Raw genomic sequence first — 88,885 nt, 5'->3', positions numbered from 1 at the left:
GCGCCCGACAGCGTGAACTCGTCGGTGTGGCAGATGCCGGTCGCCTTGATCTCGACCAGCACCTCGCCGTCGCGCGGGCCGTCGAGGTCGACCTCCATGATCTCAAGCGGCTTTCCAGCACCAACGGCGACTGCGGCACGCGTTTTCATCGAGGTATCCTCCCAAGCGATCGGTAAGTTTTAGCTAACGGCAAGCTGCCAGCCTGCCATCTGTTCGGCATTATGGGTAACCTTAGCGAGTTCCACGCTGGCGGCCAACGTCTCTTGCGACGTTTTTCGGCGCGGTTTCCGCAATCGGTACCAGCCGCGGGAGCCAAGCCGCGGGCACTTGAGGCGCGCCGGAATTGTCCATAGAACTGGACCGCTTCGCTGGAGGACGACACCCGAATGTTCAAGAAGATCCTGATCGCCAATCGCGGCGAGATCGCCTGCCGCGTGATCAAGACGGCGCGCAAGATGGGGGTCGCCACGGTCGCGGTCTATTCGGATGCCGATCGCGACGCGGTGCATGTCGAGATGGCCGACGAAGCGGTGCATATCGGGCCTTCGCCGGCTGCACAGAGCTATCTGGTTGCGGAGAGGATCATCGCCGCCTGCAGGGAAACCGGCGCCGAAGCCGTGCATCCGGGCTATGGTTTCCTGTCGGAGCGTGCCTCTTTCTGCGAGGCGCTGGAGAAGGAAGGCATCGTCTTCATCGGCCCGAAGCCCAAGGCCATCAAGGCGATGGGCGACAAGATCGAATCGAAGAAGTTCGCCAGCGCGGCCAAGGTCTCGACCGTGCCCGGCTGGCTTGGCGTCATCGAAGACGCCGACCATGCCGAAAGAATAGCCGGCGAGATCGGCTATCCGGTGATGATCAAGGCCTCGGCCGGCGGCGGCGGCAAGGGCATGCGCATCGCCTGGAGCAGGGCGGAGGTGCGCGACGGTTTCGAGCGGGCGCGTTCGGAGGCGAAAAGCTCCTTCGGCGACGACCGGCTGTTCATCGAAAAATTCGTCGTCGATCCGCGCCATATCGAGATCCAGGTGCTGGCCGACGCGCATGGCACCGCGCTCCATCTCGGCGAGCGCGAATGCTCGATCCAGCGCCGCAACCAGAAGGTGGTCGAGGAGGCGCCGTCACCATTCCTCGACGCCAAGACCAGAAAGGCGATGGGCGAACAGGCGGTGGCCTTGGCGAAGGCTGTCGACTACCAGAGCGCAGGCACGGTCGAGTTCATCGTCGACAAGGACAAGAACTTCTATTTCCTTGAAATGAATACGCGATTGCAGGTCGAGCATCCCGTCACCGAGCTCGTCACCGGCATCGACCTTGTCGAGCAGATGATCCGCGTCGCCGCCGGCGAAAGGCTCGGCATCAAGCAGAGCGACGTGAAGCTGAACGGCTGGGCGGTGGAAAGCCGCCTCTATGCCGAGGATCCGTACCGCAACTTCCTGCCCTCGATCGGCCGGCTGAAGCGCTACCGGCCGCCGGAGGAAGGCACGTTCGGCGACATCGTGGTCCGCAACGACACCGGCGTCACCGAAGGATCCGAAATCTCGATGTTCTACGACCCGATGGTGGCAAAGCTCTGCACCTGGGCGCCGACGAGGCTGGAGGCGATCGACGCGATGTCGGAGGCGCTGGACAGCTTTGTCGTCGACGGTATCGAGCACAACATCCCGTTCCTGGCGGCGCTGATGCAGCACCCGCGCTGGCGCGAGGGACGGCTGTCGACCGGTTTTATCGCCGAGGAATATCCGGACGGCTTCGCGCCCGTCGAGCCGGATGGCGAGGAGAAGGCGGTGTTTGCCGCTGTTGCAACCGCGATCGAATTGCTGCGTCGCGACCGGCTTGACCGCCTCAGCGGCAGGCTGGCGCCGCATTCCGGCCATCTCAAGCGCGACTGGGTGGTGAAGATCGGCACGGACTATCTTTCGGCCGAGATCGTCGACGGCATGATTTCCATCCCGATGGAGGTCGACCTCTCGATCGGCGGCGGCAAGCCGTTGACCGTCGCCTGCGACTGGCGGCCGGGCGACGCGATCTGGCGGGGCACAGTCGGTGCCAACAGGGTCGCAGCGCAGATCCGTCCGATGCTGAACGGTTTGCGCATTGCCTGGAAAGGCATGTCGGTGAGCGCGCGCGCCATGCTGCCGCGCACCGCGGAGCTCGAAAGGCTGATGCCGGAGAAGCTGCCGCCGGACACCTCGAAAATGCTGCTCTGCCCGATGCCTGGCCTTGTCGTCTCGATCGCCGTCGCGGAAGGACAGGAGGTCAAGGTGGGCGAAACGCTGGCCGTGGTCGAGGCGATGAAGATGGAAAACGTGCTGCGCGCCGAACGCGACCTGACGATAGCCAAGCTCAACGCCAAGCCTGGCGACAGCCTGGCGGTCGATGCTGTGATCATGGAATTCGCCTGAGATGAGGCGCTACCGGGTCACAAGCCTGTGCCTGTGGGTCATTTGTGCTGGACTGGTACGGACCTGTCCGGGACAATACATCTGCATAGATTGAGTCTTTGGGACAGCACGAAAAAACATGGCGGATGAACGACTTCCACGCGACCCGTTGCAGCGCGAAGCAGCCGTGAAGGCCGCGCGGCCCGAAACGCCGGCGCGGAGGTTCATCCATCTGCGCGTGCATTCGGCCTATTCGCTGCTGGAAGGCGCGCTGCAGCTCGGCGCGATCGTCGGCCATGCGGTCAAGGATGAAGCGCCGGCGATCGCGGTCACCGACACCAACAACTTGTTCGGCGCGCTCGAATTTGCCCAGAAAGCGGTCAAGGACGGCATCCAGCCGATCATTGGGTGCCAGGTCGATCTGACTTTTTCCGGTGAAGCGAGCGACGGTCAGCGCGACCGCCGCCGCCATGGGCCGGAGATGTCGCCGGTCGTGCTGATCGCCGCCAGCGAGGACGGCTACAGCAATCTCGTGCGGCTGATCAGCAAGGTCTATCTGGAGACGCCGCCCGGCGAGCCGGTGCATCTGACCAGCGCCGCGCTGGAGAGGCAGTACGACGGACTGATCTGCCTGACCGGTGGCCCACGCGGCCCGATCGGCGCTGCGCTGAAAGCCGACCGGCGCGACCTCGCCGAACAGCGGCTGCTGTTCCTCAAAGGCCTCTTCGGCGACAGGCTCTATGTCGAACTGGAACGGGTCGCCGGCTATGACCGCATGGTCGAGAAATCGTCGATCGACCTGGCCTATACGCATGAACTGCCGCTGGTCGCCACCAATGAGGCTTTCTTCTCCAAGCGCGATGACTACGAGGCGCATGACGCGTTGATCGCCATCGCCGAGGGCTCGGTGGTTGCGGCCGACAACCGCCGGCGGCTCGCGGCGGACAATTTCCTGCGCAGCCAGGCCGAGATGGCTCGGCTGTTTTCCGATCTTCCGGAAGCGATCGACAACACGGTCGAGATCGCGATGCGCTGTTCCTACTATCCGAAGAACCGCAGCCCGATCCTGCCGCGCTTCACCGGCGCCGACGCCACCGACAAGGACGCGGCCGAAAAAGCGGAGGCCGCCGAGCTTGCCCGCCAGGCACGCGAAGGGCTGGAAGCCCGGCTTGCCGCGCATGGCCCGACGCCGGGCTACACGGTCGAGCAATATCGCGAACGGCTCGAATTCGAGCTCGGCATCATCGAGAAGATGAAATTCCCGGGTTACTTCCTGATCGTTGCCGACTTCATCAAATGGGCGAAGGCGCAAGGCATTCCGGTGGGCCCGGGGCGCGGTTCGGGCGCCGGTTCGCTGGTCGCCTATTCGACCACCATCACCGACATCGATCCGCTGCGTTTCTCATTGCTGTTCGAGCGCTTCCTCAATCCGGACCGCGTCTCGATGCCGGACTTCGACATCGACTTCTGCCAGGACCGGCGCGAGGAGGTGATCCGCTACGTCCAGCAGAAATACGGCCGCGACCAGGTCGGCCAGATCATCACCTTCGGCACGCTGCAGGCGCGCGCGGTGCTGCGCGACGTCGGCCGCGTGCTGCAGATGCCTTACGGCCAGGTCGACAAGCTGTCCAAGATGGTGCCGCAGAACCCGGCCAATCCGGTCAAGCTTGTGGATGCTATCGCCAATGAGCCGCGCTTCGCCGAGGAGGCGGAGAAGGAGCCGATCGTGCAGACGCTGCTCGACATGGCACAGAAGCTGGAGGGGCTTTACCGCCATGCGTCCACGCACGCCGCCGGCATCGTCATCGGCGACCGGCCGCTCTCCGAACTGGTACCGATGTACCGCGATCCGCGCTCGGACATGCCGGTCACCCAGTTCAACATGAAATATGTCGAGCAGGCGGGGCTGGTGAAATTCGACTTCCTCGGCCTGAAGACGCTGACGGTGCTGGAAACGGCGGTGAAGCTCATCCGCCGGCGCGGCGTCGATATCGACCTGGCGACAATACCGCTCGACGATCCCGACACCTATGCGATGCTTTCGCGCGGCGAGGTTGTCGGCGTGTTCCAGGTTGAAAGCGCCGGCATGCGCAAGGCGCTGATCGGCATGCGGCCGGACTGCATCGAGGACATTATCGCGCTGGTGGCGCTTTATCGCCCCGGCCCGATGGAGAACATCCCGACCTACAACGCCAGAAAACATGGCGAAGAGGAGATGGCCTCGATCCATCCCAAGATCGACCATCTGGTGAAGGAGACCCAAGGCGTCATCGTCTACCAGGAACAGGTGATGCAGATCGCGCAGGAGCTGTCCGGCTATTCGCTCGGCGAAGCCGACCTGTTGCGCCGCGCCATGGGCAAGAAGATCCGCGCCGAGATGGACAAGCAGCGCGAGCGCTTCGTGACGGGCGCGGTAGAGCGCGGCGTCAGCAAGCCGCAGGCCGACTTCATCTTCGACCTTCTGGCCAAGTTCGCCGACTACGGCTTCAACAAGTCGCACGCGGCTGCCTACGCGGTCGTCTCCTACCAGACCGCCTATCTCAAGGCGCATTACCCGGTCGAGTTCCTGGCGGCATCCATGACGCTCGACATGAGCAACACCGACAAGCTGGCCGATTTCCGCCAGGACGCCCTGCGGCTCGGCATCGAGGTGGTGGCGCCATCGGTGATGTCGAGTTTCCGCCCGTTCGAAGTCGGCGAGAACAAGATCTTCTATTCGCTGGCGGCGCTCAAAGGCGTCGGCGACGCGGCGGTCGAGCACATCGTCGAGAAGCGTGGCGAGAAGCCGTTCAAGAACCTTGCCGATTTCTGCGAGCGGGTCGATCCGAAGATCGTCGGCAAGCGCGTCTTCGAAAGCCTGATCATGGCCGGCGCGCTCGATTGCTTCGGACATGACCGCGCCCAGATGATGGCCGGTGTAGAGCGGATGATGGGCCTGGCATCGCTGGCGCAGCAGAACGCCATTTCCGGCCAGGCCGACATTTTCGGAGCGTCGCTCGGTGCCCAGTCGCAGGCGCTCAACCTGCCATCGACCGATCCATGGCTTGCCGCGGACCGGCTGCACCGCGAGTTCCAGGTCGTCGGCTTCTACCTCTCGGCGCATCCGCTGGATGAGTACAAGGCAGCACTTCAGAAGATGCGGGTGCAGAACTGGGGTGAATTCTCGGCCGCGGTCAAACGGGGCGCCGCCGCGGGGCGCCTTGCCGGCACAGTCACCACCAAACAGGAGCGCAAGACCCGCACCGGCAACAAGATGGGCGTGGTGCAGTTTTCCGACACGACGGGCCAGTATGAGGCGGTGCTGTTCTCCGAAGGGCTGGCCCAGTATCGCGACATGCTGGAGCCGGGCCGCTCGGTGGTGATCACCGTTTCGGCCGAGGACCGGCCGGAAGGCATCAATCTGCGCATCCAGACGGTGCAGTCGCTGGAGGACGAGGCAAGCCGCATCCAGAAGGCGCTGCGCATCTTCGTGCGCGATGCAGCGCCGATCAACACGCTTGCCGGCCAGCTCGCCGTGAAGGGCGAAGGGCAGGTGAGCTTTGTGCTGATCAAGGAAGCCGGCCAGGGCGAGGTGGAGATCGAGCTCCCCAACCGCTACCGCATCTCGCCGCAAGTCGCGTCGGCCATGCGCGCGGTGCCGGGTGTGGTGGAAGTGGAGCTGGTGTAGGTTAGGGAGTCGCTGCTTCCGCCTCCGCCACCCGTGCCGTCTTCCTTTGCAGGTTGAGCAGATTGCCGGCCAGAATCAACACCGCGCCGCCGGCGGTGAAGATATCGATCTGCTCGCTGTAAAGCAGCCAGCCGATCAGCGCCGACAGCGGCACGCGCAGGAAGTCCATCGGCGAAATGACGGTCGCATCGGCGTGGCTGAGCGCACGGGCCATGCAGAAATGCGAAGACATGCCGGTGAAGGCGACCACGAATATCGAGGGCCACAGCTCGACGGGCGGGTCGCGCCAGACATAGAGCGCCGGGACGAGGCCGACCACGGACTGGATGATCAGCATCCAGAAGATGATGCGCACGACGCTATCGGTTCGCGTCAGCGACTTGACCATGACCACCGAGACGCCGAAGCACATCGCGGCGCCCAGCACGACGAGATGACCGGGATCGACCGAGCCGACGCCGGGACGCACAATGATCACCACCCCAATCAGCCCCAGCACGATGGCCGTCAGCCTTGGCCGCGACAGCCTTTCGCCGAGAAAGCTCACCGCCAGGATCGCGGTCCAGATCGGCGTCGTGAACTCGATCGAGATCAGCACGGCCAGCGGAATCAGGGTCAGCGCATAGAGCCAGGCGGCCTGGCCGGCATAATGGACGACGTTGCGGGCGATGTGGGCGAGGGGGCGCCCGGTGCGCATCGCCTTGAAGCCGCCGCCCGTCATCACCAGCGGCAACAGGATGAAGAAGCCGATCACCGAACGCAGCTCCAGCACCTGGAAGACATTGAGCGCGGCCGTCGCGGTGCGGCCGGCGACCGACATCGCCAGGAACGAGGCGATCGACAGCGCCATCCAGAGCGCGGCCTTGGTGAGCGAGGGAGCGGGTGTCATGGGCGCTTTTCGCAAGCCGGACCTTCGACCGCAACCGCTAGTCGATGCATTCGACTGGGCCAGCGACTGGCCAGCCTGCGAGGCGTTAAAAAACAGTCATGTTGGAGGCGGAACCTGCAGCCGTCGCAGGCGTTCGAGTCTTTGTGTTCGCAGCTTCGATGCCGGGGGAGAATTCCGATGAAATCGACGATGCTGTTTGTGCTCGCCGGCTGCCTGACCGCAGCAACGGCAGCGGTGGGCGCTCGCGCCGACGATGCCGGTTTCCTGCGCTCGTTCCAGGGCAGCTTCGCCGGCAACGGCACCCTCAAGGTCAGCGCCAACGCGCCTACGGTTAATATCTCCTGCACCTTCAAATCCGGCGCCACCTCGACCTCGCTGTCGCTCGACGGCAAATGCCGCGGCCTCATCCTGATGACGCGGGAAATCAGCGCCGACCTCAGGGCCAGCGGCGCCGGCTATACCGGCGTCTATATCGGCTCGCGCACAGGACCGGCGCGGTTGAACGGAAGCCGCTCGGGCAACGCGCTCAATCTCGGCATCCGTTGGGCCAAAGAGGTCAATGGCGACCGCAAGGCGCGATTGACCCTCGAAAAGACCGGCAGCGACGGCATGCGGCTGACAGTGACCGACACAGATCCGAAGACCGGCAAGACCATAGTGACGAGCCGGATCGACTTGCAGCGCACTTGATCAAGCCCGCAATAAATGCCGGCCAGTATCACTCCTCAAGCGGCTCGGGCGGATTGGCGTTGCGGCCCTTGCCGAATGTGTAGCCGGTCTCGACGGCCTTCCTGCCGAACTTGTCGCGCAACGTGTCCATCGCGCCTTCGGCCAGCGCGCGCTTGCGCGACTGCAGGTCAACCAGATCGGGCGGATCGGCCTTTTCATCGTCGGAGAGGTCGCTGACGCCGATGCCGAGCAGGCGGAACCTGGTGCCGTCGGCTTCGCGGCGTAACAGGTCGAGCCCGGTCTGGAAAATGCGGTCGGCTAGGCGCGTCGGATCGCCGAGCTGGCGGTTGCGGGTGCGGAGCTTGAAATCCTGCGTCTTGAGCTTCAGCACCACGGTGCGCCCGGCAATGCCGGATTTCTTCAGCCGCGCCGAGACCTTTTCCGACAGGCCGCGCAGCACCGGCACCAGTTCCGCCAAAGCGGCGATGTCGGTGTCGAAGGTGGTTTCGGCCGAGACGCTCTTGGCATCGCCGCCGGGATCGACCGGGCGGTCGTCCTCGCCACGCGACAGCCGGTAGAGCCGATCGCCCATAACGCCATAGCGGCGCATCAGCTCGCCGCGCTCCATGCGCTGCAGCTGGGCGATCATGCGGATGCCGTCGCGCTCCAGCGTCGCGGCCAACGCCTTGCCGACACCCCAGATCATCGTCACCGGCTGTGCGGCGAGAAAGCTTTGTGCCTCCGCTTCGCCGATCACCGAAAAACCGCGCGGCTTGCGGAAATCCGAGGCAATTTTTGCCAGGAACTTGCAGTAGGAGAGGCCGGCCGAAACGGTGATGCCGAGCTCACTTTCCACTGTCTGCGCGAAGCGAGCCAGCACCAGAGCCGGCGGCATGCCGTGCAGCCGCTCGGTGCCGGCGAGGTCGAGAAACGCCTCGTCGATCGACAGCGGCTCGACCTGCGGCGTCAGCGCCAGCATCAATGCGCGGACGTCGCGCCCAACGCCGACATATTTTTCCATGTCGGGCGGGATCACCACCGCTTCCGGGCACAGTTCGAGCGCCTTGAACATCGGCATGGCGGAACGAACGCCCTGGATGCGGGCGATGTAGCAGGCGGTGGAGACGACGCCGCGCCGGCCGCCGCCGATGATGACCGGCCGGTCCTTCAGCGCCGGGTTGTCGCGCTTTTCGATCGCCGCGTAGAAGGCGTCGCAATCGATATGGGCAATCCGCAAGCGGTAGAGCTCAGCGTGACGGACAAGGCGCGGGCTGCCGCAGCGATCGCAGCGACGCGTCTCCGCGCGCTGGAAAGCCAGGCAGTCACGGCAAAAACCGTGTTCGGGATTGTTGACAGGAGCCGCCATCGCTGCGAACATAAAGAGAACAAATGCAATGGTACGACAGCGCAAGGCTGGCAACAAGCTTGGCCTGGGGAGAACGCATGAGCACGACCATAGCACCGCTGACCCCTGAGCTCTGGGCCGACTTCGAGGACCTGTTTGGCAAGCAGGGCGCCTGCTACGGTTGCTGGTGCACGCATTTCCGGCTGGCGCCGGCGGAACGGCGCGCCAGCGACAAGGAGCGCAACAAGGATCTCATCAAGGCGCGGATAGAAGCAGGCCCGCCGCCGGGGCTTTTGGCGTTCGAGGACGGCAAGGCCGTCGGCTGGATGCAGATCGGTCCACGCGCCGACGTGCCCGAGTGGAACAACCAGGGCAGGGGCTCGGCGCCAGTCGATCCGGCCGATGCCGGCGATCCGGATGTCTGGGCGATCTCCTGCTTCTTCATTCGCGTCAAGGCCAGGGGCCGGGGCATCACGCATCGCCTTGTCGACGGCGGCATCGCGTTCGCGCGCGAGAACGGCGCAAGGCTGCTGGAAGCCTGCCCGATCGACCTGTCGCGCGATTCGCGATCGATCGGACTGTTCGTCGGCTCCTCGCGGGTGTTCGAGAAGGCCGGCTTCGACAGGCTTGTGGAGCGCAAGCCCGGACGGCCGCTGATGCGGCTTGTGCTTTAGCCGGGCGCGCTTTTGGCCTACAGTCGGCGTCTTGCGGCTGTAACGCTTCTTGCCTACCAGAAGCAGATTGTCTCGTCTTGCGAGACCAACGGAGAACCGACGTGAAGCGTATTTTGCCACTTGCCTTTGCCCTTGCGCTCAGCGCGCCCGCCTTTGCCCAGACCGTCGACGACCAGGGCGCCAAGCAGCTTTCCGACAATCTGGCGCGCTATTTCGGCAAGCAGGCGTTCGACAGGGGCGTGCTCAAGGTTTCGGTCGAGGGCGACGCCTACAAGATCGCGTTCGACGTCAAAGCGCTCGTCAATGCGCTGCCCGAGCAGAAGCTCGTGAAATTCGACATGGCGCCATACGCGCTGATGGTGAAGCCGCGCAGCGACGGGTCCTGGGACGTTTCGTCGAATTTCTCGCAGGGCGCGTCCTTCGAGTTCGATGGGCCGGAAGGCCGCCAGAGCATGGAATTCACGATCAAGGACGGCAAGCTGACCAGCGTTTACGATCCGGCCCTTGCCGCCTTCACCAACGCGACCAGCTCATTGTCCGGGATGACCATGACGTCCCGGCAAGCCAAGCAGCAGGCCGATGTCTCGACAGGCGCCGGCACTGCCACCGTTACGTCGACCAAATCCGCCAATGGCGGTGTCGATTTCACAGCCACGCAAAAGGTTTCGAGCTTCATTGAAAAGATCAAGATCGACGATCCCAACAGCGGAATGAACTTCCCGCTCACCTTGAAAACGCCGGAGCTTTCGGTGGACGCAAACGGCAAGGGCGTGCGGACGAAGCCGCTGCTCGACCTGCTTGCCTTTGCCGTGGCCAACGAGGACGAAACCAAGCTCAAGGCGAACCAGGCCGAGCTCAAATCGCTCATGCTCGCTGCACTGCCCATCTGGGAAAGGGTCGACGGCAACTACGGCTTCAAGGATTTCGAGGTGGAGAGCCCGGTCGGCAGGTTTGGGGCCACGCAATTCAGCACCGCATTCGGCATGGACGGCGTCTCCCAGAACGGCAAGGTCGATTACGCGATCAAGGCCACCGGCCTGACTATCCCGCATCAGACCCTGCCTGAATGGACGGTGCCGCTGTTGCCCACGGACATCGACCTGAACTTCGGCGGCGCCAATATCGATCTCGACACGATGGCGAAAAAAGCGATCGAAGCCTTTGATCTCAATAAGAATCCGCCGCTTTCGGATGAATTCGGCAAGGCTTTGGTCGCCGATTTCAAGGCGAAGAACCCGAAGGTCGTCATCGGGCACAGCACGCTGAAAAACGCCGACATCGAAGTCGCGATGGAAGGCGAGATGACGTTTCCCGGCGAGAAACCCGATGCGACCGTGACCATCGACGTCGCCGGCTATGACAAGGTCGTCGACGCCCTGAAGGAAGGAGCCAAGAGCGATGAGCAGATGGCGCAGGCCTTCCCGTTTGCGTTGGCCGTCAAAGGCTTCGGCAAGACCTTGTCGGATGGCCGCCTGGAGTGGGTGATCAACACCAAGGCCGATGGATCCGTCGCGGTCAACGGCGCCATGCTCAAGGGGCCAGATGAAGTCCAGGACGACAGCGCGGGTCAGGATGATTCGGGCGGTGATGACGGCGCGGATGGAACGGATAATTCCACCGGGGATGACGGTACGGACGGCGGCGACAATGGCGGGGCTGGCGCGAAGCTGCAGCCCTGAGCGCTCGCTCTAAAGCCCGAGGGCGCCGGCGATCTTCGGCGCCGCCTCGCGCCAGTCCTCGACCGAGATGATGTCTTCGGGCGTCGGCGGCAGGAAGGCGCGCAGCGAGTTGTCGGCCATCAGATGGAAGAGATGCGCGTCCGCCACGGAATTGCGCGCCGAGACCAGATTGGAGGGCTGGTCGTCGACGAAGGCGACCGGCCGTCCCTTGGCGCCGCGCAGTTTGGCGATTGCCGGCCCCTTGGCCATCTCCGTCGTCAGCAGCGGGTAGTTCAGCCCCAGCGCGTCGAGATGCGCCCGGCGCGCGGCGCGGTGCCTGTGCGGCATGGCGGTCAGGAGCACGATCTCGGCGCCTTGGCTGAGCATCGCCAGCGCTTCCGCGGCACCGTCAGTGATGCTTTGCCAATCCGCCTGGGTGTCGAAGAACTCGCCGAGAAGCGCCGTCACCTCGGCTTGCTCGATCAGCCGGCCGGTCGCCGTTTCGGCGATGTTGCCGGTGAGGCGGAAGGAAGCCAGCGTCAGCCCGAAGCCGCGTGTTTTCAGGAAATGCGGGAAGGGCCGGACGAATTCGAGCACGACGTCGTCGACGTCGAGCACCAGCAGCGGCCGGTCGTCGGCGGCAAGCTCTTCGATCTGCCGCGCTGTCTCGGGATCGTCGCTCATGTCGAGCGCTCGTGATCGTCGTCGCCGAGCGGCAGCGCGCGCAGTGCCTTGCCGACGGCGGCCGGTGGCGTGCCGGTCTCCTCGGCGAACCGCAGAAGCGTCGGCTCGTGGGCGAGGATGAATTGCAGAACGCCGGCAAGGAAGCCAGGCTCCGCGGCCGCCTTGCGGATCGACTGCACCTCGATGCCGGTGATCGCCAGGAAGCGGGGCAGCAGTTCCGGGTCGGCAGCAACGAAACCCAGCGCCTTGACCGCAATGGTTTCCGCTTCCTCGCGCATTGACGCTGCGTTCGCCATTATTACCTTTGGAATGGTGGATTTGTGAGTCTCTCTCCGCAGTAACGGCAAGCGTCGCTTGCGGCAAGCCTTCGCTCTCTCCCGTACAACGCCCGAAGGTGGAATTGGTACAGCTTTTCCAACCTCCGGTTTCCGTTTCGTCAATCATATTGGGCTAGAGTGCAATAGGGTTGGGTGCGGTCCGAAGGGACGCATTGCGACAGTCTTCGGCTTCGAGGGCGGTCGGGACGGGAAATTGATGGCTAAGAAGGTCATGATCGTCGAGGACAATGAGCTCAACATGAAGCTCTTTCGGGACCTCATCGAAGCCAGCGGTTACGAAACAGTTCGCACGCGCAACGGGCTGGAAGCGCTGGATCTCGCGCGCCAGCACCGGCCGGACCTCATCCTAATGGATATCCAGTTGCCCGAAGTGTCCGGCCTGGAAGTGACGAAATGGCTGAAGGAAGACGACGAATTGCATTCGATCCCCGTCATCGCCGTCACCGCCTTCGCCATGAAAGGCGATGAGGAGCGCATCCGCCAGGGCGGCTGCGAAGCCTATATTTCCAAGCCGATCTCGGTGCCGCGCTTCATCGAGACGATCAAATCCTATCTGGGCGACGCATGATGCATACCACCAGCACAACCGGAACCTTTTGAGATGACCGCGCGGATCCTGGTCGTCGACGACATTCCCGCCAATGTTCGGTTGCTGGAGGTCCGGCTGCTAGCCGAGTATTTCGAGGTGCTGACGGCCAATAACGGCGCGGATGCGATCGAGACCTGCGAGAACGGCAAGGTCGACGTCGTGCTGCTCGACGTGATGATGCCCGACATGGACGGGTTCGAGGTCTGCAAGCGGCTGAAGAGCGATCCGGCGACCTCGCATATCCCGGTCGTCATGATCACCGCGCTCGACCAGGTTTCCGACCGGGTGCGCGGCCTTGAGGCCGGCGCGGACGATTTCCTGACCAAGCCGGTCAACGACCTGCAGCTGATGACGCGCGTAAAGAGCCTTGTCAGGCTGAAGTCGCTGACGGACGAGCTCCGGCTGCGCGCCTCGACCACGCGCAATATCGGCATCGAAGAACTTCTGAGCCGCGATTTCGCAACCGAGGATACCAAGCCGAGGGTGCTTCTCATCGATGAGCGTAGGTCTTCCGTCGAACGCATCCAGAAGATGCTGCGCAACAGCGCCGAGCTCGATGTCGCGACCGATCCGCACGCGGGATTCTTCCAGGCGGCCGAGACAGCGTATGAATGCGTGCTGATCTCGACCGCTTTCTCCGACTTCGATGCGCTCAGGCTCTGCTCGCAGCTGCGTTCGCTCGACCGCACCCGCTTCCTGCCGATCATGCTGCTTGCCGACGAGGGCGAGGAAGGCCGTATCCTGCGCGGCCTGGAACTCGGCATCAACGACTACCTGATCCGGCCGATCGACCAGCACGAATTGACGGCGCGCCTGCGCACGCAGGTGCGGCGCAAGCGCTATAACGACCAGTTGCGCGCCAGCGTCGCCCAGACCATCGAGATGGCGGTGATCGACGGACTGACGGGGCTTCACAATCGGCGCTACCTCGACAGCCACCTGCAGACGCTGTTCGACCGCGCCGTGGCGCGGCGGCGTCCGCTGTCGGTGATGATCACCGATCTCGACCGCTTCAAGTCGATCAACGACACCCATGGCCATGACGGCGGCGACGATGTGCTGCGTGAATTTGCCAGGCGGCTGCGCAAGAATGTGCGCGGCATCGATCTCGCCTGCCGCTTCGGTGGCGAGGAATTCGTGGTGGTAATGCCGGACACGGAGGGCGCGGTCGCCGAGAAGGTGGCCGAGCGCATCCGCGCCGAGATTGCGCAAGCGCCTTTCGCCATCGGAAGCGACGGCAAGGCGATCGAGGTCACGGTCAGCGTCGGCGTGTCCTCGCTCTTGAAAGGGGCCGACAGCGTCGCCGCGCTGATGAAGCGTGCCGACCTTGCGCTCTATGAAGCCAAAAGCGGCGGCCGCAATCGCGTCGTGGCCAAGGCCGCGTAGCAGCCGAGACGGATTTTCCAGTCAACCCAACAGGGTTACGAATTTACCTTAACCCAAGCGATTCGCGAGCGGTGGTTAAGAAATGGTTGATTTTTATAAGGTCTTGCGCAAATCTGCGGCATAGACCGAAGACGAAGCCGGCACGAGGGTAGACTAGCCGGCCCGATCCAAAAAATACCCCATGATGCTCAGGTCCGCCGCATCTCCTGGGTCCGTGGGGTCGGCCGGCCGGCGCTGGCACATAGTGGCCTCCTCGTACCGCTGCCAAACGCCGACCGGCCCCCTTTTTTCGAAAAACCGACATTTTCTTCGAAAACCGACAGGGGAACCTTGCGCTCAATGGCGGCGAGGTTCCTTTTGTTGCTCGACCTTTCCTCAAAACAAAAACGCCGCCCCTTGGGCGGCGTTTTGATTTCTCGGGATAACCAGATTACTTGATCTTGGTTTCCTTGAACTCGACGTGCTTCTTGGCGACCGGATCGTACTTACGGAACGAGAGCTTGTCCGTCTTGGTACGGCTGTTCTTGCTGGTCACGTAGAAGAAACCGGTGTCGGCGGTCGACAGAAGCTTGATCTTGATGTTTGCGGCTTTGGCCATGATTTTCGTCCGTTAACGTTCGTGGAGTTTTGGCCGCTGGAGCACGGGGAAAACACCCGGACGCGGGAAACTTGGCGCGACACATAAAGAACGTGCCCGGAAAGTCAAGCCCGCTACCGACAGCCCGCGAGGCCCTTGGGATCGGGTCGGGTTTCGGCACCGAGCCATGGCTCATGGGAGGATGGACGGCTGGTCGATCACCCAAAGCCATGTCCCGTCGCCTTGCCGGTGGGCAATTTCCACGGTCACCGTGCCATCGGGAAGGCGCGTGGAAGTGAGTGCCACATCTCCGTTGACGATAGCCGGACGCTGATCTCCAAGCTCAAACTTTGGCCCCGCTGTCACCAGCTTGCCGTAGAAATCACGAATGGCGTACCGGCCGCTGGCCAACTGTCCACCGCCGGTAGCGAGGATGGCGTCGGGTTCATAGAGAGCAGCCATGCCCTCCGCATCTCCCGCCTGCTGGCGAGAAACCAGGAAACGCGCCAGATCCTGGGGATTGCGCGCCGGCTTGCGGTTTGCCTCGTCGTTCATGGGCGACTTCCCAAACGCTACCAAGTTCTGGTGTCACTCCGCAGCGACCGATTCCCGCTGCGGCGCCTTGACGAGCGGACCCTGATCGGCCGTCTTCCAATCGCCTGTCGTGTTCCACCAGCGGTTCGGATTGGCGCGGTCGTCGAGGCCCTTGGAGCGGCTGGTCAGCAGCGGCTGGATGCGAATGACTGGCTCCTGATAGGAGTGAGCCTGGAATATGGCCTCGACGACGCGTGCGGCAAGCCCCTGGTCGTCAGGCAGTTCGAACGAGACCTCGACCGTTCCCGGCCGGCGGCGCAACTCTGTTTCCGCGCCCGCGGCAGCACCTTCCAAAGGTTGGTAACGCTCGATGCCTTGCGCCGACTGATAGGCATTGCTCTCATATTTGCCCATGCGCAGCGGCGTGATCGCCACCACCGCTTCCATGATGCGCTCGACATCGGCGGCCGGCGCCTGGAATGTGACGAGCAGAAGCAATTCCATCCTGAGGGACTTGGTTTCAAAGCCACTGTCGATCATCGCAATTTCTCCTACCTGCGTTGGAGGCAAGGTATATAGCAGGGGTGCTGCTGACACGGTGATGTCAGGATTGCCCCACGCTTCCGCGACATTCGCCCACTGCGTGTCGCCCAGTAGTGCGCAGCGGTTCCGGGACAACGACATGCCTCAAAACACGTCGCCTGAATCCGTTTCAGCGCGACGCGCTTAGAGAATCTTGCGCACCAGCCGGACCAGGACCAGAAGCATGTAGGCAGCGAAGAAAAGGGCCAGCGACCAGCCGAAGCCGGATGGGCCAAAGGCATCCATGCCGATGCCGATCGCCTGTGGACCCAGCACCATGCCGACGCCGTAGCAAAGCACGAAGGCCGCATTGGCGGAGGCCAGCTCATGGCCGGAAAGCTGGGAGCCGAGATGCGCAAGGCCGATCGTGTACATGGCGGCAACGACGCCGCCCCAGACGAACAGCAGCGCCGCCATCAAATGCCAGTTTTGCGCGAAGAACGGCATGAAGACTGTACCGATCAGCCCGACGGTGGCGCAGGCCAGAAGCAAATAGCGACGGTCGGAAACGCGGTCGCTGATCATGCCGATGGGGATTTGCATCAGCACATTGCCGAGCCCGATCATCGTCAGCAGCAGCGCGGCGTCGGCCTCCGAATAGCCGATGCGGCTGCCATAGATGGGGAACAGCGAGAAACCGCCGGTTTCGACGGCGCCGAAAACAAGAACAGCAAAAGTCGCTGTCGGCACCATCCAGATATAGCGCAGGAAATGGCTGGTCTCGCTGTCGGCGACGATGGTCGGGCTCTCGTTGCGGGCCGCCAGCACCGGGATAGCGGCAAGCGTCACCAGCACGATGGTGACGCCGAATGGCAGGAAGCCCGAACTGCCGAGATGGGCGAACAGCCACGGTCCGGCGGCGAAGCCGAGCGACAGCACGGTGGCGTAGATGCCGAGCACAAGGCCGCGGCGGCTCGGCGGGGCCGAGGTGCTGATCCAGAACTCCGACAAGATGAACAGCACTGTCAGCGAGATATGCAGGGCGACGCGGAGCGGAAACCACATCCAGAAGTCGGGCGCGAAATGGAAGCCGACGAAGGCGAGCGCGCCGATGGCAATCATCAACAGCATGGTCCAGGCGACGCCGAGCCGCATGGCAAGCGGGGTGGCGAGCGGCGCGCCGGCGATCGAGGCGAGGCCGGCGACAGCCGTGTTGAGGCCGATCATCGAAGCGGAATGGCCGCGGCTTTCCAGAATGACGCTGAGCAGCGGCATGCCGAGGCCGATGGCGATGCCGACGACGCTGATCGAGGAGATCGCCGCGATCATCGGCAGCCAGTGTACGCGTTCGTCGCCCTTTTCTTGGGTATCGACCGTCATGGGATCAAAATGCTCTGCTTCTAAAGGACTTCGCGGACGAAGCGGTTGCGGACGAGCCGGAAGAACGGCACGGCGCCTCCCGGCCGCAGCAACGGATCATCGGCGAGCCGCTGTTGCAGTTCTTCCAGGATCATGCCGGTAATGTCGGGGATGTCGGCCTTACGGGCATCGGCAAGCGGCAGCCAGACGAGTTCTTCGAGCTCGTTGGTGGGGCCGCCGTCAGGCAATTCCACCGCAACGTCATGACGCCAGACGCTGAAGAAACGCGTATCGAAACGGCGCACGCGATTGGGCGGGGTGATGGCGCGGGCGATGAAGCGGAGCGCGTCCAGCGATGGGGCCACGCCATGTTCGACGAAACCCTGCCAATCGCGCTCTGCGGTCGAGAAAACACCTTTGCGGCCAATCAGCAGCCCGGCTTCCTCATAGGTCTCGCGAATCGCCGACAGGGCGATTGCCCGTGCCCGCGCCGGGCTCGCGCGGCCGGGGCCTGCGACCAGCTTCTTCTCTTCTTCGCCGCGTAGTGGGGCAGACACGGGAATGCGGCTGTCGGCCGGATCGGTGCGGCCGCCGGGAAAGACGAATTTTCCGGGCATGAAGGCGTGACCGGCATGGCGCCGGCCCATCAGCACCAGAACGTCCCTGTCCCTGCGATCGAGCAGAATGAGGGTCGCGGCATCGCGCGGACGCAATGCCCGGCCGCTGCGCACGGCCAGGCCTTTATCGAGCTTGTCGACATCCGCCTTGGTCATTCCTTCCATGCGCTCGACCTAGCGGAAACTTCCCGGATGCGAAAGTGGCTTGCGCGTCGCGGTCTTTGCACCAGGGCGGACAGCGGTGCAACCTGGCTTATCAATGGCTCTCGAGCTCGTCCTTCTCGCCGCCGAAGCCGTGCATATAGAGCGCCCATTGCAGGCCGATGACAGCGCCCTTGACCGGCTGCAGCAGCGCGATGGCCAGACTAAAGGTCAGCGGCACCCAGATCAGCGCGTGCTGCCATGTCGCCAGCGTGACGGCAGCCTCCACCGCCATGAAGGAGCCAACCACGATGTGGCCGACAATGACGATGACCAGATAGGCAGGCAGGTCATCCGCGCGATGGTGATGGAGCTCTTCGCCGCAGACATCGCATTTGTCCACGGGCTTCACGAAAGCGTGGAAAAGCTTTCCCTTGCCGCAATGCGGGCAACGCCCGAACATGCCGCGCTTCATCGCCGTCCACAGCGGACGTGCGACGCGGCCCGAATCATGCTCGCCACCGAAAACCTGTTCTTCCCGCAAATCGCCTGGCATCATCGTCTCCTGCCGCGCGGTCCCGAATGCGATTGCGACGCGCGGGCGCGGCCCTTGGCCTTGTGGAACGACCGCTTCGAGCCGGGCAGGGGCTTCGGGTCGGTCAGCATCTCGAAACGCATCGCACCGGCCATCGGCGCGACCTCGATCAACCGAACCTCGACGCGATCGGCAAGCTGATAGCCCTTGCCGGTGCGTTCTCCGAAGAGCGATCGGGCGGTCTCGTCATAGATATAGTAGTCGCCGCCCAAAGTTGACACCGGAATAAAGCCGTCCGCGCCGTACTGCGGCAATTGGACAAAGAGTCCTGCCTTGGTGACGCCGGAGATGCGCGCGTCGAACGTGTCGTTGACGCGCTCGGCGAGATAGGCGGCAACCAATCGGTCGACAGTGTCGCGCTCTGCGGCCATGGCGCGGCGTTCCGTCGCCGAAATCAGCGCCGCGACCTCTTCCAGCCGGTCGGCCTCCTGCTGCGTCAGGCCGCCGGGCCCGAGACCAAGTGCCGCGATCAGCCCGCGATGCACAATCAGGTCGGCATAGCGCCGGATCGGCGAGGTGAAATGCGCGTAGCGCCTGAGGTTGAGGCCGAAATGGCCGATGTTCTTCGGCGAGTACTCGGCCTGGCTCTGCGAGCGCAGCACCACTTCGTTGACCAGCGCCTCGTTGTCGGCGCCGCGCACCCGCTCCAGGATGCCGTTGAACTGGCTCGGCCGCATCTGCGCGCCGCGCGCCAGGGACAGGCTGAGCGTTTGCAGGAACTCGCGCAGCGATTCCTGCTTGGCAAGCGACGGCGCATCGTGGATGCGGTAGACCAGCGGCTCTTTCTTGCCCTCCAATGTCTCGGCGGCCGCGACATTGGCCTGGATCATGAACTCCTCGATGAGCTTATGCGCGTCGAGGCGCTCCGGCACGATGACCCGGTCGACCGTGCCATCGGGCTTCAGCAGGATCTTGCGCTCCGGCAGGTCGAGCTCCAGCGGCTGGCGGGAGTCGCGGCCGCGCCTGAGCACCGCATAGGCGTCCCATAGCGGCTTCAGGACGCTGTCGAGGATCGGCCGCGTCTTGTCGTCGGGAATTCCGTCGATCGCCGCCTGCGCCTGCGGGTAGGCGAGCTTGGCCGCCGATTTCATCATGACGCGGTGGAAGGTGTGCCTGAGCTTGCGGCCTTCCGACGAGAAGGTCATGCGCACGGCTATGGCCGGTCTGTCCTCGCCCTCGCGCAGCGAACAGAGATCGTTGGAGATGCGTTCGGGAAGCATGGGGACGACCCGGTCAGGGAAATAGACCGAATTGCCGCGCTTCAAGGCTTCGCGGTCGAGCGGCGTGCCGTAGCGGATATAGGCGGCGACGTCGGCGATCGCCACGGTGACGACAACGCCGCCGGGATTCTTCTCGTCCGTATCGGGTGTGGCGAAGACGGCGTCGTCATGGTCTTTCGCATCGGCCGGATCGACGGTCACCAGCGGCAGATCGCGCCAGTCCTCCCGGTGGTCAAGCGTCGCCCGCTTCACCGCTTCGGCCTCGGCAATCACGTCCGCCGGGAAGACATGCGGAATGTCGTGGGCGTGGATGGCGATCATCGAGACCGCCTTCTCGCTGGTCAGCGATCCAAGCACCGCGAGAACCTTGGCGCGCGGCAGGCCGAAGCGCGAGGCGCTCGCGGGCTCGACCTCGACGAGGTCGCCGTTCTTGGCGCCGTTCTGGAATTCCTTGTCGACGATCAGCTCCGGCTGGCGCCGTTCGACGGGCTCGATGCGGAAGGTGCCATCCTTCAGCACGCGGAACACGCCGAGCACCGCGTCGCTGCGCTTCTCGAAGATCTTCATCACCCGCCCGGTATAGGCAGGGCCTGACGGATCGTCGGTCGGGAAGGTCTTGGCGAGCACGCGGTCGCCGATGCCGGGCACCGGGCCGCCGGCGCCGCGCGAGATGCGGATGGCGACCACGGGCGGCGAACCGGGGCCGGTATATTCGTTGGGCTGCGCCAGAAGCACGCCGTCGTCGTCGCGACCGAAAATATCGAGCACGGCAACATGAGGCACCGCGCCGGGGCGGGTGAGGCGCTTCCGCTCCTTGTTGAGCAGACCTTCGTCCTGCAGGTCGCGCAGAAGATCCTTCAGCCAGATGCGGTCGTCGCCGCGCAGCGCGAAGGCCTTGGCGATCTCGCGCTTGCCGGATCGATCGGGATTTTCGGCGATGTAGCGCAGGATTTCGTCGCGCGAAGGCCGGTAGTCGCCCTTGACCTTCGCCCTCGTGTCGGCGGTGCGCGGATCGCCGTGGCTTCGTCCGGAGATCCTGCGCGCCACGTCCTGCTACCCCTTCTTTGCGGCCCTGCGGAAGGGTTTTTTGCCGCCTCCGCCCTTGGCTTCCTTCTCGGCGATCATGGCGAGCGCGTCTTCCATCGTCACCGATTGTGGGTCCTTGCCCTTGGGCAGCGTCGCATTGACCTTGCCGTAGTTGACATAGGGGCCGTATTTGCCGTCGCGCACGACGATCTTGCCGCCGCCGTCGGGATGGTCGCCGAGCTCCTTCAGCGCCGCCGGCGTGGCTCCGTTGCGGCCGCCCTTGCCCTTCTGCTGCTTCTCGGCAATCACCGAGACGGCGCGATTCAAGCCGATCGAGAACACGTCCTCGATGCTTTCCAGATTGGCGTAGGTGCCGTCGTGCAGGACGAAGGGGCCGTAGCGTCCAAGCCCGGCCGAGATCATCTTGCCGGTTTCCGGATGCTTGCCGACATCACGCGGCAGGGCCAGCAGCGCCAGCGCCTTCTCGTGGTCGATCGACTCGGCCGTCCAGCCCTTGGGCAGGCTGGAGCGCTTGGCCTCCTTGCCTTCGCCGCGCTGGATATAGGGGCCGAAACGGCCGCTGCGCAGGGTGATTTCCTCGGCGGTGTAAGGATCCTTGCCGAGCAGCTTGACGCCGTCCTCGCCATTGCCGTTTTCGCCGTTGGGATTGGCGGCGTCGCCGAGCTGGCGGGTGTAGGAACACTCCGGATAGTTCGAGCAGCCGACGAAGGCGCCGAACTTGCCGAGCTTCAGCGAAAGATTTCCCGAGCCGCATTTCGGGCAGATGCGCGGGTTGGAGCCGTCCTCGCGCGCCGGAAAAACAAGCGGCGCGAGTTCTTCGTTGAGCGCATCGAGCACGTCGGTGACGCGCAATTCCTTGATGTCGGCGACGGCGCCGGAGAAATCCTTCCAGAAATCGCGCAGCACGTCCTTCCAGGCGAGCTTGCCGTCGGAAATCTCGTCGAGCTTTTCCTCGAGCGAGGCGGTGAAGTCATATTCTACATAGCGTTCGAAGAAGCTTTCCAGGAATGCCGACAGCAGGCGACCCTTGGCCTGCGGCACCAGCCGGCGCTTGTCGATGGTGACGTAGTCGCGGTCCTCGAGCGTCTTCAGGATAGCGGTGTAGGTCGAGGGACGGCCGATGCCGAGCTCTTCCAGCTTCTTGATCAGCGTCGCCTCGGAGTAGCGCGGCGGCGGCTCGGTCGTGTGCTGGGTGGCGTTGATCGCCTTGCGGGCAAGCTGCTCGCCGGAGCGGATCTCGGGCAGGCGGCGGCTCTCCTCATCTTCCGCGTCGTCTTCCTTCTGATCGGTATAGGCGGCGATAAAACCGTCGAAACGAACCACCGAGCCGATGGCGCGAAGCTCGGCGGTGCGGGAACCATTCACCGCTTCGATTTCGACGGTGGTGCGCTCGATCTCGGCGGGCTGCATCTGGCTGGAGATGGCGCGCTTCCAGATCAGTTCGTAGAGGCGGGCCTGGTCGGCATCGAGATATTGTCGCACCGATGCGGGCGTGCGGTTGAAATCGGTCGGGCGGATCGCCTCGTGCGCCTCCTGGGCGTTCTTGGCCTTGGTCGTGTAAACGCGCGGCTTTTCAGGCAGGTATTTTGCACCGAACTCGCTCACGATCGCGTGGCGCGCGGCCTCGATCGCCTCCGGCGCCATCTGCACGCCGTCGGTTCGCATATAGGTGATGAGGCCCGCGGTCTCGCCGCCGACGTCCATGCCTTCATACAGCCTTTGCGCCACTTGCATCGTGCGGGTGGCGGAAAAGCCGAGCCCGGACGAGGCGGCCTGCTGCAGCGTCGACGTGGTGAAGGGCGGGCCGGGGTTGCGCTTGGTCGGCTTGGCCTCGACCGAAAGCGCCTTGAAAACAGCGCCTTCCAGCATCGTCTTGATGTCGTCGGCCTGCGCCTTGTTGGCGATATCGAGCTTCTGCAGCTTCTTGCCGGCGAAGGCGGTCAGCCGCGCCTCGAAACCGTCGTTGCGGGGTGTGTTGAGGATGGCGGCGATCTGCCAATATTCCTCGCGGATGAAGCGCTCGATCTCGGATTCGCGGTCGCTGACGAGACGCAACGCCACCGACTGCACGCGGCCGGCAGAGCGGGCACCCGGCAGCTTGCGCCACAGCACCGGCGACAGCGTAAAACCGACGAGATAGTCGAGCGCGCGGCGCGCGAGGTAGGCGTCGACCAGCGGCGCATCGATCTGGCGCGGATTGGCCATCGCTTCCAGCACCGAGGCCTTGGTGATGGCGTTGAAGACGACGCGGCTGACCGGCTTGTCCTTCAGCGCGCGCTTCTGCTTCAGGACTTCGAGCACATGCCAGGAGATGGCTTCGCCCTCGCGATCCGGGTCGGTGGCGAGGATCAGCCCATCGGCGTCCTTGACCGCCTTGGCGATGTCGGCGAGGCGCTTGCCGGAGGCGGTATCGACCGACCAGGACATGGCGAAGTCCTCGTCGGGCCGCACCGAGCCGTCCTTGGCCGGCAGATCGCGAACGTGGCCGAACGAGGCCAGAACCTTATAGTTCTTGCCGAGATATTTGTTGATTGTCTTCGCCTTGGCCGGCGATTCGACGACGACGACGTCCATGAGGTCTCTTATCAATTAGGAGGCGGCGGAAGAACTCCGCGGCACACGACGAAATCCCACTCTTTTCGTCGCTCACATGGCCGCGCTTTTGCGATCGGTCAAGGGGAGGCGGCCAATTTGCGAGGCGCCAATGCCAGATACACTCTTAGAGTGTATGGCAAAGATCACATTTTTGGGGATGGTGACGTCAGTGCCTCGAAAGGGCTGACGAGGGTGCAAAGCATGCTGGCCGCCAGATCGAGGGATCGGCGGCCAGATCGTGCCCTTTAACGGGGCGGGCACATTGCTCAATCAGCCTTGACGACATGCCAGGCGCCGGCAACGCCCTCGCCGGCCATGTCGCCGGCCTTCTTGTCCTTGACGAAGGTGTAGACCGGTTTGCCGTCATAGGCCCACATCTTGGTGCCGTCGGTGCGGTCGACGATCGTCCACTCATCGTCGGCCTTGGCGCCGGCCTCGGCCTTCAGCGGCGGCCAGTTGGCGGCGCATTTGTCGTAGCAGTTGGATTTGCCCTTCTCATCCTTGTCGAAGGTATAAAGCGTCATGCCGTTGGCGTCGGTGTAGATCTTGGTGCCGCCGACTTCGGCTTCCTTCCAGGCCTCGGCGGCGTGGGACGCGGCGGTGCCGAGCAAAAGAGCGGCAAACCCGAGTGCAATCGCTTTCATCACAAATCTCCCTGAGCACAAGCGCGCGGCAATCGCGCGCTCATCCGGTCAACGCATCGGGGAGGCGGTTTCTTCCTCGGGCGAAGCGGCTACGGGCCACACAATGGTGATTGGCAGGCGCGTGCCCGCGTCGCTATATCGACGCCAGCACAATCGGGACTCATTGGATGGCATTGGACATCGGCTATGTCAGCGCGGTCGGGGCAGGGGCGATCTCGTTCCTGTCGCCATGCGTGTTGCCGCTGGTGCCGCCCTATCTCTGTTACATGGCCGGCGTTTCGGTCGATGATTTCCGTGGCAGCCAGAGCGTGACGGCGAAAGAAGGCGCGCGCGGCGCGCTGCTTTATGCCTCGCTTGCTTTCGTGCTTGGCTTCTCCACGGTGTTCGTCGCGCTCGGCGCCGGAGCCTCGACCATCGGTCGCCTGCTGCGCGTCTGGCAGGAGCCGCTGGCGATGGCGGCGGGGGTGCTGGTCATCATCATGGGCCTGAATTTCCTCGGTATCCTGCGCATACCGCTGTTGTCGCGCGAGGCGCGTTTCCAGTCGCAGGGGAAGCCGGCCAGCATGATAGCGGCCTATGTGATGGGCCTTGCTTTCGCTTTCGGCTGGACGCCCTGCATCGGCCCGGTGCTAGGGCCGATCCTGACTTTAGCCGGCGGGCGCGAGACGGTGGGTGAGGGAGCGCTGCTGCTTGCGGCCTACTCGCTCGGCCTCGGCATCCCATTCCTGATCGCGGCGCTGTTTTCCGGCGCCTTCATGCGCTTCCTCGGCAAATTCCGCGTCCATCTCGGCCGCGTCGAAAAAGCGATCGGAGCGCTGCTGGTCGTCGCCGGCGTGTTTTTCCTCACAGGCGGCGTGCAGAGCGCGTCTTACTGGCTGCTGGAGAATTTCCCGGTGCTTGGGCGGCTGGGCTGACATCGCTATCGTCAAACCGGAACGATGCCCGAAAACTGGCGTTACAGGCCGTGCGCGGGCGCAACAACCGATGACCGACCGGCGAGGCGAAAATGGTAGCCAAGGCTGACGTGCAGAAGTTCTTCAAGGCCTACGAAAAAGTCTACAACGACGCGATCGCCGGCAATTTCGACATGGACGATTTTGGAGACATGTATTCGTCCGGCTTCGTCTCGGTAACGCCGGCAGGGGTCATGGTTGGCGAGAACGGCCAGCAGCTGAAAGACATCATGAAAAAGGGTTTTGAGGCCTATCGGGCGATGGGAAGCAAGGCGATGACCTGCAAAGATGTCGCGGTGACGCCCATCGATGAGGGCCATTGCGTGGCCAAGGTGCGATGGTCGGGCGACTATGAACGCAAGGACAGAAGTCACGTGACCATCGATTTCGAGGTCGATTATCTCGTCGAACGGCGCGATGGCAGCTTGAGGGTATTCGGCTGGATCGCTGGCGACGAGCAGGCGGAATTCAGGAAACACGGCCTATTGTAGGGGTGCTGGTCGCCCGATTTCACTGCAGGACCTACTGATTAAAAGTCAGTTGCTCAATCCATCTCACCGGAATTTAACCGCATTGGTTCAGCATAGCGCCAATGCTAAATGTGCGTTGATTCCAAACCTTTTCATATGGTTGCCCATCCATGAGCCAGAGATCCTGCCTGTCCGTCATCCTCGCCGCCGGCGAAGGCACGCGCATGAAAAGCGCCATGCCGAAGGTGTTGCACGCCATTGCCGGCCTGCCGATGGTGGCGCATGTCGTGAAGGCCGCTGAGGCTGCAGGCGCATCCGGCGTGGCGCTGGTGATCGGCCACGGCGCCGACGAGATGCGCAAGGCGGCGCACAAATTCGCGCCGAAGGCGGAGACTTTCGTGCAGGACAAGCGGCTCGGCACCGCGCATGCGGTGCTTGCCGCTCGCGAAGCGATATCAAAGGGTTATGACGACATCCTGGTGATGTTCGGCGACACGCCGCTGATCGACGCGCAGGCTCTGGCAGCCGCGCGGCAAAAGCTGGCGGAGGGTGTCGCCGTCGTGGTGATCGGTTTTCGTCCGCCAAGCCCGATCGGCTATGGCCGGCTGATCGAGAAGGGCGGCAAACTCGTCGCCATCCGCGAGGAGAAAGACTGCTCCGAAGACGAGAAGAAGATTGGCTTCTGCAATGCGGGGATGATGGCGGTGGCGGGCAAGCATGCGCTGCGGCTGCTCGACAAGGTCGGCAACAAGAACGCCAAGGGCGAATTTTACCTGACCGACATCGTCGAGATCGCCGGCGCGGAAGGCCTCGATGTGGTGGCCACGGAGGCCGGCTTCGAGAGCGCGCTCGGCATCAATAACCGGGCCGAGCTCGCGGAAGCTGAAGCGATCTGGCAGACGCGCCGGCGGCGCGAGGCGATGCTTTCCGGCGTGACGCTGATCGCACCGGAGACGGTCTATTTCTCGCATGATACCGAAATTGGCGCCGACACGATCGTCGAGCCGAACGTCTGGTTCGGGCCGGGCGTCAAGATTTCCACCGGCGCCACGATCCATGCCTTCAGCCATCTCACAGGGGCCACCATCGCCGAGAACTGCGAGATCGGGCCCTTCGCCCGATTGCGTCCCGGTGCCGATCTCAGGAAGAAGGCCAAGGTCGGCAATTTCTGCGAGGTCAAGCAGGCGACGGTCGAGGAGGGCGCCAAGGTCAACCACCTGACCTATGTCGGCGATGCGCGGGTCGGTGCTGGGGCAAATATCGGCGCCGGCACCATCACCTGCAACTATGACGGCTACTCGAAATTCTTCACCGACATCGGCGAGGGGGCCTTTGTCGGCTCGAATTCCTCACTGGTGGCGCCGGTCACGATCGGCAAGGGCGTCTACATCGCCTCGGGCAGCGTGATCACCGAAAGCGTGCCCGATGATGCGCTGGCCTTTGGCCGGGCCCGCCAGAGGACGATCCCCGGCAAGGGCAAGGAACTGCGCGAGCGCTTAGCTTCGACTGCCGCGGCAAGGAAGAAAGCGGCGGAATAAGCGGGCCGCAGCTCAGGGCAATTGGTTCCGCTCACCAGCAGCTCAAAGCCGCCTTGTGTCATCCAGCGCGGGTCGTCATTCGAAGGATGACGCAATACCGCCGCAAATGGTACTTGCCGCAGCAGCGGCACCTCGCAGTATAGACGAAGGGCAGTGCGCATGGATGTTTCGGCGCTGAAGTGATCGAAAAACCGAACAATTGCGGTAACTGGATTGCAATGGCCCTCTGCCATGATGGTACGCGAAACAGGGTTCCGGCTGATACGGAACGAAACGCAAAGTGACTTTCGCGGTAGCCCGGCAATCCGTAGATGACGCTGGGTTTTCCGCTGGGAATCGGGGGTTATCGCATGTGCGGTATCGTTGGAATCGTCGGCCGGCAGCAGGTTGCGCCGCTCATTGTCGACGCGCTGAAGCGGTTGGAATATCGCGGCTATGACTCGGCGGGCGTTGCCACCATCGAGAAGGGCGAGCTTGGCCGCCGCCGCGCCGAAGGCAAGCTGGTCAACCTCGAGCGCCGGCTGAAGGAAGAGCCGCTCGACGGCACGATCGGCATCGGCCACACGCGCTGGGCAACGCATGGCGTGCCCAACGAGACCAACGCGCATCCGCATTTTTCCGAAGGCGTCGCCATCGTCCATAATGGCATCATCGAGAATTTCGCCGAGCTGCGCGACGAGCTTGTCCGTGATGGCTACAACTTCTCCTCGCAGACCGATACCGAGGTCGTGGCGCATCTGGTGGCGCGCGAGCTTGCCAGGGGATTGAAGCCGGTCGAGGCGGCGCATGCGGCGCTGAAGCGGCTCTCTGGCGCCTTCGCGCTGGCGATCATGTTCAAAGGCGACGAGGACCTGATCGTCGGTGCCCGCAACGGCCCGCCTTTGGCCGTCGGCCATGGCGAGGGCGAGATGTTCCTGGGCTCGGACGCGATTGCGCTGGCGCCCTTCACCAACTCGATCACTTATCTCGAGGACGGCGACTGGGCGGTGGTTCGCCGCGACGGCGTCGCGATCTACGACATCGACGGCAAAAAGGTCGACCGCAAGCGCCAGCAGTCGCTGTCGACCAGCTTCATGGTCGACAAGGGCAATCGCCGGCATTTCATGGAGAAGGAAATCCATGAGCAGCCAGAGGTGATCTCGCATACTCTGGCGCATTACGTGGATTTCGTCTCGGGCGTGTCGAAGCCGCTCGACCTGCCGTTCGACTTCGCCAAGATCGGCCGGCTGGCGCTCTCGGCTTGCGGCACGGCCTATCTCGCCGGGCTGATCAGCAAATACTGGTTCGAGCGCTATGCGCGGCTACCGGTCGACATCGATGTCGCTTCGGAGTTCCGCTATCGCGAGATGCCGCTTTCGGCCAACGACGCGGCCTTCTTCATCTCGCAGTCAGGCGAGACCGCCGACACGCTGGCCTCGCTGCGTTATTGCCGGCAGGCCGGCATGAAGATCGGCGCGGTCGTCAATGTGCGTGAATCGACCATGGCACGCGAATCCGACGTCGTGCTGCCGACGCTTGCCGGGCCGGAGATCGGCGTCGCCTCGACCAAGGCCTTCACCTGCCAGCTTTCGGTTCTGGCATCGCTCGCGGTACGCGCCGGGGTGGCGCGCGGCACGATTTCGCGCGATGAGGAAAAGCGGCTGGTGCGCGAGCTTTCGGAAGCGCCGCGCTTCGCTACCCAGGTGCTGAAACTCGATGAGCAGATCGAGCGCATATCGCGCGAGCTCTCCCGCTACAAGGACGTGCTCTATCTCGGCCGCGACACCAATTTCCCTTTGGCCATGGAAGGCGCGCTCAAGCTCAAGGAGATTTCCTACATCCACGCCGAGGGCTATGCGGCCGGCGAGCTGAAACACGGGCCGATCGCACTGATCGACGAGAACATGCCGGTGATCGTCATCGCCCCGCATGACCGGATATTCGAAAAGACGGTCTCGAACATGCAGGAAGTGGCGGCGCGTGGCGGCAAGATCATCCTGATCACCGACGCCAAGGGCGCAGCACAGGCGAGCGTCAAGACGATGGAAACGATCATCCTGCCCGAGGTGCCGGAGATCATCTCGCCGATCATCTACGCCCTGCCGATCCAGATGCTCGCTTACTTTACCGCCGTGTTCATGGGCACGGATGTCGACCAGCCGCGCAATTTGGCGAAATCGGTGACGGTGGAGTAGCTTCCGCCGCCTCGGCTCCGTTCTTTCGTCATCCACGGGCGTAAAGCGCGAGCCTTCGCCGGACCTATGCTCCGGCATGCGACGGCCAAGATCGTTCGTGATACCAGTGTGGTGCCGCGCTTCTTGCTCGCTGTCATGTACACATAGCCCGTTATGCGTGATGAATAACGGATGGATGATCAGGCGACCATTCTGACGGGTTGCATTCTTCGGCTGGCGTCACGGAATGGATCCTTGGGTCTGCGCGCGTCGCTTCGCTCCTTGCTCCGCCCGTGGATGACGAAGGGAAGGATGTTTCGGCTAATCCCGAACGGAAGCAGCTTCCGTTTGGGACACGGAGGGTCCTGATCTTGCAGTTGGACATGTATCATAGCATGATACATATCGTGGATAAGGGCACTTGCCCTAGCCCTTTGAGGATACTGAGCTATGCTCAAGTTTGCACGCCCCATACACCCCGGAGAATTCTTGCGCGAGGAATACCTTGCGCCGCTTGGCATGAGTGCCGGCGCGCTTGCAAAAAAGCTCAATCTTCCACGCACTCGGATCGAACGCATCGTCAAGGAAGAGGTTGGTCTTACTCCTGATACGGCGCTTCGTCTCGCCAGGTTCTTCAACACCACGCCCGAGTTCTGGATGAACTTCCAGAAGGCCTATGAACTGGAGACCGAAGCGAGGAAAATCGCGTCGGAACTCGAGAAGATCGTGCCGCTGGACGCGGCGGCATGACGATCATTCTTTAAAAAACTTTCGCAGTTCCAAACCGGCTCGCGGTTCACTAGTCTTGGCGTCGCAACCCTGCGCCGCGGTGAACCCCATGTCCGACGCCCTGAAGACCTCTGGCATGACCCGGCTGAGGAATTATTTCCTGACGGGCTTCGTCGTTTGCGCCCCATTGGCGATCACCGCCTACATCGCCTGGTCGCTCATCGGCTGGGTCGACTCCTGGGTAAAGCCTTACATTCCCGCCCGCTACAACCCGGACACCTATCTGCCATTTCCGGTCCCCGGCTTCGGGCTGATCGTGGCGCTGGTGATGATCACGTTCATCGGTTTCATGACGGCCAACATCGTCGGGCGCGCCATCGTCAATGTCGGCGAGCGGCTGCTCGGCCGCATGCCGCTGGTGCGCGGCATTTATCGCTCGCTGAAACAGATTTTCGAGACGGTGCTGTCGAACAAGGGCGACATGTTCCGCCAGGTCGGCCTGGTCGAATATCCGCGCAAGGGGGTCTGGTCGCTGGTCTTCGTCGCCAGCGAGAGGGAAACCGAGATCAATCAGAAGCTCGACCAGGAGGGCGATCCGCTGGTCGCGGTGTTCATGCCGTGCACGCCGAATCCGACCACCGGCTTCCTGATGTATGTGCATAAATCCGAGATCGTGCTGCTCGACATGACGATCGAGGACGGCGCCAAGCTGATCGTTTCGGCGGGCTTGGTCGCGCCGGAGGTCAGGCCCACGATCGTGGCGCTGAACGGCGAAATGATCAAGAGTCCGCTTGCTAATCCGCCACGCGGCTCCGGACCTCAGCCAGCGCGCAGCAAGCGCACCGCTTCATCGCGCCCGAACAGGTAGAGCAGGAGGCGAAGCGCCTCACCGCGTTCGGACTGCAATTCCGGATCGCGCGACAGGATCAGCCGGGCGTCGTCGCGCGCGGCTTCGAGCAGGTCGGCATGGAACTCGAGGCGCGCCACCTGGAAGCCGGGCGCGCCGGACTGCCGGGTGCCCAGCAACTCGCCTTCGCCGCGCAGTTTCAGGTCCTCCTCGGCGATGCGGAAGCCGTCCTCGGTCTCGCGCATAACCGAAAGCCGGCGCTTTGCCGTCTCGCCGAGCGGATCCTTGTAGAGCAGCACGCAGGATGACGGCCTGTCGCCGCGCCCGACGCGGCCGCGCAACTGGTGCAACTGGGCAAGGCCGAAGCGTTCGGCATGCTCGATGACCATGATGGTGGCGTCGGGCACGTCGACGCCGACCTCGATGACGGTGGTGGCGATCAGGATGCGCGTCTCGCCTTGTTTGAAGGCGCGCATCGCTTCGTCTTTGTCCACGCCCTTCATGCGGCCGTGCACGAGGGCGATCCGGTCGCCGAACAGCGGTTTCAGCGAGGCGAAGCGGTCCTCCGCCGACATCAGCTTGATCTCTTCGGATTCCTCGACCAGCGGGCAGATCCAGTAGATCTTCTGGCCTTCGGCAATCGCATCGCGCATGCGTCCGACCAGTTCGTCCAGCCGTTCCATCGGCAGGGTCACGGTGCGGATCGGCTGCCGGCCGGCCGGCTTTTCGGTCAGCTTCGAGACGTCCATGTCGCCGAAGGCGGTCAGCACCAGGGTGCGCGGTATGGGCGTCGCCGTCATCACCAGCATGTCGGGCGCATCGCCCTTGGCGGTGATGGCGAGACGCTGGTGGACACCGAAACGGTGCTGCTCGTCGATGACGGCAAGAACGAGATCATGGAATGTCACCGTTTCCTGGAACAGCGCATGCGTTCCGACGACGATGTCGATCGCGCCGGTGGCAAGAGCTTCCAGTGTTTCGGCACGCTCGCGGCCCTTCTCGCGCCCGGTGAGGATGGCGAGGCGCAGGCCGACCGTTTCAGCCAGCGGCGCGATGGTCGCCAGATGCTGGCGCGCCAGGATTTCCGTCGGCGCCATCAGCGCCGCCTGGCCGCCGGCCTCGACGGCGCGCGCCATGGCAAGCAGCGCCACCACGGTCTTGCCGGAGCCGACATCGCCCTGCAGCAGGCGCAGCATGCGTTCGGGATCGGCGAGATCGGCGTTGATCTCGCCGAGCGCGAATTCCTGTGAGGGCGTGAGCTTGTAGGGCAGGGCAGCGCGCAGCTTCTCGACGATGCGGCCGTCGCCGACCAGCGGCCGCCCTGACAGCCGGCGGATTTTTGCCCGCACCAGCGCCAGTGACACCTGGCCGGCCAGCAACTCGTCATAGGCAAGACGCCGCCAGGCCGATCCTTCGACGGCAATTTCGATCGGATCCTTCGGATAATGGATGCGAGCGAGCGCGTCGCCGAAGGATGGAAAAGTGTGGCGGCGCATGAAGGCGTCGTCCTGCCATTCGGGCAATTCCGGCAGGCGGCCCAGCGCCTGCCCGATGGCGCGGCGCAGCACCTTTGGCGACAGGCCGGCGGTGAGCGGATAGACAGGCTCGACCAGCGGCAGCCCCTCGGCCTCGTCGATCGGCGCGATATAGTCGGGATGGACCATGGTCGGGCGGCCGTTGAACCATTCCATGCGGCCGGAGATGACCACACGCTCGCCTTCGGGAAGCATCTTCTGGAGATAGGCGGCATGGGCATGGAAGAAGGTCAACGCCACCTCGCCGGTATCGTCATGGGCGTAAACGCGGTATGGCACCGACCTGTTGCCGCGCGGCGGCGGCTGATGGCGGTCGACCCGTACCTCGAGGGTGACGATCTGGCCCTCGGCCGACAGCGCGATGCCTGGGCGATTGCGGCGGTCGATCACCGTGTTGGGCAGCACGAACAGAAGGTCGGCGGCGCGCGCGGCTCGATCGCCGAGATCGGCCGGCACGACCTTCTCGATCAGCAGGCCAACCTTCGGGCCTACGCCGGCGAGCGAGGTGATCGGAACGAACAGGGGATCGAGGATGGTGGGACGCATCGTGTCAGCTTATGTCGCGACGGTCGCGGCGCAAAGGCTGACACCGGCCACTATCCACGCTATATGCGCCGCTTCGAACAGGGACGCGGCACGATGACCGGAACACAGCGATCAAGCGAGGGGCTCGACGCCCGCCGGCGCAAGCTGCTGTTCCGCTCCTGGCATCGCGGCATGCGCGAGATGGACCTCGTCCTGGGTTCCTTCGCCGACGCCGAGATCGGCGCCTTGACCGGCGATGAAATCGACCAATATGAGAGGCTTCTCGAAATTCCCGATACTGACTTCCTGCCGATGGTCACCGGCGAGCGCCCGGTTCCGCCCGATGTCGATTGCGCAGTGCTGCAAAAAATCCTGGCGTCGCGCCGGACCATGACATTTTGAAAAACGCATGAGCCTCATTCCATCCATCGGCCTGCCCAAGGGTCGCGCCGGCCAGTTCATCGTCGACGGCGTTGCCGACGGCTACGAAGCCTTCGCGCTGGTGCAGACGGCGCAGGAGATCGCACCGGACAAGCCGGTGCTGTTCGTCGCGCGCGACGGCCAGCGGCTGCCGGCGATCATCGAGGCGCTCACTTTCGCGGCGCCCGGACTGCCGGTGTTGGAGCTGCCGGCCTGGGATTGCCTGCCTTACGATCGCGTTTCGCCCGGCGCCGATGCCGCGGCGCGGCGGCTCGATGCGCTTTCCGCCATGATTGCGCTGGCCAAGAAGCCGCATCGTGCCGTGATCCTCACCACGGCCAATGCGCTGTTGCAGCGTATTCCGCCGGCCGAACTGATCGAAGCGCAGACTTTCCATGCCGGGCCGGGCAACCAGATCGACATGAACGCTCTGATCGCGCGGCTGGAGACGTCCGGCTTCGAGCGCGTGCCGACCGTGCGCGGTCTCGGCGAATTCGCGGTGCGCGGCGGCATCCTCGACCTGTTCGCGCCGGGCTGGAGCGAGGCGCTGCGCCTCGACTTCTTCGGCGACACGCTGGAATCGATCCGCGTCTTCGACGTCGCGACGCAGCGCACCACCGGGCAGCGCAAGTCGATGTCGCTGCAGGCGATGAGCGAGGTGGCGTTGACGCCGGAAACGATCAGCCGCTTCCGCCGCTCCTACATCGAAGCCTTCGGTGCGCCGTCGCGCGATGACGCGCTCTACGCTGCCGTCAGCGAAGGCCGGCGCTTTGCCGGTATGGAGCATTGGCTGCCGTTCTTCTACCAGCGGTTGGAAACGGTGTTCGATTATCTGCCGGATGCGCCTGTCGTTTTCGACCATCTGGCGCATGAGGCGCTGGCCGAGCGCCACACACTGATCCTCGATCACTACGAGGCGCGCCGGAAGCAGGCTGACAGCGCATTGAAGGATGCGGTGCCCTACAAGCCCGTTGCGCCGGATCTCCTCTATCTGTCGCCTGAAAATCTCAAGGCTTCGCTCGGCCCGCGTGAAGACATCGACTTCACGGTTTTCGATGCCCCCGATGTTGGAGGCAAGAAGGTTTTCCATGCCGGCTCGCGGCATGGCCGGAGCTTCGCCGAGGAGCGCGCCGACCCCAACATCAACGTCTTCGACGTGGTCGTGAAACACATTGCCGACGAGCGCGCCGCGCGACGCAGGGTGATCGTCGCCGGCTGGACGGAAGGCTCGCTCGACCGGCTTGGGCAAATCCTTGCCGAACATCACCTCGGCAATCTGAAGCCGGTCGCGACGCTTGCCGAGGTCGAAAAGCTCGAGCCGGGGCAGGCGGGTCTTGCCGTGCTGCCGCTCGAATCCGGCTTCGAGACCGACCACATGGTGGTCGTCGCCGAGCAGGACATCCTTGGCGACAGGCTGATCCGCCGTTCGAAACGCAAAAAGAAGGCTTCCGACTTCATCGCCGAGGCCACGTCGCTGTCCTCGGGCGATATCGTCGTCCATGCCGATCACGGCATCGGCCGCTTTATCGGCCTGCGCACCATCGAGGCGGTCGGCGCACCGCATGACTGCCTGGAGATCCACTATGCCGGCGACGACCGGCTGTTCCTGCCGGTCGAAAATATCGAGCTCCTGTCGCGCTACGGTTCGGATTCGGCGGAAGCGACGCTCGACAAGCTCGGCGGCGGCGCCTGGCAGGCGCGCAAGGCGCGGCTGAAGCGCCGCCTGCTCGACATGGCCGGACAACTGATCCGCATCGCCGCCGAGCGCCAGATGCGTTCCGCGCCTGCCATGATCCCGGCCGACGGCCTTTATGGCGAGTTTGCGGCGCGCTTCCCTTATGAGGAAACCGACGACCAGCAGACAGCAATCGATTCCGTCACGGACGATCTCGGTGCAGGCAAGCCGATGGACCGGCTGATCTGCGGCGACGTCGGCTTCGGCAAGACGGAAGTGGCGCTGCGCGCCGCCTTCATCGCTGCGATGGAAGGGTTCCAGGTTGCGGTGGTCGTACCGACGACGCTGCTGTCGCGCCAGCATTTCAAGACCTTCTCGCAGCGCTTCTCCGGCCTGCCGATCCGCATCGCGCAAGCCTCGCGCCTGGTCGGCGCCAAGGAACTTGCGGAGACCAAGAAGGGCATTGCCGAAGGCACGGTGGACATCGTCGTAGGCACACACGCACTGCTTGGCAGCTCGATCTCGTTCAAGCGTCTCGGCCTCTTGATCATCGACGAGGAGCAGCATTTCGGCGTCAAGCACAAGGAGCGGCTGAAGGACCTCAAGAGCGACGTGCATGTGCTGACCTTGTCGGCGACGCCGATCCCGCGCACGCTGCAGCTGGCGCTGACCGGCGTGCGCGAACTGTCGCTGATCGCCACGCCGCCGGTCGACCGCATGGCGGTGCGCACCTTCATCTCGCCCTTCGATCCGCTGGTTATCCGCGAAACGCTGCTGCGCGAACGCTACCGCGGCGGCCATTCCTTCTATGTCGTGCCGCGTATCAGTGACCTGGCCGAAATCCATGATTTCCTTCGGGAATCCGTGCCGGAGCTGAAGGTGGCGGTGGCGCACGGCCAGATGCCGCCGGGCGAGCTCGACGACATCATGAACGCCTTCTACGACGGCCAGTACGATGTGCTCCTGTCGACCACCATCGTCGAATCCGGGCTCGATATCCCGACGGCCAACACGCTGATCGTCCATCGCGCCGACATGTTCGGCCTGGCCCAGCTCTACCAGCTGCGCGGCCGCGTCGGCCGCTCGAAGGTGCGCGCCTATGCGCTGTTCACGCTGCCGGCGAACCGCAAGCTCACCGACACGGCCGAGCGGCGGCTGAAGGTGCTGCAGTCGCTCGACACGCTGGGCGCCGGCTTCCAGCTCGCCAGCCATGACCTCGACATCCGTGGCGCCGGCAATCTTCTGGGCGAAGAGCAGTCGGGCCACATCAAGGAGGTCGGCTTCGAGCTTTACCAGCAGATGCTGGAGGAGGCGGTGGCCGAGGTGAAGGATACCGGCGAGGCGCAGGATGGCGGCTGGTCGCCGCAGATCGCGGTCGGCACTGCGGTGATGATCCCCGAAAGCTATGTGCCCGACCTGCAGCTCAGGATGGCGCTTTACCGCCGCCTCGGCGATCTCCAGAGCACCGAGGAGATCGACGGCTTCGGCGCTGAGCTCATCGACCGTTTTGGGCCGCTGCCGGAAGAGGTGACGCATCTGTTGAAGATCGTGTTCATCAAGGCGCTCTGCCGCAAGGCCAATGTCGAGAAGCTCGATGCCGGCCCCAAGGGCATCGTCATCCATTTCCGCAAGCGCGAGTTCCCCAATCCGGTCGGGCTGGTCAAGTTCATCGGCGAACAGGGCTCGCTGGCCAAGATCAGGGCCGACCACAGCGTGGTCTTCATGCGCGACTGGCCGAATGCGGAGAAGCGGCTCGCTGGTTCGGCCGTGGTGATGACGCAGCTGGCCCGGTTGGTCGACAAGGCCGCGTAGGCACTTGAACCGGCCTGCAAGCTTGTTGCCGCTGCCTGTCCTCCTCGCAAGGAAATAGTAACCCACTCGCGAAAGCCTCATGCATTTGCAAGACCTGCGACGAATGGGGCTATTGCAGTATTTACGCCGGAAGGTTCAATTGGCGACGTTTATCATCGCTGTAAGGGCCGCTTATGAACCCGCAAACCTTCGATGAATATTGGCTCGGCTACCTTGCCGGCCATTCAAAAACTTCGACCCGCTTTGTCCATTATCTCGGCCTGTTCTTTGCGCCGATCGTCGGAGTCGCGACATCCTTCCTTGTGGTCTGGTGGGCCTTTCTGGTCATCATCCCCTTTTTCTACCTTGCCGCTCTTTTCACCCATCCCCTGCTTGAGCACAACACCAACAAACCTTTCGCGGAACGGCCTTTGTGGAGTGCCATTGCCCTGCTTCGCATGCTTGCGCTCGACTTGACCGGCGGTCTTGGTCGCCAGCTCAGGCGCCTGAACGAGGCCGGCGGATAGGGATGGAAACGGCGGTTGTCGCGGCCTGCTCGGCTATCCTGCTGGCCGCTGCCGGATTCCATGTCTATTGGGGTTTCGGCGGCCGCACCGGCGCCGGCGTCTCGCTGCCGCAGCGCGAAGACGGCAGCCCGGCGGTGAAGGAAACCGCCCTCGGCGCCTTGGCAACAGGCGTGGTTCTGGCGCTGGTTCTGCTGCTGCTTCTTGGTTTCGCCGGCCTGATCCAATTGCCGGTGCCGCACTGGCTGCTGAAGGTCGGTATCATCCTGTGGGCGCTCATATTCACCGTGCGGGCGTTGAGCTGGTCGAGATATTTCGGGCTGTTCAAACGCGTAAAGAACACCCGCTTCGCCAGATATGACAGTCTGCTCTACAGCCCTTCCTGTCTGTTGCTGGGACTGGGCCTATTTTGTCTGGCACTTGCGGACACGGCATAGCGAGCGGCAGGGCCATTCGCCACCGCTGAAAAACCCGGCTAGAATAGGCAGTCGGCTTCGTGTAAGGAGCCGCGACCTCGTATCGAGGCTTGAATGGCGGGCAAGCGCGCTCGCCGGGTTGTTTGACGCAATTCCGGACGGAAAACCGTTTCACACTTTTCGCGGAATTGCTCGGAAAGAGCGTTGGGTGCAGCGATGACGAAATGGTCGCCGAATTCGTGGAGAGAAAAGCCGATCAAGCAGGTCCCGGCCTATCCGGACCTTGCGGCGCTTAAGGCGACGGAAGCCCAGCTTGCCACCTTCCCGCCGCTGGTTTTTGCCGGCGAGGCGCGCAAACTGAAGAAGCAACTGGCGGCGGTCGCCGCCGGCGAGGCCTTCCTGCTCCAGGGCGGCGACTGCGCCGAAAGTTTCGCCGAGCACGGCGCGGACAACATCCGCGATTTCTTCCGCGTCTTCCTGCAGATGTCGGTCGTGCTCACCTTCGCCGGCGCGCAGCCCGTGGTGAAGGTCGGCCGCGTCGCCGGCCAGTTCGCCAAGCCGCGCTCGTCCGACAACGAGACGAAGGCCGGCGTGACGCTGCCGAGCTATCGCGGCGACATCATCAACGGCATCGAGTTCGACGCCAAGTCGCGCATACCCGATCCGGCGCGGCAGGAGATGGCCTACCGCCAGTCGGCCGCGACGCTCAACCTTTTGCGCGCCTTCGCCCAGGGCGGCTATGCCAGCCTGGAGAATGTGCATAGCTGGATGCTCGGCTTCGTCGCCGACAGCCCGCAGGGCGAGAAGTACGGTGCGCTCGCCAACCGCATCACCGAGACGATGGAGTTCATGCGCGCGGTCGGCATCACCTCGGAAACCAATTTCGCGCTGCGCGAGACCGATTTCTACACCAGCCACGAGGCGCTGCTGCTCGGCTACGAAGAGGCGCTGACGCGCGTCGATTCTACCTCGGGCGACTGGTACGCGACCTCCGGCCACATGATCTGGGTCGGCGACCGCACGCGCCAGCCCGACCATGCGCATGTTGAATATTGCCGCGGCATCAAGAATCCGCTCGGCCTGAAATGCGGGCCGTCGCTGACGCCGGAGGGTCTCATGGAGCTCATCGACCTGCTCAATCCCGAAAACGAGCCGGGACGTCTGACGCTGATCGCCCGCTTCGGCTCCGACAAGGTCGTCGAGCATCTGCCCAAGCTGGTGCGGGCGGTGAAGAAGGAAGGGCGCAACGTGGTGTGGTCGTCCGACCCGATGCATGGCAACACGATCGAGGCGGCCGGCTACAAGACGCGGCCCTTCGACCGCATCCTCAAGGAAGTGCAGACCTTCTTCGAGGTGCATCGCGCCGAAGGCACGCATCCCGGCGGCATCCATGTCGAGATGACCGGCAAGAACGTCACCGAATGCACGGGCGGCGCCCGCGCCATCACGGCCGAAGACCTGCAGGACCGCTATCACACCCATTGCGACCCGCGCCTCAATGCCGATCAGGCGATCGAGCTCGCCTTCCTGGTCTCGGACCTGCTCAAGAAAAGCCATCCGATCCAGCACAAGCAGGCTGCCAACGCCTAAAGCGCGTCGCGCTGAAACGGATTCAGGCGACACACTTTAAGTCTTTGTTTTTATGCATGTCGTTGCCCCAGAACCGCTGCGCACTTCTGGGCGACATGCATTAAGCAAAGCCTGGACGCTTGATCATTGGAGGCGCCGGGCAACGAAGCCGGCGTCTTTTCAATTGAGCGGGTGGATTTCAACCGTCGGTCATTCCGGATCGGGAGGACCGGCCGGGTCGCGCGGAAAGTCGGTTCTGCCGGGTGGGATGACGAAAAAGTCGATCGCCAGGGGTGGAGCCTTGAGCGACCAATCGAAAAGCGCCGTCTTGACCGGCAGTCCGGCAGTCCAGGCCTGCAGTCGCGGCGGGAGTTTCCAGCCATGCGGCCATACCAGCAGCATGCCCTGGTCCCGCAGGCGCTGGTCCGTGATCCAGGGAGCGAGGCGTCTGTCGAGGGTCGTGAAGATCGAGGGTTGGTCCGCGGCTTCGAGCCCGGCCAGCCTGGCCACGCTGTCTTCGCCGCCGACAATGCCGAGCGGCCCGGGTACTGCCTCATGCCAGATCGCTTCGGCCGTCTGCGAAATCGATCGCGCCGGCCAGCACATCGGCTGCAGGCGGCCGAGGACGTTGCAGCTGGTCCAGTGGGTGACCGCGTAGGCGCTCGACACGCCGACCACGCATAGCAGTGCCAGCACTGTCAACCGGCGCAGCTCCGCTGGCCCCAGCCGCTGGCCCAAGAGCGCGATCGCCAGGGCACCTACGAGATTGTACATCGTCGCGCCCCAGGATTCGCCGGTGCCTGTAAACAGCGAGGCGACCATGACCAGCAGCGCCGGCCCCAGGCCCATCCATGCCAGGTAGATAACCGCGCGGCGCTCGGGAGCGGGGTGGGTCTGCAGGGGTTCCTGCGCGGGGCTTGGTTGCCGTCGCAGAAGGCCGGAAAGAGCAAGAACGACGGGAACGGCGGCAAGCCCGGCAAGCTGAACGCCGATGTAGTAAAGCCGAGCGCGGTGGGCGACCACCCAGGCGTTGCGATGCGCGGCATAGGTCATCGGCAGGAAATCGAGGCGGAAGAGCTCGATCGCCAGCGGCGCCGCCATGCCGAGAAAAATCGCCAGGCCAAGCCATGGCCATGGGGTTGCAAGCCGGCTGCGGGCACGGGTGTCGTATAAAATCCAGACGCCGCCGAACGCCAGCAGCAAAGCCGTCGAGAACTTGGCATAGAGCCCGATACCGGAGACGAGGCCAAGAGCGAGCCACCAGCCAGGCCGTCCGTCGCGCGCCGCGCGCCACAGCAGCCATGAGATGCCGGCCCAGAAAGGCATCTGCGCATAGTCATGGTTGAATTGCGGGGTTGGCCAGCCGAAAAAATAGATCGCTGGCATCAAGAGCACGGCGGCGAGCGCACGTGTCGAGCCCATGATGTCGCGCGCCAGAAGATAGACCAGGACGAAAGTCGTCGAGACCAGCAATTGCGACAGCATATATTGCGGCCAGCGGAATGAGCCGGTCAGGAGATGGCTGATCTCGAGCAGCCAGCAGGGGAGCTGCGGATGCTTGTAGGTCAGCAGCACCCATTCGCGGCCCCACATGAAACCCTCGACGACGTCGGTCGGCGGCCCAACGTTGACGAGCGCCGGCATGACCGTCCAGCAAGCGATCTGGGCCAGGCACAAAAGCGCCAGCAACCGCCATGGGCGCCGGACCAGGCCGTTCCAGATGGAAGGCAGATTGCCTTCCGCCGCGGTCGCCGTCGGCCAAAGATGAACGGATTCGCTGGTTCTCGACATGCGGGCCTAAAATCACACCGATGGATTTCTGAACAGTGCGATAGCAAAAGCTTACGAAAATGTATGCTGCCGCAACATTGTAAAACCAAGATTGCGATGGAACCCGTCACCGGCGCTTCGGGCAGGACCGTGGCTGGCTGCTGGTTGCTGGAGCCGGCCCGCCGTCCGGGGCGCCGCGATTCCAGAGAGCATGATGTCATCCGAAAACGCTTCACACTTTTCGGCATCATGCTCTAGCCATACAGGTGCCTCCATGCGTCACCAGCACGCCGTCATCCACTATCGCGCGCTCGACTTCTGGTCGGCGCGCGCGGCGGTCCTCGTCATCATCTGCCTGCAGCTTCTGGTCATCAACAACCTGTCCTTCGGGCCGCGCTGGCTGGCCCCGACGGCCGAGGCGGCGCTGCTGGTGCCCCTGTCGGTCGCAACGGCCTGGACGCAGATGCAGACGCGCAAGGCTGTCGACCACGAGCATTGGTACGCGATCGGCCGATTGCGCCTCTACATCCGCCGCGCGGCATTGGTGATGACCGGCCTCATCAGCATCATGAATTGCGGATCGCTGGTTTTGCTGGTGCGGGCGCTGCTGCAAGGGCATGCCGGGGCAGGCACGACGCTGCTCGTCGATGCGCTCAACATCTGGGTCACCAATGTGATCGTCTTCGCGCTGTGGTTCTGGAGCACCGATCGCGGCGGCCCGCCGACCTGCGGCCTGGTCAAACGGGCGCAGGCGGACTTCCTGTTCCCGCAAATGACGTTGCCGGACCGCGAGATACAGGGCTGGCTGCCGGGCTTCGTCGACTATGTCTTCCTGGCCTTCACCAATGCCACGGCGTTCTCGCCGACCGACACCTTGCCGCTCACACAGCGCGCGAAGCTCCTGATGATGGCCGAAGCGATGATCTCGCTCCTGACGATCGCGCTGGTGGCCGCGCGGGCCGTCAACATCCTGGCCTAAAACTGTATCGATATTCGGGTGAGGCCGGCCTGCGAATGGCGGCGTCCTGCGCTTCCGGCCTTCGCCGGCCGAAGCACCCATGAGTGGCGTGGCAGCTAAATTAAGGCTACGGCCGGCGTAGGCCGGTGCTCACGTACTTCAAGTACGCTCCGCTCCGGTTCTCGGTAGCCGCCATTCTCGGCTCGCCCTGACCCGAATCTCGATACAGTTTTCCGAGCTCAATGGCCGCGATCCCATCGCATATTCGCAAGCCTGGGATCGGCAAAGGCCGTGCGTGAGAATTCGAGCCGTTTTTCCGGAAATTCGCAGATCGCCTGGATGCCGAACGAACCGATGCGGATGCGCCAGGTCTGCGGTTCCAGCGGCTTTGCCTTGGCAAAGCCCTTGCACGTCAGCAGCGCGATGTTGGCGCCCTTGGGATCGCGCACCGAGCGATAGCGGATCGCCTGCAGCCCGGCCTCGCGCGCCACATCGGCGATCGCCTGGCATGCGGTGTAGTCGGTGGCCTGCGTCCAGGCCTCCTCGTCTCGATCAAGCGGCGGCCTTGTCAGGTCGATGGCGCCGTCGCATTTGATCGCCGCGGCAAAGGCGGTGTATTCCGCCGCGTCGTTCGGCCATTGCGTCGCCGGCGATTCCGCGAAGAACAGCAGGCGGTAGAAGGCCATCTCCGCTACCGCCGTCAGCACCGTCTCGGCGGCATAGTAGACGCCTTTCGTCTTGCCCGCGCGGCGGAAGCGCGAGCCGTACGGATAGACGGAGCCGTAGCGAAAGGGGGTCGCCAAGAGATAGTGGAGGTGGCGGCACTCCAGCGGGATCTGCGGCTTGGTGTCCTCGACGAGGTCCTCCAGCAGCGCCTGCTCGTCGAGCGTCTCTACCAACTTGAGGGTCGAAACGCGGTGTTGCGCCTCGACCATCCGCCAGTACTTGCCTTCGAGCCGGACGGCCTCAGACGAGAGCGCGCCGGGAGTCCAGGTAGGCGATGACATCGACAAGTCCGGCAATGGTCAGGATTTTTTCGAGCGGCGTGCCGTCGAGCGTGGTGTTGGGGTTCTTCAGCCACGCCCGGGCGACGGTCTCATCGCCGCCGACGATGGCGTCGAGCGAACGGAACAGGCGCACGAACAGCACCGCCAGCTCGAACGGCTTGGTGCCGCGTTCAAGCAGGAATTCTTGCCGGCGCATGCGCGAGACCGTTGCTTCCGACACCCCGATCACCAGGGCGAGCGTCCTGGCGGTGATGTCGAGCAAGTCGGCCGCGCGCAGCGTGGCCTTGGTGATGACGGCATTTTCGGCCGCCGTCGCGGCCGCGACTGGACGTTGCATAAGCGCACCCTTTCATTTCTGTGGAAAATATAGTCCACAAAAATTCGTCTGGAAAGGGCCGTGTCAGTCTTTCTTGTAAAGCAGCCAGCCCTTGGCGGGTCGGCCTGCCATCGTCGAATGCTTGGTGACCCGGTTGCGGCCGCCGACCTTGGAGCGATAAAGCGCCTGGTCCGCCTTGGTGTAGAGATCTTCGGGGCTTTCCGCTTCAGAGGCCATGCAGATGCCCAAGGATACGGTAACGGCGCCGTAGTTCATGCCGGTCTGGCTGCTGGTGAATGGGGTCTGCTCGATCAGCGCGCGGATGCGCTCGGCGATCTCGTACGTGGCTTCCTCGCTGGCGCCTTCCACGATAAGCGCAAATTCCTCGCCACCGGTGCGCGCGACGAATATGTCGGCGCGCACGCTCGACTGGAAGATCTCTGCGATGATCTGCAGGATCCTGTCGCCGACCGGGTGCCCGTAGCGATCGTTTATGTCCTTGAAATGATCGATATCGGCAAGGATCAAGGCGTTGAACAGGATGCCGCGATTGCTGGTGTAGATCCGGGTGATCTCCTTGTCGAAGGCACGGCGGTTCCACAACTGCGTAAGCGGGTCGGTGTCGGCAAGCCGCTTGTATTCCTCGAGCTTCGACTTGACGCTTTCAAGCTCGGCCGTCTTTTCGCTGAGCGTGCTGGCGATCTGGCGGCCATGGTCGATCGTCGAGTTGGTGGCGGCCGACATCGCGCCGGCGATCTTCTGCAAGAGCTCCTGCGAAAGCAGGCTGCGATTGCTCAGGCCGCTCGAGGTCTCGTCGAGGATGCGGCCGTATTTCTCGATATGCGAGTGCTCGCTGCGCAACAGCGCGGCGATGTCCTCGAGCTCCTTGGCGACCATCTCGCGGGCGTGCTCGACAATGGCGGGGCCGTGGTGCTGCGGGAAGAAACTGCGCCCGATGCGGTCGAGATCCTCCTGCGTCGGGCGGTTGCTCAACGAGACGACGGCAAGGCTGAGCTCGTGGTTACCGCCGCTGAGCGCCTCGTAGAAGATTTCATAGTTGCGCGGCAGGCCAAGCACGCCGAGCTGTCGCATCGTCGCCACGACGGTGCTGACGATGTCGGGATTCCTGTCGGTCGGAATGGCTGCCGGCTGCATGTTCTGTCACTGCCCCTTCAGTGCGACCGGAGACTTGCCACCGCCGGGAGTCGCTAACGCGGGGATTTGAATCAGAATTGCGGTTGCGACGGTGCGTCCCCTATCACGACCATCGCTTGTGGGAATCATAGATGAGGTCCCGCTAAAGTTTCCTTAATAGCCTGCATTTCCTCAACATCTTTGCTACCGCAGGATGCAAGGCCGTGCAGGAGGAGCTTTTGAAACGCGCCGCCTCGGTGTCGCATTTGCCTGTGCCCCGCCGCCACAAAGCTGAAATTCTATTCGGCAGCGATCGGACAGATGACGTTGAAGGAGGCCGGAATGGATGACAACCACAGCGGATCGTGCCTGTGCGGAGCGGTGCGTTTCAGGACGAGCGGCCCGTTGCGCGGTGTCATCTATTGCCACTGCTCGCAGTGTCGTCGGCAGACCGGCCATTTCGTCGCGGCAACCGCCTCCAAGGACGCCGATATCGTCATAGAAGGGGCCGACGCGCTCAGGTGGTACGGTGCCTCCGACGTGGCGAAACGCGGCTTCTGCCGTACCTGCGGCTCGCTGCTCTTCTGGAAGCACAATGAATCGGACACGATTTCCATCATGGCCGGCTCCTTCGAGAGGCCGAGTGGCCTCGCGGCGGAAAGCCATATCTTCGTCGGCGACAAGGGCGATTACTATTCGATCGAGGACGGGCTGCCGCAGTTCGAAAGATCGACACCGTCGATAAAGGTCGCGGACGGATGAATTTTGCAGCGGCTGCCTTATTCCCTTGGTCCCGCCATTGCGATATCCCCTGCCGGTGACTCGCAAAGGGGCAGAGGCATGCAGCGGCTGATCGATGCTTTCGTCAATTCGGTTCGGGCCTTCCGCAAGTTGGCCGCTCACGAAAAGGCATTCCAGCAGGAACTGCTGTTGCTCGCTCTTGCCCTGCCGGCCGGCTGGTTCATTTCAGTATCCTGGCGCGGCTACGCCCTGCTGATCGGCGCAGTCCTGCTCCTGATCATGGTCGAAGTGCTCAACACCGGGATCGAGGCAGCCTGCGACGCGATCTCGCGCGAATTCCATATCGACATCCAGCTCGCCAAGGACTGCGGTTCGCTGGCGGTGCTGATTTCGATCGTGATTGCCGGCGGCGTCTGGGGCATCGCCGTCATCGAGCGTCTTATCGGCGCGCCGATTTGATCTAGAGTGGTTCGCTTCGGCGATCAGGATCCTGCCTGATCCTCCCTGGCGCGTTCGCGCCGGGCAAAATGATGGCCGACCAGCCAGGCAATGATTGCGACGACGACGCCGACGCCAAGGGCAATGAGCAGTCGCTCATGCCGCGCAAACGCCTGGCCCACCATCTGTTCCGCGCCCAGGCCGAAGACATAGCCGATGCCGCTGAACAGGGCCGCCCAGGCCGCGGAAGAGATTGCATTCAGGATGACGAAGCGCGGCACCGGAACGGTCGACAGGCCGGCGGCGATACCGCCGACCAGCCGCATGCCGTAGATGTAGCGATTGGTCAGCACGAAAATGTTGGGATGGGTGTTGAGCAGGTGATAGGCGCGGCTGAAGCCGGGCCGCCTGCGCAGTCTTTTCACATAGGCATGTTCGGCGAAGCTGCGGCCGAGGGTGAAGAAGAACGTGTCGCCGGCGAAGGCGCCGAGAAAGGCGGCGAGGAAAGTCTGCCACAGCACGAAGACATGTTGATGGGCGAAAAAGCCGCCAAGGATAGCGGCGCTCTCGCCTTCGGCGACGCAGCCCAGGAAGACCGCAATCAGCCCGTACTGCTCGATCAGGCGGTGGATGGTCTCATTCATTGCGTGGCCGATCCGGCCGACAGTTTTTCGTCGATGCGCCTGATCTGCTCGGCCATGCGCAGGATCTCGTCGCGCAGGCCGATGATCTCGCTGTGGCGAAGCTCGTCGAGCTTTTCATGCAGGGCCATGATCTCGATCTCGGCCTTCAGATTGACCTCGTAATCATGGGCTGCGTCGATGCGGTCGCGCTCGGTCTGGCGGTTCTGCGACATCATGATCACCGGTGCCTGCAGCGCGGCGACCATCGACAGCACGAGGTTGAGGAAGATGAAGGGGTAGGGGTCGAAGGCCTCGCGCGTCAGCAGCCAGGCATTGCCGGCAGTCCAAAGGACAAGAAAGGCAAGGAAGCCGAGGATGAAGGACCAGGAGCCGCCGATCCTGGCGATGGTGTCGGCGATGCGGTCGCCATAGGTCTCGTGGAAGGCCACGGCCTTGTTGGTATCGCGCGTGATCGTGGTGCGCTCGAGCGTCGATTGGAGCACGCGACTCTCGAGCGGACCGAAACCTTCCGGCTTTCGCTTGAGCAGCCGGTTCGCCATGTCTTCGACGATCTTGTTCATTTGTCCTCTCCTTCGGCAGAGCGTCGATAGACGTAGAGGCTGCCGGGCCGAAGGTGAAGTGATAGATTGCGGTGAACAGGCGAGGACATCGATGCTCGATTTTCAGAAAATCCACGCACGGGCGGCAAAGCGCAAGGGCGGGGAAGCCGTGCTGGCGCCGCTGCTTGGCCCGGCGCCCGACAATATGGCGGTGGCGAAAATCCCCGACGATCGCATTCTCTCCACCATGGCCGAGCGCATTTTCGCCGCCGGCTTCGTGTGGCGGGTCATCGAACAGAAATGGCCGGGTTTCGAGGAAGCGTTTCTCGGCTTCGAACCGAAGCGGCTTTTGTTCCAGCCTGACGACTTCTGGCACGAGCTGGCGTCCGACAGCCGCATCGTGCGCAACCCGCAGAAGATCAAATCGGTGCGCGACAATGCCGCTTTCGTCGATCGCGTCTCGAAGGAACATGGCAGTTTCGGCAAATTCATTGCCGGGTGGCCGGCGGACGATCAGGTCGGGCTGACCGCCTATCTCGCCAAGCATGGCAGCCGGCTGGGCGGCAATACCGGCCAGTATTTGCTGCGCTGGCTCGAATGGGACACGTTTGTCGTTTCCACCGATATGGCGGCAGCCTTACGCGACGCCGGCCTCGATATCGCCGAAAACCCGACCTCGAAACGGGACCTCGGCAAGATCCAGGCGCAGATCAACCAATGGTCGGCCGAGACCGGCCTGCCGCGCCGCCACATCTCGCGCATCCTGGCGATGTCGATCGGCGAGAACCGGTCGGCAGAGGCGTTGCGCGAGTATATGGGCGACTAGGCCTTGGCGGTTGGTGAAACACGATCTCCATCGATCAGGATACGATCTTTTGATCGATCAGGGACATGATCGGCTCCGCCGATCAGTCAGGATACGATCGACGACAGTCGATCGATCCCATTTGGCACAAGCAATCGGCATTGCCGGGCGGTTTCAGCCACGCTAAATCCGTTCCATGACCAAGACCGTTCCCGATATCCTGCGCATCGCCGTCGCCCAGCTCAACCCGACTGTCGGCGACGTCGCCGGCAACCTGGCAAAAGCTCGCGAGGCGAGGGCGGACGCGGCCCGCCAGGGCGCCGACCTCGTGCTCTACACCGAGCTGCTCCTCTCCGGCTATCCGCCGGAAGACCTGGTGCTGAAGCCCTCCTTCCTGAAAGCCTGTGAGAAAGCGGCAGAGGATTTCGCCAAGGACACGGCCGACGGCGGGCCCGGCTTCATCATCGGCACGCCGCTGAAGCGCCGGACCGGCACGCATAATTCCATCGTCTTCGCCGACGGCGGCAAGATCATCGCCGAGCGCTACAAGCTCGACCTGCCGAACTATGGTGAGTTCGACGAGAAGCGCGTCTTCCAGGCCGGACCGGAGTTGCAAGGGCCGGTGAATTTCCGCGGCGTGCGGCTGGGCGTTCCGATCTGCGAGGACATCTGGGGCGACGTCGCCGTCTGCGAGACGTTGGCCGAAAGCGGCGCCGAGATCCTTTTGGTGCCGAACGGCTCGCCCTATTACCGGGCCAAGATGGACGTCCGCCACCAGGTCGTCATCCGCCAGGTCATCGAAACCGGCTTGCCGATGATCTACGCCAACCAGCTCGGTGGCCAGGACGAGTTGATCTTCGACGGTGCGTCGTTTGCCATCGGCGCCGACAAGACGCTTGCCTTCCAGATGAGCCAGTTTGAAGAGGCAGTCGACGTCACCACCTGGAAGCGAAACGGCGACCATTGGGTCTGCTCGGAAGGCCCGATGTCGAAAATTCCCGACCGGGACGAGGCCGACTATAGGGCCTGCATGCTGGGCTTGCGCGACTACGTCAACAAGAACGGCTTCAAGAACGTGGTGCTCGGCCTCTCCGGCGGCATCGACTCCGCGATCTGCGCTGCGTTGGCGGTCGACGCGCTCGGCGAGGAGCGGCTGCGCACCGTCATGATGCCTTACCGATATACGTCGAAGGATTCGCTGAAGGATGCCGAGGATTGTGCGCGCGCGCTCGGCTGCCGCTACGACATCGTGCCGATCTCCGAGCCGGTCGAAGGTTTCCGGCATGCGCTGACCCAGCTCTTCGAAGGTACCCAGGAAGGCATCACCGAGGAAAACCTGCAAAGCCGCGCGCGCGGCACCATCCTGATGGCGATCTCCAACAAGTTCGGCTCGATGGTCGTCACCACCGGCAACAAGAGCGAGATGTCGGTCGGCTACGCCACGCTTTACGGCGACATGAACGGCGGCTTCAACCCGATCAAGGACCTCTACAAGATGCAGGTCTATGCGCTGTCGCGCTGGCGCAACGCGCATGTGCCGCCGGGCGCGCTCGGACCCTCCGGCGAGGTCATCCCGAAGAACATCATCGACAAGGCGCCGTCGGCGGAGCTGCGCGAGAACCAGACCGACCAGGATTCGCTGCCGCCTTATCCGGTGCTGGACGACATTCTGGAATGCCTCGTGGAAAACGAGATGAGCGTCGACGACATCGTCGCGCGCGGCCACGACCGGGCGACGGTGACACGCATCGAGCACCTGCTCTACATCGCCGAATACAAGCGCAGGCAGGCGGCGCCCGGGGTGAAGATCACACGGAAGAATTTCGGCCGCGATCGCCGCTATCCGATCACCAACCGGTTCCGGGACGGTGGCTAGTCTTCGACCGTGAGATTGCGGCAGGCGCGACGCATGCAAGATATTGAAGTCAGTTTCGACCTGTCGCGGATCGATTTCCGGGCGACCTCCGACCAGCTCATGCAAAGCTATTGGGGTGAATCCCGAACCGACGAGGCCCATCGTCGCGCCTTCGACAACTCGCTTTGCGTCGGCGCCTATCTTGACGGCAAGCAGGTCGGCTTCGCCCGCGCGATCACCGACTATACGGTGTTTGCCTATGTCGCCGACGTCATCATCTGGCCGCAGCATCGCGGACAGGGGATCGGCAAGCGGCTCGTCCAGGCGCTGATCGATCACCTCGAGGTCAGGACGGTGGCGCATTGGAGCCTGTCGACCAACGACGCCCACAGCCTCTATGAGAAGTTCGGGTTCAAGGCGTCGACCGACGGGCGCTACATGCGGCTGGATCGCAAGCCGGCAGCCTGACGGCTTTAAGTCTTTGTTTTTATGCATGTCGTTGTCCCAGGACCGCTGCACACTTCTGGGCGACATGCACTGGCCCTTGCAACACGCGGTTGTTGCAAATTCGTCTCAGTGCTTGGACCAGGTGTTGTTTTGGCAACAGGCTGACTTGGCGATCGGCCGATGCCTCCCTATAACGACCTCTCCGCGATTCCCTTCCGGGAGGACCGTATGGCAGGATTTGACATCGTTATGCGAGGCCGCGAAGCCTAGGTCTGCCCAGGCTTTCCGAAGATTGATCGGAAAGCCGGGTGCAGGGCAGGCGTTTGCCGCTGCCGGTCGCCACCTTCGGGTGAGCGGCCTACCATACTGAACCTTCCGCTTTCAGAGGCGCCGCAAGGCGCAGACGCGGGTTTTCCAAATTGACTTTACCGGGACCGGGCTCGTTTGCGCCCGGATGACATTATGGCTCGTTTCAAGATCGATCTGCGCGCGAGCGCCTTTCGCAGTGTGCTTGGCTTCACGGTCAGTCACTGGCGCCACCAGCCGTGGCGGCTTTCGCTGATCATGGGCGCCTTCCTGCTCGCGACGCTCGCCGACGTGCTGACACCGTTCTATTCCGGCCGTCTGGTCGATGCGGTCGCCAGCGGCGCCGGGACCGACTCGGTCGCCTGGAATGCGGCGGTCACGGCGTTCTCGGTCCTGATGGCGCTGGCGCTGGCCGGCGTCGTGCTTCGCAATGTCGCGTTCCTGTGGATCGTCGAACTGACGCTGAAGATGATGTCGGACATTGCCGCCGACGCGTTCCATCGGGTGCAGCGCTTCTCGACGGACTGGCACGCCAACAGCTTCGCGGGATCGACGGTGCGCAAGATCACGCGCGGCATGTGGGCGCTGGATCTGCTCAACGACACGATCCTGATCGCGCTTCTGCCGTCGGTCGTCATGCTTGTCGGCTCGACGCTGCTGCTCGGCTGGTTCTGGCCGCTGATGGGAGCTGTGGTGGCGGCCGGCTCGGTGCTGTTCATCGCAGTCACGGCGATGCTGTCGCTCGGCTATGTCGCGCCCGCCGCTCGGCTCGCCAACAGCTGGGACACGCGGCTCGGCGGCTCGTTGGCCGACGCGGTGAGTTGCAATGCCGTCGTCAAAGGCTTCGGCGCGGAGGCCCGCGAGGAAGCGCGGCTGGCGCGCGTCGTCGCCAAATGGCGTCTGCGCACCGGACGCACCTGGATGCGCGGCACCGCCAACGGCACCATGCAAGGAGCGCTGCTGCTGCTGATGCGGGCGGCGGTGATCGGTCTTGCCCTGATGTTGTGGGCCTGGGGTCAGGCGAGCGCCGGCGACGTCGCCTTCGTGCTGACCTCGTTCTTCGTGCTGCAGGGCTATCTGCGCGACATCGGCACGCATATCCGCAACCTGCAACGCTCGATCAACGATATGGAGGAACTGGTCGACTTCCAGTCCGAGCCGCTCGGCATCGAAGATAGGCCCGGCGCTCGGCCGATCCGCATCACCGATGGGCATATCGCCTTCGACAGGGTGACGTTCCACTACGGCAATCACCGGCTGCCGCTCTATCGCGATTTCTCGGTCGATATCGCGGCGGGCGAGCGCATCGGACTGGTCGGGCATTCGGGCTCCGGCAAGACGACCTTCGTCAAGCTGATCCAGCGGCTTTATGACGTGAATGCAGGGCGCATCCTGATCGACGGGCAGGACATCTCGCAGGTCGAGCAGGCATCGCTGCGCGGCCAGATTGCCATTGTCCAGCAGGAGCCGATCCTGTTCCACCGCTCGCTTGCCGAGAACATCGCCTATGCCAGGCCGGGAGCGAGCCAAGCCGAGATCGAGCATGCTGCGAAACTCGCCAGCGCGCATGACTTCATCACCAACCTGCCCAAGGGCTACGGAACCCTGGTCGGCGAGCGCGGTGTGAAGCTCTCCGGCGGCGAGCGTCAGCGCGTGGCGATCGCGCGCGCCTTCCTGGCCAATGCGCGTATCCTGATCCTGGACGAAGCGACATCGAGCCTCGATTCGGAATCGGAAGTGCTGATCCAGAAGGCGATGGAGCGGCTGATGGTGGGGCGCACGACCCTCGTCATCGCGCACCGGCTCTCGACGGTGCGGGCGCTCGACCGGCTGCTGGTCTTCGACCGTGGCCGTATCGCCGAGGAAGGCTCGCATGACGACCTGATCCGGCTCAACGGCGGCATCTACCGGCGGCTGTTCGAACGCCAGGCGCTGGAATTGACCAAGGGCCTCGTCGCCTGAAGAAAGGACGGCCCCGGCTTCGGCCGGAGCCGTCCTTTGCCCGGCGCCGCCCGGGTCTGCGTTGGCAAGGTGCAACTCAATGTGTCTGTAAAGTCTGCAATTGCAACCGCGCACTCGCCATGCGGTTAAGTCGCGTAACGCTGTATTCAAATTCATAAATATACTGAAGCTTTTGGGTGCTTCATTTTTTGCGCCGATAGGAATATGTTTCTTACAGCGGTTGTTGTTGCATATTTACAGAAAAGAAAATCGGATATGTTAGACGCCGACCTGATGACGTTTTGTCATATAGACGTGCCGGTCGGAAGGCGATCTTCTGCGGACGTTGAAGGATTTCGCGGGCTGGCAGAGGACTTTGTGTAGGCAATCACAATGGATCTTGTTTCCGCAAATGCCGGTCCGGAAAAGGTGGCGCTGGAATCCCAGCATGGCTCGGTACGGCCGCTTGCCGCGGAGGATCTCGAGCATGTCGCCGCACTCTTCCTGACGAAGTTTCGCCATCGTCGCCGTCACCGCGATCGCGCGATCGCACAGACAGCGGACTATATGAGGGAGCTTTATTTTGAAGGCGGTGAGAGCGAGGCTCTTGTCCAGATCAACCCGCAGGGCGGTCTGGGCGGGTTCATGGGCGTTCTGAAGGCCCGCTACGAGCTCAACGGGAGAACATTGAACGCGGCCATCATCGGCCCCTTCATGACCGACTCCAGCACGGATCATGGTTGGGCCGGGCCGCAATTGCTGCGTGCCCTGCATCAAGGCGAATTCGATCTGTACCTGACCGATTCGGCCAACCGGACATCCTTGGCCTTCGCGCGTCCGATGAAGTATCAGCTCTTGCCGGTGCACTGTCTGGAATGGACCTGTATTTTCCGGCCGGCCGGCATGGCCGCGGCCGTGCTGCGCCGCAAATGGCCCGGGCTGCCTCGCCTGGCACTCGATCCCAGCGCGCGAGCATTCGACGCTCTCGCCGGAAAACGGTTCAATCCCCCGGCCCAGCCCTCATCGTCGCGACGGGTCCATCATGAGCCGATCGATGCCGCGCAGTTTGCGGAATGGCTGCCAATCCTCATGTCCGATTACTCTCTCCGGCCGAGTTGGAAAGATGGCGAACTGCCTCGGCTGCTTGCGCTGGCGGCCGAGAAGCGGGCCGATGGTCCGCTTCATTTCGGCGGGACTTATGACGAAGCGGGAAAAATGCTCGGTTGCCATGCCTTCTACGGTCAGGCCGGCGGCATCGCGAACCTGTTGCAAATCCAGGCGTCCGGGTCCCACTGGGCCGCGACGCTGGACGGCCTCATCGCGGCGGCAAGGGATATGGGCTGCGTCGGCATCATCGGCCAGACGCAGAGCAGGTTCCTGCCGCAACTCTTCGGCTACAACGGTCTCTTGTTCCGCTATGCCGGGGGCACGATGGTCCGCTCGCGCGTCGCCGAGGTCACGGAAGCGGTCCGCTCCGGCGACATCTTCGTCGGCGGATTGATGGGCGACCGATGGACCCGGCTCAGTTCCGATGATTTCGGCCGCGCCTGACGATCGGCGATATGACGCAATTCCGGATGGAACGCCGCGGCGAAGGCGCCGAGCCTGACCGTTTCACACTTTTCCTGGAATTGCTTTTGAATCAGGCGAACTTGTGCGGCGCGGCGCAAAAGCCGGCAATGACCTGGCAAAGGTCCGGCTCGTTGACCATTTGGACCGCTTCGGTGGCGCCAACCCATTTGCGCGTTCGTGCGCGCTTCTCTTTCCAGCGATCCGCGACGCGGTCGACATGCAGCGGAAAGACCAGCACTTCGCAAGGCACTTCCTCGCCGGAAGCGAGGACTTTGGCATAGAAATAGCGGCCGGCTTCAAGATGCGAGACGGTGCCGCGCAGCCCGGCTTCCTCGGCCGCTTCACGCGCGGCCGCCTCGCAGAGCGGTTCCCTGGCTTCCGGCCAGCCCTTGGGCAGAACCCAGCGGCCGGTGTCGCGGCTGGTGATCAGCATGATCTCGAGGCCGTTCTTGCCTTCACGCCAAGGCAAGGCGGCAACTTGCAGGCGGCATGGCGCCGTGCCGAAAAGTCTTCTGACTCTTTCGGTCATGGCGCTGTGCGTCGTAGGCCTTGTCAACATCGAGGAAAGCCGCCCCAGCCTCCAGAATCGTTTGCCGTCTTACGAATCTTACGGCGAATTATGAACTTTAAAAGTAAAAAACTTCACTCTGTCGGAAAATCCCACCAGAAAAAGTCGGCTCGCAAAGTAGTCGCGTCCGTTGGCGCCATTACACGCCGCGCCTTTGAGGCAGATTCTCTGGAAAATATGACGGCCACTCAGCCGGCGTGATCGTCCGCGATCGGCTTCTGGTAAGTGAAGCCCATGTCCCACGGAAAGTAGATCCAGGTATCCTGGCTGACCTCGGTGACGAATGTGTCGACCAGCGGCCGGCCCTTCGGCTTGGCATAGACGGTCGCGAAATGCGCCTTCGGCATCATGGCGCGCACGATGCCGGCCGTCTTGCCGGTATCCGTCAGGTCGTCGATGATGAGCACACCGGACCCGTCATCGGCGAGCAGCGGAGGCGAGATCTCCTTCAGAACCTGTAGCTGACCCTGGCTGGTATAGTCATGATAGGAAGCGACGCACACCGTCTCGATCACCCGGATGCCGAGCTCGCGCGCGATGATGGCCGCTGGCACCAGGCCGCCGCGGGTGATGCAGACGATGGCTTTCCATTGTCCCTTGTTGGCGCCGGAAAGCCGCCAGGAAAGCGCGCGGGCGTCGCGGTGGAACTGGTCCCAGGAGACGGGAAAGGCTTTTTCGGGAAGGGACATGGTTCGCGCACTCCGCAAGGGCGCGCCGCGGCGCGCAGAAATAGTGGAATGCAGGCGGAATTAGCCGGAAAGCCTTGCTGTTGGCAAGGGCTGCGGCCGGCGATGGCTGTGGACTTAGGCATCGCGCTCAAAACGAATTCGAGCGACGCCCTTTAGGTTTGATTTGCGCAGACGTTGGGTTGAACCGGGTCCCACTTTCGGGGAGACAAGCTCAACGCGACAGGAAAGCCGCTACGTTCGTGTTGCGCAGCACCGTGCGGGTGACGCCGCCGAACAGAAGCTGGCGCAGCCAGGAGTGGCTGTAGGCGCCGAGCACCAGAAGATCGGCGCCGGACTCCGTTATCCTGGCCTGGATGATATCGTCGACCGAGGATCCATCCGATTTCTGCACGCAAACGCTGACATTGGCGCCATGACGCGACAGCGCCGCGGCGATCTCGGCGCCGGCCGCTTCCGGAGAGTCATCGAGCGTCTCAGGCGGGTCGATGACGAGAATGTCCGTCTTGTCTGCCTCGGCGATGAAGGGCAGGGCGTCGAAAGCGGCGCGCGCGGCTTCCTTGCTGCCGTTCCAGGCAAGCAGCACACGTCTGAAGGTTGTGACCAGCGGCCCGGCATGGGGCACGACCAGCACCGGGCGCCCGGCATCGTAAACCAGCGTGTCGACATCGGCGCCGGGATCGCCGCCGGTATCGCGCTGCGCGGCGATGATCAGATCGGCGGCGCGAACGCTCGATATGCCGGTCAGCGCGCTGTCGCCGGAGAAACTTTCCAGGCTTCGCCATTCGAAGGACAGGCCGGATTCCTCGATCCGCTTCAGAAAATACGACTGCAACTTGTCGGCGCGCTCCTTGTTCATGTCGGCCGAGACCTGCAGGAATTCGGTATCGGGGAAGCCAGTGGCCGATGTGTAGGGGACGGGAAGCGCCTCGGCATGGATGCCGACAAGGTGGCTCTCAAACCTGTCGGCAAGCGGAAGGGCGCAATCGAGAACGCGCTCGGCGTCCTGTTCGTTCTGCAAAATGGCGACGATTGTCTTGAAGCGCATGACCGATCCCTCAATTGTTTGCCCTGCGCATCCGCGCGGCAAGGGAACGTCTCAGCGCATGGACTGGTTCCAGCCGGAACGGCTGATCAACCTGCCTTGGCGAAGCCCGCCACCATCGCCTCGACGTCCTTGCGCGCGGACTCCAGCGCTTCCTCGCTGCGGGCGCGCACGACGAGCTCGGTCCAGAACTTGCCGTCGCCATATTTGGGATAGGAGCCGATTATGGTGTCGGGATGCGCCTTCTGGATGTCGGCCAGCGGTCCGCCGATCACGCCTTCGCCGAAAGGGCAGTGCACGGTGGCAGACAGCATCCTGGTGCCGGCCTTGAGCGTAGGCACGACACTGTCGAGCATGGCCTGGAAGATCGCCGGCACGCCAGCCATGACGTGGACGTTGCCGATACGGAAGCCCGGCGCGACGGAGACGGGGTTGTCGATATGGTCGGCGCCGCGCGGCATGCGCGCCATGCGCTTGCGCGCCTCGGTGAATTCGATGCCGCGCCCGGCATAACTTGCTTCGAGCAGCGCATAGGCCTTGGCATCGTATTCGCACGGCACGCCGAAGGCCTTGGCGATGGAGTCGGCGGTGATGTCGTCATGCGTCGGGCCGATGCCGCCGGTCGTAAAGACGTAAGTATAGCGGGCGCGCACGGCATTCACCGCGGCAACGATCTCGTCCTCCTCGTCCGGGACGATACGCACTTCCTTCAGGTCGATGCCGATCGCCGTCATGATGTCGGCGAGGTGGCCGATGTTCTTGTCTTTGGTGCGGCCGGAGAGGATTTCGTCGCCGATGACGAGCATGGCGGCGGTGACGATTTCAGGCATGGCGGGCTCCGGCAAAAAAGGTCGCCTGAGATAACGCGGCCTGAGGCGGGCCGCAATGCGAAAGCCGGATGTGCGCTTGTGGCGGCGGGCGTTGCGGATATGGTGCGGACGGTCGGGACCGGATGAAAAATGCTGATATCGATTGTCTTGTGGCTGCTCGCCGGCTCGCTCGTTGTGGCCGCCCTTGTCTTGCTCGCCCTGATGCTCGCGACCTGGCGGATCGCGGCAAAGGCCGAAAGCCTGGTGCCGGCTTGCGGAAAATACGTCGAGATCGACGGCAACCGCATCCACTATGTCGAAGAAGGCGAGGGCAGGCCGATCGTCTTTCTGCACGGGCTCGGCGCGCAGCTCCATCATTTCCGCCATACGCTGTTCGGTCGCTTCGGCGCCGGCTACAGGCTGATCGCGCTCGACCGGCCGGGCTCCGGCTATTCGGTTCGGGCAAGTGGCGCGACCGGCCGACTGCCTGAACAGGCGGCGATCGTGCGGCGCTTCATCGAGGAACTGCGCCTGGAGCGGCCGCTCATCGTCGGCCATTCGCTCGGCGGCGCCGTCGCGCTTGCGCTGGCGACCGAGCATCCGACAGCGATTTCCGGCATCGCGCTGCTCTCGCCGCTGACGCACCTGGAAGCGAGGGCACGTCAGCGGTTTGACCTGCTCTATGTTCCATCACGGCTGCTGCGCCGTGTTCTGGCCCATACGGTGGCGATACCGGCAAGCCTTCGTTACGCGCAGCCGACTATGATGTTCATTTTCGCGCCGCAGGCCGTCTCCGAGGGATATATGACCGGCGGCGGCGGGTGGCTCGGCTTGCGACCGTCCCACTACTTCGCCACGTCCACCGATGTCGTGGCCGTGGAACAGGACCTTGGCCGGATCGAAAGGCGTTACCGCGAAATAGCGATGCCGGCAGGCATTCTGTTCGGCACCGACGACCGGGTGATCGGCGAGGCAGTCCATGGCGAACCGATGCTGGACAAGATCCACGGCCTCGACTTTGAACGGGTCGAAGGTATGGGCCACATGCCGCAATTTGTGGAACCCGAACGGGTCGTCGCCTTTATCCAGCGTATCGCCACGCGCGCTTTCGCCGAGGTGAATTGATCACGGCGGGCGTTCGCGGCTTTTCACGCCGCGTCACACAAAAGTGTCGGACATTCTGTCCCACCCGCGGTTTCCAGTGGAACCTCACACCCTACCTTAGGTTTCGTAGGTATCGCCATGGGCCTTGGCGCCCGGTGTTTTTGGCGATCAAGAGAATGGAGAACCCTATGCTTACAAGACTCATTGCAGCTTCGGCGCTGGTGCTGGCCATGGGTGGCGCGGCTATGGCGCAGTCATCCGATGACTGGTGGTGGTGGCATCGCGACCATCGTCCCGCGGCGAGCGACCAGGTAGATCCGTACAGGACGGGCAGCATCTCCCAGGGCCCAGGATCGAGCAACTACACCACTACCGGTGCTATCGGTCCGTGCGCCGACACCACGCCCGGTCCGGATGCCAACACGCACCTGAGCGTCAATGACCACTATTGCGGAAAATAGCGCCACATAGCCACTGCGGCCGGCATGAAGCCTAGAGCATGATGCCGAATGGCAGATTCAGATTTCAGGTCGATTCGACCTGAAATCATCGGACTCCAAGGCTTTGCCGGTCGCGGGGGCGGTTACTTCTTCTTAGTCAGAGACTTCGGTCTGCGGGCGGTCGCGGCCGTCGGCGAGTTCATCATGCCACTTTCCTTCGGCGTCCTCATACTGGATGCCGTCGGTGGTGCCGGCAACCTGCTGCTCGGACGAGGCGATTTCGGCGGCGCGCAGCGCCTCCTGGTGCGTGCGGAAAGTCTCGGAATACGTCGAGCCGACCTTGTAGGCCCAGCCGCCATCATGCTCGACGATCTTATAAGTCAGCTTCGCCATGAAATCCTCCGGTTAAGAAGCCTGCTCAATGCAACTTTCCGTCTGGCAGCCTGTCTTCGGGAACCAGCACTTCCGATTCCCTAGCCGCCTCGATAAGGGCGCGACGGGCATCCGCCGTCGAACGATAACCTTCCAGCGCTTTGAGGCAAATGTCGAGAGCATCACGATGGCGTTCGCCGCGATTGAGCGGCCAAACGGTCATCAGGCACTCGGCGGCCTCGCGGGTGCTGTTTATTTGGCGATATTTGCCGACATGGCCGAGCTCGACCACCACCGGCTTTTCAAAAGGTTTGCTGTCTATCATGGCCGCCAACGTAAAGCGGCCAAATTGGTTGCAGTTGTGACGAAGATCCTGCGCCCAAACGCCTCAGGACCTCGCTGATTTTTCCGGCTCAGCCAGCGGCCTTCATCCAATGCCGCATCGTCGTCACCGAACGCGCCAGCTGCGGCGCCGGATGGATTTCCTCGCCGAAGGTTGCGGCCGCGCGCCAGCCCCAGCGGGGGTCGGCGAGGAATGCGCGCGCCAGCGCCACCATGTCGGCGCGACCGTCGGCGACGATCGCCTCGGCCTGGCTTGGGTCGTCGATCAGTCCCACGGCGCGCGTCGGAATGCCGGCGCCCTTGCGCACGGCCTCCGCCAGATGCACCTGGTAGCCGGGGCCGGGCGGCACCTGCTGCAGGGGCGAATTGCCGCCGCTGGAGCAGCACAGATAGGAGATGCCCTCGGCCTTCAGCGCCTTGGCAACCTCGATCGCGTCGTCGACGTCGAAACCGCCATCGACCCATTCCGTCACCGATAGGCGCGCGCCCAGCATCATGGTCGGGGCGGCCTTCCTCACCGCCCTTGCGATTTCGAGCGCAAAGCGCATGCGGTTTTCCAGCGACCCGCCCCAGCGGTCGGTGCGCTGGTTGGAGAGCGGCGAAAGGAACTGGAAGATCAGATAGCCATGCGCCGCGTGCAGTTCGGCAAAATCGAAGCCGGCGCGCTGGGCGCGAACGGCCGACTGCGCAAAACGCGCAATCAGATCAAGGATCTCATCATCCTCCAACGCATGCGGAACATTCCAGCCTGCGTCATAGGCGATGGCAGAGGCCGAGACCGTCTGCCAGGGATCTTCGCCAGGCTGCAGCGGACCGCCGCCTTCCCAGGGTTTGCGGTTGGAGGCCTTGCGGCCGGCATGGGCAAGCTGGACGCCGAACTTCGTTCCGGGCGCGGCGACGCGCCTTGCGGCGTCGAGCGTGCGCTTGGCGGCCGCCTCGTTGTCGTCCGAATAGAGGCCGAGGCAGCCATGCGAGATGCGGCCCCGCCGCTCGACATCGGTCATCTCGACGGTAACCATGCCGGCGCCCGACATTGCGAGGTTCATCCAGTGATAGAGATGCCAGTCGCTGGCCGAGCCATCCTCGGCCGAATACTGGCACATCGGTGCTACCGCGATGCGGTTGGGGAAGGTGAGGCCGCCGAGGGTGATCGGCTGGAAAAGCGATGACGTCATAAAACGGGGCTCCTGGAGGGATACCGCTATCTAGGCAGTCGCGGCGCTCCGCGCCAGACACGAGGCGGTGAAACTCCCGCTGGACCAGTCGGTTTCCAGGATTGCGCGGGTGGCCTTTCGCCGATAGACGCAATCCCGGACGGAGGGCTACGCGAAGCCGCCGAACCTGACCGTTTCGCATGCTTCCACAAAATTGCTCTAACCTTTGCCGCCAATACGGAGGTCGTCATGGAAGATCGCGTTCGCATCCGTTCGGAGGAGGTCCTTTCGGACGACTGGGCGGTGCTGAAGAAGACAGTGCTCGACTATCGCCGCCGCGACGGGCGATGGGAGACCCAGATTCGCCAGACCTACGATCGCGGCGACGGCGCGGTGATCCTGCCGTTCGATCCGCAGCGCTCGACCGTGCTGCTGGTGCGGCAGTTCCGCTTCCCGGCTTACGCCGTGGGCCACCGCGAGCCGCTGATCGAGGCCTGTGCCGGGCTGCTCGACGAAAACGACCCTGAAACCGCCATCCGCAAGGAGGCGGAAGAGGAACTGGGCTACCGCCTGAAGGACGTCGAACGGCTGTTCGCGCCATTTATGAGCCCGGGCAGCGTGACGGAACGGCTCTGGTTCTTCACCGCGCGCTATTCGCCGGCCGACCGCATTTCCGACGGCGGCGGCGCGCCGGAGGAGGGCGAGGACATCGAGGTTCTGGAAATACTATTGGACGAGGCGCTTGCCGCCATCGCCGACGGCCGCATCGTCGACGCCAAGACGATCATCCTGATCCAGCATTTGAAGCTGAACCCAATGAGAGCCTGAGCCCAAAAATTATTGGCTCCGGGCGGACTGGCTTTTACCGCTCGGCGGCTGCGACAATAGTGAGCCCCACACGCTCTTGGTATTGACTGGGGAGTATTCGGTCGCACGCTTGGGCGCCGACCCGTTTCTCGATTTTCCGTGGCGCGGTCACACCGATTGGACTACTCGCTCAGTGAACCTGAAGATCGATTTGGCGAAGGCCGCCATTGGAGCCTGGTGCCCCGCGCAGCGACACCAGGGTGGCTCGCTGCGGCATTCTTTCGTCGCTGTAACCTGGAGCCAATTCTCACTGGAAAGATTTGGTACCGCCGTTGGGCGGACAGCGCGTTCGATTGAACCTTGCCTAGGCGGCGCGACCTACTTTTCCCCAGCATCCCGCGGCGCAAAGACGGGGAATTCGTCTGTGCCGAAAAACTCTCTCATGGCCGGACCCATTCCGAAGGTCACTCTCTCGCCCATCTTTGCGAGGTCGGGGAGCATTGAGCGAATACTAGTGATAAGACTTTCGAGTTCAATCGCCAGCGGAGTAAGGCGCGAAAGTTCTTCCTCAGTTACGCCGGAGGTAACGACGCCGCCTTTGGCCGCGCGGTGTTTGGTGATCATGCCTTTTACCTGATCCCTTTTTTCGGAATACACCTTTACAGATTCAACGAGATTCCTGTGCTGCATAAAGAGCGTGACAGCATTGTGCATCAAGTCGCTGTTTTTTGATGCGATGAGTGGTGTCAATTCAGCTGCATCGACGTCGTAAAGTTGGTAACTGCCCACGATAGGTAGAACCCGCTTCCAAAGCGGCTCCGACGTTAAGCCGTGTTCATTGGCATCAGACAGCGATTCGTCGATAACCTTTTGAATCGCAATGACATCGCTCAATATCAGCGATCCTTTGACCATCAGTCGTAGTGCATTGGACTGCTGTTCTGCGGCTCTGGCTGCTTCGTCGCGCTCAAGGGCTTCGCGCGACGTTTGCCTCGCGAGCACAAATGACACGAACGCACTTATGCCCGACCCTAGCACCGCGCCGCCGAACCCGCTAGCAAGAGTGGCATATTCGGCAATCGATTCGACCTTGTCGGCAACAAAAAGCATTATTGCCGCACCAGCCATTGCTCCGAAAACCCCGACCGACATGAGTTCGACCAGAGAGTTCTTAATGTTGACGGCCCTTTTCATCCCCACATGAACCCAGTGAACGTGTCGGTGTCGACGATGCGAAGCGCCATCTCCTCAGCGTAGCGCCGACCAAACCATCCCTTACAATGGACCCGGACAAGGAACTCGGCGCCATGTTTCCAGAACCCTCTTTCCAGGCCCTCGGTCATTCCAAATGAACAGGACACCTGCGCGCCATTGTGGAGGACAGGAATGAGGTCCTTTCGATCGAAGCAGGCCAGCCAATCCTTTTTGTTCACATCGTTAGCTCCAAGTCCGAATGCCGCGCTCAGCGCCTTAGGGTTTTTGACCTCAAACCATACGTCGCGAGCCGGAATAGACCCTGAATTTAGAACCACGAGGTTATAGGCAATCCCAATGTTGCCTCCGGCGTGCGTCTTTACCATCGCAGTCACAATCGGGCGAAACTGCCGCCTCCAGAAATGAACCGACAAGCCTAGGGCGATCATTCCGACAACAAGTGCCGCAACATTTATCCAATCCATGAGATTCCCCCCATCAAAGCTTTCCGGCTGTCTCAAGACCACCCCTGCCAAGCACTATCAGGGTAGCTCACCGAAACTAGTAGAATAAAAAAATTTTTGATGGTGCGGACGACGGGAATCGAACCCGTACGATCAGAGATCGAGGGATTTTAAGTCCCTTGCGTCTACCAATTCCGCCACGTCCGCAGGCGTAGCCCTTTTCAGATGCCTGCTATGAGCCGTCAAGCGATGTTTCGGATCGCGGGCGGTTTCTGCGGGTCGCCGTCATACGCCTATCATTGCGGATTTAATATTAGCGATGTTTAAAATGCCAGTTTCTGCAAACCGATCTCATTAGCGTTTGTCTGCCAGCATCGGACCGGCTTTGATGGTGGAAAACCATGCGTGGGGCAGGCTGGATCAGAGGGCTGCGGGAGGAGGAGGCGCGGCAGCTGCGTCGCGAGATCGATCGACTCGAGCGAGGTCTGATCGAGGCCGCCAATTCGAAAGCCAAATGGAACCTGCACGAGGTCGCGCACACGCTGCGCTGGCAAAAGGCGCGGCTGCGGCGGCTGGAGGAGTGCCTCGCGGCGATGCCAGCGGGAAAGACAGGTTCGGCCCGGTCCTGACCGTCCGACATGCGGGTGGCGCCGGTTGGAAAGTGGCGCGATCACGGAATTACGGTCTGCTGCGGGAGCATTAGGGTTCGCCACGTTGCGGATCGATCCGCCGAGGCCGGCGTCTATCAGGCCCCTACCCATTCCCCCGCCCCCTGCGGGCGCCGGCCACTTGATATCCAGATATCACGATAAGCGGGTTTCCGCATCGTCGCGACGGCGGCAAGCCTCAGAATTTATAGCTGAAATTGACGCCAAGCGTCTGCAGCTTCACGTCCTGGTCGCGGTCAATGAAGGCGTCCGGAGCATCGAAGTGCTCTTTGCCGAAATCGTAGTAGCGGTACTGCGCGCCGACGACGACATTGTTGGTCAAGGCATAGTCGACGCCGGCGCCGAGTGTCCAGCCGGTGCTGGTGCGGGTGCGGGCAAAGGCCGTGCCTGCCGCTTGCGAGGTTTCGATCCCGGCGAAAGCGACGCCGCCAATGCCATAGATCAGCAGACGATCCATGGCGTAGCCGGCCTTGGCGTTGATCGATCCGAACCATTTGACGTCGGTGCCGAATGTATTTGCCGGGCCAGCTTCGGCGGTGCCGTCGATCGAAGCGTAATTAAGATCGGCCTCGGCGCCGAGCACAGCTTGATCGAACTGCCAGAGCCCCGCGACGTGACCGCCGACGAAACCACCGTCGATGTCGGGCTTGACCGAAAACGGACCGCCATCGTCGCCGGTGATGTCGGACCGGCCCCAGCCATAGCCGGCCTGCATGCCGGCATAGTAGCCGGTCCAGTCGAAGCCGGGCGCGGTCATCGGCAGATCGCTACCCATGTCCGCTGCCCAGGCAGACCCGGACAGCAGGGCAAGAAAGCCGGCACTGATGAGCGTCAGTCGACGCATCGAGCACTCCGACATGGCGGTTCCGAAAGACTCCTTGCCGCAAACTATCCTCATTCGCGACGAAACGGAATTGCATCTCTGCAACAGTGGTTTACGACCTGACGCCATCTCGCCGTCTCGAACGGCCGGGCGACAAAGCCTGTGGGCGTGGCGATCTTGCCGCGCGGCTTTCCGCGGGATGCCAGCGGACGGCTCTGGCTCCAGGCGCCGACATTTGCCAGAGTGGCCGATCATGAGGACCCGCCAATGACCAACGCCAAGCCGACAAGCGCCGCAAAGCCAAAGCCGTGGACCGAGGTGGCGACACATCTGGTCGATGTCGCGATGGGCCGAAAGCCCGCGGATCTGGTCATCCGCAACGGGCGCTGGGTGAATGTCCATTCGGGCGAGATCATCCCCGGCACCGACATCGCGATCGCCGCCGGCCGCTTCGCCTATTGCGGGCCGAACGCCAGCCATGCCATCGGGCAAGGCACGAAGGTCGTCGATGCCGGCGGTCGCTATCTGGTGCCCGGCCTTTGCGACGCGCACATGCATGTAGAGAGCGGCATGGTGACGGTGACGGAGTTCTGCCGTGCGGTGATCCCGCATGGCACCACCTCGATGTTCATCGATCCGCACGAGATCGCCAATGTGCTCGGCCTGCCCGGGGTGCGGCTGATGCATGACGAGGCGGTGGCGATGCCGATCAACGTGCATGTGCAGATGCCGTCCTGCGTGCCGTCGGCGCCGGGGCTTGAGCATGCAGGCGCCGAATTGACGGTCGCCGACGTGGCCGAGGCGATGACCTGGGAGAACATCATCGGGCTTGGCGAGGTGATGAATTTCCCCGGCGTCGCCGCCAACAATCCGGTGATGTCGGGCGAGATCGCCGAGACAGTCAAGGCCGGCAAGACGGTCGGCGGGCATTATGCGTCGCCCGATCTCGGCCTGCCGTTCCATGGCTATGTCGCGGGCGGCGCCGAGGACGACCATGAAGGCACGCGCGCCGAGGATGCGATCGCGCGCGTGCGCCAGGGCATGAAGGCGATGCTGAGGCTGGGCTCGGCCTGGTACGACGTCGCGGCGCAGATCAAGGCGGTGACCGAAGACGGCATCGACCCGCGCAACTTCATCCTGTGCACCGACGACAGCCATTCCGGCACGCTGGTGCATGAAGGCCATATGGACCGGGTGGTGCGGCATGCCATCAGCCAGGGCCTGAAGCCGGTGACGGCGATCCAGATGGCGACGCTCAACACCGCGCAGCATTTCAGGCTGGAGCGCGAGATCGGCTCGATCGCACCCGGGCGGCTGGCCGACCTGCTGATCGTTTCCAATCTCGCCCAGATGCGCATCGACGAGGTCTATGGCCGCGGCGTCAGGCTGGCCAAGGCCGGCAAGCTCGAGGTCGACATTGCGGCCTATGACTACCCGCAATCCGCCAAGAACACAGTCAAGCTCGGCAAGAAGCTCAAGGCCGGGGATTTCGACATTGCGGCGCCGCAGGGCGCCAACGAAGTGCGGGCGCGGGTGATCGGCGTGATCGAGAACCAGGCGCCGACGCGGGCGCTGGAGGCCGACCTGGCCGTCGAGGACGGGTTGGTCGCCATGGACCGGCGCAACGACATCTGCCAGATCGCCCTGGTCGAGCGGCATCGCGGCACGGGCGGCGTCACCAACGCCTTCGTCTCCGGCTTCGGCTATGTGAAAGACTGCGCGATGGCCTCAAGCGTGGCGCATGACGCGCACCACATCATCGTCGTCGGCACCAACAAGGAAGACATGGCTTTGGCCGTCAACCGGCTGGGCGAGGTGGGCGGCGGCGTCGTGCTCTATTCCAGGGGCAAGGAACTGGCGCTGGTCGAGATGCCGATCGCCGGGCTGATGTCGGACGAACGCGCCGAGATCGTGGCGGCCAAGGCCGAGCAACTGACCGAGGCGATGCGCAAGGTCGGCTGTTCGCTCAACAACGCCTATATGCAGCACTCGCTGCTGGCGCTGGTGGTCATTCCGGAGTTGCGGATTTCCGATGTCGGCCTGGTCGACGTGACGACGTTCCAGAAGGTCGATCTTTTCATCTGAGCGCCAGCTATCCGCCGGTGGCGATGGTCAGCACCTTGAACGGCGTGGTGATGACGATCTCGGCGACCGAGCCGACCGCCTTGCCGAGGCCCTGGCCGATATTGCCGAGCTGCGTCGCATCGGGCTCATCCGAAGCAAGGCCGGCCGGCGCGCGCAGCCGGTTGCCCAGCAATTGCACCAGGATCGGGTTGTCGGCGAATTTGGCATGGTTCAGGCCGCCGTCGCCGCCCTTGGCCTGGGTCAGGTCGACGACCGTCACGCCATAATTGGCGAGATCGGCCGCGTTGCCGTAGTCGCCGACGCGCGGCTTGTCGCCGGAAATGAAGCTCGACAGTTTCAGCGCCCGGTCGTCGCCCGAAAGCAGGATGGCGAACGGCTTGTCGGGCTTGCCGTAGCGGATCATCTGCTTCTTGAAGACATCGACGTCGATGTCCGGCGAGGCGAGGATGACATAGCCGAGCTTGCCGTCGAGATCGCGGTCGCCGGTGATGGCAAGCTGGCGCAGCGCCTCCATCGTCAGCCAGGTACCCATCGAATGGGCGACGATGTCGATGCTCTTGACGTGTGTCTTGGCAAGCATCCTGAGCGTAGCCTCGAGGTCGTCGCGCGCAGCCGTCGAGCTATCCTTGTCGTAGATGTAGCCGGTCGCCTTGGCGCTCGATGCCCATGAGAACAGCACCGGCGTGCCCGGATATCTGGTGTCATGCGCGATCTGCGTCAGCCGGTAGATGCCATCGTCGAAACCGTTGTTGAAGCCGTGCACGAACACCAGCGCGCGGTCGCCGCGCATGGAAATGTCGGCGCCGACCGCCTTGGCGAATTGCTGCGCGTCGCCATAGTGGACGACATCGGTGGCCGTGAACTGCTTGGCCGGATTGCTGTCGGCCGAGCCCTTGGCGCGCTCGATCGCGCCGACCTGATGGATCTTCGGCACGGTGACATCGACGCGGGCATAAAGGGTGGTGAGCGAACGGTCGCCGTCGAACACCTGGCGGGGGTCCTTGGTCGCCTGCTGACGGGTCGTGGCGACGAAGATCTCGTGCCTGCCAGCGATGTCGGAAGCAGGCGCCGAAACCGCCTTGCGGTTGAGAAGGTCATGCGCGCCCTGGCCGGCGCAGCCGCTGAGGGCGAGCGCGAACGCAAGGCCAAGTACGATCTTAGAGCGTTTCACCGTTTCACGGAAACGGCGAGCCGCTCTATCTCTTCGTTTTGACGCAATTCCGGACGGAAAACCGCTGCGCACTTTTCCTGGAATTGCTCTAGCACGCACGATCACCCGGGATCCCCCAAGGGCGGCAAACCTCTCAGCTATTCCGATAAGGCTTGAGAGCTGCCGGGTCCAGTTCAAAGTCGGCGCGATGCGCAAACCACGCGGATACGGTTACTGCGTAGCCAGCTGGCCGATACGGTCGGTCACGTCGCGATCGCTGGCAAAGCCATCGTCCTCGCGCAGACGCTGGCCGATCATCTTCACCAACTCGGGGTTATCGGCGAATTTGGTGTGGTTGAAGCGGTCGCCGCCCTTTACCTTGGAAAGGTCGACCACCGTGACGCCATAGGAGGCGAGGTCGGCGGCATCCCGGTAGTCGCCGACGCGCGGCCGCGCGCCGGCGATCAGGCCGGAGAGCCGCAGCGCCCGGTCGTCGTCCGACAGGAGCAGGATGAAGGGCTTGTCCGGCTTGCCGTAGCGGCGCATCTGGCTCTTGAAGACGTCGACATCGATGTCGGGCGAGGCGAGCACCACGTCGCCGAGCTTGCCGCTCAGATCGCGGTCGCCGGTGATGGCGAGCTGGCGCAGCGTCTCCATCGTCACCCAGGTTCCCATCGAATGGGCGACGATGTCGATGCGCCGCGCGCCGGTCTGCGCCAGCATCCTCAGGGTCACTTCCAGCTGATCGCGGGCGGCGGCGGCACTTTCCTTGTCATAGACATAGTCGGTGGTCTTGGCGCCAGAGGCCCAGGAAAACAGCACCGGCGTGCCCGGATAGCCGGAATCATGGACGATCTGGGTCAGCCGGTAGACGGCGTCGTCGAAGCCGGTGTTGTAGCCGTGGACGAAGACCATGACGCGGCCGCCGCGGGCGTCGATGTCGGCGTTGAGCGCGCTGGCGAATTTCGGCTGGGTGTCATAGCCGACCATTTCGGAGGCCATGAAGTACTTGGTCGGGTCGTTCGACTTGCCGCGCGAGCGGCGCTCGATCTGGCCGGTCTGGTGGACCGGCGGAATGGTGACGTTGACCCGGGCATAGTTCAGCGTCGCCGAGCGCTCGCCATCGAACACCTTGTTGGGGTCGTCGGACGGCTTGCGGGTCGTGGCGATGAAGATCGAATGATTGCCGGCGATCTCCGTCGCCTGCGTCGGCACGACGACGCTGCCCAGGATTTCCTGCGTCTGGTGGCCCGCGCAGCCTGCCATCAGCAGGGATAGGGCAATGATCAGAATCTTCTTCAAATACACGTCGACACTTCCACTCCAGCCACGATTGGCCATCCACCTCCGCGAACCCTCCCGGACAGCCGAAGTGCGGCCAAAGTAAGTCGTGTCCAGCGGAAATCGGTTCGGCTCGGCTCCCATGGCCATCATAGTGTTGCGCGAAAGCCAAAACGGCGTCAGGAAGGCTGATCATCGAGGGAGCCGCGCCTGCATGGACGTGGCCTCGAGGCGCAAACGAAATGAGGGACTTGTAGTGACCAGCTTCTCCGCCCGGGTTGCCACAGCCGCTGAGGCGATCCGCGGGATTTTTCCGGAAACGCCGCTGCAGGAGAACGACTATCTGTCGAAAAAGACCGGCGCCCGGGTGCTGCTGAAGCGCGAGGACCTGACGCCGGTGCGATCCTACAAGATCAGGGGCGCCTTCAATTTCTTCCGCAAGACGCTCGCCGCCGGCAACAATGCCGAGTTGTTCGTCTGCGCCTCGGCCGGCAATCACGCGCAGGGCTTTGCCTTCGTCTGCCGCCATTTTGGCAAAAAGGGCGTCGTGTTCATGCCGGTGACGACGCCGCAGCAGAAGATCGACAAGACGCGGCTGTTCGGCGGCGATTTCGTCGAGATCAGGCTGGTCGGCGACTTTTTCGACGATTGCTACCGCGCCGCCTTCGAATTCACCGAAAGCGCCGGCGCGCACATGGTGCCGCCGTTCGACCACAAGGACATCATCGAGGGCCAGGCGACGGTTGCCTATGAGATCGCGGCCCAGATGCCGGGCGGGCGCATGCCGGATATCGTCATGCTGCCGGTGGGCGGCGGCGGCCTCGCCGCCGGCGTCACCCACTATTTCGCCGACCAGCATCGCGACCCGCGCTTCGTGTTCTGCGAGCCGGCGGGCGCGCCGAGCCTCCGCGAGAGCCTTGCCAGTGGCAAGCGCGTCAAGCTTTCCAAGGTCGACAATTTCGTCGACGGTGCAGCGGTGGCCGAGATCGGGCGGGAGCCGCTGCGCCATCTCAAGGACTTCACCGCCGATGCCGTCCGGCTCGTCCCGGAGAACCGCCTCTGCGCCACGATGATCGAGATGCTCAATGTCGAGGGCGTCGTGCTGGAGCCGGCCGGCGCGCTGGCGATCGACGCTCTCAAGGATTTTTCGCGCAAGGAGATCAGGGGCAAAACGATTGTGGCGGTCGTCTCCGGCGGCAATTTCGACTTCGAGCGGCTGCCGGACGTGAAGGAAAGGGCGTTGCGCTTCGAGGGGCTGAAAAAGTATTTCATCATCCGCTTCCCGCAACGGCCGGGCGCGCTGCGCGATTTCCTCGAGATGCTGGGTCCCGACGATGACATCGCCCGCTTCGAGTACCTGAAAAAGTCCGCGCGCAATTTCGGTTCGGTGCTGATCGGCATCGAGACAAAGGAACGGCGCAATTTCGACCTGCTGAAGGCCAATTTCGACGCCGAGGGCGTTCAGTATCAGGACATCACCGACAACGAGACGTTGGCGGGGTTCATCATATGAGCAAAGGCATGGTCTTCGTCGCGCTGTTTTCCGGCATCAATGTCGGCGGCAACCGCATCGTCAAGATGGCGGAGCTGAGGTCGTTCTTCGAGGATTTAGGATTCACCGGCGTCGTGACCTATGTGCAGAGCGGCAACGTCGTGTTCCGGGCGAAGAAGGGCGATGCAGCGTCGCTGACGAAGCAGCTCGAAGCGGCCTTCGAGAAGAAGTGGGGCTTCAATTCGCGCATCATGGTGCGCGATGCTGGTTGGTTCGAGCGGTTGGTGAAGGACAATCCCTATCCCGAGGTCGCCGGCGAACCGACCAAGCTGCATGCCTACGCCCTGGAGCGCGAGCCGACGGAGGAGGAGACGAAGCGTCTGGCGGACAAATGCACCGGCCCTGAGAGCTTCGAGATCAAGGGCGACGTGCTTTACCTGCACGCGCCGGACGGGCTCGGCAAATCGGTGTTCGCCAATCTGATCCCGCGCACATTGAAGTTGCCGGGCACGGCGCGCAACTGGCGCAGCGTGCTGGCGTTATTCGAAATGGTCGGCAAAGCCGGCAGCTGATTGTTCATTCTACGCAATTCCGGACGGAAAACCGCGAGGCACTTTTCCTGGAATTGCTGTGACTTAAGCGGCCTTCTGCCAGTCGAAGCTCAATTCCTCGCGGAAGGCGAAGCGCTTGATATGGTCGGCGACCACTGTCTCCAGCCGCACCAGCGACGCTTCGTCGGCTGCGGCCAAAGCGATATGCAGCGCGTGATCGTCGGCGTCCATCAAGGTGCGGCCGATCGTGAGCTGGATGGCGCCATGCTGCGGATCGAACTCGACCGGGAATTTGTGCGACCAATGCTTGCAGAGTTGCTGCAAACAGCGGCTGGCATGTTCGGTGGCGACATCGGCGCGGCTGGTCAGCATGAAATTCTCCTGGCGGATGAAGCCAGCCTGGATGAGGCTGGCGCCAATGGCTGATAGATAGGCAGGGCCTGGCGAAACGCCAGCGGCGGCTGGCCAAATCGGCGCGGGGTCGCCGCCTTTACCAGACACCGGTGTTCGGCATGGAGGCCCACGGCTCGGCTTTGGCCTTGGCGGGACCTTTCTGCAGGAGCTCGATCGAGATGCCATCCGGCGAGCGGACGAAGGCCATGTTGCCGTCGCGCGGCGGACGATTGATGGTCACGCCGCTGTCCATCAGCTTCCGGCAGGTGGCGTAGATGTCGTCGACCTCGTAAGCGAGGTGGCCGAAATTGCGGCCGCCCTTGTAGTCTTCCGGGTCCCAATTGTAGGTCAGCTCGACCAGCGGCGCCTTCTCGCTGATGCCGCGCTGCTCGTCTTCCGGCGCGGCGAGGAAGATCAGCGTGTAGCGGCCCTGCTCGTTTTCGTAACGGCGCACTTCCTTCAGGCCGAGCTTGTTGCAGTAGAAATCGAGCGACTGGTCGATATCGGCGACGCGGACCATTGTATGCAGATAGCGCATGGCGTTTCCTCGGAGTGTTGGGGTTGTCGGGCACCATAAGTGCCACCCGGCGAAAGGGCAATCGTCCGACAATAGAGGCGGCGCGGTCGATTCAGGCCTCGCCATTTCGGCTTCCAGAAGCGCCGGCAAACAACATTTCAGTCTTTCCAGTGCTGAACGGTGAAAAAAGGCACGTCAGCCCTTGCACACCCCGGAAGCCGCAGTGTTAATCTCTTGGCAAGAATCAGTTGCGGTTCAGTTGGAAAAAGGGGGCATTCTTATGGGGGAAAAAGCCTCTTTCACGAGGCGGGACGAAAGCCTTGACGACGCCTTGCAGCGAGACAATGGCGGCGACTCCGCCGGGCTTGTCGAAATCGCGGGCGCGATCAAATGGTTCGACGTGGCCAAGGGCTACGGCTTCATTCTTCCGGACGACGGCGTCTCCGGTGACATCCTCCTCCACGTAACCTGTCTTCGAAAGGACGGCTTCCAGACGGCGCTCGAAGGTGCGCGGGTCGTCTGCCTGGTGAAGCAGGGCGAGCGGGGGCTGCAGGCGTTCCGGGTCCTCTCCATGGATGTCTCGACGGCGGTCCACCCGGCAGAGCAGGAACAGCGTACCCATGTCACCGTCAACCCGGAGAGCGGCCTCGAGCGGGCCCTGGTCAAGTGGTTCAACCGCACCAAGGGTTTCGGCTTCCTGACGAGAGGCGAGGGGACCGAAGATATCTTCGTCCACATGGAGACGCTGCGGCGCTACGGCATAACCGAGCTCAGGCCGGGCCAGGTCGTGCTTGTCCGCTTCGGACGCGGCGACAAAGGCCTTATGGCTGCCGAAATCCACCCCGATATGGGCACCTTGTCGGTCTCGCATTAGGCTTTCCGAAATCAATCCGGATGGCCTTTGCCGCCAGGACCGAACTTGTCCGAAAACCAGTTCCACTTGTCTGGATCATGGTCTAGGACGAGGATCTGTACGAGGTGTCACATGGCTTACCGCAATTGGCTGACTGCAGGCGCGCTCTGCGCAGCGATCGTTTTCTGTGCCTTTTTCAGCGGCCTGAAGCCGGGCCTGGCGGATGCGATGCTGCTGCCCACCGATCGGACGCCGCTTGTCGTGTCGACCGGTTCGGGCGACCGTTCCTTCTCCATCGAGATCGCCGATACCTCCGCCGAACGCGAGGCGGGACTGATGTTCCGCGAGGACATGGCCGACGATCACGGCATGTTGTTCGTCTTCGAAAGAACCGGCGAGGTGGATTTCTGGATGAAGAACACGCCGATGGCGCTCGACCTGGTCTTTGTCGGCCAGGACGGCCGCATCAAAGCCATCAAGCGTGGCGAGCCGGAATCCGAAGCCATCATCTCACCAGGACAGCCCGTGCGCTTCGTGCTTGAACTGAAGTCAGGCACGGCCGCCAAGGACGGCATCAAGGAAGGCGATCTCTTGCGCCATCCGGCCATCGGCACGGGCACCGGTTCCAACTGAAAAGCAGTTTCTGCCAATGCAATTCTTTTCGCATGACGGTTTCGAGCTTGCCTATCTCGATCGCCAGCCGGCCTCCGGGCAGGGCGACCCCGTGCTGATGATCCACGGCTTTGCCTCCAGCCATTATGTCAACTGGGTCTCGCCGGGCTGGTTCAAGACGCTGAACGACGCCGGCTACCGGGCGATCGCCTTCGACCATCGCGGCCACGGGGCGTCATCGAAGAGTTATGATGAGGCCGATTACACGCCGGAAAAGATGGCTTCGGACGCTGCCGCGCTGCTCGATCACCTCGGCATCGAACGCGCCCATGTCATGGGCTATTCGATGGGCGCGCGCGTCTCGGCTTTCCTGGCGCTCTCCGATCCGGACAAGGTGGCGACGCTGGTGCTCGGCGGCCTCGGCATCGGCCTTGTTGACGGCGTCGGCGATTGGGATCCGATCGCCGATGCGCTTCTGGCAGAGGATCCCGGTACAATCGGCCACCCGCGCGGCCGTTCGTTTCGCGCCTTCGCCGACCAGACGCGCAGCGACCGCCGGGCGCTCGCCGTCTGCATCGTAGGATCGCGCGCATCCATGAGCGAGGACGACGTGGCGCGCATCGCCCAGCCGACGCTGATCGCGGTCGGCACCAAGGACGACATCGGCGGCTCGCCGGACGAGCTTGCGGCCCTGATGCCGAATGCAAGCGCGTTCCATATCGAGGGCCGCGACCATATGCTCGCTGTCGGTGACAAGAGCTTCAAGCAGCGCGTGCTCGAGTTCTACGCCGAAAACCCGCTCTGAGCGCGCGGCGCTGTTCGGCTGACAATGGTCGATCTTCTCGTCACCTACATGGAGATGCTCGCGCCGCCACAGGGCGCGCCGCTTGCGCCGCCTTTGCCTGGCGCCATCGTGGCGCGCGAAAGGCTTTCCGACTATCTCGATCTCTACCGCGCGGTCGGCGGACCGGTGCAATGGGATCAGCGTCTGCGCTTGCCCGAGTCCGAACTCGAAACGGTGCTGGCCAGCACCTCGACGCATATCCACGTGCTGCGCGTCTATGGCGAGGCCGCGGGCTTCTGCGAGTTCAACGAGGTCGGACAGGCGGCTGTCGAGCTCGTTCATTTCGGACTGGTTCCGGCTTTTCAGGGGAGGCGACTGGGGCCGTTCCTGCTCGACCGGGCGTTGCGCGCCGCTTGGTCGCATCGGCCGGAAAGGCTTTGGCTTCACACCGACACCTATGACCATCCGGCGGCCCAATCGGTTTACGGCCGCGCCGGATTCAGGGCCTACACCAGGAGAATCGAGACCTTTCCGGATTAGGCGCAATTCCAGGCGGAAGCCGCTTCGACCTAGCCGCGTGTCCTTCTGTCGGCCAGGGATCTCGCCATGACGCATAGCAGCTCGAACATCATCGTCGCGCCCGCCAGCGCCGTCATGCCGGCAAGATCGAAGGGAGGCGCAACCTCGACGACGTCGGCGCCGGCGAAATTCAATCCGTCAAGCAATCGAACCAACTCCTGCGCCTCGCGTGTCGTGAAGCCGCCGATCTCCGGCGTGCCGGTGCCTGGCGCCATGGACGGATCGATGCAATCGATGTCGAAGGTCACATAGGTGGGACTGTCGCCGACCAGATCGCGCGCCTCCTGCATGACGGACGCGGCGCCGCGGCTGACGAACTCTTCCATATAGATGATGCGCACGCCCTGGGCGGTTGCCCAATCGTGTTCGCCTGGCTCATAGATCGAACCTCTGATCCCGATCTGGATCACCCGCTTCGGGTCGAGCAGCCCTTCCTCGATCGCGCGCCGGAACGGCGTACCGTGCGTATAGGGATTGTCGCCGAAGTAGCGATCGTTCGTATCGGAATGCGCGTCGAAGTGAACCATGCCGACCGGCGCCTTGCGGGCCACGGCGCGAAGCACCGGCAGCGTCGTCAGGTGGTCGCCGCCGGCGGCCAGGGGCAGAGCGCCCTCGGCGACGATCGCCGCAATGCCGTCCTCGATCCGCTTCAGCCCGTCGAGCAGGTTGATGGGATTGACCGACACGTCGCCGACATCGGCGACGTTGGCGATGCTGAACGGTTCGGTTCCCGACACGTGGTGGACGCGGCGCATCAGGCTCGACTGGTTCCTGATTTCGCGCGGCCCATGGCGGGCGCCGGCCCGGTTGGTCGTGCCGCCATCCCATGGAATCCCGACAAGGGCGATGTCGAGCCCCTTCGCTGTCGGCACGGCCGGCAGCCGCATGAAGGTGGAAAGCCCGGCAAATCGCGGCACCTGTGCGGCATCGACGGGCTGGAAGAAGTTGTTTTCCATGGTGTCGGTCATCTCAGGGTGGCGGTTCGGCTGGCGACCATGGCGATCGCAGGACTTGGAATTCAGGCATAGGGGCACCTCCGACAGGAGTGTGGGTCTATCGAGGCTGATCCTGCAGGGCTTGCAGCGACCGGGCCAGATTTTCCCTGGCTCGCGCCTCGGACCGCCGGCGGAACGGTTCGGTGTGGAAAATGTGCGGCCGGGCCAGGAAGCTTTTCAGAACCGCCGCCCGTCCGGCGCGCCACATCGGTTCCTCGACCCAGCCATATTCGAGCCGGACCGCTCTCTCATACGCGTCGAATGCATCCGGCTCGGCGCCAAGGATCGCCAGGTCCATGTCGAGGAAAAGGGCGGCGTCACCGGCGGCGTTCTCGTCTTCGAATGGTGGCAACTGGTGCGTGGCCGTGGCGTTGATCATCGCCATGATCCGGGCAAGGCGATCGGGATCGGCGCGCCCGGCGAGCCTTTTCCCGGCCAACGCGGCGCTCCTTGCCTCATTATCCTTGGCCCGGCTGTCATAGACGACGTCGTGGAACCAGATCGCCGCTTCGACGGCCTCGGGGTCGTGAAGAAGGTGCCGGTATTCGGCCGCCAAAGCCAACATCGCATCGATATGGGTCAGGTTGTGATAATGGCGATCCGTGACCTGATAGAGGTCGGCAAGCTCGCTTTTCAGCGCTTCGTCGATCAAGGGTTCGTTTTCCATCGTCGCTTGAATTTGCGTGAACCAGGTCCATTTGACAAAGGAATAAGGAAAATTGAGTTCAACCGTGCTATGATCTGGCCTATATGTGCCGCCGGAGAATGAGTAAGGCCGGAGAGCGTCGATGAACAGCATTACGATTGCCCGCCCCAGCATAGTGCAGCCGGTCGATCCGATCTGGCGGTCGATCCGGGACGAAGCGATGGAGGCGGTGAACCGCGATCCGCTGCTTGCAGCCTTCCTCTATTCCACCATCCTCAACCAGGAGAACCTGGAAGAGGCGGTGATCCACCGCCTTGCCGAGCGCCTTGCGCATCAGGATATCGGTTCCGACCTCATCCGCCAGACCTTCAAGGCGATGCTGGACGACGACCCGGAATGGAGCACGACGGTTCGCGTCGACATCCAGGCCTATTACGATCGCGACCCGGCCTGCGACCGATTCATCATGCCGGTTCTCTATTTTAAGGGTTTTCACGCCATCCAGACGCACCGGCTGGCGCACTGGTTGTGGAACCACGGCCGCAGGGACTTCGCGCTCTATCTGCAGAGCCGCTCCTCCTCGGTGTTCCAGACCGACATCAATCCGGCCGCCCGCATCGGCAAGGGCATCTTCCTCGACCACGCGACAGGCTTGGTCGTCGGCCAGACGGCCGTCATCGAGGATGACGTGTCGATCCTGCATGGGGTGACGCTCGGCGGCACGGGCAAGGCCAATGGCGACCGTCATCCGAAGATCCGCCGCGGCGTGCTGATCGGCGCCGGCGCCAAGATCCTCGGCAATATCGAGATCGGCCATTGCTCGAAGATCGCGGCCGGCTCGGTGGTGCTGTCGCCGGTACCGCATAACAAGACGGTCGCCGGCGTGCCCGCGCGGGTCGTCGGTGAAACTGGTTGCGACCAGCCTTCGCGGCAGATGGACCAGCTCCTGCCGTCCCAGAGCATGGATCACGTGGTCAGCTTCGACATCTGATCTCCGCCGCCGTCGAAGACAGCCGAAATCCGGCCGCCCGGTTCCGGTCGGCTTGTCCTAGGCAATTGTGCCGGCTTGCCTTTACATGGCCATTGTTGGCGTGTCAGAAGCGCGCCAACGAATAAGGCCGAATTTTCGGAGAAGACTTTTGAAGCCTGATGAAATCAGAAAGCTGGACGCTTATTTCAAACGCGTCTTCCAGAATCCCAAGCTGCAGGTCAAGGCGCGTCCGCGCAAGGAAGACTCTGCCGAGGTCTACGTCGGCGACGAGTTCCTCGGCATCGTCTTCAAGGACGAGGACGACGGCGACTATAATTTCTCGATGGCCATTCTCGACATCGATCTGGCCTAAGCCGGCAACACATCCGGCCGGCGCGCGCGGCGCCGGCCACGACCTCCGGACGAAATTCGGCCCGGGCTTTGTTGGACGCGATTACGGACAGAAGGCTAAGGCGAGGGCGCCGAGCTTAACCGTTTCGCACCTGGAATTGCTCTACTCCTGGCAATGACGCGGGATATGCACCCGTCGCCAGCTTGTCGAACCCTCCCGTATCACGACCCGGCGCGCCACTGTCGCGTATGAGGGCGGAATTTCCCGGATGCGTACCTGCTGCGGCCGCACCAGCACTTCGTGGGCAACGCCTTCATATTCCGCCGGCAGAACCACGCGCCGGACACGCTCCGGCTGGACAACGACCGTTTCCGCGACGCGCGCATAGCGGGCCTTGCGCCATATCTTGCACAGCACCTTGCGGCCATGGATGACGCGCCATTCCCAGGCATAGCCGCCGTCGTCGACCTTGATCGTGTGGTAGATCGTGCGTGTGACCGCCGGGACGGTCTCATAGGTGACGCGCGGCGGCGCGATCTGCTCCACGCCTTGGTAGGTGCCGTAGATCGGCGCGTCGTAATCGACCACCTGTCCGCCGGGGCTCACCATCACATCCTCATAGACGGTGTCGTAGAGCGTCGGCCTGTGGATCGGCTCATAGCATTCGAGCGCGCGGCCGCCGGCGGCGGTTTCAGAGACGGCGGCAAGCATGGCGACAGCCGCCAGCGATGCGGAGCTTTTGCGGATCATGACATTCCCCCGTTGAAAAAGGACGCCTTCACAACGCAGGACTGTAGCGGAAGGTCCGGGGGCGGACAGCGATTTCAAGGCTTTTCGTTAAGCGGCGCGGTTAAGGAATTGCTACCTTGCGGATGGCTTCGGTCGGCCAACCGGCAGCGAGACCGTGTCGCGGATTCAAGTCGCCCGTGCTTCACGGGGTCGCGGCGCTTGATTCGAGTTAACCAGATGGCTAGGAGAGGCGGCCTTGCGCTAGGGTGAGCCGGCATCCTATTTAGGTCGTAACCGATCCAGAACGATTCCGCGCGATTGCTGATATATAACGGTGCCGGAATCCATCTCCACAAGGGTAGTCCATGAAGAACCCCGTTGAAACCTACATGAACCTCGTTCCGATGGTGGTCGAGCAGACCAATCGAGGCGAGCGTGCCTATGACATCTTCTCGCGTCTCTTGAAGGAACGCATCATCTTCATCACCGGCCCGGTCGAGGACGGGATGGCGACGCTGGTTTGTGCACAGCTTTTGTTCCTCGAGGCGGAGAACCCCAAGAAGGAAATCAACCTCTATATCAATTCGCCGGGCGGCGTCGTCACCTCGGGCATGGCGATCTACGACACCATGCAGTTCATCAAGCCGGCCGTGTCGACGCTCTGCATCGGCCAGGCCGCCTCGATGGGTTCTCTGCTTCTGACGGCCGGCCACAAGGATATGCGTTTTGCCACGCCGAACGCCCGCATCATGGTCCACCAGCCTTCGGGCGGCTTCCAGGGACAGGCTTCGGACATCGAACGTCATGCGCAGGACATCATCAAGCTGAAGCGCCGCTTGAACGAGGTCTATGTCAAGCACACCGGCAAGAGCTATGACGAGATCGAGAAGACGCTCGACCGCGACCATTTCATGACCGCGGACGAAGCCAAGGATTTCGGCCTGATCGACAAGGTCATCTCCAGCCGAGATCCCGTCGAGACAGCGGCCGCCTAGGCCTGGCGGTCGACGGCAAATGGCGGCATAACGCGCTTTTGGCGTGTCTTGCGGCATTTCGGCCACATTTGGCTGTTCCCTCAGGCGTTGGGATTGCCTACGTTAAGGCTATGTTGATTTTCGACGGCTTAGCTTTGCGTGGGGTTGCTGAGAATCATTGCCGCGTTTCTGATTTCGTGTTTCGTACGGAATGCGCTGTGTGAGCCGGGACACTGGCGGTGGCGGATTCCCGCGATAGATTGGTGAGACGTCACTCGAGCCAGACCACCGGCGGGCGTTGGTGAAAGGACAGAAAAATGAGCAAGGTCGGCAATAATAGCGGTGATTCAAAGAACACGCTTTACTGCTCGTTTTGCGGCAAGAGCCAGCACGAAGTCCGCAAGCTGATTGCCGGCCCGACCGTCTTCATCTGCGACGAATGCGTCGAGCTGTGCATGGACATCATCCGCGAGGAGAACAAGACCTCGATGGTGAAGTCGCGCGAGGGCGTGCCGACCCCGCAGGAGATACTCAAGGTCCTCGACGACTATGTCATCGGCCAGCCTTACGCCAAGCGCGTGCTGTCGGTCGCCGTCCACAACCACTACAAGCGCCTCGCGCATGCCGGCAAGAACAACGACGTCGAGCTGGCGAAGTCGAACATCCTTCTGATCGGCCCGACCGGTTGCGGCAAGACGCTGCTGGCGCAGACGCTCGCCCGCATCATCGACGTGCCGTTCACCATGGCCGATGCCACGACGCTGACCGAGGCCGGTTATGTCGGCGAGGACGTCGAGAACATCATCCTGAAGCTGCTGCAGTCGGCCGACTACAATGTCGAGCGCGCCCAGCGCGGCATCGTCTATATCGACGAAATCGACAAGATCTCGCGCAAGTCGGACAATCCCTCGATAACCCGCGACGTGTCGGGCGAGGGCGTGCAGCAGGCGCTGCTCAAGATCATGGAAGGCACGGTCGCCTCCGTGCCGCCGCAGGGCGGCCGCAAGCATCCGCAGCAGGAATTCCTGCAGGTCGACACCGCCAACATCCTGTTCATCTGCGGCGGCGCCTTCGCGGGCCTCGACAAGATCATCTCGGATCGCGGCCGCAAGACCTCGATCGGCTTCGGCGCGATCGTGGCTTCGCCCGAGGATCGCCGCACCGGCGACCTGTTCCGCCAGGTCGAGCCCGAGGATCTGTTGAAATTCGGCCTGATCCCGGAATTCGTCGGTCGTCTGCCGGTCCTGGCGACGCTGGAAGACCTCGACGAGCCGGCGCTCATCCAGATCCTGACCGAGCCGAAGAACGCGCTGGTCAAGCAGTATCAGCGGCTGTTCGAGATGGAGAATGTCGACCTGACGTTCCACGAGAACGCACTGTCGGCGATCGCCAAGCGCGCCATAGATCGCAAGACCGGCGCGCGCGGCCTGCGCTCGATCATGGAAGCGATCCTGCTCGACACCATGTTCGAGCTTCCGGCGCTGGAAGGCGTGCGCGAAGTGGTGATTTCGGAAGAGGTGGTGTCCGGCAACGCCCGGCCGCTCTATATCTATTCCGAGCAGAAGGAAAAGAAGGGCAATGTCAGCGCCTGAAATGGCATTGACCCCACAATTTTCATGGAACGGCGCCTGCGTGGCGCCGTTTTGCTGTGAGAGGGCGTGGGTTATGCAATCGAAGGGATCGAGCAACCGTGTTAGCTCTTGATCTTTGCCCCGGCCACATCCACCTAACAACAGAAGGCCGAAGCGCCAAATTCTGTGCTGTTAAATTCCCGTCACAAACGGTGGTAGGCGGAACGACGCTCGGTCGTTAATATAAGATTCGCGGTTGGCTAAATAAGCGGCCGCGACATGAAAGGTTGGACAATGGCCAAGATATCCAAGGCTTCCGGCGACGGCGTTTTCGCAGTCCTCCCATTGCGCGATATCGTCGTGTTCCCGCATATGATCGTTCCGCTCTTCGTGGGCCGTGAAAAGTCGATCAAGGCGCTGGAAGAGGTTATGGGTCAGGAAAAGCAGATCCTGCTTGCCACCCAGATGAATGCAGCCGACGACGATCCTGAGCCCGATGCGATTTTCGACATCGGCACGCTCGCCAATGTGCTGCAGCTTTTGAAGCTTCCCGACGGCACCGTGAAGGTGCTGGTCGAGGGCGCCTCGCGCGCCAAGATCGTCTCGTTCACCGATCGCGCCGATTTCCATGAAGCCCGCGCCACGGCGCTCGCCGAGCCGGAAGAGGAAGAGGTCGAGATCGAGGCGCTTGCCCGCTCGGTCGTCACCGACTTCGAGAATTACGTCAAGCTGAACAAGAAGATCTCGCCCGAAGTGGTAGGTGCCGCCAGCCAGATCGACGACTATTCCAAGCTCGCCGATACGGTTGCCTCGCATCTCGCCATCAAGATCCCCGAGAAGCAGGAGATGCTCGCCACGCTTTCCGTCAAGGAGCGTCTGGAGAAGGCGATGGGCTTCATGGAAGCCGAAATCTCCGTGCTCCAGGTGGAAAAGCGCATCCGTTCGCGCGTTAAGCGCCAGATGGAGAAGACGCAGCGCGAATACTACCTCAACGAGCAGATGAAGGCGATCCAGAAGGAGCTCGGCGAGGGCGAGGACGGCCGCGACGAGGCCGCCGAGATCGAGGCGCGCATCAAGAAGACCAAGCTCTCCAAGGAGGCCCGCGAGAAGGCGGAAGCCGAGTTGAAGAAGCTGCGTTCGATGTCGCCGATGTCGGCTGAATCGACGGTGGTGCGCAACTATCTCGACTGGCTGCTGTCGATCCCGTGGGGCAAGAACTCCAAGGTCAAGCAGGACCTGGCCTTTGCCCAGAACGTGCTCGACACCGACCATTTCGGCCTCGACAAGGTCAAGGAGCGCATCGTCGAGTATCTCGCCGTGCAGAGCCGCCAGAAGAAGCTGAAGGGGCCGATCCTGTGCCTCGTCGGACCGCCCGGCGTCGGCAAGACCTCGCTCGGCAAGTCGATCGCCAAGGCCACTGGGCGCGAGTTCATCCGTATGGCGCTCGGCGGCGTGCGTGACGAGGCCGAGATCCGCGGTCACAGGCGGACTTATATCGGCTCGATGCCCGGCAAGGTCATCCAGTCGATGAAGAAGGCCAAGAAGTCCAACCCGCTCTTCCTGCTCGACGAGATCGACAAGATGGGTCAGGACTTCCGCGGCGATCCGTCATCGGCCCTGCTCGAGGTGCTCGATCCGGAGCAGAACTCGACGTTCATGGACCATTACCTCGAGGTCGAATACGACCTGTCGAGCGTGATGTTCGTGACGACGGCGAACACGCTGAATATCCCTGCGCCGTTGATGGACCGCATGGAGATCATCCGTATCGCCGGCTACACCGAGGATGAGAAGATCGAGATCGCCAAGCGGCACCTTATGCCCAAGGTGGTCCGCGACCACGCCCTGCAGCCGAACGAATTCTCGGTTGGCGAGGACGCGATCCGCGGCATCATCCAGACCTACACGCGGGAAGCCGGTGTGCGCAGCCTGGAGCGCGAGCTGATGAAGCTCGGCCGCAAGGCGGTGACCGAGATCCTGCGGACGAAGAAGAAGACGGTGAAGATCACGGCGGACAACCTCGCCGATTATCTCGGTGTGCCGCGCTTCCGCTTCGGCCAGATCGAGGCTGACGATCAGGTCGGCGTGGTCACGGGTCTTGCCTGGACGGAAGTCGGCGGCGAGCTGCTGACGGTCGAAGGCGTCATGATGCCCGGCAAGGGCCGCATGACGGTGACCGGCAATCTGCGCGACGTGATGAAGGAATCGATCTCGGCGGCGGCGTCCTATGTCCGCTCGCGTGCCATCGACTTCGGCATCGAGCCGCCGCTGTTCGACAAGCGCGACATCCACGTGCACTTGCCGGAAGGTGCCACTCCGAAGGATGGCCCGTCTGCCGGTGCTGCCATGGCAACGGCCATCGTGTCGGTGCTGACGGGTATCCCGGTCAAGGCCGATGTGGCGATGACCGGCGAGATAACGCTTCGCGGCCGCATCTTGCCGATCGGCGGCCTGAAGGAGAAGCTGCTCGCGGCATTGCGCGGCGGCATCAAGAAGGTGCTGATCCCGGAAGAGAACGTCAAGGATCTGGCGGAGATTCCGGACAATGTGAAGAACGGCATGGAGATCGTCCCGGTCTCGCGGGTCGGCGAGGTGCTTGCGCACGCGCTCACCAGGATGCCGGAGCCGATCGAGTGGGTCGAGCCGGTCAATGTGCCGGCTCCAGTCGACACCAGCGACGATGCCGGAAAGTCGCTTGCTCATTAGCACTTGCTAACATTGCAGCGCACAAAGAGAGAGCCGGGCCTTCAGCCCGGCTTTTTCATGTGAAAAAGCCACGAAAAAATGGAAAAAAGCCCGGAATTCCGCGGTTTTCGGCTTGGGTTCCGCAACGCTTCTTTCTAAAGTCCGTTTCCTGCCGGATGAGTCGTAGGTTCCGGTTTTCTCATGGAAGGGAATTTTTATGAACAAGAACGAACTGGTGTCCGCCGTCGCCGACTCCGCAAGCATTTCGAAGGCTGATGCGCAGTCCGCCGTCGATGCGGTGTTCTCCGTGATCACTGGCGAACTGAAGAAGGGCGGCGATGTCCGGCTTGTCGGCTTCGGAAATTTCACCGTGTCAAAACGCGCTGCTTCGACCGGCCGCAACCCGCAGACCGGCGCGGAAGTGAAGATTCCGGCACGCACCGTGCCGAAGTTCTCGGCCGGCAAGGGCCTCAAGGACGCGGTCAACTAAGACCTTTTTTCTTTAAGAGCAGAAAAGCCGGGCTTGCCCGGCTTTTCTTTTTTGCAGTGGATAGCAGGCGGCTCAGGCCGTCGGCGCGTCGGCGCGCATCAGGCCTTCCTGTTTCAAATCCGCCCACAACGCCGCCGGTATCTTGGTGTCGAGCAGCGCACGGTTGCTTTCGACCTCGGCCGGCCGCTGGCCGCCGGGGATCACCGACATCACCGATGGATGCTGCAGCGGGAACTGCAGCGCCGCCTCGATCAGACGTACGCCATGGCGCTTGCAGACGGCCTCGATGCGCGCCACGCGATCGAGGACCTCCTTCGGCGCTTCGCTGTAATTGTAGAAGGCGCCGGGCTTCGGTCCGGTCGCAAGCACGCCGGAATTGTAGGGACCGCCCAGCACGATGCCGATGCCGCGCTTTTGGCAGAGCGGCAGGAAGGATTGAAGCGCTTCCTGCTCGAGCAGCGTATAACGTCCGGCGAGCAGGAAAAGGTCGAAGTCGCCACGCTCGGCGAGCGTCTGGGCGACCTGCCACTCGTTGATGCCGCCGCCGAAGGCCCTGATCACGCCCTGGTCGCGCAGCGCCAGCAGGCCGTAATAGCCGGACGACATGAACTCCTCGATGCGGGCATCCGAGGCTTCCTTGCTGCCATGAGTGAAGATGTCGACGTCGTGGACGAAGAGGATGTCGATGCGGTCGACGCCGAGCCGCTCCAGTGAGGCCTCGAAGGAGCGCATGACGCCGTCATAGCTGTAGTCGTAGACTTCCCGGCGCGACGGCGTGTCGAAGAACTTGCCGATGCCGGTGCGCTGGTCAGGCGGGGCGACGCGCATGATGCGGCCGACCTTGCTCGATAGCACATAGTCGTCGCGCTTCCTGCCGCGCAGGAAAGGGTTGAGGCGGGTTTCCGACAGGCCGAGGCCGTAGAGCGGTGCGGTATCGTAATAGCGGCAACCGGCCGTCCATGCCGCCTCCAAGGTGGCATTGGCATCCCGGTCGGAGACGGCGCGGTAGAGGTTGCCGAGCGGCGCGGTGCCGAAACCGAGCTCGGTGAAGGTGATGCCGCCATTGCCGATGCGGTCGAAATGCCGTGTCTTCATGTCTGACGATGTCCCGGAGTGATTTGTCTGACATGACACTATCACGCTCGTGGCCCAGCAAAAGTGCCGAGGCTCGTTGGACAGCGATTTTCGCGGTGGTAGCATGAACAAAAACAAGCCTTTCGCGGGCGGCGAGCCGCCAAATCCATAGAGCCTGGCGATCCATCGGCAGACAGGGTGAGCCGTCATGACCAAAGCGGGATCCGGGATGTTCGCGACAGCGCTGGACGAGCTCGGCGCGGTGCTGGCGCGCACGGATGAGGCTCGGATCGACGCCGCTTGCGAGATGCTTGCCGGCGCAGGCAAGATCGCCGTCTATGGCTGCGGCCGCGAGGCGCTGCAGCTGAAGGGCTTTGCCATGCGGCTCTACCATCTCGGCCTGCCGGTCTCGGTCGTCGGCGACATGACCACGCCGCCGCTCGGGCAGGGAGATGTCTTCCTGGCGAGTTCAGGGCCGGGCGAAACCACCACCGTGCTGACCTTGCGGGTTGCCCGCGAGGCCGGCGCGAAGGTGTTGCTTTTGACGGCCGAACCGGCAAGCAGCGCCGCAAAGCTCGCCGATTTCACGCTGCTCATTCCGGCGCAGACGATGGCCAGCGACCAGGGCGCGGCAAGAACCTCGGTACTGCCGATGGGCTCGCTGTTCGAAGGCGCGCTGTTTCTTTTGTTCGAAATCATGGTGCTAAAGCTTAAACGCCTGACCAATGCCACGCCGGAAGCGATGCGCGCCAGGCACACCAATATGGAGTAGGGCAATGCGCTACGAGCTGATGCTGCCGCACCAGATCCGCAAGGCGATCGAGGAGAACTGGCCGGTCGTACTGCCGCTCGGCGTTCTCGAATATCATGGTGAGCACATGGCGGTCGGCATGGACACGCTAGCGGTGATCAAGACGGTGGAGCTGATCGAGAAGGAGAGGGACATCGTCATCCTGCCGCCCTTCTACTACGGCGCGGCAAGCTATGCGGTAGCGGCACCGGAAGGCAGCGGCTCGGTGCAGGTTGGCGGCCCGGTGCTTTCGCCCTTCGCGGAGGAATTGTTCTACGGCCTGCTGCGCATCGGATTCCGCAACATCCACGCCATCGTCCACCACCAGACCGAGAATTTCGCGGCGGGCATGCCGACCGATCTCGCCTTCAAGAGCGCCGGCCGGCAGGCGATCTTCCGCTTCCTCGAAAAGGAGCGTGGCGAAGGCTGGTGGGGTTCGAACACCATGGCCGATTACTATTCCGGCCACGCCCAGGGCGAGAATGTCTTCAACTGGGTACAGGTGCATCCGCTGATGCCGGCCACGATGAACGGCGCGTACCCGTTCGACCACGCCGGCATCGGCGAGACTTCGCTGATGCTGGCGTTGTGCCCTGAGGCGGTGGACGAGAAGCATTTCGCCGACAACACCGGCTGGTACACCAAAGGCGCAGCGGAAGCCTCGGCGGGTCTCGGCAAGATCGGCGTCGCCATGATCCTCGATCACCTCAGGGAGATATTGGTTCGGTAGGCGCGACCCTTCCTTCTCCCCTTGTGGGAGAAGGTGGATCGGCGCGCAGCGTCGAGACGGATGAGGGGTGTTCCAGCGGAGTGAGAGGCTGGCGTTCCCTGGAACACCCCTCATCCGACCGAGCTTCGCTCGGCCACCTTCTCCCGCAAGGGGAGAAGGAAAAGAGCCCGCAAGGGGAGAAGGAAAGGCGCCGCCCTATTTCACCGAACCGGCCGTCATACCCATGATCAGATAGCGCTCGAGCGCGATGCCGATGATGGCCAGCGGCGCGATTGCGGCGGTGGCCAAGGCCGCCATCGACCACCAGTTGATGCCTTGCGAACCGGTCTGGCTCGCCACCATGACGGGAATGGTCTTGGCGTCGGTCGAGGTCAGCAGCGCCGCGAAGAAATACTCGTTCCAGCACAGCACCATCGCCAGGATGAAGGCGGCGACCATGCCGGGCAGCGCGATCGGCATGACGATGCGGAAGAAGGCGCCCCAGATCGACAGCCCGTCGACAAGGGCTGCCTCCTCGAGTTCGACCGGGATCGAATTGAACTGGTCGCGCATGATCCAGATGACGATCGGCAGCACCATCAGCGTGTAGAGGAGCACAAGGCCGATCCGGGTGTCGAGCAGCGCCACTTCGCGGTAGAGCACCAGGAAGGGGAGTGCCAGCACGACCGGCGGCAGGATCAGCTGCGACAGGAAGAAGAAGGAGATGTCCTCGTTCTTGAACCAGGCGAACTTGTAGCGATAGCGAACGAGGCCATAGGCGGCGAGGCTGCCGATGATGATGGCGAGGCCCGATGCGCCGACCGAGGTGATGACGGAATTCATGAAGCGCTTGAGGAACTCGTCGCGGACGGTCGATGTCTGGGAGATCGAATCCGGCGACAGCCCAAGCGAGCGCCAGCCCTTCCAGTCCGGCGTAAAGTCGACGAAGGGGATGAGATGGCCTTGCGTGACGTCAACCGCCGATTTGAAGGAGGTGGTGATCGTCCAGTAGATCGGGAACAGGCAGACGAAAGCCCAGAACACCAGCGCGCCGTAGATGAAGACGCGGCTGGTAATGAAGGCCGCCGGCGAGCGGATCTCGGAAACGGTGTAGTCGGTGGTCTGGATGCTCATGAGGGGCCGCTCAATTGACGTTGCGAACGAAGCGACTGGCGAACTTCAACAGCCAGGTCACGAACACGACGATGATGACCAGATAGGCCATGGCCAGCATGGTACCGTAGCCGACATTCGAGCGGTCGCGGTATTCGCGGTAGATGAAGCTCGAGACGGAATCGGTGGCGCCGCCGGGGCCGCCGGAGGTCAGCGTGATGATGATGTCGGCAAGCTTCAGCTTGAAGATGATGCGCAGGATCACGGCCGTCACCGACACCGGCAGCATCAGCGGAAAGGTGACCTGCCAGAATGTCTGCCATGCGGTCGCGCCGTCGACGCGGGCGGCTTCCAGCACTTCGCGCGACATTGCCTGCAGGCCGGCAAGCAGCATGATCATCATGAACGGGATGAACGTCCATGCATCGAGCATCATGATCGAGATGCGGGCTGTGATCGGATCGGAGAAGAAGGCGGGATTGTTCCAGCCGAGATGTCGCGCCAGCGTCGCGGCGGGGCCGAACCGGTACTCCATCAGCGATTTGCCGACCATCCAGGATACCGCCACGGGTGACAGCATCAGCGGCAGAAGGAAGACGACGCGGAAGAATTTGCGGGCCCGGATCTGCGCGTTGAGCAACAGCGCCAGGCCGAAGGCGATGACATATTCGACCAGCACCGCAAGCACGTAGAGCACCATGTTGATCAGGGCGTTGCGGTAGTAGGGGTCGGCCAGCATCTGCCAGAAATTGTCGAGGCCGTTGAACTTGCGGCCCGCGAACGAGCTGAGGTTCCAGTCGGTCAGCGCGATGTAGAAGCCGAACAGCGTCGGGAAGATCACCATGGCGATTGTGAAGAGCAGCGCCGGCAAGAGAAACAACGCGCGCTGGCCGTCCTCGCCGCGCGTCAGGACCTGCCAGGCGCCGAGTGCTGCGCCCCATAAAATATAGGCGTAGACCACCGGACGCCAGGTGTAGAAACCAACCGTGGACATCTCGGTCTTGTAGAGGATCTGCACGAAGATGATCGCCAGCAGACCGAGCGTTGCGACAGCCAGCAGGCCCCAGCCGAGACGTTTGCGACTGGGCGGGATCAGGTCGGCCGGATCTGCCGGCCATGCATTCGCGGTCGAAGTCTGCTCAGCCACGCCTCTCGCCTCTTTCGCGTCACCTTAAACAGGCGGCCCCGCGCCCCGGGGTGGGCCGGGCGCGGCGTGGTTGGGGGGGGGTTAAAAACGGGCGCGGCGTTTTTTAGGGTTTGCGGGGTTT

General features: G+C 63.0%; 85 protein-coding genes, 1 tRNA gene and 1 pseudogene. 45 read left to right on the top strand and 42 right to left on the bottom strand.

Translation table 11 applies throughout. The annotated features are described in order from the left end of the window. Positions 1–149 (bottom strand): annotated as a pseudogene (locus AC0L2L_RS30700) (S-(hydroxymethyl)glutathione dehydrogenase); the annotation flags it as partial. Positions 150–386: 237 nt separating this feature from the next. Between AC0L2L_RS30700 and AC0L2L_RS30695 the strand changes: the two are divergent. After that, a complete protein-coding gene (locus AC0L2L_RS30695) occupies positions 387–2,399 on the top strand; it encodes an acetyl-CoA carboxylase biotin carboxylase subunit (protein WP_473583597.1) in 2,013 nt (670 codons plus the stop codon). A 118-nt stretch (positions 2,400–2,517) separates the two neighbouring features. After that, a complete protein-coding gene (gene dnaE / locus AC0L2L_RS30690) occupies positions 2,518–6,045 on the top strand; it encodes a DNA polymerase III subunit alpha (RefSeq protein ID WP_473583596.1) in 3,528 nt (1,175 codons plus the stop codon). Between the two features lies 1 nt (position 6,046). Here dnaE and AC0L2L_RS30685 read toward each other — a convergent pair whose 3' ends face one another. After that, complete coding sequence (locus AC0L2L_RS30685) at positions 6,047–6,934, bottom strand: DMT family transporter (RefSeq protein WP_473583595.1); 888 nt, start codon at positions 6,932–6,934, stop codon at positions 6,047–6,049. Between the two features lie 177 nt (positions 6,935–7,111). On the opposite strand from AC0L2L_RS30685, the gene AC0L2L_RS30680 reads away from it, so the two are divergent. Continuing rightward, the gene (locus AC0L2L_RS30680; protein ID WP_473583594.1) at positions 7,112–7,624 is read left to right on the top strand and encodes a hypothetical protein; all 513 of its coding nucleotides are present in this window, start codon (positions 7,112–7,114) and stop codon (positions 7,622–7,624) included. A gap of 28 nt (positions 7,625–7,652) precedes the next feature. Here the strand turns inward: AC0L2L_RS30680 and AC0L2L_RS30675 are convergent, their stop codons facing one another. Beyond that, the gene (locus AC0L2L_RS30675; protein WP_473583593.1) at positions 7,653–8,981 is read right to left on the bottom strand and encodes a DNA polymerase IV; all 1,329 of its coding nucleotides are present in this window, start codon (positions 8,979–8,981) and stop codon (positions 7,653–7,655) included. Between the two features lie 65 nt (positions 8,982–9,046). On the opposite strand from AC0L2L_RS30675, the gene AC0L2L_RS30670 reads away from it, so the two are divergent. Beyond that, complete coding sequence (locus tag AC0L2L_RS30670; protein ID WP_473583592.1) at positions 9,047–9,622, top strand: GNAT family N-acetyltransferase; 576 nt, start codon at positions 9,047–9,049, stop codon at positions 9,620–9,622. A 101-nt stretch (positions 9,623–9,723) separates the two neighbouring features. Then, a complete protein-coding gene (locus tag AC0L2L_RS30665; protein WP_473583591.1) occupies positions 9,724–11,301 on the top strand; it encodes a YdgA family protein in 1,578 nt (525 codons plus the stop codon). A 9-nt stretch (positions 11,302–11,310) separates the two neighbouring features. Here the strand turns inward: AC0L2L_RS30665 and AC0L2L_RS30660 are convergent, their stop codons facing one another. Next, positions 11,311–11,964: a hypothetical protein gene (locus AC0L2L_RS30660; protein ID WP_473583590.1), complete on the bottom strand. Its 654-nt coding sequence runs from the start codon at positions 11,962–11,964 to the stop codon at positions 11,311–11,313. Further along, on the bottom strand, positions 11,961–12,260 hold the full coding sequence (locus tag AC0L2L_RS30655) for a DUF3572 domain-containing protein (RefSeq protein ID WP_473583589.1): 300 nt from the start codon (positions 12,258–12,260) through the stop codon (positions 11,961–11,963). The genes AC0L2L_RS30660 and AC0L2L_RS30655 overlap by 4 nt, the downstream gene beginning before the upstream one ends. A gap of 238 nt (positions 12,261–12,498) precedes the next feature. Between AC0L2L_RS30655 and AC0L2L_RS30650 the strand changes: the two genes are divergently transcribed. Next, positions 12,499–12,870 carry a response regulator gene (locus AC0L2L_RS30650; protein ID WP_027166515.1) on the top strand — a complete coding sequence of 124 codons (372 nt, stop codon included), beginning with the start codon at positions 12,499–12,501 and terminating at the stop codon, positions 12,868–12,870. Between the two features lie 33 nt (positions 12,871–12,903). Then, positions 12,904–14,277, top strand: coding sequence for a PleD family two-component system response regulator (locus AC0L2L_RS30645; protein ID WP_473583588.1), 1,374 nt, complete (start codon positions 12,904–12,906; stop codon positions 14,275–14,277). Positions 14,278–14,707: 430 nt separating this feature from the next. On the opposite strand, the gene rpmG is transcribed toward AC0L2L_RS30645, so the two are convergent. The 9 genes from rpmG to AC0L2L_RS30600 form a co-directional block, all read right to left on the bottom strand. Then, on the bottom strand, positions 14,708–14,875 hold the full coding sequence (gene rpmG, locus AC0L2L_RS30640; RefSeq protein ID WP_006201775.1) for a 50S ribosomal protein L33: 168 nt from the start codon (positions 14,873–14,875) through the stop codon (positions 14,708–14,710). A gap of 171 nt (positions 14,876–15,046) precedes the next feature. Then, on the bottom strand, positions 15,047–15,409 hold the full coding sequence (locus tag AC0L2L_RS30635) for a YybH family protein (protein WP_473583587.1): 363 nt from the start codon (positions 15,407–15,409) through the stop codon (positions 15,047–15,049). A 33-nt stretch (positions 15,410–15,442) separates the two neighbouring features. Further along, positions 15,443–15,928: a YqfO family protein gene (locus AC0L2L_RS30630; protein ID WP_473583586.1), complete on the bottom strand. Its 486-nt coding sequence runs from the start codon at positions 15,926–15,928 to the stop codon at positions 15,443–15,445. A gap of 186 nt (positions 15,929–16,114) precedes the next feature. Further along, positions 16,115–17,290 carry an MFS transporter gene (locus AC0L2L_RS30625; RefSeq protein WP_027166512.1) on the bottom strand — a complete coding sequence of 392 codons (1,176 nt, stop codon included), beginning with the start codon at positions 17,288–17,290 and terminating at the stop codon, positions 16,115–16,117. A gap of 20 nt (positions 17,291–17,310) precedes the next feature. Further along, the gene (locus tag AC0L2L_RS30620; protein WP_473583585.1) at positions 17,311–18,051 is read right to left on the bottom strand and encodes an NUDIX hydrolase; all 741 of its coding nucleotides are present in this window, start codon (positions 18,049–18,051) and stop codon (positions 17,311–17,313) included. Between the two features lie 91 nt (positions 18,052–18,142). Further along, the gene (locus AC0L2L_RS30615; RefSeq protein ID WP_473583584.1) at positions 18,143–18,583 is read right to left on the bottom strand and encodes a DUF983 domain-containing protein; all 441 of its coding nucleotides are present in this window, start codon (positions 18,581–18,583) and stop codon (positions 18,143–18,145) included. Next, entirely contained in the window at positions 18,583–20,889 is a 2,307-nt protein-coding gene (rnr, locus tag AC0L2L_RS30610) for a ribonuclease R (RefSeq protein WP_473583583.1), read from the bottom strand. Before rnr ends, AC0L2L_RS30615 begins: the two co-directional genes overlap by 1 nt. A 6-nt stretch (positions 20,890–20,895) precedes the next feature. After that, the gene (gene topA / locus AC0L2L_RS30605; RefSeq protein ID WP_473583582.1) at positions 20,896–23,463 is read right to left on the bottom strand and encodes a type I DNA topoisomerase; all 2,568 of its coding nucleotides are present in this window, start codon (positions 23,461–23,463) and stop codon (positions 20,896–20,898) included. 287 nt (positions 23,464–23,750) lie between these two features. Then, positions 23,751–24,128 carry a COG4315 family predicted lipoprotein gene (locus tag AC0L2L_RS30600; RefSeq protein WP_473583581.1) on the bottom strand — a complete coding sequence of 126 codons (378 nt, stop codon included), beginning with the start codon at positions 24,126–24,128 and terminating at the stop codon, positions 23,751–23,753. 167 nt (positions 24,129–24,295) lie between these two features. Between AC0L2L_RS30600 and AC0L2L_RS30595 the strand changes: the two genes are divergently transcribed. The 6 genes from AC0L2L_RS30595 to AC0L2L_RS30570 all read left to right on the top strand — a co-directional run bounded on the left by AC0L2L_RS30595 (position 24,296) and on the right by AC0L2L_RS30570 (position 30,839). Further along, positions 24,296–25,042: a cytochrome c biogenesis CcdA family protein gene (locus tag AC0L2L_RS30595; protein WP_473583580.1), complete on the top strand. Its 747-nt coding sequence runs from the start codon at positions 24,296–24,298 to the stop codon at positions 25,040–25,042. A gap of 92 nt (positions 25,043–25,134) precedes the next feature. Then, complete coding sequence (locus tag AC0L2L_RS30590) at positions 25,135–25,572, top strand: nuclear transport factor 2 family protein (protein WP_473583579.1); 438 nt, start codon at positions 25,135–25,137, stop codon at positions 25,570–25,572. A gap of 149 nt (positions 25,573–25,721) precedes the next feature. After that, positions 25,722–27,089 (top strand): bifunctional UDP-N-acetylglucosamine diphosphorylase/glucosamine-1-phosphate N-acetyltransferase GlmU, encoded by a 1,368-nt coding sequence (gene glmU, locus AC0L2L_RS30585; protein WP_473583578.1) that lies wholly within the window; start codon positions 25,722–25,724, stop codon positions 27,087–27,089. Between the two features lie 350 nt (positions 27,090–27,439). After that, positions 27,440–29,263 carry a glutamine--fructose-6-phosphate transaminase (isomerizing) gene (gene glmS / locus AC0L2L_RS30580; protein WP_473583577.1) on the top strand — a complete coding sequence of 608 codons (1,824 nt, stop codon included), beginning with the start codon at positions 27,440–27,442 and terminating at the stop codon, positions 29,261–29,263. 429 nt (positions 29,264–29,692) lie between these two features. Next, positions 29,693–29,992 carry a HigA family addiction module antitoxin gene (locus tag AC0L2L_RS30575; RefSeq protein ID WP_027166502.1) on the top strand — a complete coding sequence of 100 codons (300 nt, stop codon included), beginning with the start codon at positions 29,693–29,695 and terminating at the stop codon, positions 29,990–29,992. 88 nt (positions 29,993–30,080) lie between these two features. Beyond that, positions 30,081–30,839: a DUF502 domain-containing protein gene (locus AC0L2L_RS30570; RefSeq protein ID WP_473583576.1), complete on the top strand. Its 759-nt coding sequence runs from the start codon at positions 30,081–30,083 to the stop codon at positions 30,837–30,839. On the opposite strand, the gene recG is transcribed toward AC0L2L_RS30570, so the two are convergent. Continuing rightward, the gene (gene recG, locus AC0L2L_RS30565) at positions 30,791–32,899 is read right to left on the bottom strand and encodes an ATP-dependent DNA helicase RecG (RefSeq protein WP_473583575.1); all 2,109 of its coding nucleotides are present in this window, start codon (positions 32,897–32,899) and stop codon (positions 30,791–30,793) included. The genes AC0L2L_RS30570 and recG overlap by 49 nt on opposite strands. A 93-nt stretch (positions 32,900–32,992) precedes the next feature. Here recG and AC0L2L_RS30560 point away from each other — a divergent pair, with 93 nt between their 5' ends. The 5 genes from AC0L2L_RS30560 (at position 32,993) to AC0L2L_RS30540 (ending at position 39,294) form a co-directional block, all read left to right on the top strand. Next, a complete protein-coding gene (locus tag AC0L2L_RS30560) occupies positions 32,993–33,280 on the top strand; it encodes an FAD assembly factor SdhE (RefSeq protein WP_473583574.1) in 288 nt (95 codons plus the stop codon). Positions 33,281–33,287: 7 nt separating this feature from the next. Next, on the top strand, positions 33,288–36,785 hold the full coding sequence (gene mfd, locus AC0L2L_RS30555) for a transcription-repair coupling factor (protein ID WP_473583573.1): 3,498 nt from the start codon (positions 33,288–33,290) through the stop codon (positions 36,783–36,785). Positions 36,786–36,958: 173 nt separating this feature from the next. Next, complete coding sequence (locus tag AC0L2L_RS30550) at positions 36,959–37,291, top strand: Mpo1-like protein (protein ID WP_473583572.1); 333 nt, start codon at positions 36,959–36,961, stop codon at positions 37,289–37,291. 2 nt (positions 37,292–37,293) lie between these two features. Further along, positions 37,294–37,725 carry a DUF3995 domain-containing protein gene (locus tag AC0L2L_RS30545; protein ID WP_473583571.1) on the top strand — a complete coding sequence of 144 codons (432 nt, stop codon included), beginning with the start codon at positions 37,294–37,296 and terminating at the stop codon, positions 37,723–37,725. A gap of 195 nt (positions 37,726–37,920) precedes the next feature. Then, complete coding sequence (locus AC0L2L_RS30540; protein WP_473583570.1) at positions 37,921–39,294, top strand: class II 3-deoxy-7-phosphoheptulonate synthase; 1,374 nt, start codon at positions 37,921–37,923, stop codon at positions 39,292–39,294. Positions 39,295–39,483: 189 nt separating this feature from the next. On the opposite strand, the gene AC0L2L_RS30535 is transcribed toward AC0L2L_RS30540, so the two are convergent. Next, positions 39,484–41,064 carry a glycosyltransferase family 39 protein gene (locus tag AC0L2L_RS30535; RefSeq protein ID WP_473583569.1) on the bottom strand — a complete coding sequence of 527 codons (1,581 nt, stop codon included), beginning with the start codon at positions 41,062–41,064 and terminating at the stop codon, positions 39,484–39,486. Between the two features lie 253 nt (positions 41,065–41,317). On the opposite strand from AC0L2L_RS30535, the gene AC0L2L_RS30530 reads away from it, so the two are divergent. After that, positions 41,318–42,022 carry a hypothetical protein gene (locus tag AC0L2L_RS30530; RefSeq protein ID WP_473583568.1) on the top strand — a complete coding sequence of 235 codons (705 nt, stop codon included), beginning with the start codon at positions 41,318–41,320 and terminating at the stop codon, positions 42,020–42,022. 218 nt (positions 42,023–42,240) lie between these two features. Here AC0L2L_RS30530 and AC0L2L_RS30525 read toward each other — a convergent pair whose 3' ends face one another. The 3 genes from AC0L2L_RS30525 to AC0L2L_RS30515 form a co-directional block, all read right to left on the bottom strand. After that, the gene (locus AC0L2L_RS30525) at positions 42,241–43,008 is read right to left on the bottom strand and encodes an RES family NAD+ phosphorylase (RefSeq protein ID WP_473583567.1); all 768 of its coding nucleotides are present in this window, start codon (positions 43,006–43,008) and stop codon (positions 42,241–42,243) included. Beyond that, on the bottom strand, positions 42,968–43,345 hold the full coding sequence (locus tag AC0L2L_RS30520; protein WP_027166494.1) for an antitoxin Xre/MbcA/ParS toxin-binding domain-containing protein: 378 nt from the start codon (positions 43,343–43,345) through the stop codon (positions 42,968–42,970). The genes AC0L2L_RS30525 and AC0L2L_RS30520 overlap by 41 nt, the downstream gene beginning before the upstream one ends. Before the next feature lie 63 nt (positions 43,346–43,408). Next, positions 43,409–44,479, bottom strand: a complete 1,071-nt coding sequence (locus tag AC0L2L_RS30515; protein WP_473583566.1) for a GGDEF domain-containing protein — start codon at positions 44,477–44,479, stop codon at positions 43,409–43,411. Between the two features lie 321 nt (positions 44,480–44,800). Between AC0L2L_RS30515 and AC0L2L_RS30510 the strand changes: the two genes are divergently transcribed. Beyond that, complete coding sequence (locus tag AC0L2L_RS30510; protein ID WP_473583565.1) at positions 44,801–45,220, top strand: GFA family protein; 420 nt, start codon at positions 44,801–44,803, stop codon at positions 45,218–45,220. A 78-nt stretch (positions 45,221–45,298) separates the two neighbouring features. Continuing rightward, positions 45,299–45,658 carry a diacylglycerol kinase gene (locus AC0L2L_RS30505; protein WP_027166491.1) on the top strand — a complete coding sequence of 120 codons (360 nt, stop codon included), beginning with the start codon at positions 45,299–45,301 and terminating at the stop codon, positions 45,656–45,658. A gap of 23 nt (positions 45,659–45,681) precedes the next feature. Here AC0L2L_RS30505 and AC0L2L_RS30500 read toward each other — a convergent pair whose 3' ends face one another. Together AC0L2L_RS30500 and AC0L2L_RS30495 are read right to left on the bottom strand one after the other, a co-directional pair. Continuing rightward, positions 45,682–46,281, bottom strand: coding sequence for a DedA family protein (locus AC0L2L_RS30500; RefSeq protein WP_473583564.1), 600 nt, complete (start codon positions 46,279–46,281; stop codon positions 45,682–45,684). Further along, positions 46,278–46,841, bottom strand: coding sequence for a DUF1003 domain-containing protein (locus AC0L2L_RS30495; protein WP_473583563.1), 564 nt, complete (start codon positions 46,839–46,841; stop codon positions 46,278–46,280). Before AC0L2L_RS30495 ends, AC0L2L_RS30500 begins: the two co-directional genes overlap by 4 nt. A 91-nt stretch (positions 46,842–46,932) precedes the next feature. Between AC0L2L_RS30495 and AC0L2L_RS30490 the strand changes: the two genes are divergently transcribed. The 5 genes from AC0L2L_RS30490 to AC0L2L_RS30470 all read left to right on the top strand — a co-directional run bounded on the left by AC0L2L_RS30490 (position 46,933) and on the right by AC0L2L_RS30470 (position 53,725). Then, entirely contained in the window at positions 46,933–47,646 is a 714-nt protein-coding gene (locus AC0L2L_RS30490) for a DNA-3-methyladenine glycosylase I (protein ID WP_473583562.1), read from the top strand. 175 nt (positions 47,647–47,821) lie between these two features. Continuing rightward, positions 47,822–49,501, top strand: coding sequence for an NAD+ synthase (locus tag AC0L2L_RS30485; RefSeq protein ID WP_473583561.1), 1,680 nt, complete (start codon positions 47,822–47,824; stop codon positions 49,499–49,501). Between the two features lie 33 nt (positions 49,502–49,534). Beyond that, positions 49,535–49,948 (top strand): GNAT family N-acetyltransferase, encoded by a 414-nt coding sequence (locus AC0L2L_RS30480; RefSeq protein ID WP_473583560.1) that lies wholly within the window; start codon positions 49,535–49,537, stop codon positions 49,946–49,948. A 441-nt stretch (positions 49,949–50,389) separates the two neighbouring features. After that, positions 50,390–52,195, top strand: a complete 1,806-nt coding sequence (locus AC0L2L_RS30475) for an ABC transporter ATP-binding protein (protein ID WP_473583559.1) — start codon at positions 50,390–50,392, stop codon at positions 52,193–52,195. 408 nt (positions 52,196–52,603) lie between these two features. After that, entirely contained in the window at positions 52,604–53,725 is a 1,122-nt protein-coding gene (locus tag AC0L2L_RS30470; RefSeq protein WP_473583558.1) for a hypothetical protein, read from the top strand. 91 nt (positions 53,726–53,816) lie between these two features. Here AC0L2L_RS30470 and AC0L2L_RS30465 read toward each other — a convergent pair whose 3' ends face one another. The 4 genes from AC0L2L_RS30465 to AC0L2L_RS30450 all read right to left on the bottom strand — a co-directional run bounded on the left by AC0L2L_RS30465 (position 53,817) and on the right by AC0L2L_RS30450 (position 56,875). Next, complete coding sequence (locus tag AC0L2L_RS30465; RefSeq protein WP_473583557.1) at positions 53,817–54,305, bottom strand: NUDIX hydrolase; 489 nt, start codon at positions 54,303–54,305, stop codon at positions 53,817–53,819. A gap of 197 nt (positions 54,306–54,502) precedes the next feature. Next, complete coding sequence (gpt, locus tag AC0L2L_RS30460) at positions 54,503–55,003, bottom strand: xanthine phosphoribosyltransferase (protein ID WP_027166483.1); 501 nt, start codon at positions 55,001–55,003, stop codon at positions 54,503–54,505. Positions 55,004–55,214: 211 nt separating this feature from the next. Then, positions 55,215–56,048, bottom strand: a complete 834-nt coding sequence (locus AC0L2L_RS30455; RefSeq protein ID WP_027166482.1) for a universal stress protein — start codon at positions 56,046–56,048, stop codon at positions 55,215–55,217. 86 nt (positions 56,049–56,134) lie between these two features. Then, the gene (locus AC0L2L_RS30450) at positions 56,135–56,875 is read right to left on the bottom strand and encodes a competence/damage-inducible protein A (protein WP_473583556.1); all 741 of its coding nucleotides are present in this window, start codon (positions 56,873–56,875) and stop codon (positions 56,135–56,137) included. A gap of 129 nt (positions 56,876–57,004) precedes the next feature. Between AC0L2L_RS30450 and AC0L2L_RS30445 the strand changes: the two genes are divergently transcribed. Continuing rightward, a complete protein-coding gene (locus tag AC0L2L_RS30445) occupies positions 57,005–57,979 on the top strand; it encodes an alpha/beta fold hydrolase (protein ID WP_473583555.1) in 975 nt (324 codons plus the stop codon). Positions 57,980–58,146: 167 nt separating this feature from the next. Next, positions 58,147–58,419: a hypothetical protein gene (locus AC0L2L_RS30440; RefSeq protein ID WP_473583554.1), complete on the top strand. Its 273-nt coding sequence runs from the start codon at positions 58,147–58,149 to the stop codon at positions 58,417–58,419. A gap of 132 nt (positions 58,420–58,551) precedes the next feature. Here the strand turns inward: AC0L2L_RS30440 and AC0L2L_RS30435 are convergent, their stop codons facing one another. From AC0L2L_RS30435 to AC0L2L_RS30425, 3 genes are all read right to left on the bottom strand, one after another. Next, on the bottom strand, positions 58,552–58,791 hold the full coding sequence (locus tag AC0L2L_RS30435) for a DUF2188 domain-containing protein (protein ID WP_473583553.1): 240 nt from the start codon (positions 58,789–58,791) through the stop codon (positions 58,552–58,554). A 25-nt stretch (positions 58,792–58,816) separates the two neighbouring features. Then, a complete protein-coding gene (locus AC0L2L_RS30430) occupies positions 58,817–59,095 on the bottom strand; it encodes a DUF982 domain-containing protein (RefSeq protein ID WP_473583601.1) in 279 nt (92 codons plus the stop codon). 88 nt (positions 59,096–59,183) lie between these two features. Then, the gene (locus AC0L2L_RS30425; RefSeq protein WP_473583552.1) at positions 59,184–60,287 is read right to left on the bottom strand and encodes an NADH:flavin oxidoreductase/NADH oxidase; all 1,104 of its coding nucleotides are present in this window, start codon (positions 60,285–60,287) and stop codon (positions 59,184–59,186) included. A 228-nt stretch (positions 60,288–60,515) separates the two neighbouring features. Here AC0L2L_RS30425 and AC0L2L_RS30420 point away from each other — a divergent pair, with 228 nt between their 5' ends. Next, positions 60,516–61,094 carry an NUDIX domain-containing protein gene (locus AC0L2L_RS30420; protein ID WP_473583551.1) on the top strand — a complete coding sequence of 193 codons (579 nt, stop codon included), beginning with the start codon at positions 60,516–60,518 and terminating at the stop codon, positions 61,092–61,094. Positions 61,095–61,451: 357 nt separating this feature from the next. Here AC0L2L_RS30420 and AC0L2L_RS30415 read toward each other — a convergent pair whose 3' ends face one another. The 3 genes from AC0L2L_RS30415 to AC0L2L_RS30405 form a co-directional block, all read right to left on the bottom strand. Then, positions 61,452–62,267 (bottom strand): hypothetical protein, encoded by an 816-nt coding sequence (locus AC0L2L_RS30415; RefSeq protein WP_473583550.1) that lies wholly within the window; start codon positions 62,265–62,267, stop codon positions 61,452–61,454. After that, the gene (locus AC0L2L_RS30410) at positions 62,264–62,752 is read right to left on the bottom strand and encodes a hypothetical protein (protein WP_473583549.1); all 489 of its coding nucleotides are present in this window, start codon (positions 62,750–62,752) and stop codon (positions 62,264–62,266) included. Before AC0L2L_RS30410 ends, AC0L2L_RS30415 begins: the two co-directional genes overlap by 4 nt. Positions 62,753–62,852: 100 nt before the next feature. Continuing rightward, positions 62,853–62,938: transfer RNA gene (locus tag AC0L2L_RS30405), tRNA-Leu, on the bottom strand. A 194-nt stretch (positions 62,939–63,132) separates the two neighbouring features. On the opposite strand from AC0L2L_RS30405, the gene AC0L2L_RS30400 reads away from it, so the two are divergent. Beyond that, on the top strand, positions 63,133–63,360 hold the full coding sequence (locus tag AC0L2L_RS30400; protein WP_473583548.1) for a hypothetical protein: 228 nt from the start codon (positions 63,133–63,135) through the stop codon (positions 63,358–63,360). 217 nt (positions 63,361–63,577) lie between these two features. Here the strand turns inward: AC0L2L_RS30400 and AC0L2L_RS30395 are convergent, their stop codons facing one another. Continuing rightward, complete coding sequence (locus AC0L2L_RS30395) at positions 63,578–64,243, bottom strand: outer membrane protein (RefSeq protein WP_473583547.1); 666 nt, start codon at positions 64,241–64,243, stop codon at positions 63,578–63,580. 246 nt (positions 64,244–64,489) lie between these two features. On the opposite strand from AC0L2L_RS30395, the gene ade reads away from it, so the two are divergent. Beyond that, complete coding sequence (gene ade, locus AC0L2L_RS30390; protein ID WP_473583546.1) at positions 64,490–66,307, top strand: adenine deaminase; 1,818 nt, start codon at positions 64,490–64,492, stop codon at positions 66,305–66,307. A gap of 7 nt (positions 66,308–66,314) precedes the next feature. Here the strand turns inward: ade and AC0L2L_RS30385 are convergent, their stop codons facing one another. Together AC0L2L_RS30385 and AC0L2L_RS30380 are read right to left on the bottom strand one after the other, a co-directional pair. Then, positions 66,315–67,478 (bottom strand): alpha/beta hydrolase, encoded by a 1,164-nt coding sequence (locus tag AC0L2L_RS30385; RefSeq protein WP_473583545.1) that lies wholly within the window; start codon positions 67,476–67,478, stop codon positions 66,315–66,317. Between the two features lie 210 nt (positions 67,479–67,688). After that, positions 67,689–68,723 carry an alpha/beta hydrolase gene (locus AC0L2L_RS30380; RefSeq protein ID WP_473583600.1) on the bottom strand — a complete coding sequence of 345 codons (1,035 nt, stop codon included), beginning with the start codon at positions 68,721–68,723 and terminating at the stop codon, positions 67,689–67,691. 271 nt (positions 68,724–68,994) lie between these two features. Here AC0L2L_RS30380 and ilvA point away from each other — a divergent pair, with 271 nt between their 5' ends. Together ilvA and AC0L2L_RS30370 are read left to right on the top strand one after the other, a co-directional pair. Next, positions 68,995–70,251: a threonine ammonia-lyase IlvA gene (ilvA, locus tag AC0L2L_RS30375; RefSeq protein WP_473583544.1), complete on the top strand. Its 1,257-nt coding sequence runs from the start codon at positions 68,995–68,997 to the stop codon at positions 70,249–70,251. After that, a complete protein-coding gene (locus AC0L2L_RS30370) occupies positions 70,248–70,802 on the top strand; it encodes a DUF1697 domain-containing protein (protein ID WP_473583543.1) in 555 nt (184 codons plus the stop codon). The genes ilvA and AC0L2L_RS30370 overlap by 4 nt, the downstream gene beginning before the upstream one ends. A gap of 63 nt (positions 70,803–70,865) precedes the next feature. On the opposite strand, the gene AC0L2L_RS30365 is transcribed toward AC0L2L_RS30370, so the two are convergent. Both AC0L2L_RS30365 and gloA read right to left on the bottom strand, forming a co-directional pair. Then, on the bottom strand, positions 70,866–71,153 hold the full coding sequence (locus AC0L2L_RS30365; RefSeq protein WP_473583542.1) for a DUF2218 domain-containing protein: 288 nt from the start codon (positions 71,151–71,153) through the stop codon (positions 70,866–70,868). A gap of 118 nt (positions 71,154–71,271) precedes the next feature. Continuing rightward, positions 71,272–71,712, bottom strand: coding sequence for a lactoylglutathione lyase (gloA, locus tag AC0L2L_RS30360; protein ID WP_473583541.1), 441 nt, complete (start codon positions 71,710–71,712; stop codon positions 71,272–71,274). A gap of 259 nt (positions 71,713–71,971) precedes the next feature. On the opposite strand from gloA, the gene AC0L2L_RS30355 reads away from it, so the two are divergent. The 4 genes from AC0L2L_RS30355 (at position 71,972) to AC0L2L_RS30340 (ending at position 74,480) form a co-directional block, all read left to right on the top strand. Continuing rightward, complete coding sequence (locus AC0L2L_RS30355; protein ID WP_027166464.1) at positions 71,972–72,565, top strand: cold-shock protein; 594 nt, start codon at positions 71,972–71,974, stop codon at positions 72,563–72,565. Between the two features lie 111 nt (positions 72,566–72,676). Beyond that, positions 72,677–73,177, top strand: a complete 501-nt coding sequence (locus AC0L2L_RS30350) for a DUF192 domain-containing protein (RefSeq protein ID WP_473583540.1) — start codon at positions 72,677–72,679, stop codon at positions 73,175–73,177. Between the two features lie 16 nt (positions 73,178–73,193). Continuing rightward, complete coding sequence (locus AC0L2L_RS30345) at positions 73,194–73,961, top strand: alpha/beta fold hydrolase (RefSeq protein ID WP_473583539.1); 768 nt, start codon at positions 73,194–73,196, stop codon at positions 73,959–73,961. A 24-nt stretch (positions 73,962–73,985) separates the two neighbouring features. Beyond that, positions 73,986–74,480 (top strand): GNAT family N-acetyltransferase, encoded by a 495-nt coding sequence (locus tag AC0L2L_RS30340; RefSeq protein WP_473583538.1) that lies wholly within the window; start codon positions 73,986–73,988, stop codon positions 74,478–74,480. A gap of 29 nt (positions 74,481–74,509) precedes the next feature. On the opposite strand, the gene speB is transcribed toward AC0L2L_RS30340, so the two are convergent. After that, a complete protein-coding gene (speB, locus tag AC0L2L_RS30335; protein WP_473583599.1) occupies positions 74,510–75,475 on the bottom strand; it encodes an agmatinase in 966 nt (321 codons plus the stop codon). A gap of 97 nt (positions 75,476–75,572) precedes the next feature. Next, positions 75,573–76,181 (bottom strand): HD domain-containing protein, encoded by a 609-nt coding sequence (locus AC0L2L_RS30330; RefSeq protein ID WP_473583598.1) that lies wholly within the window; start codon positions 76,179–76,181, stop codon positions 75,573–75,575. A 121-nt stretch (positions 76,182–76,302) separates the two neighbouring features. Here AC0L2L_RS30330 and cysE point away from each other — a divergent pair, with 121 nt between their 5' ends. Together cysE and AC0L2L_RS30320 are read left to right on the top strand one after the other, a co-directional pair. After that, positions 76,303–77,151: a serine O-acetyltransferase gene (gene cysE / locus AC0L2L_RS30325; RefSeq protein ID WP_473583537.1), complete on the top strand. Its 849-nt coding sequence runs from the start codon at positions 76,303–76,305 to the stop codon at positions 77,149–77,151. A gap of 148 nt (positions 77,152–77,299) precedes the next feature. Further along, entirely contained in the window at positions 77,300–77,503 is a 204-nt protein-coding gene (locus AC0L2L_RS30320; RefSeq protein WP_027166457.1) for a DUF3126 family protein, read from the top strand. 141 nt (positions 77,504–77,644) lie between these two features. Here the strand turns inward: AC0L2L_RS30320 and AC0L2L_RS30315 are convergent, their stop codons facing one another. Then, positions 77,645–78,232 carry a hypothetical protein gene (locus AC0L2L_RS30315; RefSeq protein WP_473583536.1) on the bottom strand — a complete coding sequence of 196 codons (588 nt, stop codon included), beginning with the start codon at positions 78,230–78,232 and terminating at the stop codon, positions 77,645–77,647. Positions 78,233–78,576: 344 nt separating this feature from the next. On the opposite strand from AC0L2L_RS30315, the gene clpP reads away from it, so the two are divergent. From clpP to hupB, 4 genes are all read left to right on the top strand, one after another. Then, a complete protein-coding gene (gene clpP / locus AC0L2L_RS30310; RefSeq protein WP_027166455.1) occupies positions 78,577–79,206 on the top strand; it encodes an ATP-dependent Clp endopeptidase proteolytic subunit ClpP in 630 nt (209 codons plus the stop codon). Positions 79,207–79,502: 296 nt separating this feature from the next. Beyond that, positions 79,503–80,777, top strand: a complete 1,275-nt coding sequence (gene clpX, locus AC0L2L_RS30305) for an ATP-dependent Clp protease ATP-binding subunit ClpX (RefSeq protein WP_027166454.1) — start codon at positions 79,503–79,505, stop codon at positions 80,775–80,777. Between the two features lie 273 nt (positions 80,778–81,050). Then, positions 81,051–83,462, top strand: a complete 2,412-nt coding sequence (gene lon / locus AC0L2L_RS30300) for an endopeptidase La (RefSeq protein ID WP_473583535.1) — start codon at positions 81,051–81,053, stop codon at positions 83,460–83,462. A 196-nt stretch (positions 83,463–83,658) separates the two neighbouring features. Beyond that, complete coding sequence (hupB, locus tag AC0L2L_RS30295; RefSeq protein ID WP_027166452.1) at positions 83,659–83,931, top strand: DNA-binding protein HupB; 273 nt, start codon at positions 83,659–83,661, stop codon at positions 83,929–83,931. Between the two features lie 72 nt (positions 83,932–84,003). On the opposite strand, the gene AC0L2L_RS30290 is transcribed toward hupB, so the two are convergent. Continuing rightward, positions 84,004–85,026: an aldo/keto reductase gene (locus AC0L2L_RS30290; protein WP_473583534.1), complete on the bottom strand. Its 1,023-nt coding sequence runs from the start codon at positions 85,024–85,026 to the stop codon at positions 84,004–84,006. 187 nt (positions 85,027–85,213) lie between these two features. Here AC0L2L_RS30290 and AC0L2L_RS30285 point away from each other — a divergent pair, with 187 nt between their 5' ends. Together AC0L2L_RS30285 and AC0L2L_RS30280 are read left to right on the top strand one after the other, a co-directional pair. After that, positions 85,214–85,777 (top strand): SIS domain-containing protein, encoded by a 564-nt coding sequence (locus AC0L2L_RS30285; protein WP_473583533.1) that lies wholly within the window; start codon positions 85,214–85,216, stop codon positions 85,775–85,777. 4 nt (positions 85,778–85,781) lie between these two features. Next, on the top strand, positions 85,782–86,525 hold the full coding sequence (locus AC0L2L_RS30280) for a creatininase family protein (protein WP_473583532.1): 744 nt from the start codon (positions 85,782–85,784) through the stop codon (positions 86,523–86,525). 195 nt (positions 86,526–86,720) lie between these two features. Here the strand turns inward: AC0L2L_RS30280 and AC0L2L_RS30275 are convergent, their stop codons facing one another. After that, positions 86,721–87,638 (bottom strand): carbohydrate ABC transporter permease, encoded by a 918-nt coding sequence (locus tag AC0L2L_RS30275; protein WP_473583531.1) that lies wholly within the window; start codon positions 87,636–87,638, stop codon positions 86,721–86,723. A 10-nt stretch (positions 87,639–87,648) separates the two neighbouring features. Beyond that, on the bottom strand, positions 87,649–88,764 hold the full coding sequence (locus AC0L2L_RS30270) for a carbohydrate ABC transporter permease (protein ID WP_473583530.1): 1,116 nt from the start codon (positions 88,762–88,764) through the stop codon (positions 87,649–87,651). Positions 88,765–88,885: the final 121 nt, after the last annotated feature.

The sequence above is a fragment of the Mesorhizobium sp. WSM4832 genome (assembly GCF_055811115.1).
This window is presented reverse-complemented; position numbering and strand designations above follow the sequence as displayed.

Coding starts and splice junctions, on each gene's coding strand:
- AC0L2L_RS30615 (WP_473583584.1), bottom strand. CDS start 18,583: ATGCCAGGCGATTTGCGGGAAGAACAGGTTTTCGGTGGCGAGCATGAT.
- AC0L2L_RS30570 (WP_473583576.1), top strand. CDS start 30,081: ATGTCCGACGCCCTGAAGACCTCTGGCATGACCCGGCTGAGGAATTAT.
- dnaE (WP_473583596.1), top strand. CDS start 2,518: ATGGCGGATGAACGACTTCCACGCGACCCGTTGCAGCGCGAAGCAGCC.
- hupB (WP_027166452.1), top strand. CDS start 83,659: ATGAACAAGAACGAACTGGTGTCCGCCGTCGCCGACTCCGCAAGCATT.
- mfd (WP_473583573.1), top strand. CDS start 33,288: ATGAGCCTCATTCCATCCATCGGCCTGCCCAAGGGTCGCGCCGGCCAG.
- AC0L2L_RS30645 (WP_473583588.1), top strand. CDS start 12,904: ATGACCGCGCGGATCCTGGTCGTCGACGACATTCCCGCCAATGTTCGG.
- AC0L2L_RS30550 (WP_473583572.1), top strand. CDS start 36,959: ATGAACCCGCAAACCTTCGATGAATATTGGCTCGGCTACCTTGCCGGC.
- AC0L2L_RS30440 (WP_473583554.1), top strand. CDS start 58,147: ATGCTTACAAGACTCATTGCAGCTTCGGCGCTGGTGCTGGCCATGGGT.
- AC0L2L_RS30315 (WP_473583536.1), bottom strand. CDS start 78,232: ATGATCCGCAAAAGCTCCGCATCGCTGGCGGCTGTCGCCATGCTTGCC.
- AC0L2L_RS30675 (WP_473583593.1), bottom strand. CDS start 8,981: ATGTTCGCAGCGATGGCGGCTCCTGTCAACAATCCCGAACACGGTTTT.
- AC0L2L_RS30620 (WP_473583585.1), bottom strand. CDS start 18,051: ATGGAAGGAATGACCAAGGCGGATGTCGACAAGCTCGATAAAGGCCTG.
- AC0L2L_RS30660 (WP_473583590.1), bottom strand. CDS start 11,964: ATGAGCGACGATCCCGAGACAGCGCGGCAGATCGAAGAGCTTGCCGCC.
- AC0L2L_RS30275 (WP_473583531.1), bottom strand. CDS start 87,638: ATGAGCATCCAGACCACCGACTACACCGTTTCCGAGATCCGCTCGCCG.
- AC0L2L_RS30340 (WP_473583538.1), top strand. CDS start 73,986: ATGGTCGATCTTCTCGTCACCTACATGGAGATGCTCGCGCCGCCACAG.
- lon (WP_473583535.1), top strand. CDS start 81,051: ATGGCCAAGATATCCAAGGCTTCCGGCGACGGCGTTTTCGCAGTCCTC.
- AC0L2L_RS30380 (WP_473583600.1), bottom strand. CDS start 68,723: ATGGCAGGCTGCGCGGGCCACCAGACGCAGGAAATCCTGGGCAGCGTC.
- AC0L2L_RS30650 (WP_027166515.1), top strand. CDS start 12,499: ATGGCTAAGAAGGTCATGATCGTCGAGGACAATGAGCTCAACATGAAG.
- AC0L2L_RS30510 (WP_473583565.1), top strand. CDS start 44,801: ATGGATGACAACCACAGCGGATCGTGCCTGTGCGGAGCGGTGCGTTTC.
- AC0L2L_RS30525 (WP_473583567.1), bottom strand. CDS start 43,008: ATGTCATCGCCTACCTGGACTCCCGGCGCGCTCTCGTCTGAGGCCGTC.
- AC0L2L_RS30280 (WP_473583532.1), top strand. CDS start 85,782: ATGCGCTACGAGCTGATGCTGCCGCACCAGATCCGCAAGGCGATCGAG.
- AC0L2L_RS30670 (WP_473583592.1), top strand. CDS start 9,047: ATGAGCACGACCATAGCACCGCTGACCCCTGAGCTCTGGGCCGACTTC.
- topA (WP_473583582.1), bottom strand. CDS start 23,463: ATGGACGTCGTCGTCGTCGAATCGCCGGCCAAGGCGAAGACAATCAAC.
- AC0L2L_RS30490 (WP_473583562.1), top strand. CDS start 46,933: ATGCTCGATTTTCAGAAAATCCACGCACGGGCGGCAAAGCGCAAGGGC.
- gloA (WP_473583541.1), bottom strand. CDS start 71,712: ATGCGCTATCTGCATACAATGGTCCGCGTCGCCGATATCGACCAGTCG.
- AC0L2L_RS30465 (WP_473583557.1), bottom strand. CDS start 54,305: ATGTTGACAAGGCCTACGACGCACAGCGCCATGACCGAAAGAGTCAGA.
- AC0L2L_RS30495 (WP_473583563.1), bottom strand. CDS start 46,841: ATGAACAAGATCGTCGAAGACATGGCGAACCGGCTGCTCAAGCGAAAG.
- AC0L2L_RS30400 (WP_473583548.1), top strand. CDS start 63,133: ATGCGTGGGGCAGGCTGGATCAGAGGGCTGCGGGAGGAGGAGGCGCGG.
- AC0L2L_RS30455 (WP_027166482.1), bottom strand. CDS start 56,048: ATGCGCTTCAAGACAATCGTCGCCATTTTGCAGAACGAACAGGACGCC.
- AC0L2L_RS30285 (WP_473583533.1), top strand. CDS start 85,214: ATGACCAAAGCGGGATCCGGGATGTTCGCGACAGCGCTGGACGAGCTC.
- AC0L2L_RS30410 (WP_473583549.1), bottom strand. CDS start 62,752: ATGGATTGGATAAATGTTGCGGCACTTGTTGTCGGAATGATCGCCCTA.
- AC0L2L_RS30590 (WP_473583579.1), top strand. CDS start 25,135: ATGGTAGCCAAGGCTGACGTGCAGAAGTTCTTCAAGGCCTACGAAAAA.
- AC0L2L_RS30420 (WP_473583551.1), top strand. CDS start 60,516: ATGGAAGATCGCGTTCGCATCCGTTCGGAGGAGGTCCTTTCGGACGAC.
- AC0L2L_RS30355 (WP_027166464.1), top strand. CDS start 71,972: ATGGGGGAAAAAGCCTCTTTCACGAGGCGGGACGAAAGCCTTGACGAC.
- AC0L2L_RS30395 (WP_473583547.1), bottom strand. CDS start 64,243: ATGCGTCGACTGACGCTCATCAGTGCCGGCTTTCTTGCCCTGCTGTCC.
- AC0L2L_RS30560 (WP_473583574.1), top strand. CDS start 32,993: ATGACCGGAACACAGCGATCAAGCGAGGGGCTCGACGCCCGCCGGCGC.
- AC0L2L_RS30535 (WP_473583569.1), bottom strand. CDS start 41,064: ATGTCGAGAACCAGCGAATCCGTTCATCTTTGGCCGACGGCGACCGCG.
- AC0L2L_RS30415 (WP_473583550.1), bottom strand. CDS start 62,267: ATGAAAAGGGCCGTCAACATTAAGAACTCTCTGGTCGAACTCATGTCG.
- AC0L2L_RS30500 (WP_473583564.1), bottom strand. CDS start 46,281: ATGAATGAGACCATCCACCGCCTGATCGAGCAGTACGGGCTGATTGCG.
- AC0L2L_RS30680 (WP_473583594.1), top strand. CDS start 7,112: ATGAAATCGACGATGCTGTTTGTGCTCGCCGGCTGCCTGACCGCAGCA.
- AC0L2L_RS30450 (WP_473583556.1), bottom strand. CDS start 56,875: ATGCCTGAAATCGTCACCGCCGCCATGCTCGTCATCGGCGACGAAATC.
- AC0L2L_RS30635 (WP_473583587.1), bottom strand. CDS start 15,409: ATGAACGACGAGGCAAACCGCAAGCCGGCGCGCAATCCCCAGGATCTG.
- AC0L2L_RS30290 (WP_473583534.1), bottom strand. CDS start 85,026: ATGAAGACACGGCATTTCGACCGCATCGGCAATGGCGGCATCACCTTC.
- AC0L2L_RS30545 (WP_473583571.1), top strand. CDS start 37,294: ATGGAAACGGCGGTTGTCGCGGCCTGCTCGGCTATCCTGCTGGCCGCT.
- AC0L2L_RS30430 (WP_473583601.1), bottom strand. CDS start 59,095: ATGATAGACAGCAAACCTTTTGAAAAGCCGGTGGTGGTCGAGCTCGGC.
- AC0L2L_RS30575 (WP_027166502.1), top strand. CDS start 29,693: ATGCTCAAGTTTGCACGCCCCATACACCCCGGAGAATTCTTGCGCGAG.
- rpmG (WP_006201775.1), bottom strand. CDS start 14,875: ATGGCCAAAGCCGCAAACATCAAGATCAAGCTTCTGTCGACCGCCGAC.
- AC0L2L_RS30695 (WP_473583597.1), top strand. CDS start 387: ATGTTCAAGAAGATCCTGATCGCCAATCGCGGCGAGATCGCCTGCCGC.
- AC0L2L_RS30600 (WP_473583581.1), bottom strand. CDS start 24,128: ATGAAAGCGATTGCACTCGGGTTTGCCGCTCTTTTGCTCGGCACCGCC.
- AC0L2L_RS30515 (WP_473583566.1), bottom strand. CDS start 44,479: ATGCAGCCGGCAGCCATTCCGACCGACAGGAATCCCGACATCGTCAGC.
- AC0L2L_RS30480 (WP_473583560.1), top strand. CDS start 49,535: ATGCAAGATATTGAAGTCAGTTTCGACCTGTCGCGGATCGATTTCCGG.
- AC0L2L_RS30630 (WP_473583586.1), bottom strand. CDS start 15,928: ATGATCGACAGTGGCTTTGAAACCAAGTCCCTCAGGATGGAATTGCTT.
- speB (WP_473583599.1), bottom strand. CDS start 75,475: ATGGAAAACAACTTCTTCCAGCCCGTCGATGCCGCACAGGTGCCGCGA.
- AC0L2L_RS30365 (WP_473583542.1), bottom strand. CDS start 71,153: ATGCTGACCAGCCGCGCCGATGTCGCCACCGAACATGCCAGCCGCTGT.
- AC0L2L_RS30685 (WP_473583595.1), bottom strand. CDS start 6,934: ATGACACCCGCTCCCTCGCTCACCAAGGCCGCGCTCTGGATGGCGCTG.
- AC0L2L_RS30435 (WP_473583553.1), bottom strand. CDS start 58,791: ATGGCGAAGCTGACTTATAAGATCGTCGAGCATGATGGCGGCTGGGCC.
- AC0L2L_RS30530 (WP_473583568.1), top strand. CDS start 41,318: ATGCGTCACCAGCACGCCGTCATCCACTATCGCGCGCTCGACTTCTGG.
- AC0L2L_RS30655 (WP_473583589.1), bottom strand. CDS start 12,260: ATGGCGAACGCAGCGTCAATGCGCGAGGAAGCGGAAACCATTGCGGTC.
- AC0L2L_RS30540 (WP_473583570.1), top strand. CDS start 37,921: ATGACGAAATGGTCGCCGAATTCGTGGAGAGAAAAGCCGATCAAGCAG.
- gpt (WP_027166483.1), bottom strand. CDS start 55,003: ATGTCCCTTCCCGAAAAAGCCTTTCCCGTCTCCTGGGACCAGTTCCAC.
- ade (WP_473583546.1), top strand. CDS start 64,490: ATGACCAACGCCAAGCCGACAAGCGCCGCAAAGCCAAAGCCGTGGACC.
- AC0L2L_RS30370 (WP_473583543.1), top strand. CDS start 70,248: ATGAGCAAAGGCATGGTCTTCGTCGCGCTGTTTTCCGGCATCAATGTC.
- AC0L2L_RS30330 (WP_473583598.1), bottom strand. CDS start 76,181: ATGGAAAACGAACCCTTGATCGACGAAGCGCTGAAAAGCGAGCTTGCC.
- AC0L2L_RS30485 (WP_473583561.1), top strand. CDS start 47,822: ATGACCAAGACCGTTCCCGATATCCTGCGCATCGCCGTCGCCCAGCTC.
- AC0L2L_RS30625 (WP_027166512.1), bottom strand. CDS start 17,290: ATGACGGTCGATACCCAAGAAAAGGGCGACGAACGCGTACACTGGCTG.
- glmS (WP_473583577.1), top strand. CDS start 27,440: ATGTGCGGTATCGTTGGAATCGTCGGCCGGCAGCAGGTTGCGCCGCTC.
- AC0L2L_RS30520 (WP_027166494.1), bottom strand. CDS start 43,345: ATGCAACGTCCAGTCGCGGCCGCGACGGCGGCCGAAAATGCCGTCATC.
- AC0L2L_RS30595 (WP_473583580.1), top strand. CDS start 24,296: ATGGCATTGGACATCGGCTATGTCAGCGCGGTCGGGGCAGGGGCGATC.
- AC0L2L_RS30505 (WP_027166491.1), top strand. CDS start 45,299: ATGCAGCGGCTGATCGATGCTTTCGTCAATTCGGTTCGGGCCTTCCGC.
- AC0L2L_RS30475 (WP_473583559.1), top strand. CDS start 50,390: ATGGCTCGTTTCAAGATCGATCTGCGCGCGAGCGCCTTTCGCAGTGTG.
- clpX (WP_027166454.1), top strand. CDS start 79,503: ATGAGCAAGGTCGGCAATAATAGCGGTGATTCAAAGAACACGCTTTAC.
- AC0L2L_RS30345 (WP_473583539.1), top strand. CDS start 73,194: ATGCAATTCTTTTCGCATGACGGTTTCGAGCTTGCCTATCTCGATCGC.
- cysE (WP_473583537.1), top strand. CDS start 76,303: ATGAACAGCATTACGATTGCCCGCCCCAGCATAGTGCAGCCGGTCGAT.
- AC0L2L_RS30350 (WP_473583540.1), top strand. CDS start 72,677: ATGGCTTACCGCAATTGGCTGACTGCAGGCGCGCTCTGCGCAGCGATC.
- AC0L2L_RS30445 (WP_473583555.1), top strand. CDS start 57,005: ATGCTGATATCGATTGTCTTGTGGCTGCTCGCCGGCTCGCTCGTTGTG.
- glmU (WP_473583578.1), top strand. CDS start 25,722: ATGAGCCAGAGATCCTGCCTGTCCGTCATCCTCGCCGCCGGCGAAGGC.
- AC0L2L_RS30425 (WP_473583552.1), bottom strand. CDS start 60,287: ATGACGTCATCGCTTTTCCAGCCGATCACCCTCGGCGGCCTCACCTTC.
- recG (WP_473583575.1), bottom strand. CDS start 32,899: ATGCGTCCCACCATCCTCGATCCCCTGTTCGTTCCGATCACCTCGCTC.
- clpP (WP_027166455.1), top strand. CDS start 78,577: ATGAAGAACCCCGTTGAAACCTACATGAACCTCGTTCCGATGGTGGTC.